Origin of the sequence: Bdellovibrio sp. (assembly GCF_047637665.1) — a bacterium.
GTDB lineage: Bacteria > Bdellovibrionota > Bdellovibrionia > Bdellovibrionales > Bdellovibrionaceae > Bdellovibrio.
In genome coordinates this window covers 172,040-285,959 of the sequence record NZ_JBLJBT010000044.1, presented here as the reverse complement: position 1 = coordinate 285,959, position 113,920 = coordinate 172,040, and the positions used below count along the sequence as shown (strand labels likewise).

Annotated in this window: 112 protein-coding genes and 2 riboswitches (2 of these 114 cut by a window edge); of the genes, 68 read left to right on the top strand and 44 right to left on the bottom strand. The window is 47.2% G+C overall.

The window, feature by feature from the left end:
• The 6 genes from ACM64D_RS16340 to ACM64D_RS16315 all read right to left on the bottom strand — a co-directional run.
• Positions 1-86, bottom strand: the 5' end (the start) of a protein-coding gene (locus ACM64D_RS16340; protein ID WP_415064309.1) for an ABC transporter ATP-binding protein. Its footprint begins 745 nt before the window's first position; the window shows 86 of its 831 coding nt (coding positions 1-86); its start codon is at positions 84-86; its stop codon lies beyond the left edge, outside the window.
• Between the two features lie 18 nt (positions 87-104).
• Positions 105-635, bottom strand: a complete 531-nt coding sequence (locus tag ACM64D_RS16335) for a hypothetical protein (protein WP_415064308.1) — start codon at positions 633-635, stop codon at positions 105-107.
• A gap of 116 nt (positions 636-751) precedes the next feature.
• Positions 752-1,549: an endonuclease/exonuclease/phosphatase family protein gene (locus tag ACM64D_RS16330; protein ID WP_415064307.1), complete on the bottom strand. Its 798-nt coding sequence runs from the start codon at positions 1,547-1,549 to the stop codon at positions 752-754.
• 26 nt (positions 1,550-1,575) lie between these two features.
• Positions 1,576-2,100, bottom strand: coding sequence for a GNAT family N-acetyltransferase (locus ACM64D_RS16325; protein WP_415064306.1), 525 nt, complete (start codon positions 2,098-2,100; stop codon positions 1,576-1,578).
• A gap of 22 nt (positions 2,101-2,122) precedes the next feature.
• Entirely contained in the window at positions 2,123-3,157 is a 1,035-nt protein-coding gene (locus ACM64D_RS16320) for a class I SAM-dependent methyltransferase (protein ID WP_415064305.1), read from the bottom strand.
• Complete coding sequence (locus ACM64D_RS16315; RefSeq protein WP_415064304.1) at positions 3,157-3,639, bottom strand: hypothetical protein; 483 nt, start codon at positions 3,637-3,639, stop codon at positions 3,157-3,159. The genes ACM64D_RS16320 and ACM64D_RS16315 overlap by 1 nt, the downstream gene beginning before the upstream one ends.
• Positions 3,640-3,740: 101 nt before the next feature.
• Here ACM64D_RS16315 and ACM64D_RS16310 point away from each other — a divergent pair, with 101 nt between their 5' ends.
• The 6 genes from ACM64D_RS16310 to ACM64D_RS16285 are packed head-to-tail and all read left to right on the top strand — an operon-like array spanning position 3,741 to position 9,567.
• Entirely contained in the window at positions 3,741-4,373 is a 633-nt protein-coding gene (locus ACM64D_RS16310; protein WP_415064303.1) for a DUF4442 domain-containing protein, read from the top strand.
• A gap of 8 nt (positions 4,374-4,381) precedes the next feature.
• Entirely contained in the window at positions 4,382-5,989 is a 1,608-nt protein-coding gene (locus ACM64D_RS16305) for a carboxyl transferase domain-containing protein (RefSeq protein WP_415064302.1), read from the top strand.
• Between the two features lie 2 nt (positions 5,990-5,991).
• Complete coding sequence (locus tag ACM64D_RS16300; RefSeq protein ID WP_415064301.1) at positions 5,992-6,771, top strand: enoyl-CoA hydratase-related protein; 780 nt, start codon at positions 5,992-5,994, stop codon at positions 6,769-6,771.
• Complete coding sequence (locus ACM64D_RS16295) at positions 6,771-8,249, top strand: acetyl/propionyl/methylcrotonyl-CoA carboxylase subunit alpha (RefSeq protein ID WP_415064300.1); 1,479 nt, start codon at positions 6,771-6,773, stop codon at positions 8,247-8,249. Before ACM64D_RS16300 ends, ACM64D_RS16295 begins: the two co-directional genes overlap by 1 nt.
• A complete protein-coding gene (locus tag ACM64D_RS16290; RefSeq protein ID WP_415064299.1) occupies positions 8,249-8,629 on the top strand; it encodes an acetyl-CoA carboxylase biotin carboxyl carrier protein subunit in 381 nt (126 codons plus the stop codon). Before ACM64D_RS16295 ends, ACM64D_RS16290 begins: the two co-directional genes overlap by 1 nt.
• A 5-nt stretch (positions 8,630-8,634) precedes the next feature.
• Positions 8,635-9,567, top strand: a complete 933-nt coding sequence (locus ACM64D_RS16285; RefSeq protein ID WP_415064298.1) for a hydroxymethylglutaryl-CoA lyase — start codon at positions 8,635-8,637, stop codon at positions 9,565-9,567.
• Between the two features lie 12 nt (positions 9,568-9,579).
• Here ACM64D_RS16285 and ACM64D_RS16280 read toward each other — a convergent pair whose 3' ends face one another.
• From ACM64D_RS16280 to ACM64D_RS16270, 3 genes are all read right to left on the bottom strand, one after another.
• The gene (locus ACM64D_RS16280) at positions 9,580-11,103 is read right to left on the bottom strand and encodes a 5'-nucleotidase C-terminal domain-containing protein (protein ID WP_415064297.1); all 1,524 of its coding nucleotides are present in this window, start codon (positions 11,101-11,103) and stop codon (positions 9,580-9,582) included.
• A gap of 118 nt (positions 11,104-11,221) precedes the next feature.
• The gene (locus ACM64D_RS16275) at positions 11,222-13,039 is read right to left on the bottom strand and encodes a TonB-dependent receptor plug domain-containing protein (RefSeq protein WP_415064296.1); all 1,818 of its coding nucleotides are present in this window, start codon (positions 13,037-13,039) and stop codon (positions 11,222-11,224) included.
• Positions 13,040-13,050: 11 nt separating this feature from the next.
• Positions 13,051-13,767, bottom strand: coding sequence for a TonB family protein (locus ACM64D_RS16270; RefSeq protein ID WP_415064295.1), 717 nt, complete (start codon positions 13,765-13,767; stop codon positions 13,051-13,053).
• On the opposite strand from ACM64D_RS16270, the gene ACM64D_RS16265 reads away from it, so the two are divergent.
• The 4 genes from ACM64D_RS16265 (at position 13,741) to ACM64D_RS16250 (ending at position 18,925) form a co-directional block, all read left to right on the top strand.
• Complete coding sequence (locus ACM64D_RS16265) at positions 13,741-15,156, top strand: hypothetical protein (RefSeq protein ID WP_415064294.1); 1,416 nt, start codon at positions 13,741-13,743, stop codon at positions 15,154-15,156. The genes ACM64D_RS16270 and ACM64D_RS16265 overlap by 27 nt on opposite strands.
• Positions 15,157-15,318: 162 nt before the next feature.
• Complete coding sequence (locus tag ACM64D_RS16260; protein ID WP_415064293.1) at positions 15,319-16,854, top strand: ATP-binding cassette domain-containing protein; 1,536 nt, start codon at positions 15,319-15,321, stop codon at positions 16,852-16,854.
• Positions 16,855-16,862: 8 nt separating this feature from the next.
• Positions 16,863-18,419, top strand: a complete 1,557-nt coding sequence (locus ACM64D_RS16255; protein ID WP_415064292.1) for a hypothetical protein — start codon at positions 16,863-16,865, stop codon at positions 18,417-18,419.
• 62 nt (positions 18,420-18,481) lie between these two features.
• Positions 18,482-18,925, top strand: coding sequence for a hypothetical protein (locus tag ACM64D_RS16250; RefSeq protein WP_415064291.1), 444 nt, complete (start codon positions 18,482-18,484; stop codon positions 18,923-18,925).
• Here the strand turns inward: ACM64D_RS16250 and ACM64D_RS16245 are convergent.
• Genes ACM64D_RS16245 through ACM64D_RS16235 form a run of 3 tightly spaced genes read right to left on the bottom strand, consistent with a single transcriptional unit; the run spans position 18,922 to position 26,363 of the window.
• The gene (locus ACM64D_RS16245; protein ID WP_415064290.1) at positions 18,922-19,719 is read right to left on the bottom strand and encodes a DUF2799 domain-containing protein; all 798 of its coding nucleotides are present in this window, start codon (positions 19,717-19,719) and stop codon (positions 18,922-18,924) included. The genes ACM64D_RS16250 and ACM64D_RS16245 overlap by 4 nt on opposite strands.
• A complete protein-coding gene (locus ACM64D_RS16240) occupies positions 19,716-21,554 on the bottom strand; it encodes an ATP-binding cassette domain-containing protein (RefSeq protein WP_415064289.1) in 1,839 nt (612 codons plus the stop codon). Before ACM64D_RS16240 ends, ACM64D_RS16245 begins: the two co-directional genes overlap by 4 nt.
• Positions 21,555-21,563: 9 nt before the next feature.
• Positions 21,564-26,363: a hypothetical protein gene (locus ACM64D_RS16235; RefSeq protein WP_415064288.1), complete on the bottom strand. Its 4,800-nt coding sequence runs from the start codon at positions 26,361-26,363 to the stop codon at positions 21,564-21,566.
• A 217-nt stretch (positions 26,364-26,580) separates the two neighbouring features.
• Here ACM64D_RS16235 and ACM64D_RS16230 point away from each other — a divergent pair, with 217 nt between their 5' ends.
• Positions 26,581-27,009 (top strand): SRPBCC family protein, encoded by a 429-nt coding sequence (locus ACM64D_RS16230; protein WP_415064287.1) that lies wholly within the window; start codon positions 26,581-26,583, stop codon positions 27,007-27,009.
• Positions 27,010-27,031: 22 nt separating this feature from the next.
• On the opposite strand, the gene ACM64D_RS16225 is transcribed toward ACM64D_RS16230, so the two are convergent.
• From ACM64D_RS16225 to ACM64D_RS16195, 7 genes are all read right to left on the bottom strand, one after another.
• A complete protein-coding gene (locus tag ACM64D_RS16225) occupies positions 27,032-27,889 on the bottom strand; it encodes an endonuclease I family protein (protein ID WP_415064286.1) in 858 nt (285 codons plus the stop codon).
• Positions 27,883-27,980, bottom strand: a riboswitch (purine riboswitch). Its footprint overlaps the gene before it by 7 nt.
• 80 nt (positions 27,981-28,060) lie before the next feature.
• Positions 28,061-28,435: an aspartate 1-decarboxylase gene (gene panD / locus ACM64D_RS16220; RefSeq protein ID WP_415064285.1), complete on the bottom strand. Its 375-nt coding sequence runs from the start codon at positions 28,433-28,435 to the stop codon at positions 28,061-28,063.
• A gap of 9 nt (positions 28,436-28,444) precedes the next feature.
• Positions 28,445-29,215 carry a type III pantothenate kinase gene (locus ACM64D_RS16215; RefSeq protein WP_415064284.1) on the bottom strand — a complete coding sequence of 257 codons (771 nt, stop codon included), beginning with the start codon at positions 29,213-29,215 and terminating at the stop codon, positions 28,445-28,447.
• Positions 29,212-30,486, bottom strand: a complete 1,275-nt coding sequence (gene coaBC, locus ACM64D_RS16210; protein ID WP_415064283.1) for a bifunctional phosphopantothenoylcysteine decarboxylase/phosphopantothenate--cysteine ligase CoaBC — start codon at positions 30,484-30,486, stop codon at positions 29,212-29,214. The genes ACM64D_RS16215 and coaBC overlap by 4 nt, the downstream gene beginning before the upstream one ends.
• The gene (gene panC, locus ACM64D_RS16205) at positions 30,473-31,228 is read right to left on the bottom strand and encodes a pantoate--beta-alanine ligase (RefSeq protein ID WP_415064282.1); all 756 of its coding nucleotides are present in this window, start codon (positions 31,226-31,228) and stop codon (positions 30,473-30,475) included. The genes coaBC and panC overlap by 14 nt, the downstream gene beginning before the upstream one ends.
• Entirely contained in the window at positions 31,225-32,016 is a 792-nt protein-coding gene (gene panB, locus ACM64D_RS16200) for a 3-methyl-2-oxobutanoate hydroxymethyltransferase (RefSeq protein ID WP_415064281.1), read from the bottom strand. The genes panC and panB overlap by 4 nt, the downstream gene beginning before the upstream one ends.
• 7 nt (positions 32,017-32,023) lie before the next feature.
• Positions 32,024-32,659 carry a DUF2520 domain-containing protein gene (locus tag ACM64D_RS16195; RefSeq protein ID WP_415064280.1) on the bottom strand — a complete coding sequence of 212 codons (636 nt, stop codon included), beginning with the start codon at positions 32,657-32,659 and terminating at the stop codon, positions 32,024-32,026.
• Positions 32,660-32,886: 227 nt separating this feature from the next.
• Here ACM64D_RS16195 and ACM64D_RS16190 point away from each other — a divergent pair, with 227 nt between their 5' ends.
• The 7 genes from ACM64D_RS16190 to ACM64D_RS16160 all read left to right on the top strand — a co-directional run bounded on the left by ACM64D_RS16190 (position 32,887) and on the right by ACM64D_RS16160 (position 38,626).
• The gene (locus ACM64D_RS16190) at positions 32,887-33,621 is read left to right on the top strand and encodes a hypothetical protein (protein ID WP_415064279.1); all 735 of its coding nucleotides are present in this window, start codon (positions 32,887-32,889) and stop codon (positions 33,619-33,621) included.
• 27 nt (positions 33,622-33,648) lie between these two features.
• Complete coding sequence (locus ACM64D_RS16185) at positions 33,649-34,209, top strand: hypothetical protein (RefSeq protein ID WP_415064278.1); 561 nt, start codon at positions 33,649-33,651, stop codon at positions 34,207-34,209.
• 13 nt (positions 34,210-34,222) lie between these two features.
• Positions 34,223-34,933 (top strand): SDR family NAD(P)-dependent oxidoreductase, encoded by a 711-nt coding sequence (locus tag ACM64D_RS16180; RefSeq protein ID WP_415064277.1) that lies wholly within the window; start codon positions 34,223-34,225, stop codon positions 34,931-34,933.
• A gap of 98 nt (positions 34,934-35,031) precedes the next feature.
• The gene (locus ACM64D_RS16175) at positions 35,032-35,811 is read left to right on the top strand and encodes an efflux RND transporter periplasmic adaptor subunit (RefSeq protein WP_415064276.1); all 780 of its coding nucleotides are present in this window, start codon (positions 35,032-35,034) and stop codon (positions 35,809-35,811) included.
• A gap of 5 nt (positions 35,812-35,816) precedes the next feature.
• A complete protein-coding gene (locus ACM64D_RS16170) occupies positions 35,817-37,061 on the top strand; it encodes an ABC transporter permease (protein WP_415064275.1) in 1,245 nt (414 codons plus the stop codon).
• The gene (locus ACM64D_RS16165; protein ID WP_415064274.1) at positions 37,058-37,729 is read left to right on the top strand and encodes an ABC transporter ATP-binding protein; all 672 of its coding nucleotides are present in this window, start codon (positions 37,058-37,060) and stop codon (positions 37,727-37,729) included. Before ACM64D_RS16170 ends, ACM64D_RS16165 begins: the two co-directional genes overlap by 4 nt.
• A 114-nt stretch (positions 37,730-37,843) precedes the next feature.
• Positions 37,844-38,626 carry a S1 family serine peptidase gene (locus tag ACM64D_RS16160; RefSeq protein WP_415064273.1) on the top strand — a complete coding sequence of 261 codons (783 nt, stop codon included), beginning with the start codon at positions 37,844-37,846 and terminating at the stop codon, positions 38,624-38,626.
• A gap of 41 nt (positions 38,627-38,667) precedes the next feature.
• Here the strand turns inward: ACM64D_RS16160 and ACM64D_RS16155 are convergent, their stop codons facing one another.
• The 3 genes from ACM64D_RS16155 to ACM64D_RS16145 form a co-directional block, all read right to left on the bottom strand.
• Positions 38,668-40,041, bottom strand: coding sequence for an HAD-IG family 5'-nucleotidase (locus ACM64D_RS16155; protein ID WP_415064272.1), 1,374 nt, complete (start codon positions 40,039-40,041; stop codon positions 38,668-38,670).
• Between the two features lie 7 nt (positions 40,042-40,048).
• Positions 40,049-40,414: a rhodanese-like domain-containing protein gene (locus ACM64D_RS16150; RefSeq protein ID WP_415064271.1), complete on the bottom strand. Its 366-nt coding sequence runs from the start codon at positions 40,412-40,414 to the stop codon at positions 40,049-40,051.
• Between the two features lie 62 nt (positions 40,415-40,476).
• Positions 40,477-42,465, bottom strand: a complete 1,989-nt coding sequence (locus ACM64D_RS16145) for a M13 family metallopeptidase (RefSeq protein ID WP_415064270.1) — start codon at positions 42,463-42,465, stop codon at positions 40,477-40,479.
• A 159-nt stretch (positions 42,466-42,624) separates the two neighbouring features.
• Between ACM64D_RS16145 and ACM64D_RS16140 the strand changes: the two genes are divergently transcribed.
• The 10 genes from ACM64D_RS16140 to ACM64D_RS16095 all read left to right on the top strand — a co-directional run bounded on the left by ACM64D_RS16140 (position 42,625) and on the right by ACM64D_RS16095 (position 54,629).
• Positions 42,625-43,140: a hypothetical protein gene (locus ACM64D_RS16140; protein ID WP_415064269.1), complete on the top strand. Its 516-nt coding sequence runs from the start codon at positions 42,625-42,627 to the stop codon at positions 43,138-43,140.
• A gap of 29 nt (positions 43,141-43,169) precedes the next feature.
• Positions 43,170-44,438 carry a DEAD/DEAH box helicase gene (locus ACM64D_RS16135; RefSeq protein ID WP_415064268.1) on the top strand — a complete coding sequence of 423 codons (1,269 nt, stop codon included), beginning with the start codon at positions 43,170-43,172 and terminating at the stop codon, positions 44,436-44,438.
• A 265-nt stretch (positions 44,439-44,703) separates the two neighbouring features.
• Entirely contained in the window at positions 44,704-44,853 is a 150-nt protein-coding gene (locus tag ACM64D_RS16130) for a hypothetical protein (protein WP_415064267.1), read from the top strand.
• On the top strand, positions 44,846-47,539 hold the full coding sequence (locus ACM64D_RS16125) for a hypothetical protein (RefSeq protein ID WP_415064266.1): 2,694 nt from the start codon (positions 44,846-44,848) through the stop codon (positions 47,537-47,539). Before ACM64D_RS16130 ends, ACM64D_RS16125 begins: the two co-directional genes overlap by 8 nt.
• Positions 47,540-47,617: 78 nt before the next feature.
• Positions 47,618-50,203 carry a hypothetical protein gene (locus ACM64D_RS16120; RefSeq protein WP_415064265.1) on the top strand — a complete coding sequence of 862 codons (2,586 nt, stop codon included), beginning with the start codon at positions 47,618-47,620 and terminating at the stop codon, positions 50,201-50,203.
• 145 nt (positions 50,204-50,348) lie between these two features.
• Positions 50,349-51,089 carry a hypothetical protein gene (locus ACM64D_RS16115; RefSeq protein ID WP_415064264.1) on the top strand — a complete coding sequence of 247 codons (741 nt, stop codon included), beginning with the start codon at positions 50,349-50,351 and terminating at the stop codon, positions 51,087-51,089.
• A 369-nt stretch (positions 51,090-51,458) separates the two neighbouring features.
• Positions 51,459-52,511 (top strand): 4-hydroxyphenylpyruvate dioxygenase, encoded by a 1,053-nt coding sequence (gene hppD / locus ACM64D_RS16110; RefSeq protein ID WP_415064263.1) that lies wholly within the window; start codon positions 51,459-51,461, stop codon positions 52,509-52,511.
• 8 nt (positions 52,512-52,519) lie between these two features.
• The gene (gene ribD / locus ACM64D_RS16105) at positions 52,520-53,704 is read left to right on the top strand and encodes a bifunctional diaminohydroxyphosphoribosylaminopyrimidine deaminase/5-amino-6-(5-phosphoribosylamino)uracil reductase RibD (RefSeq protein WP_415064262.1); all 1,185 of its coding nucleotides are present in this window, start codon (positions 52,520-52,522) and stop codon (positions 53,702-53,704) included.
• 80 nt (positions 53,705-53,784) lie between these two features.
• Positions 53,785-54,204 (top strand): PspC domain-containing protein, encoded by a 420-nt coding sequence (locus tag ACM64D_RS16100; RefSeq protein WP_415064261.1) that lies wholly within the window; start codon positions 53,785-53,787, stop codon positions 54,202-54,204.
• A 5-nt stretch (positions 54,205-54,209) separates the two neighbouring features.
• A complete protein-coding gene (locus tag ACM64D_RS16095) occupies positions 54,210-54,629 on the top strand; it encodes a hypothetical protein (RefSeq protein WP_415064260.1) in 420 nt (139 codons plus the stop codon).
• Here ACM64D_RS16095 and ACM64D_RS16090 read toward each other — a convergent pair.
• From ACM64D_RS16090 to rfaD, 5 genes are all read right to left on the bottom strand, one after another.
• Entirely contained in the window at positions 54,626-55,150 is a 525-nt protein-coding gene (locus tag ACM64D_RS16090; RefSeq protein WP_415064259.1) for a helix-turn-helix transcriptional regulator, read from the bottom strand. The genes ACM64D_RS16095 and ACM64D_RS16090 overlap by 4 nt on opposite strands.
• A 12-nt stretch (positions 55,151-55,162) precedes the next feature.
• Entirely contained in the window at positions 55,163-55,933 is a 771-nt protein-coding gene (locus tag ACM64D_RS16085) for a cytochrome b/b6 domain-containing protein (RefSeq protein ID WP_415064258.1), read from the bottom strand.
• 111 nt (positions 55,934-56,044) lie between these two features.
• The gene (locus ACM64D_RS16080; protein ID WP_415064257.1) at positions 56,045-56,833 is read right to left on the bottom strand and encodes an RNA methyltransferase; all 789 of its coding nucleotides are present in this window, start codon (positions 56,831-56,833) and stop codon (positions 56,045-56,047) included.
• Positions 56,833-58,566 carry an aromatic amino acid hydroxylase gene (locus ACM64D_RS16075; protein WP_415064256.1) on the bottom strand — a complete coding sequence of 578 codons (1,734 nt, stop codon included), beginning with the start codon at positions 58,564-58,566 and terminating at the stop codon, positions 56,833-56,835. Before ACM64D_RS16075 ends, ACM64D_RS16080 begins: the two co-directional genes overlap by 1 nt.
• 18 nt (positions 58,567-58,584) lie before the next feature.
• Positions 58,585-59,553 (bottom strand): ADP-glyceromanno-heptose 6-epimerase, encoded by a 969-nt coding sequence (gene rfaD / locus ACM64D_RS16070; RefSeq protein ID WP_415064255.1) that lies wholly within the window; start codon positions 59,551-59,553, stop codon positions 58,585-58,587.
• A gap of 245 nt (positions 59,554-59,798) precedes the next feature.
• Here rfaD and ACM64D_RS16065 point away from each other — a divergent pair, with 245 nt between their 5' ends.
• Together ACM64D_RS16065 and ACM64D_RS16060 are read left to right on the top strand one after the other, a co-directional pair.
• Positions 59,799-61,352 (top strand): S41 family peptidase, encoded by a 1,554-nt coding sequence (locus ACM64D_RS16065; protein ID WP_415064254.1) that lies wholly within the window; start codon positions 59,799-59,801, stop codon positions 61,350-61,352.
• Complete coding sequence (locus ACM64D_RS16060; RefSeq protein ID WP_415064253.1) at positions 61,349-61,987, top strand: alpha/beta hydrolase; 639 nt, start codon at positions 61,349-61,351, stop codon at positions 61,985-61,987. Before ACM64D_RS16065 ends, ACM64D_RS16060 begins: the two co-directional genes overlap by 4 nt.
• A 14-nt stretch (positions 61,988-62,001) precedes the next feature.
• Here ACM64D_RS16060 and ACM64D_RS16055 read toward each other — a convergent pair whose 3' ends face one another.
• Together ACM64D_RS16055 and ACM64D_RS16050 are read right to left on the bottom strand one after the other, a co-directional pair.
• Positions 62,002-62,901, bottom strand: coding sequence for a thiamine pyrophosphate-dependent enzyme (locus ACM64D_RS16055; protein WP_415064252.1), 900 nt, complete (start codon positions 62,899-62,901; stop codon positions 62,002-62,004).
• Positions 62,879-64,675 (bottom strand): 2-oxoacid:acceptor oxidoreductase subunit alpha, encoded by a 1,797-nt coding sequence (locus ACM64D_RS16050; RefSeq protein WP_415064251.1) that lies wholly within the window; start codon positions 64,673-64,675, stop codon positions 62,879-62,881. The genes ACM64D_RS16055 and ACM64D_RS16050 overlap by 23 nt, the downstream gene beginning before the upstream one ends.
• Positions 64,676-64,823: 148 nt before the next feature.
• Here ACM64D_RS16050 and ACM64D_RS16045 point away from each other — a divergent pair, with 148 nt between their 5' ends.
• The 22 genes from ACM64D_RS16045 (at position 64,824) to ACM64D_RS15940 (ending at position 86,947) form a co-directional block, all read left to right on the top strand.
• Entirely contained in the window at positions 64,824-65,990 is a 1,167-nt protein-coding gene (locus ACM64D_RS16045) for an acyl-CoA dehydrogenase family protein (RefSeq protein ID WP_415064250.1), read from the top strand.
• A gap of 32 nt (positions 65,991-66,022) precedes the next feature.
• The gene (modA, locus tag ACM64D_RS16040) at positions 66,023-66,754 is read left to right on the top strand and encodes a molybdate ABC transporter substrate-binding protein (RefSeq protein WP_415064249.1); all 732 of its coding nucleotides are present in this window, start codon (positions 66,023-66,025) and stop codon (positions 66,752-66,754) included.
• Positions 66,755-66,762: 8 nt separating this feature from the next.
• Positions 66,763-67,431 carry a molybdate ABC transporter permease subunit gene (modB, locus tag ACM64D_RS16035; RefSeq protein ID WP_415064248.1) on the top strand — a complete coding sequence of 223 codons (669 nt, stop codon included), beginning with the start codon at positions 66,763-66,765 and terminating at the stop codon, positions 67,429-67,431.
• A complete protein-coding gene (locus ACM64D_RS16030; protein ID WP_415064247.1) occupies positions 67,419-68,147 on the top strand; it encodes an ATP-binding cassette domain-containing protein in 729 nt (242 codons plus the stop codon). The genes modB and ACM64D_RS16030 overlap by 13 nt, the downstream gene beginning before the upstream one ends.
• Positions 68,148-68,157: 10 nt before the next feature.
• The gene (locus ACM64D_RS16025) at positions 68,158-68,895 is read left to right on the top strand and encodes a Crp/Fnr family transcriptional regulator (RefSeq protein ID WP_415064246.1); all 738 of its coding nucleotides are present in this window, start codon (positions 68,158-68,160) and stop codon (positions 68,893-68,895) included.
• 165 nt (positions 68,896-69,060) lie between these two features.
• Complete coding sequence (locus ACM64D_RS16020) at positions 69,061-69,819, top strand: hypothetical protein (RefSeq protein ID WP_415064245.1); 759 nt, start codon at positions 69,061-69,063, stop codon at positions 69,817-69,819.
• A gap of 22 nt (positions 69,820-69,841) precedes the next feature.
• Entirely contained in the window at positions 69,842-73,315 is a 3,474-nt protein-coding gene (locus ACM64D_RS16015; protein WP_415064244.1) for a molybdopterin-dependent oxidoreductase, read from the top strand.
• Between the two features lie 3 nt (positions 73,316-73,318).
• Positions 73,319-74,449 (top strand): 4Fe-4S dicluster domain-containing protein, encoded by a 1,131-nt coding sequence (locus tag ACM64D_RS16010; RefSeq protein WP_415064243.1) that lies wholly within the window; start codon positions 73,319-73,321, stop codon positions 74,447-74,449.
• A gap of 12 nt (positions 74,450-74,461) precedes the next feature.
• Positions 74,462-75,310, top strand: a complete 849-nt coding sequence (locus ACM64D_RS16005; protein WP_415064242.1) for an ethylbenzene dehydrogenase-related protein — start codon at positions 74,462-74,464, stop codon at positions 75,308-75,310.
• 1 nt (position 75,311) lies between these two features.
• Positions 75,312-75,989, top strand: a complete 678-nt coding sequence (locus ACM64D_RS16000; RefSeq protein WP_415064241.1) for a molecular chaperone TorD family protein — start codon at positions 75,312-75,314, stop codon at positions 75,987-75,989.
• Positions 75,983-76,100: riboswitch (molybdenum cofactor riboswitch) on the top strand. It overlaps the preceding gene by 7 nt.
• A complete protein-coding gene (moaA, locus tag ACM64D_RS15995; protein WP_415064240.1) occupies positions 76,088-77,065 on the top strand; it encodes a GTP 3',8-cyclase MoaA in 978 nt (325 codons plus the stop codon). It overlaps the preceding riboswitch by 13 nt.
• A complete protein-coding gene (gene moaCB / locus ACM64D_RS15990; RefSeq protein WP_415064239.1) occupies positions 77,028-78,059 on the top strand; it encodes a bifunctional molybdenum cofactor biosynthesis protein MoaC/MoaB in 1,032 nt (343 codons plus the stop codon). The genes moaA and moaCB overlap by 38 nt, the downstream gene beginning before the upstream one ends.
• Entirely contained in the window at positions 78,037-79,293 is a 1,257-nt protein-coding gene (locus ACM64D_RS15985; RefSeq protein ID WP_415064238.1) for a molybdopterin molybdotransferase MoeA, read from the top strand. The genes moaCB and ACM64D_RS15985 overlap by 23 nt, the downstream gene beginning before the upstream one ends.
• Positions 79,290-79,547: a MoaD/ThiS family protein gene (locus ACM64D_RS15980; protein WP_415064237.1), complete on the top strand. Its 258-nt coding sequence runs from the start codon at positions 79,290-79,292 to the stop codon at positions 79,545-79,547. The genes ACM64D_RS15985 and ACM64D_RS15980 overlap by 4 nt, the downstream gene beginning before the upstream one ends.
• A 2-nt stretch (positions 79,548-79,549) precedes the next feature.
• Positions 79,550-79,987 (top strand): molybdenum cofactor biosynthesis protein MoaE, encoded by a 438-nt coding sequence (locus ACM64D_RS15975; RefSeq protein WP_415064236.1) that lies wholly within the window; start codon positions 79,550-79,552, stop codon positions 79,985-79,987.
• Positions 79,980-80,552, top strand: a complete 573-nt coding sequence (locus ACM64D_RS15970) for a molybdenum cofactor guanylyltransferase (RefSeq protein WP_415064235.1) — start codon at positions 79,980-79,982, stop codon at positions 80,550-80,552. Before ACM64D_RS15975 ends, ACM64D_RS15970 begins: the two co-directional genes overlap by 8 nt.
• Positions 80,530-80,835 carry a hypothetical protein gene (locus ACM64D_RS15965; protein WP_415064234.1) on the top strand — a complete coding sequence of 102 codons (306 nt, stop codon included), beginning with the start codon at positions 80,530-80,532 and terminating at the stop codon, positions 80,833-80,835. The genes ACM64D_RS15970 and ACM64D_RS15965 overlap by 23 nt, the downstream gene beginning before the upstream one ends.
• Positions 80,835-81,908, top strand: a complete 1,074-nt coding sequence (locus ACM64D_RS15960) for a ThiF family adenylyltransferase (RefSeq protein ID WP_415064233.1) — start codon at positions 80,835-80,837, stop codon at positions 81,906-81,908. Before ACM64D_RS15965 ends, ACM64D_RS15960 begins: the two co-directional genes overlap by 1 nt.
• A 22-nt stretch (positions 81,909-81,930) precedes the next feature.
• Positions 81,931-82,458, top strand: coding sequence for a molybdopterin-dependent oxidoreductase (locus tag ACM64D_RS15955; RefSeq protein ID WP_415064232.1), 528 nt, complete (start codon positions 81,931-81,933; stop codon positions 82,456-82,458).
• A gap of 35 nt (positions 82,459-82,493) precedes the next feature.
• Positions 82,494-82,985, top strand: coding sequence for a hypothetical protein (locus ACM64D_RS15950; RefSeq protein ID WP_415064231.1), 492 nt, complete (start codon positions 82,494-82,496; stop codon positions 82,983-82,985).
• 257 nt (positions 82,986-83,242) lie between these two features.
• Positions 83,243-85,030 carry a methyl-accepting chemotaxis protein gene (locus ACM64D_RS15945; RefSeq protein WP_415064230.1) on the top strand — a complete coding sequence of 596 codons (1,788 nt, stop codon included), beginning with the start codon at positions 83,243-83,245 and terminating at the stop codon, positions 85,028-85,030.
• Positions 85,031-85,165: 135 nt separating this feature from the next.
• The gene (locus ACM64D_RS15940; protein WP_415064229.1) at positions 85,166-86,947 is read left to right on the top strand and encodes a methyl-accepting chemotaxis protein; all 1,782 of its coding nucleotides are present in this window, start codon (positions 85,166-85,168) and stop codon (positions 86,945-86,947) included.
• Here the strand turns inward: ACM64D_RS15940 and ACM64D_RS15935 are convergent.
• The 3 genes from ACM64D_RS15935 to nrfH are packed head-to-tail and all read right to left on the bottom strand — an operon-like array spanning position 86,944 to position 90,163.
• Positions 86,944-88,308 (bottom strand): cytochrome c biogenesis protein ResB, encoded by a 1,365-nt coding sequence (locus ACM64D_RS15935; RefSeq protein ID WP_415064228.1) that lies wholly within the window; start codon positions 88,306-88,308, stop codon positions 86,944-86,946. The genes ACM64D_RS15940 and ACM64D_RS15935 overlap by 4 nt on opposite strands.
• Positions 88,308-89,696, bottom strand: a complete 1,389-nt coding sequence (locus ACM64D_RS15930) for an ammonia-forming cytochrome c nitrite reductase subunit c552 (protein WP_415064227.1) — start codon at positions 89,694-89,696, stop codon at positions 88,308-88,310. Before ACM64D_RS15930 ends, ACM64D_RS15935 begins: the two co-directional genes overlap by 1 nt.
• An 11-nt stretch (positions 89,697-89,707) precedes the next feature.
• Positions 89,708-90,163 carry a cytochrome c nitrite reductase small subunit gene (gene nrfH / locus ACM64D_RS15925; protein ID WP_415064226.1) on the bottom strand — a complete coding sequence of 152 codons (456 nt, stop codon included), beginning with the start codon at positions 90,161-90,163 and terminating at the stop codon, positions 89,708-89,710.
• A 248-nt stretch (positions 90,164-90,411) separates the two neighbouring features.
• Here nrfH and ACM64D_RS15920 point away from each other — a divergent pair, with 248 nt between their 5' ends.
• From ACM64D_RS15920 to ACM64D_RS15905, 4 genes are all read left to right on the top strand, one after another.
• Positions 90,412-91,908 carry a methyl-accepting chemotaxis protein gene (locus ACM64D_RS15920; RefSeq protein ID WP_415064225.1) on the top strand — a complete coding sequence of 499 codons (1,497 nt, stop codon included), beginning with the start codon at positions 90,412-90,414 and terminating at the stop codon, positions 91,906-91,908.
• A 15-nt stretch (positions 91,909-91,923) separates the two neighbouring features.
• Positions 91,924-92,349 (top strand): hypothetical protein, encoded by a 426-nt coding sequence (locus ACM64D_RS15915; protein ID WP_415064224.1) that lies wholly within the window; start codon positions 91,924-91,926, stop codon positions 92,347-92,349.
• Between the two features lie 3 nt (positions 92,350-92,352).
• Entirely contained in the window at positions 92,353-92,931 is a 579-nt protein-coding gene (locus ACM64D_RS15910) for a hypothetical protein (protein WP_415064223.1), read from the top strand.
• 221 nt (positions 92,932-93,152) lie between these two features.
• Complete coding sequence (locus ACM64D_RS15905; RefSeq protein ID WP_415064222.1) at positions 93,153-94,721, top strand: methyl-accepting chemotaxis protein; 1,569 nt, start codon at positions 93,153-93,155, stop codon at positions 94,719-94,721.
• Between the two features lie 7 nt (positions 94,722-94,728).
• On the opposite strand, the gene ACM64D_RS15900 is transcribed toward ACM64D_RS15905, so the two are convergent.
• The 3 genes from ACM64D_RS15900 to ACM64D_RS15890 all read right to left on the bottom strand — a co-directional run bounded on the left by ACM64D_RS15900 (position 94,729) and on the right by ACM64D_RS15890 (position 98,379).
• Positions 94,729-95,013, bottom strand: a complete 285-nt coding sequence (locus ACM64D_RS15900; protein ID WP_415064221.1) for a chorismate mutase — start codon at positions 95,011-95,013, stop codon at positions 94,729-94,731.
• A gap of 2 nt (positions 95,014-95,015) precedes the next feature.
• The gene (locus ACM64D_RS15895; RefSeq protein ID WP_415064220.1) at positions 95,016-96,275 is read right to left on the bottom strand and encodes a U32 family peptidase C-terminal domain-containing protein; all 1,260 of its coding nucleotides are present in this window, start codon (positions 96,273-96,275) and stop codon (positions 95,016-95,018) included.
• A gap of 247 nt (positions 96,276-96,522) precedes the next feature.
• Positions 96,523-98,379 (bottom strand): hypothetical protein, encoded by a 1,857-nt coding sequence (locus ACM64D_RS15890; RefSeq protein ID WP_415064219.1) that lies wholly within the window; start codon positions 98,377-98,379, stop codon positions 96,523-96,525.
• Positions 98,380-98,504: 125 nt separating this feature from the next.
• Between ACM64D_RS15890 and ACM64D_RS15885 the strand changes: the two genes are divergently transcribed.
• Positions 98,505-99,128, top strand: a complete 624-nt coding sequence (locus tag ACM64D_RS15885) for a hypothetical protein (RefSeq protein WP_415064218.1) — start codon at positions 98,505-98,507, stop codon at positions 99,126-99,128.
• 10 nt (positions 99,129-99,138) lie between these two features.
• On the opposite strand, the gene ACM64D_RS15880 is transcribed toward ACM64D_RS15885, so the two are convergent.
• The gene (locus ACM64D_RS15880; protein ID WP_415064217.1) at positions 99,139-100,305 is read right to left on the bottom strand and encodes a hypothetical protein; all 1,167 of its coding nucleotides are present in this window, start codon (positions 100,303-100,305) and stop codon (positions 99,139-99,141) included.
• Between the two features lie 2 nt (positions 100,306-100,307).
• On the bottom strand, positions 100,308-100,835 hold the full coding sequence (locus ACM64D_RS15875; protein ID WP_415064216.1) for a peroxiredoxin: 528 nt from the start codon (positions 100,833-100,835) through the stop codon (positions 100,308-100,310).
• 67 nt (positions 100,836-100,902) lie between these two features.
• Between ACM64D_RS15875 and ACM64D_RS15870 the strand changes: the two genes are divergently transcribed.
• Positions 100,903-101,673 carry an exodeoxyribonuclease III gene (locus tag ACM64D_RS15870; RefSeq protein WP_415064215.1) on the top strand — a complete coding sequence of 257 codons (771 nt, stop codon included), beginning with the start codon at positions 100,903-100,905 and terminating at the stop codon, positions 101,671-101,673.
• Positions 101,674-101,685: 12 nt separating this feature from the next.
• On the top strand, positions 101,686-102,243 hold the full coding sequence (locus ACM64D_RS15865; protein WP_415064214.1) for an FxsA family protein: 558 nt from the start codon (positions 101,686-101,688) through the stop codon (positions 102,241-102,243).
• A gap of 54 nt (positions 102,244-102,297) precedes the next feature.
• Here ACM64D_RS15865 and ACM64D_RS15860 read toward each other — a convergent pair whose 3' ends face one another.
• A complete protein-coding gene (locus ACM64D_RS15860; protein ID WP_415064213.1) occupies positions 102,298-103,581 on the bottom strand; it encodes a penicillin-binding transpeptidase domain-containing protein in 1,284 nt (427 codons plus the stop codon).
• 137 nt (positions 103,582-103,718) lie between these two features.
• Here ACM64D_RS15860 and ACM64D_RS15855 point away from each other — a divergent pair, with 137 nt between their 5' ends.
• The 3 genes from ACM64D_RS15855 (at position 103,719) to ACM64D_RS15845 (ending at position 105,548) form a co-directional block, all read left to right on the top strand.
• The gene (locus ACM64D_RS15855) at positions 103,719-104,327 is read left to right on the top strand and encodes a TetR/AcrR family transcriptional regulator (protein ID WP_415064212.1); all 609 of its coding nucleotides are present in this window, start codon (positions 103,719-103,721) and stop codon (positions 104,325-104,327) included.
• An 88-nt stretch (positions 104,328-104,415) separates the two neighbouring features.
• Positions 104,416-104,760 carry a hypothetical protein gene (locus ACM64D_RS15850; RefSeq protein WP_415064211.1) on the top strand — a complete coding sequence of 115 codons (345 nt, stop codon included), beginning with the start codon at positions 104,416-104,418 and terminating at the stop codon, positions 104,758-104,760.
• 416 nt (positions 104,761-105,176) lie between these two features.
• Positions 105,177-105,548, top strand: a complete 372-nt coding sequence (locus ACM64D_RS15845; RefSeq protein WP_415064210.1) for a TraR/DksA family transcriptional regulator — start codon at positions 105,177-105,179, stop codon at positions 105,546-105,548.
• A 103-nt stretch (positions 105,549-105,651) separates the two neighbouring features.
• Here ACM64D_RS15845 and lexA read toward each other — a convergent pair whose 3' ends face one another.
• The 4 genes from lexA to ACM64D_RS15825 form a co-directional block, all read right to left on the bottom strand.
• The gene (lexA, locus tag ACM64D_RS15840; RefSeq protein ID WP_415064209.1) at positions 105,652-106,374 is read right to left on the bottom strand and encodes a transcriptional repressor LexA; all 723 of its coding nucleotides are present in this window, start codon (positions 106,372-106,374) and stop codon (positions 105,652-105,654) included.
• Positions 106,375-106,454: 80 nt separating this feature from the next.
• Positions 106,455-107,624 (bottom strand): hypothetical protein, encoded by a 1,170-nt coding sequence (locus ACM64D_RS15835; RefSeq protein ID WP_415064208.1) that lies wholly within the window; start codon positions 107,622-107,624, stop codon positions 106,455-106,457.
• A 76-nt stretch (positions 107,625-107,700) separates the two neighbouring features.
• Positions 107,701-108,048, bottom strand: coding sequence for a hypothetical protein (locus ACM64D_RS15830; protein WP_415064207.1), 348 nt, complete (start codon positions 108,046-108,048; stop codon positions 107,701-107,703).
• A gap of 104 nt (positions 108,049-108,152) precedes the next feature.
• The gene (locus tag ACM64D_RS15825) at positions 108,153-108,380 is read right to left on the bottom strand and encodes a hypothetical protein (RefSeq protein ID WP_415064206.1); all 228 of its coding nucleotides are present in this window, start codon (positions 108,378-108,380) and stop codon (positions 108,153-108,155) included.
• Positions 108,381-108,506: 126 nt separating this feature from the next.
• Here ACM64D_RS15825 and ACM64D_RS15820 point away from each other — a divergent pair, with 126 nt between their 5' ends.
• A complete protein-coding gene (locus tag ACM64D_RS15820; protein ID WP_415064205.1) occupies positions 108,507-109,427 on the top strand; it encodes a M14 family zinc carboxypeptidase in 921 nt (306 codons plus the stop codon).
• 192 nt (positions 109,428-109,619) lie between these two features.
• Here the strand turns inward: ACM64D_RS15820 and ACM64D_RS15815 are convergent, their stop codons facing one another.
• Together ACM64D_RS15815 and ACM64D_RS15810 are read right to left on the bottom strand one after the other, a co-directional pair.
• Entirely contained in the window at positions 109,620-110,576 is a 957-nt protein-coding gene (locus ACM64D_RS15815; RefSeq protein WP_415064204.1) for an aldo/keto reductase, read from the bottom strand.
• 29 nt (positions 110,577-110,605) lie between these two features.
• The gene (locus ACM64D_RS15810) at positions 110,606-111,007 is read right to left on the bottom strand and encodes a hypothetical protein (RefSeq protein WP_415064203.1); all 402 of its coding nucleotides are present in this window, start codon (positions 111,005-111,007) and stop codon (positions 110,606-110,608) included.
• A 132-nt stretch (positions 111,008-111,139) separates the two neighbouring features.
• On the opposite strand from ACM64D_RS15810, the gene ung reads away from it, so the two are divergent.
• The 5 genes from ung to ACM64D_RS15785 all read left to right on the top strand — a co-directional run.
• Positions 111,140-111,853 (top strand): uracil-DNA glycosylase, encoded by a 714-nt coding sequence (gene ung / locus ACM64D_RS15805; protein WP_415064202.1) that lies wholly within the window; start codon positions 111,140-111,142, stop codon positions 111,851-111,853.
• Between the two features lie 105 nt (positions 111,854-111,958).
• On the top strand, positions 111,959-112,279 hold the full coding sequence (locus ACM64D_RS15800; protein WP_415064201.1) for a hypothetical protein: 321 nt from the start codon (positions 111,959-111,961) through the stop codon (positions 112,277-112,279).
• A 40-nt stretch (positions 112,280-112,319) separates the two neighbouring features.
• Entirely contained in the window at positions 112,320-112,736 is a 417-nt protein-coding gene (locus tag ACM64D_RS15795; protein ID WP_415064200.1) for a hypothetical protein, read from the top strand.
• Positions 112,736-113,788, top strand: coding sequence for a hypothetical protein (locus ACM64D_RS15790; RefSeq protein ID WP_415064199.1), 1,053 nt, complete (start codon positions 112,736-112,738; stop codon positions 113,786-113,788). Before ACM64D_RS15795 ends, ACM64D_RS15790 begins: the two co-directional genes overlap by 1 nt.
• Positions 113,781-113,920 carry the 5' end (the start) of a 3-phosphoshikimate 1-carboxyvinyltransferase gene (locus tag ACM64D_RS15785; protein ID WP_415064198.1) on the top strand. 1,036 nt of this gene lie beyond the right edge of the window, so the window shows 140 of its 1,176 coding nt (coding positions 1-140); its start codon is at positions 113,781-113,783; its stop codon lies off the right edge, out of view. Before ACM64D_RS15790 ends, ACM64D_RS15785 begins: the two co-directional genes overlap by 8 nt.

Sequence of the window (113,920 nt, the reverse complement as noted above, 5' to 3'; positions counted from 1 at the left end):
CCACGCAAAGAATTGATAAATCCTTCGGGCTTTTGGTAGGTCTTGTAGACGCGGGTGAGATCTTTGGTTTCTATTACTATCGCCATGCTGGCGATGACTATAGACTACTTCTCGGCAAAAGAAAACTCAGCGTAACGTTCTTCGTCGCTAAAATAAGTTTGAGTATCGGGGGAAACATAGCTGCCCTCAACAATACGACCTTCTTGGCAGTTTTTAAGAGACTCTCTTTTTCCGTTGAAGTCGCAGTTGCCGGTATACCAAGCTTTTTCGGAGTACTGAATTTTGTAGCCGACAAGCTGATTATCTTTATAAAAACCGATAACTTGATCTAAACGAGTGCGACCCGAAGAGTAGTAGTCCCCCTCAAGAATGGTGTCGCCCCATATTTGGGCTTGGTCCACCGCAACTTTTTTAAGGGCGTCTCGGGTTTGGGCTGAAATTTTTGTGAATTTGCTGCTTTGATCGTAAACGAGTTGCTTGGCGTAGGGAGCTTTGCAGGGTTCTTGTTGGCAAGCATTCTCAAAATGGGCAGCCTCTTCATAGAATTTATCTCCGTTAGGGCCCATCTGATCTGCAAAAGTGATGGAGGAAACGAGAAGACTCAAAAGTGCGAATGCAGCAGTTTTAAATGACATAACAACCTCCAACGAGGATGACTATGCGCTCAAAATGAGAGAAATTTTAATACATAGAAGGGAAGTTATTATGCGAAAAATGAATTACTTCCCGGATATGGTTTCTAAGCCAACTCCTAGCGAATACGGAAGTCGGCAGAGATTGGTTTGTGATCGGAACTTTCGATATCATTATAGAGGTCGGTCTGAGTGGCCTCTAGGCCCCGAACATAGATGTGATCCAACTTAAAACGGCGGTTGTCGCCTTCAAAGGGGAGCTTTTTTAAGCCAATAGCCCCTAAAATCTCATCCAAGTACTTGAGGCGGTTGCCATTCCAGGTGTTGAAGTCTCCCGCAAAGATGATGGGTCCACGGTGGTCTTTCAGGAAGGACGCTACTTGTTCGATCTGTTCCCGGTTTTGCTGATCTTTGACGAAATTGAGGCCGTGGATATTGGCGACCAGAAGGGTGTCTTTCATGTTGGCCAGGGCGTATTCGCCGACAATCACCATCTTGGGTGTCTTAATGACAGGTTCGCGGCCGGGACTGCGAAGAAAGTGCAGGGATAAAGGAACTGTGGGGGAGCCATTCATAACGCCTGTGGGGTTGCGGTCGTTGTCAATGAAGCTGGCGGCAAAATCCCAACAGAACTCTTTGTGACGAAGGGCGACCGACGGCATGTAGCCATCCATCATGGCTTCTTGGATCAGGACGATGTCCGCATTAGAAACAAAATGTTGAAAGTCCCGAGCCCAATTATCCTTGGCTTCGGCCTTTTTAATATTCCAGACAAAAAGATGAAACTGAGGCGGTAGAAACTCGGCCCGACATTCGCCAAAGTGGTGCATGACATTTTTATCGTCAGGGATTTCGTATTTGGCCTGGGCCGTGAGGGCAGTGAGGAACGACAAAAATAAGATCAATCCTTTGATCATAAGAACCTCCGTGATGCGATTCTTTTTTAGACTTTCTTTTCCAGGACGATGAATTCAAGTCCTTCGACTTTCGGAAGTCCGAAACGTTCATCCCCATAGGGGAAAGGTTTTTTTTCCCCGGTTTTTCGAAAGCCGTGTTTTTCATACCAAGCAATAAGCTCTGATCGCGCTGAAATCACCGTCATAAAAATGCTAGTACAATCCCAGAATTGTGCAAGAGCTCCCGACTCAGTCAGGAGCATCTTGCCAATTCCCTTATTTTGCAAAGAGGGATCGACGGTGAGCATTCCCAGATAACATTTGGCGTTTTGTTTTTCTAAATGAACGCAACCTACGAGGTCTCCGTTATCATCGTTTTCAGCAATCAAAATAACCGAATCTTCTTTGTTGATCATCTCTTGGATGCCTTCGGCGTCAGTGCGTTGGCCTCCCAAAATATCGGCCTCGGTTGTCCAGCCCACTTTGGAGCTCTCTCCACGATAGGCCGAGTTCACAAGTTCAACAAGACTGTCCACGTGACTGTCGTCCGCTTGAGTAAACTCAATATGCATACACACCTCCGGAAGGGTACCTCTAGGTTTTCTTGCAATAGATGAAAAGTTCTTTTCCTTGGCGGCGAGGGACGGATTTTTGCCAGCGCCCCCAGAAGATGGGGTGATAGGAAGACTTAAGGCGTTGGCGAAGTTCCCACTCGGTGCCGCCGTAAGGGGGCCCCTGTCTTTTTTCGAATGCAAAGAAGACGCCCATAAGGTGGCCGCCGCTGACAAGAACCCGGTTCCATACTTTAACAAGGTCTTGGCGTTTGGCGGGATTAATCGCGCAATAACAAGTGTGTTCAAACACGACGTCAAAGGCCTGATCGAACTCCCGTGGAAGTTTGAAAAGATCGGCTTCTACGAAATGCAGATTTTCAAGGTGGCCATAATTCTTTTTGGCTCTTTCAATCGCTTGCGGAGAAATATCCACGGCCGTCACCACGTGACCGGCTTGCGCGAAGAAGGCGGCATCGTGTCCTTCTCCACAACCCAAAACAAGAATGCGAGAGCGCGAGATTTTAAGGCGCGGAAGCATGTCTTTGAGGGCTTCGGCGGCTTCGCCTAAGTTCCAGCCGGGATTGGGTTCCGTTTCATAAATCTGACTCCAATAACGTTCTTTTTCTACGTCTTGATTGGAGGGCCAGTACTCGGGAATCTCGTAAGTTTTTCCTTGGAATTCAATGAAGTCGTCGCCAAATCCATCAAGCATATTGAAAAAACTTGCTTGAGCTTTGCGAGACATCACAAAGGGAATTTTATTTGCAGTGTAGCCGTGAAAACGATCCCACTCATCCAGAGACAATGATTCTAATGAAAATGCGAAGTGAACACCGTAGGGAAGAGAGATTTCCCACGCACCGTCTTTCACCTGAACCTGTAAAGCAACATAGGGTTCATCGAAGGCTTCGACGATAACGGGAGTGTCCCCGATCGTTGAAAGCAGAGTTCCACCTTCATGAAGTTTTAAATTTTGCAGAATTTCTTGTCCCACAAGAGGGTCCTGGATGCGAACCTCGCGGCTTAGACCGTAACCCTCTTCATCAATCTGGATGAACTGTGTGGGAATAGGCATTACTTGTGAGGTGCCCCAGTGGGCGCGGGTGTTGCGGTGGGGGCCGGTGTTTGCGCAGAGTCAGGGGCTTCTTCACCAGGAGTGATTGTTGAGCCCTCTGTGAAGACTACGATATCGTTGGTTGTTTTCACAGACTGAAGGGTCCACTTGTCGACATTGGCACTTTCAGAGGGTTCACGATGAAGAATCGCTTCGCCTTCGATCACTTGTTCGAGGGCTTCGCCCCCTTCGGTGGTGTCGATGAATTTATAGGCAAAAACGGCGCGAACCTTGTTGTCGCCCAAAGATTCTGTCCAAAGTCTTGTGATCGAAAGATCTTTCGCGTGAGGTTTCTTGGTTGCGAGCGTATTTTCGATAAGTTCCGCAAGTTTAACCTGAATGCCGGAGTGCGTCTCAAATCCCACGGCTTGAGAAGTATGGATAACATTCCAAGTCCAAACAAGTGCGGCAATGAAAACGATGAGACTAACAATTTTCTTCATCTCTAGAGTCCTCTCTCTATTTACTCAGTGTGATAAAACTGACATCCTTATCCGACCATGATATTCCGTTTTTTTCAACATTCGTGCAGAGAGGATATCTCATGAATCAACAATGGCTGACAATCTTAATGTCTAAAGGGATTGAGCTGGAACAAAATCTGCGTCAGCAACTGCAAACGGCCAAAGAGGGCCTCAAAAGCCAACTCGAAGACCGAGGCATTCGTCTGAGCGCTGCGGATCTGGCGGCGTTGCTTGAGGAGGTGTCTCCGAAGGCGTCTCATGCTGCCTTGAGTTATGCGCTGGATATGGTAAGACCTTTTTCGGCGGGTATGGGTTTGAGAATTTCTCGTTTGTCAGACACTCAAGTTGAAATGGTGATTCCCGCGCGCACTCGCAATTTGAGCGAGGTGAAGCAAATGCACGAAGGCGCGATCACCACAGCCGCTATTGAAGCGGCGAAATTGTTGTGGATGCGTCACGCTCCGATTGGAACTTTTGAAGTGACAGTTTCTCGTGTTGAGGCGGACTTCTTCAAGAACCAAACAGAAGACTGCCGTGTGCGTATGGAGCTGCCTGAGACGACGCGCGAGATGGTGCTAGCGGCCCTTCGGGAGCATCGCGAAGCCAAGGCCGAGGCTGAGCTTAAAGTTTTTGATGACCATGACCAGGCGGTGGCGGAACTGCAACTGCACTTAAGTTTCAAACACACGCCCGCATTAAGCGGACAAGGCTAAAGGGTTTTATGGAAATTTTGGAAAGTCATATTGATACAAGTTCAGCGGACTTCAAAGCCAATCGGGAAGCGATGCTCAACATCGTTGGAGAATGGCGCGAACGTGTGGAGCTGGTAAAACAAGGTGGTGGCGAGGACGCAACCAAAAAACACAAGGCCCGCGGGAAGTTGACAGCACGAGAGCGCATTGAAGCTCTCGTCGATGGGGGGACGGCCTTCCTTGAGTTTTCGACTTTGGCGGCCTGGGATATGTATGAAGGTCAGGCGCCAGGTGCGGGTGTAATCACTGGCATTGGTGTTATTCATGGGACAGAGTGCGTGATTGTTGCTAACGATGCGACGGTTAAGGGCGGCACTTACTTCCCAATGACGGTGAAGAAGCATCTGCGCGCACAGGAAATCGCTTTTGAAAACGGTCTTCCTTGTATTTACCTAGTCGACTCCGGCGGCGCCTTTTTGCCAATGCAAGCGGACGTCTTCCCGGATCGCGATCACTTCGGAAGAATTTTCTATAATCAAGCTCGCATGTCGGCCTGTAACATTCCGCAAATTGCGGTGGTCATGGGCTCTTGCACGGCCGGAGGAGCTTATGTCCCGGCAATGAGTGATGAGACCGTGATCGTCAAAGAAAATGGGACCATCTTTTTGGGCGGTCCTCCATTGGTGAAAGCGGCGACGGGCGAAGTCGTGGACGCCCAAGAGTTGGGTGGAGCTCAAGTGCACTGTGAAACAAGTGGTGTCACAGATCATTTCGCTGAAGATGACGAACACGCCATTGAAATCACTCGTTCGATTGTGGCACATCTGAATCACAAACGCGCGGTGCAACTGAAAACCCTTCCTGTGGAAGAGCCTCTTTTTGATTCACAAGAGCTTTATGGTGTCATTCCTAAAGACAGCCGTGTTCCTTTTGATGTGCGTGAAGTGATTGCGCGCCTTGTGGATGGATCTCGTTTTCATGAGTTCAAACCTTTGTTTGGAAAAACCTTGGTGACGGGGTTTGCCCATATTTGGGGAATGCCGGTGGGAATTATCGCCAACAATGGTGTGCTTTTCAGCGAAAGCGCGCAAAAAGCCGCGCACTTTATTGAGCTGTGTGAACAGCGTGAAGTTCCGTTGATCTTCTTGCAAAACATCACGGGTTTCATGGTCGGAAAGAAATATGAAAATGAGGGGATTGCCAAACACGGCGCCAAGATGGTGATGGCGGTTTCCAATGCCCATGTGCCGAAATTCACGGTGGTGATCGGCGGTTCTTATGGCGCCGGGAACTATGGTATGTGCGGACGAGCTTATCAACCCCGTCAGTTGTGGATGTGGCCGAATGCCAAAATCAGCGTGATGGGTGGTGAACAAGCTGCCAATGTTTTATTGACTGTGAAGTTGGATCAGATGGCGGCTAAAAAACAAACGATGACAGCCGATGAACAAGTCGAATTCAAACGTCCCACGTTGGAAAAATATGAACGTGAAAGTTCGGCGTACTATTCATCAGCCCGTATTTGGGATGACGGTATTATTGATCCCGCAGACACGCGCCGTGTATTGGCGTTGGGAATTGCGGCCAGCCTTAACAAATCTTGGGGTGAAAAATCCCAAGGCGTCTTTAGGATGTAATTATGTCTTTTGTTGTTGTGACAGAGATGAATCAAGTCGCTTACGTCAAACTTCATAGACCTGAAGTGCGTAATGCTTTTAATCCAGAAATGATTGCCGAGATTACGAAGACCTTCGTGGAGCTTGAATCTCGCAACGATCTTCACGCTGTGGTTTTGCAGGGTGAAGGAAAGGTTTTTTGCGCTGGCGGGGATCTCAACTGGATGAAAGAGATGGTGAACTTCTCTTTTGATCAGAATATCGAAGACTCCTTGAAGCTTTTTGCGATGTTTGAAGCTATTGCTCAGTGTTCTTTACCCGTGATTGGTTTGGTCCACGGCGCCGCCTTCGGGGGGGCTTTGGGTTTGATCGCCGCGTGCGATGAAGTCGTTGCTGAAGAGGGAACTCAGTTTTGCTTTAGTGAAGTGAAGTTGGGCATTGCCCCTGCGGTTATCAGTGCTTTTGTGAATCGTAAAGCGGTTCCCGGAAAAGTACGTCCTTTGATGCTTTCTGCGGCGGTCTTTAATGCGCACACGGCTCAGCAGGTGGGTTTGGTGACAGAAGTGGTGCCTGCCGGTGAAGGACATACTGTCTTGCAAAAGGTTTTGCACAACTACAGCCAATGTGGACCTGAAGCCGTTCGTGAAACCAAAAAGCTTTTGAATAGTTTAAATTCAATGACCTGGGATCAGCAAAAGAAGGCGACCGCGAAAGTGATTGCGGAACGTCGAGCCAGTCCCGAGGGACAAGAGGGCCTAAAATCTTTTCTTGAAAAACGTGAACCGACATGGAGACCTCAATAATGGGTAAGTTCTCTCGTATTGCCATCGCCAATCGTGGTGAAGTGGCTGTTCGTATTATCAAGGCCTGTGAAGAACTGGGAATTGAAACAGTTCTTCTGCATTCGGAAGCCGATATTCATTCTCGCGCTTATCGAATGGCGACAAAAACAATCTGCATTGGGCCGGCGGCGACAGCGGAAAGCTATTTGAATATTCAGGCGAATATCAACGGAGCTTTGGCCGGGGGGGCGCAAGCCATTCATCCGGGTTTTGGTTTCTTGTCTGAGAATGCCGACTTTGCCGAGGCAACTCGTAAAGCGGGACTGGTCTTTATCGGCCCGTCACCCGAATCCATTCGCTCTTTAGGGGACAAGGTTCATTGTAAGGAACTTGCGAAACAAGCAGGTCTTCCGCTGGTTCCAGGTTACCAAGGCGAGAATCAAGATGTTGCGCATTTGATCGTTCAAGCTGAAAAAATCGGCTATCCCGTGATTGTCAAAGCCGCAGCCGGCGGCGGTGGGCGCGGTATGAAGTTGATCAAGTCTTCTGCAGAGGCCGGAGAATTGATTGAGTCCGCGCAGCGCGAGGCTCAGTCGGCCTTTGGATCGCCTAAAGTTTTTTTGGAAAAATATTTGGATCGCGCCAAACACATTGAGTTCCAAGTTTTCGGTGATAGCACCGGGAATGTGGTTCATTTCTTTGATCGCGAATGCTCTGTTCAGCGCCGCCATCAAAAAATTATTGAAGAAGCGACGTCACCATCGTTGACGGATGAACTTCGTCGCCGCATGGGTGAGGCGGCTTGTGCGATTGCGACACTGGGCAAGTACCAAGGGGCGGGGACCGTCGAATTTCTTTTGCAAGATGGAGAGTTCTATCTTCTTGAGGTGAATACCCGTTTGCAAGTTGAGCATCCGGTCACGGAAGAAGTGTTGGGTGTCGATCTGGTTAAAATGCAGATCCTCACTGCTCAAGGCGAATTCGTTCACGATCCCAAGCAGATTCGTGCGCCGAAAGGACATTCCATTGAGTGTCGTATCTATGCTGAAAATCCTTATTTAGGTGGAGTTCCTTCGACGGGAACCTTGGGGCATGTGGAGTGGCCCGAGGGCCCAGGACGCCGCTACGAGTATGGTTTTGATGATGGTGACACCATCACACCCTACTATGATCCGATGATTGCGAAAGTGATTGTCTGGGACGAAACACGTTCTCGCGCGATTCAAAAGATGATTCGGGTATTGAAAGACTCTGTGGTTTTTGGAGTGCATACGAATATTCCCTATTTGATCGAGATTTTGTCTCACAAAGAATTTGTGATGGGCACGATGACCACACGATTTATTGAGACGTACTTTAGTGAATCTCTCAAAGAACCCACTCTTTCTGAAACAGAAAAGAAAGTGGCGGAAGGGGCTTTGTTGCAACTTCGCGGGGGAGGTGAATCAGCGACCTCCTTGGCAGTTTCTCCGTGGGCATCTTACTGGAGGGGGATCTAATGGAAATCAAAGTTCGTATCGACGGAGTGGACCATAAGGCCCAGGCTCAACTGATCAAAGGCACTTTGTGGGTGCATCACAATGGACGTGTGTTTACGGTGGATGCAGGGACAGGACGAAAGTCTCGCAAAAAAGCGGGGGCCGGAGGCTCTTCGGATCAGGTCATGGCTCCGATGCCGGGGAAGGTGACTAAGATTTTGTTAAATCCAGGTTCTGCGGTGTCTATCGGGCAAGCGGTCTTGGTGATGGAAGCAATGAAGATGGAGTATACTTTAAAGGCCGAGATTGACGGGACCATCGATTCCATCAACTGCACGGTGGGAGAGCAAGTGGCTCTTGGAAAAGCTCTTGTGAGAATTAAGCCGACGACCGATAAATAGGGACTATGAAAAAATCAGTTGTTATTGTCGAAATGGGATTAAGAGATGGCCTGCAAAACGAAAAAACCGTTTTGGATGCGGACACTCGTGTGGAGTTTGCAAAACGACTGATTGAGGCCGGCACCAAGCGTGTGGAGATTGGTTCATTTGTGTCCCCTCAGTGGGTGCCCCAGATGGCGGGCACGGCTGAGGTTTTGAAGAAGACCCAGGAATTGGTCAAAACAAAACAGGTTTCTCGGAAGACTGAATTTTCCGTGTTGGTTCCCAACGAGCGGGGAATGTTAGATGCTATTGAAAATGGTGTGAAGGAAGTGGCGATCTTTGCCGCTTGTTCAGAGTCGTTTTCCAAGAAAAATATCAATTGCACCATCGAAGAAAGCTTTCAACGTTTTGCGCCGGTGATGGCTTTGGCGAAAAAACATAAAATCAAAGTGCGCGGATATCTTTCAACCTGCTTTGGCTGCCCTTTCGAGGGAAAAGTCTCTGAAGCGAAAGTTATTAAGCTTGCGCAAAAAATGTATAAGCTGGGTGTTTACGAAGTCTCTATCGGTGACACCATCGGTGTGGCCGATGTGGGGCAAGTGGAGTCCTTATTTAAAAAACTTAAAAAGGTGATTCCGGCGAAAAAGCTAGCGGGTCACTTCCATGATACCCGGGGGCAAGCCCTCGCGAATATTTTGGCGGCCTATAAGCTGGGTGTGACGGTGTTTGATACAAGTCTTGGTGGTTTGGGGGGATGCCCTTATGCTCCAGGAGCGACGGGAAATGTGGCCACGGAAGATGTGGTTTATATGTTCCACGGTATGGGTATTAAGACCGGGCTCCATCTTGATAAGTTGCTGGAACTAAATCCTTGGGTGGCGGAAAAAATTCAGCATCCACTCCCATCAAAGGTTGGCAAAGTCGGAAGGCTGAAGCCGCTGGGAAAAATTCTTTAAAATCGTGTTCCTCTAGTGAAGAGGAACACCGCGCTGATAATAATTTGTGATTTCAAATTCTTTTGGATCGATGACCTTTTGATCCACAATATAAGAACGGAAGATGTACTCGACGGTCAACCCGGTATCGATGAAAGACGGAAGGTCTTTTACTTTCGGGTAGAAGTCGCCCCCTTCAGCCATAAAGTTGTTCATAGCAAGTTTATAGATCTTTTCAGCTTTGATTTCTTCATGGTTGATTTTAAGTTCAAGAATTTTGTTTTCAGTGTTGGTTGTTAAAGTCACACCGCTCATTTGTGGGAAGTTGCCTTCGCCCGGATTCATTTTTGCGATGACTTCCATGTACTTCACCAGCTCTGCTCCGGTCAGCTCGACTGTGCAGACGGTGTTGCCAAAGGGAAGGACCTTAAAGATATCTCCATAAGTGATGGGTCCCGGCGCAATGCTGGCGCGAATGCCGCCTGAGTTGATTAAAGTGAGGTCCGCTTGAGTGCGAAGTTGCAGGGTCTTGGTCACCAAGTTGCCAAGGTTTGTTTCCTTGTAACGGACATTGGCGCGTTCTCCATCTAAGAACACAGGGGTTTCGCCGACGACGGTTTTGAGTTTTTCAGCGCTGAGTTGTCTCAGTGGATCCAAGATCGCAAGAAGGGCAGGATCTTCTTCGCCGGCTATAGGTTTGAGTTCTGAGCTTTTTAAAGAGATCTTTCCGTCAAGAAACTCGAGATTAAGAATTCCGACTTTTTGATTCTTTTCGAAAGTATGAAAAATAAATGTTCCATTTTCGACTTCGGGGACCGGTAAAGAGGAGTGAGAATGACCACCCAGAATAAGATCAATTCCAGGAACAGCCCGCGCTAAAAGAACATCATTAGGGGCTGCGCAATCTCCGAGAGGGCACCATCCTAAGTGACTGAGTACAACGACAACATCAGCACGTTGTCTTAAGAACGGGATCCACTTTTGAGCAGTAGCAATCGCCGGATCAAAGATCAAGCCTTGGGTGTTGGCGGGAAGACTTAAAAAAGGCGTATCTTCTGTTGTTAATCCCAAAAAGGCGACGCGAAGATTTTGCTCTTCTTTGATGATGAACGGGATGATGGGAAGATACTGAGCTTTGGCTGAACGAATATTCGCTGATAAAAAAGGAAACTGCGCCCAAGAGTGTTGCTGAGAGAGCACCTGCCAATGTTTATCGAACTCGTGATTGCCGATGGCCATCGCATCAAAACCGATAGCCTGCATGGCGCGAAAATCAGGTTCTGCCAACAGGAGATCCGATTCGGGAGTTCCGGTGTTTATGTCTCCACCCGAAGTTAGAAAGAACAAAGAATTATTTTGTCGCGCTTCTTGGCGTGCGTTTTTCACTAGGGTTGAGAGAATTGCAAAGCCGCCTTCATTATTTGCAGGAGATTTATAGAAGTGGCCGTGGGTGTCGCTTACGTGAAAGAAAGTCAGATCGTACTTTTTTCCTGCGTCGTAGGTGAAGGCGGTGGAAGAGACAAGCAGGGAGAGAAATAAAATAAGAAATTTCGTCATGGACTGACTCCTAAGGGGCTCAAGTTATGCCACCGCCCCGTATTCTTTGTCGAGCCCAAAGTAAACTGAAATAACCGCTGTACTTTTTACAGGGAAAAGGGGCCTCGTCGCGTGCCCCTTAGAACCATAATTCTCCTCCGACGATGCCAGAGAATCCCTCGGTGAAATAGGAATAGGTTTCCTGATAGCGATAGTCTAAGAGGTTGTTGAGACGCGTGTACAGGGTCAGACCCTGGTTGACCTCATAGGAGTAAGAAGCATTCGCCACCACATACCCAGGTAAAGTGGTCAGGCTTGTATTGCTGTTGCGATCCAGTCGTTCGCCGGCGCCAACAAGTTCGAAGCTGCCGGATTGCACCCCCCACGAGTGAGTGTACTTAAGGCTGCCGTTAACCAAGGGACGACGAATGAGCCAGCGAGCGTTGTCCACGTCACGCGGTTCTTGGTAGCCATACGTAAAGAGGACTGACGAGACATCGTTGGGTCTTAAGGTGTACGCCACTTCCACGCCATGGGTTTCTGACTTATTGACGTTCGTGTAGCGAAGCGAAGGATAACTGCCTTGCGTGACAATCAAATTGGAAAACTGAGAGTTGAACACGGTCAGAGAAAGCTGTTGTCGATCTGAGAGTTCGATATCTTGTGAAAGACTGTATTGGGTGGCTCGTTCCTCTTTTAGATCGGGATTCCCATACGTTGAATAAAGTTGGAACAAAGAGGGAATTTTATATCCAGTCGAGATTTCAAACTTTGTGTTCTTTAAAAGCGTGAGGCCAATTTGATACGTGCCAACGGGATCTTGTTTTTCCCAATTCTCAATGCGCCCACCGATAGAAAGATCAAGACTTTCTGTCATCTTGTAGTCCGCCTTGACAAAAAGGCCTCGTTGTTCGGCAAAGGAGTTTGAGATCTCGACACCCTTGTCACGATAGACGAAGTCTTCATGGATATAACTAAGCCCTGACAGTACAGTCAGGTGTTCTGTTTTTACGGGCGTCACATCCAAACGAATGGTGCGAAGGTTGGCCCCATAGCTCTGGTCCGTGAGTGTGGGATTGGTGGCGTTGATCGGTTGATCGAAGTCGCGAACACTGTTTTGTCCACTCAAGCTGAGACGAGGACTCCATGCCCAGTTGTTGAATTTCAAACCTGAAGAGACCGCCAACTGCCGACTGAATTGCTGAAAATCATCAGCATCGACAATTTGATAGTTTTGATTAGAGCTTGGGGAAAAATTCAGTTCTTGAATGTAGTTGGCTTTGATGTTGCCATCCACCGCCCCTTTCCACACGTAAGTGCCTTCCCCGTTCCAAGAGTTACGGGAGTAGGTGCGAGAGGAACCTAAAACCGGCGATTCGCTATTTTTCCAAGATCCATGTCCCCGAAAGATCATTCCTTGGTTGTCCTCAATAGGCTCAGTGTGAACGGCCGTGATGTCGGCGAGGTTTTGAGTTCCAACTTGCCCTTGGATTCCCGTTTTTGTTGTGAACTCTTGCGGAATGGTCTCGATTTTGATGACACCACTCAGGGCTTGTCCTCCATACAAAACGGTCTGGCTGCCTTTGATAATCTCAATGCGACGAACAGATTTGATATCCAAAGAGTTCAAGTTAAAAGTACGTTGAATCGTCGAGGCATCGTAAAAGGGAATGCCATCAATAAGAATCAAAACGTGGCTAGAGTCTCCGCCGCGGATGTAGATGGAATTGGGCTGAAAGGGTGTATTCGTCACTGTGACGTTGGCCTGGCTTGAGAGCAAGCTGGTGATATTCGGAGAGCGAGACTCTTTGATCGTTTTTTCGTCAATAATGATTCTGCTGGAGGTGTTAAACACCATGTCTTCGACAACGGTTTCGAAAGACGGGGGAGCCTCTTGCGCCACACTCAAAAGTGGGAAGAGGGCTAAGATAAGAGCTCGGGAAATATTTTTCTTCATGAGATATCCTTCTAGTTCACGCCAAGTTTAAAGCGATAGGTGTAGCGAATCTTCACCGCAACGGATTCCGTTCCTTTTTGTGCGGGCTGAAATTCAAATTTTTTTAAAGCTTCAATAGCAGATTCATTTAATCCATAGCCGGGGCCACTGACCACTCGCACGTCGCGAACTTTGCCGGTGCGATCAATCAGAATATCTAAGATCACCGGACCGTCGATGCGGGCTTGTTTGGCTTCTTCAGGGTAATTGGCTTTATACTCTTTGGTGACTTTTGGAAAGCGAGTCACGTCACCCCAGCCAACAGGAGTGCTGTCGCCGTTATTGCCCGAAGTCTCTGTCGTGCCGGAGTTTTCCTGAGGAGTCGCTTCTGCCGTCGATGTACTAGTCTCAGAGGGGAGAGGCGATTTTACCGTCAGTTTTTGCGGGGCTGCCTTTGGCAAAGAAGGTCTTGATGATTTTTCTCCGCTTTGGGGCAGAGGGGAACTCAATGTCAGATCAATCACTTCGTCGGGAGAGGAGTGCAATGAGTTTACGGCGGAGAACCAAAGTGCCAGGCCCAGCGCTAAATGCAAACCAAGTGAAAGTAAGTTCCAGAATAAGTTTTTCAAAGCGGTCCCAATCTCCCATAGTTCTTGGGGATGATCAATCTCAGATTGAGACAGGGCATTGGTTTTGTACTGTAAAGTCTTAGAGGTGAACCTATGGACTCTAAACGAAGATATTTGCATTTGATTCCTTCTGCGCTGGTTGTGACGTCCCTTATTTTGTCAGCCTGTCAAGAGACTAGCCATCAGGTCACCCCGCGAGTTGCCTCCGGCAATAAAGGCGCACGAACGGAGTCGATGGCGGAGCGCAATAAGCTCTCTAAGGATCAGCAGAGATATGTCATAAACCCGACAGAGCTTGCCTCCTATAAGACTCACCTTGCTGCGATCTTTGATTCTATGTCTGAAGATGCTTTAACTCCTTGGTCTGCACTCTTTAAGCTTAAGGTGTGGGTTCTTGGGCCAGTTGATCTGAAGAAAGAAGCTTCTTCGTCCGTGGCGATCACCTATTCCGAAGTTTCGACACAACCGATGGCTCGACAAACACAATATCAAGTTTGGTTTGATTCGCGTGTATTTGAAAAGTTGAATGATAAAGATAAGGCCGAGTCCATTTTAGAAGGATTTCTCACGAGCCTGTACACTTTTAAAAATCTATCGAACAATGAGCTTTGCGACTTGGTGAAGGAAACCCATCCTGGCAGTGAGTGTACTTTATCGATCAGTAAGGGCGCTGACGATGAAAAGATGGTGCAAAAAGCGAAGGCCGTCAAAAGAACTTTGACCCCGACAGTGTATCGAAAAGCTCTTGTCCAGGAAGACTATAACAACATTCGCCGTGTGAAAGCTTACATTCTTCAGCAAGGTGGAAATTTGCGCCATGCAGATCTGATTGTGAAGATGACTGAAAGTGGATTTGATGAGCGTGTCTTCTCCCTTAAAATGAAAACAGCCGGCGAGGCCAAGGACCCTTCGATCATGGAAGATGAAGCGATTGAGTCGCTTTTTGCGCAGGCGAAAGCTTTGGATAAAACTCAAACCGTTTGTCACTATCTTCAATTGGCGACTCAGGCTGGATGTGAGGTCGCGGCTCAGCGAACACGCGAAGAAGTTCCTGGGTCAGGGATGCAACAGGTTTTATTGTCTTTGACCGTGAAGGAAAGTGAAGCCAAAGACGTTTTATTGTCTGAGGTGGTTTATCAAGTTCCTAAAATTAAGGTGGCGAAATATAGTGACCTTGCGACAAAAGAAGAGTTTTTCCTGGTGCCACTGACTGGGGTCAGCATGAACGAGCGGGTTGTCGGGGCGTCTTACCGAATGAACTATTTGCTGGCGGTGAAGGCGGTCGTGAATAAGACCGAGGTCATTAAGCTTGAGGGCGTCCTCTCAGTTCCCGGTATCGTGACTAAGGTCACTCAAGATGAAAGCAAAGGGAAGGTCCTTTGCGAGGGCGCGATGGCAACGTTGAAGGATAAGAGCACAGATGTTGTTGTGATTGCGAAATCTGATAAGTACCTGGGGTCTCTAAAAGAGATTATGAAGGGCTTAAGTCCCATTCCCCCTTGCTGGTAAGGATCAGGGCGATTCCCAGACCGACCCTTGAAAAAGAGGGTCTTCGTGTGTTAGACTTTGTCTGTCGGGCGATAGTCTGACGATTATGAGAAAATAAATCCGTCGTAAAATCTTTTTTTAAGACTAATTCATGGGCCCTTCCGGGTCGTTGGACGGATTTTTATGCAATACAATTTATTTCAAGTGACCGCGAGGTCGCTCGCTTTTGAGTTACCTCAAGGCGACAAATTATTTTCGAATGTGTCATTGAGCCTCAATAGCGCGCGCGTGGGTTTGGTCGGACCTAATGGTGTTGGTAAGAGCACGCTTGCTAAGTTGCTTGCGGGTTTGCTGACTCCTTCCGAGGGGGACATTCAAAGTTCTCATGTGGCGACTTATCTTTCGCAAATTGAGGAGCCGCCTCCAGGAACTGTTGGAGAGTATCTTATGAATTTATGGGACAGTCCCCAGAGTCGCCCTGAGCTGTGGGGACCTCTTCTGCAAGATATTGAACTAGAAAAAAGAATTCAAGATCTCAGCGGCGGAGAGTGGATGCGTGTTCGCATTGGCGAGGCTCTCTCGCGAGTGGAAGGCCTTTTGATTTTAGATGAGCCCACCAATAACTTGGATCGGGAAGCTCGAGGCTTGATCGCAGAGTTTGTCGATTCCTATGAAGGTCCTTTGCTGGTGATCAGTCATGATCGCGAATTGTTGAATCATGTGGATGTGATTTGGGAATTGTCGAATCAGGGTCTTGCGGTCTATGGCGGAAGCTATTCTTTTTATAGCGAAAGGAAGGACGCCGAGCACGTTTTACAACAAGAGAAAATTGACCGGGCCCGACGGGAAAAAAAGAAGCTAGAGCGCGAGCATCACGAAAAACTGGAGTCTCAAGAAAAAAGAATGCGGCGAGGAGAACGTATTGCCGCTCGCGGGGGGCTGCCTCGCATCTTGATTGGAGGTTTAAAAAGAAGAGCTGAAGAGACTCAGGGGAGAATCCACGCTCATGAGGAAAAACGTGTGGAAAAAGCTCAAGAGGATTTTCAAAACTTGTTGGCGCAAGAAAAGAAAGAAAGTCGCCTTGGTCTGGAACTGCCGGAGACCTCAGTCCCTGAGGGGAAATTGATTTTTGAAACACAGGATTTGAATATTCAATTTGCCTCACAGAAAAAATGCCTTTGGTCGCAACCGTTGACATTGACGATGAAAGGCCCGCGAAGATGGGCTTTGTCCGGAAGAAATGGCGCCGGAAAATCGACGTTCATTCGGCTTTTGTTAGGAGACGTCTCGCAGGACTTGCGAATTTTTGGAAGTTTCAAAAAGGGAGACCTGAGCACGGCTCTTTTGGATCAGAGTTATTCCATTTTGCGAAAAGATAAAAGTGTCCTCGAAAATGTCATGTCGTGTTCTCGCTATGACCTCGTTGAGGCTCGCAATCACCTGGCAAGATTTCAGTTTATGAAGGAAAAAGTAAATCAAAAGATTGAAACCTTGAGCGGCGGAGAAAAATTGAAAGCAGCTTTAGCGAAGATTCTTTTGGCGGCTCCAGCCCCCCAGTTCCTTATCCTGGATGAACCTACAAACAATTTGGATCTTGAAAGTCTGGAAGTTTTGGAGAATGCCTTGAATGAGTATCAGGGGGCTCTTCTGGTTGTCTCCCATGATGAGATCTTTCTTAAGAATATTGGAGTTGAGGAGGTCTGCCTTTTGCAATCTTGACCCTCACTATGATTGCTCGTTGGTTGACGTCCTTGAGTTTTGTGTGTTTTGGCCTACTTAGCCTGATGGTTCTTCAGATGACGAAGAGGCCGCTCTGTATTGATTCCAAGGTTGTCGAAAGAATTGACAGGCTGTCGGGGGCCGGTACGGAAACGGTCTATCGTTGTGCGCTTAATAAGTCGACCCCTTACAGCCAGTTCTTCAGTGAACGGGTGAAAGATCTTTCCTTTCGGCTTCAGCAGATTGAAAGGCTCTTGGAAAGTTCAGAGCCGTTTTATCGAAAGCTTCAGATCACCATTCTTGACGATCGCCCGTATCTGTTTCGGGTTCAGGGGCATCACATTTATATAGGCAAGAGTTTGCTGGAGGCCCCGGGCCATTTAGAAAAAGCTTTGGCCAAGGTGTGGTATCGGGAGCGCAACGAGGCTCTTTTTGCGCAACAAGTTTTGATGGAAGAAGTCATCACAGACTTTTTGATTCATTTGCAAGGCGGAGATTTGGATTTAGGGGATCCGAATACTCATATTAAAACCGCCTTGCGCAAGGTTAAATGGCCCTATGTTCTAAAATCCGTCGCGGCTTACTGTGATTCGCCTTGGAAGCAGTCCGAACACTTTGCGGTTTGCCAAAATAAACTGGAAGCGTCGACCCTGTTGGATCAACAGGTCGTCGAGATGAGTTTGCGTCCGCTCTTGGTGACCAGTTGGATTCGTTCTTACCGGGACCTTTCGGTGAAAGAGCGATTTCTTTTTGTTCAAGGTCTTCCTCAGCTTTTAAGATCAGAACATTCCCCTAGTTTGCCTTTGACGAGTGGGCTCGGAGTTGCCGGCATTCAAGATTCAGCGCTGTTAAAAGCAGCGGAGGCCATTAAGAACGTGAATTCTTTTGTTGCGACGTCAACGGTGATGAAGGACTCTGAAATTCAGCGTTTGTTTGTTTCAAATTTCACCAATGAATTGCGTTCGAATGGGTTCCAGGATGCTTTTGCAGAAGCCTCATTTGATGTTCTTTATGTCAGCCAAGAACCTTTGAACGAGAACTCAAAGGTCTTTCAACAATTTATGAAGATCGCCAAGGCTCAGCCTAAGTTACAAATGGCTATTCGTGATCAGTCAGGCCTTTGGATGCTTCCCGCAAAATATCCCATTCCTCTAAAGTCCTTTGGGCAGATTCGTGCGAATCGGACTGTGGTTGAAAAGTGTGGCGGATATAATTTCAGCTACGTCATCGATTACGCGGATATCACCGAAAAGCTTTTGGTTGTGGACCATTGCGATCGTAATCGCGAGATTTTGTACTCGCGCTTTCTGACCGAAGGAGCCGAGGGTTTTGGAGCGCAGAATAAGGGGATCGCCTTTATTCAGTTTCACTTGCCATCTTTACTCATGAAGAAAACCGATCTTGAGCAAGTTTCAAATGTCTTTGAGTTCATTCAAAAAAGAGATGTCGAAAGTCCTTCTTTTAAAAGTTTGGGCTGGCGTGAGGTTCATTGGAGCGAGCAGGCCAATGCCTATCAGCCCAAAGCCTTTGTCGATGCCATCGAGTGGTTCCGGGTTCCTAATTAAAATACATTCTTGAACAAACACCAACTTTGAGTACCATAAGGCTTTAGCGAAAAGGTTTTTCTATGAAATCGTTGAAGCATTTAGTAATTGCGTTAATAAGTGTTTTGGGCGTGGCCTGTTCCTCGAAAGAGGAGGCAGTAGGAAATGCCGGAGGCGTGTTGCCGCCCAGCAAACCCCTTCCAAGCTCCTGTTCTCAAGATCTTTTGGCCCGTCTCAGTTGGAGAGTGGATCGTCTGGCTTTTGGGTATTTGATTGAGGTGGGAACGCAAGCGGGTGTTGTCTCAAAGTCTTTCGCAATTGCCTATACCGAAAAGTCGTTCTTGCTGACGCTCGAGCGCGGAGCTACTTATTTTTTGAAGGTCACCAAGTATCTTGGCGATGGAAATGCCACGGCCTTTCAAAATATCGAGTTGTATGTGCCAACGTGTGACGAGCGTGTCGAGTGGCAAAAAGCTCATCCAACCTACGTTGAGCCTTTTGACCATTTGGTGACGTGGTCACGTTAATCAAGACTGGGCAGTTCTGACTTCAACTCTGCCAGCTCGTTCATCTTTTCCGTGCGTTTTTTTTCAATCTGATTTCTTTCACTCTCGCTGGTCGAAATCTTCACTCTTTGAGTGGAGATATCAGAGTTTATGGAAGTCAGGCGATTTTCCAAGTAGTTTCGCTGGGAACTTTGCACGGGAGTTAAATTCTTTTGAGTCTCCACGAGAGATTGCTCGCTTTGAAGTTGCGTCAGGCGGATGTTGCTAAAGCCCAATTCCGAGTTCAATGAAGACAGGCGTGAATCAAGCTGGTGAATGTCTGTTTGTGTTGTTTCGATCATTGCTTGAATGTACTTCTTTCGTCCCTTGCGATACTCAGGCAAGAAGGCGGGCTCTAACTCTTTGGGGCAAATGTTGAGATATTTTTTTCCTGAAGTTCCCGCATTAAAGCCATTGGATTTTGCGCAATAATCGGCCACACCTTTTTTGTGTTCCGTCATAAGGACATTGATCTGTGGTCCCTCGCAAAGGTCGCGGGAATAGAAATCGCCATTTTTCCCTACGAGATAAGCGTGCGGACCACTGCAGTATTTTTGCATTCCGTTTTTAAATCCCAGATCTAACTGAGATTCTTGAATATCTGCTTCGGCTTTACGGCATTCATTGACGGTCTGATCCGCATTGAGCCAATCGCCGCGTAACGCGACTTTTTTGCCGTGCTCAAACCAGTTGATGGATTCACACTCTTTTCTTTTGAAGTAGCTTGCACAGGCAAAGAGATTTACCGTTAGTGCAATTAAAAGAATTCTCTTCATGACAACCCCACAAGCTGTTTGAGCTCACCTTCGTAAGTGTGTTGATTTTCCATAGCTTCGAGCATGGAGTTTTCCAGATCCTCAATTTTTCCACTGAGTTCATGGAGTTCCTTGGCAAGCACCGCGGCTTTTTCACCGGTGGCGGTCATCAAACTCTCGTTCAAGGTGTCGCGCAGCTTGCCGAATTCGGCGACTTTTTTCTCGCAATCTTCGATTTGTTTTTGAGCCTTTTTTATCAGACCTTCGATCTTTTTTCGTTCTTCTTTGTAATTGAATTTCGGGGTCGCTTCATTATTTTTAATATCTGCGCGACCGGGCTGCGTTCCAGTTTCGAAGGTTCTTTCCGCCAAGAAACCTTTTTGCAAACTCCACACATACTCGTCATAAGTTCCAGGATAAAGAGTCAACTGGCCGTGATTCACTTCCAAAATCTTATTTGCAACACGTCCAATGAATCCGCGATCGTGGCTCACGGTAACGATCGTGCCTTCATACCTCTCTAAAGCCGTCGTCAGGGCTTCGACCGTGTCGAAATCCAAGTGATTGGTGGGCTCATCCAAAAGAAGAAGAGGCGACTTTTGAAGTAAAATTTGTCCCAAAGCGACCCGGGACTTCTCACCACCGGAAAGTACTTTGACCTTCTTTTGGACGGAGTCGCCCGAAAAAAGAAGACTTCCAGCAATGTTAAGAACATCCTGTTGGGTCACTTCTTTGTCTGCGGTCGCTGCCATGGCCTCTAAAACGGTATGTTCGGGATTGAGAGATTCTGGAGTGTGTTGCGCAAAATAGGAAAGACTGACCTGATGGCCCCACTTGATAGAACCCTTGAGTAACGGAATTTGTTCGCCGAGGGATTTTAACAGAGTCGATTTTCCGGCGCCGTTTAATCCGACGATCCCCAGATGATTGCCTCGCTCCAGTCGCAAAGACACGTTTTTGAGGATGGTTTTTTCGCCATAACCACAATCCACATTCTCAACTTCTAAAATCATTTTGCCGGTTGCACGCGCAGGAGGTATGTGAATATGAGAGTGTGTGGGAGCCGCCTTAACTTCAATGACTTCCATCTTTTCGAGGGCCTTCAAGCGGCTTTGCGCTTGGCGAGCTTTCGTCGCCTTGGCCCCGAAGCGGGTGACGAAGTCCATGATGGATTTTCTTTTGGCTTGTTGGCTAAGAACTTGCTTTTGCAAGATCTCATTTAACATCTGCTTTTGTTCAAAGTAGTCATCCAAACTTCCCGGAAATTTGACGATATCGCCACTTTCCACTTCGAGAATGTGATCTGTGACCCGACGAAGGAATTCACGGTCATGGGAAATCAATAAGAAAGCGCCTTTGAATTCTTGCAGAAAGCTTTCTAAAACAAGCAAGGTTTCAAGGTCCAAGAAGTTGGTGGGCTCATCCAGCAAAAGCAAATTAGGTTCTTGTCCAATCAAATACAAGAGTTTGACCCGCATGCGGTAACCACCGCTGAGTTGTTTGAGGTGAGCTTGAAAGTGTGCCTCCGTCAAACCTAATTTGAGGCCAAACTGTTTCAGTTCCCAGAGAGGTTTAATACAGTTCTTTGCTAAATAGTCTTCAACCACCTCGTTGACATCCCAATCAGATTCTTGTTCAAGATAGGCGAGGCGTAATTGTTGGGACTTTGTGACCAAGCCCTGATCCAGATGCTCTTGATCAACAAGAATTTTGAAGAGGGTCGACTTTCCCGCTCCATTAGGCCCAATCACGCCCACGTGTTCGCCTTCGTTAATTGCAAACGTAGCGTCCTCAAAAAGAGATTTTGAACCAAATGCTTTATAGCCAGACTGGAGCTGAAGAAGGGTCAATGCCATGCATGCAGTCTAGGGGACAAAGTTCTCCGGATCAAGGAATTCAGAAACTCCCGAGATGCCGTTTTGTTTAATCGGGAAGACGATGCGGTCTGGTTCTCCGCCGGTACCTGATTTGAATATTATTTTATTTCCAAAGCAGGTCGAGCCGTGTGGCAGTGGCAATTCTACTTCAGTGTAGGGCGAGGTTGTCGATTTTCGATAAAGTTTCGACGGCGAATTAGGTACTGACGAGCAGTAGTAGAAATAAGAACCCTGCACGAGGATCGAGAGGGCCTTTTCGTCCAGGTCAAAAAGTTTTGTGGCTGAGCCTCCGCCGACTTTGACGATTCTTTGTGATTTATTAGTGGCAACGAGCCAGTAGTTGGTTCCAAAACTGTTCGAGTGGAAGACTGGACTTGGTGCGCCTTCGCCGAATCCATAGTAAGCCGCATCCAACGAGCAACTAGAAGCTGCTCCGGTAGAGCACGAAGCGGCCGACACGGTGGAACTGTTTCCGGCGATGTGTTTTGTGAGACCATCGCTCAGGCTGAAGTCCCTCAGAACGGATCGGAAAGAGTCCGTGCCATTCCAAGAAATGAATCCGACGGCTAGGGCATTATTGGCAAAAGCCGAGGGAGCAATTAAGTAGGGCGGAATTTCCAGCGAGCTATAATAAACCGGCGACGTGGTTTCCCAGGCCGCGCCTCCGCCAAGAGCGTACAGACTTTGCCAGATATTTGCGCCGCGATTGAGTTTACAAATCGATTGGTATCCACAGTTCCAGTAAACATCCCCGGTGGCTGGATCACTCGCAAATCGACCCGGCGCTTGCCAGCCCATGCCAATCGGGTTGGAGTTGGCAGCAACACCCAGCGGAGTTTGAGAACTTGGAGCATCAGATCCATTACCCGCGATTGTTTTAATACCAGGAGTGCCCTTAGGATCAATCTCTCTGAAGCGACCACCTTGATTGTCCAAGATGATGACCTTATCTCCAGTTCCATGATCCAAAGAAACGATGTTGTTGAGGCGTGCCTCCATGCCCTCCCCACCATCGCCGGCGCTAAGGTTATAGCCATAGAGGGTATAGATTCTTCCGTCCGAACCCACGATGCGAATCAATCCATCGTCCATAAAATAGATCTGTCCTGTTTGCGAAACAAAGAGATCGTTAGGAATGATCGAACAAGATAAGGCAGGTGTTCCATCGACACAGCTGCTTCGGGCTCCTGTTCCAATGATGGCGTTCCAGCCGGTGCCACCGTCGAATTTTGCAATTTGAAAGCTCCATGGATTATTTCTATTAAGCCCGTAAATTTGACCATTCATTCCTTGAACTCGATAAGGGGCGGCACACGTTGAGAATGGCGTGGACGGGTGTCCTCCGCCCAAGGACTGCAAATTCACAGGATTTACATTTGAATAATAGAGGTCACTACATCCCGGATTTGGGTGATTGAGCATGACAATCGCTTTGGAAACAATATTGGAAAACGGATCAAACACAAAGTTCAAATTACTAAACTGCCAAGCGCCGATATCGGTAGCCCCATCGGCGGCATCACCAGCACCGCCGACTCTTAATGTATCGACATAGGGCTCAATGGCGCTGCCGCGATAGACACGGATACGAGCTCCGGCGCCTCGAGTGGTGTAAAGGTTGTCAGACTGAAAATAGATGTCGCCACTGGGAAGAACCAGGAAGGTCAGATAGGGGCTGCCTTGCCCCGTCATTCGATAAGTCGTGCTAAGTTGAATTTTAATATCGTGAGGATCGGCAACATAGTCCGCCGTGTTGGTACCCACGCGCCCATCATCAAAAGCTCCGATGATGGATTCAATTGTCATGGGAATGGCCCGAGTGTCGATGCGACGAATACGATCCGGTTCAAAAATAAGAACTCGATCCTGAAAGTCGATAGCAATTTTTAAAATGCCTTGCGTGGTGGCCCCACTTAATGGGCCCCCATCACCTGTTGTCGTGCCTGTATCTTTTAAAGCTAATTTTTGCACTCCATTGGCAGGATCGACCATCAGAAGGCCTCGAGCCATATCTCGGAAGAATAAAATACCACTACGACTGACGACGAAAGAACCACTGTCGGGAAAACCTCCCCGAAAGGCCGCACTTTTTGCGGAGCCGTTGGTTCCGGGATCGGTGTTTCCGGCAATAGGTCTGAAATTAGGATTGCTGATATAAACGGTATTTTTAATCATAGTCTGGCCGATACCGTCTGACAGGCGCACCTGAATTTTGTATGAGATATTGACGGGAATCGTTGAGTTCCAACTATAAGTACAAATATCGTCAGAACCACTGGCGGTACAAGAAAGCCCTGCGCCGGGCGACAGGTCCTCGACAATCATCGTATAGTCGACGCCATCAATGGTGTACCAGAGGCTGACCTTGGCGGTGCCCATGAAAACTCGTTGTTTCCATTTAAGATACAAGAGCGTTCCTGGCGTCGTGACAAGTTCCCAAGGAGAAGGTTGAGTCACGGGGTCGGGCACTTTTGCGACCAAAAGATTTGTTAAGATCGGTTGCGGGACCGGGGCATAAGTCACAGAAATACGATCTGTGCCATTATTGACCGGACCGGCATTGCTGGAAACATTCCCCGCTTGGTCACGCACCCAAAGATAGACGGTGTAAGTTCCTTGAATCCAATCAACCAGATGGTCATATCCCGAAAGAGCGACGGCAAGATCAACGGGCACGTCAATCCCTGGGGCATCTAAGGCCACCCAACATGGGTCCGTCAGCAGAGGTTGATTGGAGGAATTCTTAAGACAGAATTGGGTAATCGGTGTTTGATTGTCTGTGGCTGCAAACTCTACTTTCACGAAGGGATTGTAAGTCGTGACGGGCCCTTCCGAGCCGATAATTTTAAAAGAGTTGGCAGTGATCACTGGTGGTGTGATGTCGAAAAGAAGCAGCGTCGACTTGGAATCGCTTCCTGTTTGGCCCGTGGCATCTGTTAGATTGATTTTGAAAAGAGTGGGCCCTGGAGTCTCAGGAAGATAGAGATTGTATTTATAGATCTTTCCATTCACGGCCCCGACTCGACCAACCGGAGTCGTTGTCATTGTTGTCCATGAGCTTCCTGCATTTTGACTGTATTGAATGACGAAGTTAGCGCCCGCAGGAACATTTCCTTCTGTGAGAGACCATTGAAACTCATAATAGCTTTTTGTGCCTAAGAAAGAGGGAATGGGGTTGATATGAATTTCTGGTGGGAGCGTATCATAGTCGACAAGGACCGTGGCAAAGGAAGGTTGAATATTTCCAGCACCATCGCGAACAAAAACACGAAGATTTCGAGTTCCTTGGGCGTTAGAAAGACTTAAATCATAGTGAAGGGCACTGGCCACCGTGCTACAGCTGGTCCACTCAGGTTCGGCGCCGGTGGGGAGGGAAGAACTTTCTTTCACCAAAACTTCAGTGATGTCACTGCATGAAGAGACCGTCATGGTCGCTAAAGCGGAAGACGTGGGGCTGGTGGAGGTTCTTGTCACAGTGGGAAGAGTCGGGGGCACGGTGTCTTTGATTAGAGAGAGACTGGCCGTTGTCGTGTTTCCCGCAGCATCTGTTGCTGTCACATTAATATTTTTACTTCCGTCAATTCCAGCAAGGGAAGGATGCAAAGTCAGACTTCCGGCCGTGCAAGCCTGATTCAAAGTCGTGGCAACGTCACCAGAGACCTCAATCGCAGCGTCGTCTTCGCAACTTAAAGAAAGAGCAAACACGTTTTGATAAGGTGTGCTTGCCGCCGGAGAAACAATGTTTAAAGCCGGAGGGGTGACGTCAAAGGTGTACGGTTGATTGAGACTGGTGAGACATTCCGTATTTCCCAGATCGTCCGTAACTCGAAGAGTGAAGTTATAAGTAGTCTCGGTGACAAGTGGAGTGTCTAAATGAATGGTGAAGACACCCGATGAGTCCGGGGTTGTGGAGCCTAAGACCGGCCCTGCACAAGAGTTTGAGTCATACAAAGAGATCTGCGAGTTGATCTCAGTGACGCCGCTGAGGGTGGGAGTACTGATATTCGAAGGACTTGCTGGTGTAAGGGCTGTGATGGATGTTGGGTTGATGATGGTATCTAAAGTATATCCCATTCCTGGCGAGCAGATCGTGTTCCCCAAAACATCCGTGGCAAGAATCGAATAGGCCGTCGGTCCATCAATCAAAATAGGATTTATTGCGGAGAGATGGATGGAATAACTTCCATCGGAGGCAGCTTGAGAAAACTCCAAGGGAGGACCTGAGCAATTCAAACCTGAATACAATTCAAGGCGAGCATTCGCTTCGCTGGTTCCCATGAACTGAGGCCGACGATCATTGCCACGAGCCGCAGGCATAATAGCAGTTCCTGAAAAAGCCTGAACAGTTCGTTTGATCGTAATGTCGCCCAGTTTTTTCCAAAGAGGAGCTTCGGTGGGCGACTCGGCATAGATGCAAAGGGTGTGAGTCCCCTCGGGCAGGACACTTAAGTCGACACCAAAGTCGATATTGAGAGTTTGATCTGTGCCAAGAACATCCTCATCACGAGGAGGTTTTTCGCAATTGGGATCTGACGCGGAAGTGTAGATTTTTAGTTTCACCGAAGGTTTGGTAATGCCCTCAAGACGAAGCTTCGTATCTTTAGTAAGAAGTTCAACCCGACCGGTATCGTAAGTTTTGGGAGTGCCATGATTGTACAGAACGATGCTGGCGGGAATCAGGGGATTTGTGTTGAAGTATCCAGCATTAATATTACAGCCGGCCACTCCCATGACCACGGGAATGGTAAGTAGAGTCGATACTAGGACGTACAAGAGACGACTGAACATGATTTACTTGTCGGTTATTCTTGATGATATCTTAAATTGGACCCCAGGGATTTATCGGTTTGAGACGAAGATAGAAGTCGACGTCTGTACCTATGTGGGGGAATGAGCCTATTTCTTTTTTGAATTTGAACCCACAAGGTGACCTTACAAGAAATTAATATGATAGTTGTTATTAAGGAATCTGAAGGATCTTCCGGAAAATGAGGAGAATTTCACCATGAAAGAAGTCATTGAACAAACAATCACGGTTAAGGCGACAGCGGGAGAAGTCTGGCATTCTTTAACGGATCGGGATGAGTTAGAAAACTGGTGGGGTGATGGGGTCACCATTGAGCCTCGCGTAGGTGGTCAATTTCGAGAGCGCTGGGAGGATGACGAGGGAAAAGCTCAGTTGGCTTCCGGCAAAGTCACGTTTGTGAAAGAGAAAAAACAAATCACTTTTACCTGGAGAGAAAAAGACTGGCCCAAAGACGCCACCACAGAATGTACGTTCCTCATTGAAGATCAGGGAACTAAATGCACATTAACATTAAAACATCAGGGGTGGGAAAGCCTGCCAGAACAAAACCGCGAAAAACTGATGAAAGATTTTAAAGTGGGATGGACGTATCATTTGAAGGAGCTTAAATCATACCTTGATGAGTAAGCTCCTTTTGTCTGCAAGAGAATTAGAAATCTTGAATACTATCTTCAAGCTCTGGGAAGTCGACAAAGGGATTGCGATTGCCTTGAACTCTGAAAATTTCGTTGTTGCGACGAACTTCATCTTCATCAACGGGATCTTCTTTTGACCATTTTTTTAGGAAAGCCTCTTCACCAGGCGTGATTGGAAGATCGTAACGAAGAGAGAAGTAGAACAGCGCACGTGCCACATTGCCTTTATGGTTTTTAGGTGGCTCGAAAACTTCGCGGTTACCACTGGCAGGACGGCCGAAACGTGAAACAGGACATTTTAACGTTTTTGAATCTTGAGTCACTTCACCGAAAGTATAGTTTCCACGGATGGAGTTAAGTTGTGTATCAGTAGGGAAGAGGTGGTGAAGATCTGCTTTTTGAAGGCCTTTATTGTGTCTGCCAGAGAAGCGGCTTTGCGGCCAGGTGTGTTCGACGTTGATAACATTGTTGTCGGGAATTTTATCGGGACCAGGAGTGCTGCGACCTTTGAAGTCTTCTGCCGTTTTTTCCGTGTCACAGTAAACGTCCCGTACTCCGTAAGAACCGTTCCCATGATCGATCAAGTAATATGATCCCATCAAGAAAACGCGGGCGCCGTCGTACCCCAAAGAAGTTTGGGCGTAACAGCCTTGGCCCGTGCACTCTGAAACGATTTGATCGTAAGTGCCTTTCACAGCGCGGTGATAACTTCTTAAAACCGCTTTGATATTGTTTTTTAAAGCGTCGTTAGAAACGCCCGTGGAAAGATCAAGATAGAATTTTTCGCCGTAATAAGGAATCGCTTGGGAAGACGGAGCTGCGTGAGCAGCGCTTGTGACGAGTAGAACCAACAACGTCCAGAACAACTTCATACAAAAGCCTCCATAGTCAGGCATTCATGGTGCCTGGTAGAAACACTGCGCCCTATTCGCAGCATATACGGGGTAACGTGCTAGAGTTATTCCTCGAAAATGCGTACATTTCCAAGAAAAATTTTCAATGCTGACACAATTCGAACAAATACACGCATTGCGTCGATTGGTCTACTTGTTGTTTTTGCGGCTTTCCTTGCGCTTTTCTTTGACGCGGTTTTTCTCGTCTACAAAAACCACAGTGGGTTCATGCTGAGGGGCCTCTTCAAGGCTGAGTCCGCAGTAGGAGCAGATAATAACAAGATCTCCCTTTTGGACGTGGCGTGCGGCGGCTCCATTCAGGCAGATTTCCCCTTTCTTGCCTTTGATCACATAGGTAGAAAAGCGGGCGCCGTTATTACAGTTATAGATATCCACGCGTTCGTTAATCAAAAGGCCCGAAGCTTTAATAAGGTCTGGACAGATGCTGACGGAGCCTTCGTAGTTCAGATCTGCTCCGGTGACAGTGGCGCGGTGAAGTTTGGTTCTTAGCATTGAAATATTCATAGCAGGTCCTTAAGTGTTGTATTGCAAAGCGATCAGCATGCCCTTTAAAACCAGATCGGGCACAATCTCATCGAATATTTTTTCTTTTTCAAATAAATAAGCAAATCCGCCGGTGCCGACAATCAAAGGCTTTTCGTCGTGGAAACACTCTTTGGTGATCCGTTCGCTCAGTTCTTTGATGGTGCCGATGTGACCATAATAAAGACCCGACTGGATGCTCTCAATAGTTGAGCGTCCCAGGGCTTCATGCATAGAGGTGATCTCTACGGAAGGCAGTTTCGCCGTTTTACTTTCAAGCGCTTCCATACAAAGACGAAGGCCCGCGACGATAGAGCCCCCCAAATAGTCTTTGTCTTTGGTGACCGCACAGAAAGTCGTGGCCGTTCCCAGGTCCACCAAGATCAGGTTGCGGCCTGGATACAAATGAGTTGCCGCAATCGAGTTGGCAATACGGTCTGCTCCCACTTCAACGGGGTTGCGATACTTGACCTTCAATCCGGTTTTGACTCCGGCTTGAAGAATGAAAGGATTGATATTGAAGTACTTCATGCAGGCCCCACGAAGGGAGTAAACCACTTCCGGGACGACACTGCAGATGGCGATCTGTTTTATCTTGGCGGGATCATATCCGTTTTCGCGAATCGCCGAGCGCAGAAAAATTCCCGTTTCATCAGACGAAGCTCCGCTTTTTGAATTTTTACGGAAAGACAAAACCATTTTATCTTTTTCAAATAGGCCGGCATAAATTTGCGTATTGCCGACATCCAGGCATAAAATCATAAAGAATCCTTAGGCATTAGCACATGAATCAATTCACTGGTCAGTTGTTCCAAAGTTTCACAGGGCAGGGCCTTTTGGGGGCTGTGCAAAGTGAATTTATGAGTTCTCTTAACAAGATCGATATCTGTGAGATCGTTGTGAACGACCCAGTCCGCATGCGAGTTCTTAAACAATTTATTCACCGCACTCAGGCGATCTTCGGCCGAAGCGTGGCTGGTCAGCTTAAAGGCGATCACCTGCAGGTTCTTGTTTTTGGAATAGTCCTTTAAACGATCCACAATCTTGTGATTGCGCTTCAGATGAATGTTCATGGTCTCGGTGTCAGAGCTGACTTTTTTAACTTCAAAGGGGCGGTACTTTTTTCCCGCCACTTCGATGTTGTCGACAGAGTAGTCGCTGACAGCAGCGGCATGAATCACATGGGTGAAGTCTTCGCTGGAAAGATAACTTTTCATTTTCTCGTCCAGACTTGCAAAACTCGTGAAGACATCTCGGTGAGTCACGTTGTCCGTTTTGGCAGAGGCGTGAGCTTGCAACAAAGTGACATCAAACCCCATGGACGTCATCGCTTCGGCCAAGGCAATGCCCGTGCGGCCTGAACTTAAATTGCTGATCACACGAACGGTATCGATGGGCTCTTGGGTCCCGCCTGCCGTGATCAGCACCTTGATCTTGGCATTGGGGGACGCTGAATGTTTAAGTTCGGCCTGGCGATGGGCGCTGTCGTCTTTGTTTGTCAGTGCCTCCAGAGTCAACTTAAGAATCAGATCTGGTTCTAAAAGTTTCCCCCAGCCTTCTTCACCACAAGCGAGGATTCCTGAGGCGGTATCGAGGATTTGCAGTCCCATTCCACGCAAAGTCGCCAAAGATTTCTGTGTCACCGGATGAGTATACATACTGGTGTTCATGGCTGGCGCAATTAAGAGGGGCTTTTTAAAGTCGTGAGCTAAAAACAAAGTTTGAAGTAAGTCATCACCAACACCTTGGGCGGCTTTATTGATAAAGCTCGCCGTGGCGGGGGCGACCAGGATCACATCAGCCCATCTCATAAGATGAATGTGATCCATGACGTTGCCAGCGGCATACATATCGCTGATCACGGGCTTCCCCGTCAGACCTTCAAGCGTCGCATTGCCCACAAACTTCAGGGCCGAAGGTGTCGCAACGACTTGCACGTCACAATTATTTTGCATCAGGCGAGAGATCACATGGCAAGCTTTGTAACAGGCGATAGAGCCTGTCATCATAAAGAGAACCTTAGATTTGGACATTGTCTATCAACCTCACTTCGCCCAGTTTGGCGGCCACAAAGCGGCGATGGCCGATATCTGTGACGTAATCCACGACGAAGCCCTGAGAGCTTAACTTCGTTGTGGCCTCTTCAGCAGAGGCACTTTCGGTGATGGCTTTGTAAATTGCCGGAGCCAAAGCTCTTTGCTCTTTACTGAGTCGGGTGTTGCGGGAACTCATAGCCAGACCATCTTTTTCTCGCACCGTCGGAACGGGCACGATTTCTAAATTCATGAAGAAGGCTTGAACCATTCCTTGGATCAGCGTCATCTGTTGAAAGTCTTTTTCTCCAAAATACGCTTTGGTCGGTGAAACGATATTAAAAAGCTTCATAACGACAGAAAGAACGCCATCAAAGTGTCCGGGGCGATGGGCACCATCCAACAACTTTGAGTATTCATTTTCACTGACTTTATAACGGTATCCATCAGGGTACATGTCTTTGTACTGAGGAAATAAAATAGCATCGACGCCGTTTCGTTTGGCCATCTCTAAATCTTGTTCCCAAGTCTTGGGATACTTTTCAAGATCTGTAGGATCATTGAACTGCGTGGGATTAACAAAAATGGAAAGCACAACAAAGTCGTTCTCTTTGCGGGCACGGCGCAGAAGTTCTTCATGGCCTGCGTGCAGGGCGCCCATTGTCGGAACAAACCCGACGCTGCCTTTTTTGGAGTGCCGCCAAGCTTGGGCTTCGGCGGGAGAGTGCAAAACCTCACTCATGAATAGCTCTCCTTCTCTGTGGGGAAGGCGCCTTGGATGACTTCTTGGTGGTAAGTATTAAAAGCTCCCTTTAAAGTTTCAAAGCCGTTGAAATAAGTTTTGAGGAACTTCGGTTTAAAGCCTTCATTCATTCCCAACATATCTTGAAGAACTAAAACCTGCCCATCGCAGTCCGGGCCAGCGCCGATGCCGATGGTCGGGATGTCTAATGCGGCGGTGATTTCTTGCGCCAATTTTGAGGGAACACATTCCAGAACAACGGAAAAAGCTCCGGCGTCTTGTAGTTGCAAGGCCTGTTCTTTGATTTTCTTTTGCGCTTTTTCATCACGACCTTGCACTTTAAAACCACCCAACTGATTGACGGATTGGGGAGTCAAACCCAAGTGCCCCATCACAGGAACTCCGGAGTCCACCAAGTGGCGTACGAGTTCAATATTGCCCGAAGCTCCTTCAAGCTTCACGGCATGAGCCCCGGCTTTCATGATTTTTTCAACATAGGTCATATTGGCCGTGAGTCCTTTGCGATAACTCATAAAAGGCAGATCTCCGACGACGAATTTGTCGCCGGCTCCGCGAACGACCGCGGCAGTATGCAGGGCCATCATATTCACAGACGCATTCAAAGTAGTTTTGTGCCCGTGCATGGTCATAGCCAAAGAATCACCGACTAAAAGACAATCGACATCACTTGCCGAAAGAATCCGCGCAAAGGTGTAGTCGTAACAAGTGACCATCGAGATCTTTTGGTTTTTTATTTTCTTTTCGTGGAAATCAAGAATGGTTTTCATAAGGGCCTCACTTTCGCGGATACTCGGGCCAATAGGTTTTAAGAAAAGCTTTATAGATCTCAGAATAAGGATCGTTTTCCAGAGCTTGTAAGTTGGCGCTGACGGTTTCTACGTCTTTTCTAGCGAGGGGGCCGGTCAGCGCTTTGCTGGGCTCTGCCAAAGTGTTAGCGAGCACCTTTTCAAGATAAACCTGGGCGGCCTCGGAGGGAATTTTCATTTCAGCAAATCCGGCAAGCATCTTGGCAATTAACAAAGTCACAAAGTTTCCGCCCAGAACACAGTGAGCGTGGTAGAGCGCCTTTTGGGAGGCAGCGATCTCGGAAAAAGAGTTGGGAAGTCCGGGGAGGACCGTCCCCAACGAGTGGGCTCCCGTCAACGTGAAGTGAATCTTTTTATAAAACTCCAGATCATAGAGTTCAGGCCCAAAGGTCATCAAGGGATGAGCCGAAACCATGCCTTCAAAATGATGGGCTCCGGAAAACTGAATCACTTGAGCCTCGTGGCCAGCCAGATGTTGGCGATAGAACCCCGGCAAGGCGCTGTCACTGATGGCTAATAAGATATGAGTCGCCCCAGAAACTTTGCGGGCTAAAGCATGAGGGTCTTGGGAGCGGTCCCAGGAATCGAAACTGATATTTAACAAATGAAAATAATGGCCGAGGTGTCGGGCGACGCGGCCAGAGCCAATAAGCAAATAAGAAAAAGAAGATGTCGTGTTCGTCGCCTTCATATAATCGGGTACCTGTCTTTTAAGGGATCAAGTCCTATGTAATGATCGCAACCTAACACAATTCTAACAGATTTCAACGCTCAATGCCATGGTGCGCCAGGCGCTGGACTTCGCTACTAAACTAAGGGAAGTTCTCGCCCATGAAATACTTCTATTGGTTTTGTGCGATTGCCGTTATTTCTCTTGGGATCTATTTTGCCGCAAATTTTTCCATTCAACCCCAGTCGATCGGAAAAATTAAATTTTCTCAGGTCTCCACCCCCGAGGAGTTCGGGAAAGCTGTTTACGAGCGCCTGCGTTTGGAAGTTCGTGAAGCTCCGATTGTTCTTTTGGGGGTCACTCCCAATCAGATTGAAGACATGGAGTTGTGGCGGGGTTTTTTTGAAGCCAATCAAGAGCCGGGTTCTAAGTACGACATGATCGTGGTGGAACCTATGCTTCCGTACGTGGAGCTCTTCAACTCCAATATGCGAATTGATATTAAAGAAGAGACGGCTCGTTTTGTCGAAGGGGTGAAGAAGGCCCGTGAAGAGGGTTTGCGTGTGGCGGTGATTGTGCCGAACATTTATTCTTCGCAACTTTTGAAGAAAAACCCTGCCAATCGTTTGAAGGACGAGTACAAACTCGACGTTGTCAGTTTTTCGGTGACGAAGTTTCCGGTCACTCGCGAGCAAGAGCAGGTCTTTGAGCCCAAGTGCACCATTGAAGAAGGCAAGGACCTGTCGGGCACGGGGGCTTTGGGGTGCATGATACAAAATATCGCGCGGAAAACGTATCGCAAAAAAATTGAAGACAATAAGTATTCAGGACTTATGGATCAAACGGGCGCTAAAGACTATCTCATCTTGTTTAACAGAAATGCGGGGTCTCGTTAAAGATCATTCAACCAGTCGGAGGAAGAAATGAAGTTTCTAATTGCAATCCTGACTTTGATGATGAGTCTCAATGCTCGCGCCGAAAGTAATCTTGAAGGCACATGGAGGGCTGAAGACGGTGGAATGCTGGTTCGTTTGGTCGAATTCAACGGTCTTCTGACTTTGAAAACCCGCAGTTATTATTCCAATGGAGCTCCTTCCGATTACTTCTTTGAATTTAGAGTGCCTAGCCATCGTGAGGTGATGCCTGGAGAGATTTTGCAAGGCCGCTTGCGCAGTTTGGATGGTTATTATGGCTGCGTCTTTGATGAGTCCGCTCAAGCTCAGTTGACGGCCGAGGGGAAATTGAAACTTCACTATCCTCTTTTAACTTTCCATCGTGAAACTCGTTCGGTCCGTGATGGCAATGGTCACGGCTATCGCCGGGTGATTGATTGGAATGGTTGGGGCTGGGTGGAAACTGTGTATTCATATCCGATTGAGCGCTGGCGCGTGATCTCAAGCGAGTGTGTGATTGATCAGCGCAACTGGACAACGGGTGTTCTGGTTCCCACGCAAGAGGAACGCCCTGTTCCTCGTCCAAATTAAGGGGTCTTTAAAAATGAAAAAAATAGCCATTGTGACGGGAGCAAACCGAGGTTTGGGATTAGCGACAAGCGAAGCTCTGGCGCAAAGAGGATTTAAGGTTTTGATGGCCATGAGAAATCCCGACAAAGCCCAGAAGCAGATTAATTCCCTCAAGATGAAGGACCTGGATGTTGTGCCAATGAAGCTTGATCTGGCGTCCGAAAAAAGTATCAATGATTTTGTTGAACAGGTTCGTCGGGATTATGGTTTTGTGGATGTGTTGGTTAATAACGCGGGCATCTTGATCGACAGTGAAGATGGCGGTAACGGCTCTGTTTTAAAAACCAAAGCGGCGACCATTCAGAAAACTTTTACGACCAACACAGTGGGCCCGTTTCTTTTAACTCAAAAGATATTTCCTTTGATGAGACAAGAAGGCTATGGCCGCATTGTGAATGTCTCTAGTGGCATGGCTCAGTTGTCGACGCCTCAGTCGGCCTCGGCGGCCTATCGTCTTTCCAAGACCGCTTTAAATATGGTCACCAATCTTTTCGCGAGTGAAGTCCAGGGCGCTGACATCTGCGTGAACTCGGTCTCTCCGGGGTGGGTGCGCACGGATATGGGGGGGCCGAATGCCGATCGTTCTATCGAGCAAGGGATCAAAGGCATCCTTTGGGCGGCCACACTTCCGAAGGGCGGGCCTAATGGTGGGTTTTACCGCGATGGCGAGCCCCTGCCGTGGTAATTTGCTCCTTTTAGTAAATACAATTTGCTGCACCGTAGACCTAAAAAAGAAACAGGCACCTTTGGGTTTCTTTGTTATGCTTTTGGGGTGAGGTTTATGTGAAGCGACTTAAGGTTTTAGCTATTTTATCGGTGGTAGTGATTGTTCTTGTCATCGCTGGAAGCATTGTTCAGCGAGTGGTCCAAAGTAAGCAGTATTCACGAGTGCATCCCAAGACGGGAGAAGTGACCGAGGCCGTTTATGGTTTAGGGAAGGTGAAGTCGAACCGTCGTTACGAGGTGAAGCTCGGGGTGATTTCTACTGTGCGAGAGCTCTACGTTAATGAAGGGGATATTGTTAAAGCGGGCCAGAACCTTGTGCGTATTGATAGTAACGTGATCTTTAAGGCGCCCTTTGATGGGACGGTCACGATGATTAACAACTTTGAAGGGGAAACGGCGCTTCCGCAAAGTGTGATTCTGCGCATGGAAGATTTGAAGGATCGTTTTATCGAACTCTCAGTTGAGCAGGAAGGCGCTTTGCGAATTCAAAAAGATCAAACGGCCCGCGTATCTTTTGAGTCTTTGCGAGGCGAAGTCCTTGCCGGCAAAGTCAAAGCCATCTTCCCCAAAGGGGACGAGTTTATTGCCGATATTGAAATCAACAATCTGAGCGCCAGTATTTTGCCCGGCATGACCGCGGACGTGTCGATTGAAATCGGAAAGATCAAAGGCACCTTGGTCCCTTTGAAAGCTCTTAGAAATGGAACATTGACGGTCGATCGCGACGGACGCATTCAAAAGGTCAAAGTGGAAGTGGGACTGGTGGACGGTCTTTCCGCGGAAATCAAGAACAGCGATTTGCAACCTTCTGATGAAATCCTTGTGCCGAAGGAGTAAACGCGATGTTTTTTCTTTCGTGGCGCCAACTGATGTCGAGGAAGAAACAAACCATGCTGATTCTTTTGGGAATCAGTTTTGGAACTCTTTTGTTTGTCAGTATCTCGGGGATTCAGCTGGGGATGCGTCAGTACATCTCTGAACAACTTTTGAATAATACCGCTCATATTCTGATTACCGGCGCTGAACAAGACATCTTAGCAAAAGACGTCACCGAGGCGCTTTACGGTCCTGAGGGGAAGGTGTTTTGGCGAGTGCCGCCGGGAGGAAAACGTGACGAGGCTCGCTTGCAGAACTATCAGGGATGGTATCAACGACTTTCTGATGATGCTGAGGTCTTTGATTTTTCGCCGCGCTTAAATACCAACGCCCTTCTGACGAACGGTAAGTTTTCTGTATCGGTGGGATTGTTAGGCACTATTCCAGAACGTCATACTCGTTTAACGAATGTAGAGAAGTATCTGAAAGAGGGGTCCTTTTCAGCATTGAGGGGCGGAGGCAATAATCTGGTTGTGGGAAGTGGAGTTGCCAGCAAATTGGGGGCTCGGCTGAATCAGGTTATTAATGTGGGTGTCGGAATTGGCGCCAGTCGTCCGTATAAGATCGTCGGCATTGTTCACTTTGGAAATAAACAACTGGATGAATCGATCTCTTATGCTCATCTAAAAAACGTGCAAACCTTGACCAAAAGTCCCGGACGCATCACTGAGATTGCCGTGGCTTTGTTGGATATCGACAAATCATCAGAGATCGCCGATTTCTGGCAGATGATCAGCTCCGACAAGGTCGAAGATTGGCAAGAGGCCAACAAGGCATTCATGGAGATGATTCAGGTGCAGGACTTTTCCCGATATTTCATCACCACGGCGATTCTGATTGTGGCGGCCTTTGGGATTTACAATGTTCTTACGATTATGATTAATCAAAAACGCCGCGAGATTGCCATCTTACGTGCGATTGGGTATTCGCCCAAACGCATCTTAGAGTTAATCCTTTATCAAGGATTCATGCTGGGGATTGCAGGCGGCCTTCTGGGATTGGTTTTAGGATTTTTGATGTGTGTGTGGGTGGGGTCGATTGATTTTGGATTTGAAATCGGAGGCAGCAATCACCTTCTGATGAGTTATGACTGGTCCATCTATGTGACGGCGTTTGTGACTGCCAATATTGCTTCTTTCATCGCAAGTTATATTCCGGCCTGGGAGGCCAGCCGTTTGACTCCTATTGATATTATAAGGTCTGAATCATGATTGAGTGTCGTGGAATTATCAAAGAATTTGGAACACCTCCGCAGCGTATTCTGCATGATCTGAGTTTTACCATTGGTGATGGAGAGTTTGTCTCGATCTCGGGAAGATCGGGAAGCGGCAAAAGTACTTTGTTATATATTATTAGCACTTTGGATTCGGCAACACAGGGGCAAGTTCTTATTGATGGTCGTGATATTGGCACAATGAATATTGAACAGGTCCATCATTTTAGAAATAAAAATGTCGGCTTCGTCTTTCAGTTTCACTATTTGTTGCCTGAATTGACGGCTTTAGAAAATGTTCTTTTGCCAGCAAGAAATTTGGGATTGATCCAAGAAAAGACAAAGATGGCAGAGTCGTTGTTAGAAGAACTCAACGTCATTAAACAGAAGGATAAACTTCCTTCGCAAATGTCGGGTGGGGAACAGCAGCGTGTGGCCATTGCGCGGGCTTTGATCATGCAGCCACGTTATATCTTTGCCGATGAGCCGACCGGAAATCTGGATACGCGCAATGCGGATATCGTGATGCAGATTTTAAAAAGAACCAATAAAGAGTTGGGAACCACAATCGCCCTGGTCACCCATGAGCCCGACTTTGCCGCGCAGGCAGATCGGGAAATCTATTTGATTGATGGTCGTTTGGCAGATCGAAATCGAGATCGCTAGAAACAAATTCCCCCTACCTACGTCTGGGTTCTAATACAAACCTTTGTCGTAATGAGAACAATGCTGTGAAATTGAGCAAGGTTAAAGTCTCATTACGACAAGAGGGGAATAGTAATGAAATTCATGAATCATCTTATGATGGTAGGTCTTATTTTTGCCGCTTCGGTCTCGTTTGCGAAGACCGGGGATTTTCAATCAAAAATCGTTGGAGGAACTGAAGCGACAGAGGGCGAGTTTCCATTCATCGTGTCTTTGCAGGGGTCTTCAGGGCATTTCTGCGGAGCCTCGTTGATTAAGAAGAACTGGGTTCTGACGGCCGCTCACTGTGTGAAGGGTTCCACGATTAAAAGTGTGGTTATTGGTTTGCACGATCAAAAGAGCATATCCAAGGCGGAAGTTCTTAAGCCTAAGCGCATTATTGCGCATCCGCAGTATGCCGATAAAAACGCCGACTTCGATTTTGCTTTAATTGAGTTGGAAAAGGACTCGGCCTATGATCCGATTGCCATTAACACGACGGAAATTGATATCCCAGACAGCGCTGATGGACAGATTGTGGCGACAGTCGCAGGTTGGGGCGCGACCAAAGAAAATTCATTCGGCTTGCCTTCGCGTTTGCAAAAAGTGGATGTGCCGCTGGTGCCCCATGTGATTTGCAATAAGAACTATAAAAATGCCATCACCGACCGTATGCTTTGCGCAGGCTATCCTCGTGGAGGCAAAGACTCTTGCCAAGGTGATAGCGGTGGCCCCCTGATCGCCCGCGGTGGCATGATGGGACAAAATGTCTTGATCGGTGTTGTGAGCTGGGGTGAGGGGTGTGCTCGGGCCAACCTTCCGGGAGTTTACGCCAAGGTCAATGAAGCGACGACTTGGATTGAACAGACAGCGCGCTAAAATTAAAAAGGGGAAAGGCTTTGAACCTTTCCCCTTCGTTTTTAGTAGATTTCGTGGGCCAGCGGGCGGCGCGGTGCCCGGAAGTAAGTTCTTGGAGAAAGATCTAAAAGGTCTCCCAGTTTTTCCATGTACACACAGGCATAGCGATCCAACTGATAGGCGAAGTAACTTTCCTCATTTCCAGCTCTCATGAGTTGACCCCAGTTGCTGTTATACATCGACTGCTGTTTTTTGATGAGCTGACTGATCTGTGCATCAATCTCTGAAATCGTTTTTTGCAAAGTCTCGATCTGCTGTTCGCTGACGTTTGCTGCTTTCTCGATTTTTCGAGTCATAAGTTCTGTCAATTCATCTTCCAAGGGCTCTTTCTTTTTCATCAAGACTTCGATTTCCTGATTTAAAGGTTCCGCCTTCTTGTTGTTGTTGACCTCTTCATCAAGTTCTTCGATGACCATCGCCGTTCTCCAGTTACAGTCCTTCTTCAAACGAAGAATGTCACCGTAGATGTGATCCCCGATATACAGGATGTCGTCGCCGGCAAGATCCAAGTCGGCGGTGAACTTTTTTGCATTTCCGCCCTGGTAGATTCCCGGGGTCAATTTGCCTTCCATGTTGGTCATGGTGCCATCTGCGGGATTAACGCGAAGGTACTTCTGACTTTCATAGAAGAACTTAGGTTTGGAGGCAAAGGTGATTACGAACTCAAAAAGATCCTGCCAAGACTTGTAGTCTTTCAGGAAGGGCTGAACCGCATAGTCCAAAAGCAATTTGGTGTAATGGAAGTCCGAGTTCGTTAAAACAAAGATCTTCTTGCCATGTCGGCGAAATTTTTCAAGTCCGGCCACCAACTCAGGATCTTTAATGATGTAGTGATCCAGATTTTTTTTCACGGTGTCTTTCAAGGAACCATCACGGTGCGCTTCATCCAAAGCGTCCAAGACATCGTCGGCGATTTGTGCGTACTCAGGATATTTATTAGCGGGATCGGTGTCTTTGAGTTCGACGATCTGTGCAATCAGGTTGGCCAAAGAAATAGAGAAGGACGTGTCCACGGCCAAGTAGTCCGAATTGCTAAGATCAATGTAGGTTGATTTATAAAGCTTTTGATGACTTTTGAAGTCCAAAGGCTTCAGACCATGGTAGCTGGCGCGAATCGCCGTGTAGCGATTGAGTTTCAGCAGATTTCCCATTTTACGATCGATCACCAGGCCGCGGATGGCGTAGTTATAATCGAAAGTGAGCTTTTTCAAAGTTTCAGGATATCCCCGCTTCACCAGCTTTTCGATCATGGTTGTGTGCGAGAGACGCTCAAAGTTTTCACTGTTGTAGCGGACCAGCGTGTGGTCCATGTCGACACCAATGTAGCGAATCTTTTTAAGATTCAAAGTTCTATTTACAAATACTTTTCCAGTCATAGTTTTTCTATCTTTCAACGGGGAGCAAAAGGTTGTTCCAAAGAAGCATTCCGCCACGCATGTTATAAACGTGAGTCCATCCGTTCATTCGGGCATAGGCAGTGGCTTGGGCTGAGCGAGCCCCGCTTCGGCAAATGAAGACCACAGTTTGGTCTTTGGGTATTTCTTCAAGGTGATCAGGGAGAGTGTCTAAGCTCATGAGTTCGGCACCAGGAGCGTGACCAAGTTCTCCGACATACTCTTCAGGCTGACGAACGTCGATCATCTTTACGTCCGACAGCACCTGCTGAAGTTCGGCAGGCGCGATGTCGTACACCCCATCAAATTGAGGGTTTTCAGTTTTTGTTTCGAAGTTGACTAACTTCACTGTCACAGAATCCTCCTGCGTCAGGTCAAGATTGTCACCTTAACACTTGCTGCAAACGACAGCAAGAATTACCAGATTTGCACCCGCTCTTTTTGAGGAAGGGTCATTTTGTCTCCTTCTTTACACTGGAAGGTCTCGGCAAAAGCGGGCTGGTGTTTAACCTGTTCGTTAATGCGAGCCCATCCGGCAGAGTGGGGATCTGTTTTTCTCATCAGCTTTTCATAATCAGGACGAGTGACTGAGCACCACAGACGACCATAGGCAATGAAGAAGTTCTTCTTGTCCTCTGAAGAGCCTTGGCCTTTAGGGAAAGCCGCGTTGTAGGCAAACGTCAATCCGACCAGATCGGCGACGTTTTCACCCAAGGTCAGCTTTCCATCGTGGCCAGCCTGATTGAACTGATCGATCATTTTTTGTCCGCGCAGGTTGAACTCCATAATATCTTTTGTCGTCATCCACTGTTTCAGACGTCCCGCTGAGTCGTATCTAGAGCCGCTGTCATCGATACTGTGACCCAATTCGTGGCCAATAACTGCGCCGACGGCGCCCAGGTTTTCAATGACAGAACCCTCTTTGTCATAGAAGGGATACTGCAAAATACCGATCGGAAGAACGAACTTGTTTTCATTACTGCTATAGTAAGCGTTGACGGTCAGAGGCCCCATGCCCCAGGCGTCCTGGTTGGCGGGCTCACGCATTTCTTGCATGTTCTTTTCCCAGCGAGCTCCGTTATAAGTTTTTTGATTTTGGATAAAATGATTTTTCGAATACTGGCGCAACGGAACAAAATCCCACTCTTTGTCGTTGTGTGGTTTCACCAGTTGCAGGCGAGCCGTTTTAATTTTTGCCAGGGCTTCTTTCTTACCCTCTTTTGAAAGCCAGGTGTTGGCGGAAAGCCCATCTAAGATGCTTTGGCGAATACGGGCGCCGACTTCCGTGATCTTACTTTCATCGAAGTTTGGAAAGACTTGCGGAAGAAGAGCCGCATCCAGTTCTTTCATAAAATAGCCTGTCGCCGTGGACGTGCAACGCTCTTGGCGGTCCGGGCGCTTTTGAGGGCCACCGAAGAATTTCTTTTCAAATTCAAATCCCGCTTTGAAATACTTTTGATACGCATCATCCATGCGATCTTGCAGGGCGCGGTAAAGATAAATGTCCTTCCAAACTTGCAAAGGCTTTTTGGAAATTTCAGCGTTGATAAAATCCAGCGATTCAGGGATGGGCGTGTTGATCACCAACTCCGCAGGGATTTTCTCAAACAGAAGATTGAGTTGAAGCTGAGGATATTTCTTCAGCAACTCTTCCTGGGAGCTAACACGTTTTTCACTCCATCGTTGGTGGCGAACTGCCGTCACAGGATAGGTTTTGATGAAATCTTTTTCAAAAGCGATGACATCTTGTGCTTTGGCGCGTGCGGCTTTTTTTGAAATCTGGGGATAGATGTTTTGGAAGAAAAGAGTCAGAAGCTTTTCATACTCTTTCATCAGTTCGGGTTGCTCATAATACTTGTGATCAGGAAGAAGCATAAAGCTGGAATACAACATCGCATCCATTTTTTTAGGATCATCCAAATTAGGCGAAGCCCAGATAGAAATCAAAGGACCAAATCCCGTTGCAATGTTCGTATGAGAATAGCGAACAAGTTCTTCGGCCGTTTTGAGTTTGTTAATCTCAGTCGTCATGCGCACGACTTCGGCGGTTTCATCTTTGGCCTTTTCGGGCGCATTCATGCAGGACAGATAGAAATCGCGAATTTGTTCTGTGCGCGGATCGAGATTCTTTTTCAAGGGAAGTTCTTTCATGAACTTCTTTTGCACTTCCAAAAGACGTTCGCGGGAATCGCTAAAAGCAAAAAGGTGGTGGCTGCGATCGTCGCGCAATTTAAAAGAAGCTTCGGCATTGGAGCACACGTACTTGTGAAAGTCTTCACAGGGGTTGACGGACGTATTTAGTGGAAACTCCCTTTTTTCGGGGATGGCCGAGGAGGGGGCTGGAGATTTTGCGGGTTTGGCAGAGACAAAGGCGGCAAGGCTTGAGATCAAGAGCAGTTTCAACATAGCGGAAGGACCTACTTTTCTGTCAGTTTAGAGTTATTAGAGATGGTAATCTTGCTTGGGCTTAATTGAAAGACCCCGGGACCATGATCGAGGGCGTTATAGACTTGAGAACATTGTCAGAACTAAAGATCTCGGGTAATCGGAAAGGAGGGGGTACTTATGAAACGGTTTATACTAATGTTGCTCGCAACAACAGCCTTGGTTGCTTGTAAAACCATTGAAATTGAAAATGGCGAGGTCCCAGACGAGTATCTAGCTCGCGCAAAAAAGTTAGAGGGTGTGTACTCCGGTTCATTCGAGGGGCGCCGTGGTGAGATGACGATTGCTTTTGAAGGAAATAGACCTGTTTTATCCTTTAAAGATTCTCGCGGTGATAGCTTTATGCCGTCATCCTGCAAGTCTTCGATCAATGATTTGAAGTGGGTTTATGTGAATAGAAAAGAAGCGGTAGATTCTGCGGCCTTCTATTTCGATCCTGGAACTTGTTTCATTCAAGGACGCGAAGTCGTTCTTTATTTCAGTAAAGACTACAATACGATCAATGTGAGAATTCTTGAATATCAAAAGACGGAGCGTCGCTGTGATTGGAGCGTTCCAGATCCGGTTCGAGGACCGATCGAGCATTGCGAAGTCAATCGTGTTGATGTGACTTTGAACGGAAAATTCTCTCGCTAAAAGATTTGTAGGGACGATCATGTGGTGGCATGATCGTTCCAGTCATGACCAAGACGCCCATTGAACTTTCTTTAGAACAGGCCAATGCCCTGGAACTTCTTCGTTCCGGAGAAAATGTATTTCTCACTGGCGGCGCCGGCAGCGGAAAAAGCTTTTTAATCCGACATTTCATGAAAGACATCGACTCCAAAGAAATGCCCATTCTGGCAAGCACGGGAGCGGCGGCCGTTCTTTTGGGAGGACGAACCTTTCATAGTTTCTTTGGATTGGGAATTATGGAAGGGGGGCCTGATGCCACTTATGAACGTGCCTCTAAGGACAAACGACTTTTAGCGCGTCTTCGCAAGGTGGAGGGGGTCATCATCGATGAGATCTCGATGATTCCCGGGCAGGCTTTGATGATCGCCGAGGCCCTGTCACAAAGGGCTCGTGACTCCAAACTTCCTTGGGGTGGAATGCGGATAATTGCGGTGGGCGATTTTGCACAACTTCCTCCGGTGACGCAGACGGGACAGCGGGACTGGTGTTTTATGAACGAGGTGTGGAGGCAAAGCGGTTTTCAGTCCGTGATGCTTTCCCATAACCAGCGCGTTTCTGATAATCTCTTCTTGGATATTCTGAGCGATGTTCGGCATGGTCTGGTGACTGAAAGAGTGCGTGATTTTTTAAATGATCATATTCAGACTCACGATGAAGATCATCCGGGAACGCGCCTTTTTCCTCGAAAAATTCATGCGGAAAAGTTTAACCAAAAAAAATTAGATGAATTGTCTGAAGAAGAAGTCACCATTGATTCCATCTATTTTGGCTCAGAAAAACACATTGAGATTTTGATGAAGACCGCCCCCGTTCCCCTGAAGCTTGTGTTGAAGTTGGGATGTCGGGTGATGTTTTTGCAAAACGATCCGCAAAAACGCTGGGTGAATGGAACTCGCGGCGTGGTTACAGATATTACACTTGATAAGATCATCGTCAAAAAAGACAATGGACGTGAAGTTCAGGTGGATAAGTCTTCTTTTGCGTTGCAGGACGCGGAAGGCAATATTATGGCGTCGGTGATTCAGTTTCCATTAACTCTGGCGTACGCCACGACCATACATAAAAGCCAAGGAGCGACCTTGGATGATCTGTGGTGTGACTTGAGTTCCTTATGGGAACCGGGCCACGCCTATGTAGCGCTCAGTCGATTGCGTTCAGCTGAAGGATTGCATTTAATTGGTTGGAATCCTCGCTCGATTATTGTCGACCCTAAAGTCTTGGATTTTTACAGCCGTCTGTCGCTGGCGTCACCTGGTTGAATTACAAATAAATTAAGTTCTATTCACGTTCATCGTTACTGTCCCAACCTTGGACGATCCATGTGGGCCTATGGGAGCGCATCCACATTTTATGTGGAAACCAGCATATTCTTCTCAATGGTTTACCACAGTGGCCCGATAAGAAAGTATGCATATTGGAACGTATTTGGTAATACTATTCGTTTTTTTGTCAGGCTGTTCGCTTGATGCGAGCTTGATTAACGCTCGTTCTGTTATTGGCGACAATCCAGAATCTAATCCAAATTTGAAAATGCAACGGGCAAATCCCGATTTTATTGCCGGCGAGGTTGTGACCACAGGGAATGGCGTGGTCATTCAGGGAACTTTTGGAGAGGTTTCTGAAAAGAAGACTCTCTCAAATGGTGTTGAATTTGAAGGGGCGTTTTATGAGTAAAGTCCTAGCGACAAAGCGCCTGGTTATGATAGGGATGCTGCTGTTCTCGCTCGGTCTTTTTGCTCAATCTCACAAAGGGATTAGCTTTCAAGGAGTTATTAAGTTACCGACGGGAGAATATCCAACCCGCGCGGGGCTTTCTGTGAATGCCCGAATTCTTTCACCCAATGGTTGTATTTTGCGTGAAGAGCAGTTTGATGGGGTTAATATCTCCAATGGTTACGTCAACCTGGCCATCGGCACGGGATCCGTGGGAGGACATAATCCCGGATTGTCGATGAAGAAGGTGATGGATAATTCAGGCACTGTGACAGGCTTAACTTGTTTAAATGCCGATGGTTCTGTGAATGGAAGTGTGACAGAGTTTGATCCCAACACGACCAATGGTTCCAGAAAACTTCGTGTAAGCCTTACGATTGATTCCATTCCGATTGTGGCCGACTTCAATATGCGCTCGATGGCCTTTGCGGTGAATGCCGAAAGCTTGGAAGGAAAATCTAAGTCGGATTTCATTCAAACTTCCAGCGCCGTGACACAAGCGCGCCTTGAGGACTTCTTAAGCGCAATCACCTCCGCATCGGGGGGATCTGTAAAGTGGGATGGAACAAGCTTTGTTTCCTATGATCCCATTGGCACAGGTTCTATTCCGGATTCTGCGATCGTGAGTTTGCCTTATAGCAAGTTAACGAGTGTTCCTTCTTCACTTTCAGAAATCAGCGGTCTTTCATGTGTGAACGGAAAAATTCTAAAGAAAGTATCAGGAAGTTGGGCTTGCGCCGATGAAAGTGGAGTCGGTGTCGAAAGTGATCCGACGGTGCAAACTTTTGCAAAGAACGCCCCGGGTTCAGGTCTTGAGGTTTCAGGAGGCAACTTACAAGTAAAAATGAGTGATGTTCAAACCAATGCCAGTGGAAGTTGGGGCATTGACATCACCGGAAATGCGGCAACGGCCACGTCGGCAACCACAGCGACGAATTTCTCAGGATCTTTAGCTGGAGATGTGACGGGAACTCAAAGCGCGACGGCCGTCACTAAAATTCGTGGTAACAATGTTGCCGCCGGAGTTCCCACCGATGGTCTTTTGACCTGGAACTCCACACTCACTCGCTGGGAAGCAGTCAATCCCCCAACGTGTTCCGACGCACAAAGTTTGAAGTGGTCTGCGGTGGCAGATAGTTTTTCTTGCGTGAGTATTTCGATTACGAAATCTCAAGTCTCTGATTTCCCCACGTTGTCGACAGTGGCCACCAGCGGAAGTTATACGGATCTTTCAAATAAACCGACCTTGGCGGCTTCAGCGACGACCGACACTACGAATGCGACGAACATCACTAGTGGAACTTTGGATGCGAATCGTCTTCCCACCAGCATAACGAATGGCCTGTGGACTGAATCGGGAGGAAAGATCTATCGTAGTTCCGGCAATGTTGGCATAGGAACGACAAATCCTTCGGTTTCTTTGCAAATTGTGAATTCGCAAGATGCAGGAACTTTGACAATGATTTCCAATACGAATGCTGGGGTTTCGGCCTACGCAGGAGTTGGGTTAACTTCACAGGGTGGTAGTTCGTATATTTTTAGAACTAGCAATTCGGCGACGATCCAATCCAACGCGACTGTCATTCAGGATCAGACGGGTGTGATTGCTTTCAATACGGCCTCAGAAGCGATGCGAATTGCGAACGATGGCAACGTCGGCATAGGTACAACGAATCCTCTAGCAAAGCTGCATATCGGTGGAACCGCTGGAGTGGATGGAATTCGTTTTCCTGATGGAACTCTTCAGACCTCGGCGGCTGTTACCAGTGGAGCGAATAATTCTTTTGTTTCGGGATGGCCTGACTTTATTACTTGTAACGTGACCAATCCAAACTGGGGTCAGGTAATTTTGCCACTCTTCGTTTATAACTATAATCCTACTGGCCTTACCTACTATCGAGGACAGGTCGCCGGATCGACGACACCAATGACAGTTCTATTTACGACCTCCACCAAAACGCAAAGCTCCTACGAGACCATTGTTAGCAGCGATTGTGATGGAAAAACTATTGCGCAGCTTTATGCGGCTGGAAAGGCATTTAATATTGCCAAGGGTCCGTCGGCGCAGTGGCTACAGAATGGCACCAATGCTTACTATAACGCTGGCAACGTCGGCGTCGGCACCAATGATCCGAAAGTGGCTCTTGATGTGAATGGGGCTGTGCGTGCGGGGAGCAGTGCTACAGTTTCAACTTGCGGCTCGGGGTCAGCGAATGGTGAGGGATCCCAGCGCTATAATTACACAACTCATAGCATGGAATATTGCAATGGCACGGGCTGGGTTTCCTTAGCGGCCTCAGGTGGAAGCGGGGGCGCACCCGCAGCTAAGGTTTGGGTGAACTTTGATGGCACTAATTGTCCCGGAAATGTTTGCGTAATTCGAAGTTCCTATGGAGTGACGAGTGTAACGAAGCTCAATACAGGACGCTATCAGATTAACTTTTCATCGGTACGACCTGATGCCAACTATTCTGTGATCTTTCAGGGCAATCGGACAGAGACTGGTCCCGAGCTCACAGCAGTGAACTATGCTTTTCAGGCGTCATCGTACAATTTGACTACAACAAGTGTGCAGGTGGCATATAGCTCATCAGGCTCACAATACTCAGATCCAGCATTAGGTTTTGTGGTGGTTTTTGGAAACTGATTATGAGGCATGATTACTTTTTGATAAATTCTCAAAGTAAGACTTAATTGGTGGTTTTAGCAAACCGATAAGAAAAGTATGAAATCTGGAACGTATCTGTTTATATCATTATGGTTTTTTCTGCAGGCCGTTGCTTTTGAAAGCGCCATTGCGCAGACCCATAAAGGAATTAGCTTTCAGGGTGTCATAAAACTTCCCTCGGGGGAGTATCCCTCCCGTGCGGGTGTCACGGTCAACGCAAGCATTCTTTCTCCTAATAACTGTGTTCTTCGCGAGGAGCAGTTCGTTGGAGTGAATATTTCCAATGGCTACATTAATCTTGCCGTTGGAACCGGCCCGGCTGTGGGATATGATCCCGGGCTTTCGTTAAAGAAGATCATGGACAACTCGTCGATTGTCACCGGTTTGACGTGTTTGAATGTGGATGGGAGTATTAATGGCGGTACGACTGTTTTTGATCCATCGCTTACCAACGGTGCCAGGAAGTTACGAATCAGTCTAACCATTGACTCGATACCGATTGTTGCGGACTTTAATATGCGTTCGATGGCGTTTGCCGTGAATGCGGAAAGTCTGGATGGAAAGTCAAAAAACGAATTCATTCAAACCTCCAGCGTGTTGTCGCAGACTCGATTGGAGGAATTCTTAACCGTTATGACTTCAGCGGCGGGTGGTTCGATTAAATGGAACGGCTCTAATTTTGTTTCCTATGACCCCATCGGTGTAGATTCTATCCCGGATTCAGCGATCGTGAGTTTGCCTTACAATAAATTGACTAGTATTCCGACGCCTATTTCCGAGTTCGCAGGTTTGTCTTGTGCTAACGGAAAAATCCTAAAGAAAGTATCAGGAAGTTGGGCTTGCGCCGATGAAAGTGGAGTCGGTGTCGAAAGTGATCCGACGGTGCAAACTTTTGCAAAGAACGCCCCGGGTTCAGGTCTTGAGGTTTCAGGAGGCAACTTACAAGTAAAAATGAGTGATGTTCAAACCAATGCCAGTGGAAGTTGGGGCATTGACATCACCGGAAATGCGGCAACGGCCACGTCGGCAACCACAGCGACGAATTTCTCAGGATCTTTAGCTGGAGATGTGACGGGAACTCAAAGCGCGACGGCCGTCACTAAAATTCGTGGTAACAATGTTGCCGCCGGAGTTCCCACCGATGGTCTTTTGACCTGGAACTCCACACTCACTCGCTGGGAAGCAGTCAATCCCCCAACGTGTTCCGACGCACAAAGTTTGAAGTGGTCTGCGGTGGCAGATAGTTTTTCTTGCGTGAGTATTTCGATTACGAAATCTCAAGTGTCTGACTTTCCAACTCTGGCGACGTCTGCCACGACGGATACGACGAATGCGACAAATATCACTAGCGGAACTTTGGATGCGAATCGTCTTCCGGCCAGCATCACGAACGCTCTTTGGACAACATCTGGAGCCAATATCTATCGCAGCAGTGGAAATGTTGGTATCGGAGTCAGTACTCCCTCCGTTGCTCTTGATGTGAACGGAACAATCAGAGCCACAGAGATTTGTGACGAAAGTGGCGCTAATTGCAAAGACATCTCTACAGGTTGGTCTTCGGGGGGCAGCGCAGGAACTGCGTTGGGGGTTCTTGGTTTTAGTAAACGTAGCGATACTGGCACGTTGACATTCAACGGAACGATCCCCGCCGACAACACGATTCCTCAAGTTACAGAGGGAGATGAGGTTCTTTCCGTCACCGTGACTGTGCCAGACTCTGCCGATTACTTGTACTTTAAGATCGAACATCTTAATTATGGAGAAACATCAAATCACTCTGATGTGTTCACGATAGGTCTCTTCCGGGATGGGCAGGTTGGAACTGACGCATTGGCTGTTCATGCAGAAGAAGGCGACTACTCCAATAACGAGGGCTCTATCAATACGACATTGCGAATACCAGCCCCAGTGGCTGGAACATATACATATCGCGTTCGTGCGGGCTTCAATGGAGGTTCCTTCAATTTAAACCGAGGCTACAATAACTATACCCTTCTTTCCGGTAACATGAATCAAGCCTCAATCACAGTTCTTGCCGATGGCGCGGGAAGTGCACCTGCTTTCAACTATTGGACGTCCTCGGGCGGGGGAATTTCTTATAACGGAAATGTTGGCGTCGGAACCGCGTCGCCAGATACCAAATTGCATGTGGCTGGTGCGGTGAAGATCGCAGATGGAACTCAAGGGGCTGATAAACTATTGGTGAGTGATGCGAATGGAAGTGCCACTTGGGCAGCATTTCCAAAGTTCAGATCCGTAAGTTCCGGCAACCAGTCCGTGCCTTTAAGCATATGGACAAAAATTACTCTTAGTTCGGAAACTTTTGATACGGCAAACGCGTTTGATTCGACTAACTCAAGATTCTTTCCATCAATTCCAGGCTACTATCGACTGACAGGAACGGCACAGAATGTGGTCGCGTGTTCGGGAAGTTTCACGACATTGTTGGCGTTATATAAAAACGGCAGCAATTATGAGTATTCAGAGATCCAAACATTTGCAGGGCGTGGTTCGAGGAAGCAAGTCAGTGATCTGATCTACCTCAACGGTACCACGGATTATGTGGAACTCTATGTTTACCATGACTGTGTAGATGGCAGCAGAACCTTTCAGGGGACGCTGGGCGGGGAGAAAGCACCGTAACTGGTGGTGCTGACTAGTGCGTAGGTCCTCTGTATAGAAGTTCGTCATGATATCCCCTCCTGTTGGCGCTCATTACCCTCTAATTTGAATCTGATTCAGAGGTCGATGGCCACACTTATTGCAATTAGATGCAATGAGAGATCCTATGATAAAAAAGACGTTATTTTCTTTTATCTTACTTTCAGTTCTTGTGAACGCCTCAACGGCACGGGCCTTGTCATGTTCAAACGTCTTTGATGATCTATGGGTGGCTTCGACTCGTGTGGAAAAGAATAAGTTTGTGACCAGCCGCGAGTTGTGGGAGTACGAATCTTCACTTCATCCAGACTTTAAGGTCCGTCTGAAAAATCTTAAATCAGATCAACATTGGATTGACCTCGGAGCGGGAAAAGCCAACGCGCAGATTGATTATCTGAAATCTCTTCCCAATGAACGCGACGGAGCCCAGGCGACGGCGGTTTGCTACAAATTGGATCGCTGGTTTTCGCCGCCCAAGTTTTCTGGAAAATTAGAAATTAAAGAAGGTCTTTTTGAAAGCATGCCGACCGAGAAATGGCAAAAAGCAGACTTGATCACCGACGTCTTCGGAGTGCTTTCATACAGCCGAGATATGCATACGTCTTTGAGTAAGACCTTTGATCTTCTCAAAAAAGGTGGAGAGCTTTATATTCACATGACCAACTATTCAACTCACTTCAAAGGGAAGGCGCAGTCATTGACTTTAGAGCACTTTTTGAGAAGTATTCCGGGCATTCAGGTGGAAGGCCGTTTCGGCGATCTTAAAGTGACAAAGATGCAGGACACGATTGTGATTCCGCCCTTTAAAGTGGACACCTATAAAGACGATGCTCCACCGGTGAGAACCTATATTCTTGAGGCTGAATAGAAAATAATGAAGCTAAAGAATCCACATCAGATCCTTGAGCATTCCGAGAAGAATGATCGTAAGAAGAGTCTGCGCTCCCAGCGCATAATAAAACCATTTAGGATTTTTTTGGCTGCGTGATTTGGACAAATCTCCCCCTACCAGTTGGATCGGTTGTTTATAAATAAACATAAGGTTGGCTCACATACAATTGCCGACCTTTAATGGGAGCCGGGTGGAGGCGCAGAAAAAAGGCAGCCCCCCTAAAGTTGCAACTATATGAAATTACTAATCTTCTTCTTGCTTGAAATCGTGGTCAAAGAGGGCTACTGTCTCGATGTTTAGAAAGAATTAAATAATCTCAGTGATTACTCTGACTTAGGAGGAACTGTGGGCGCGATTACAGAGAAAAACCCTATTGGACTTAATGGAGTCGATTTTATTGAATACTCCGGTCCTGATGCTCATTACTTCGAGCAAGTTTTTAAGCGTTATGCGTTTAAAGAAGTGGGGCAAGTTCACGGCAAGAATATCAAGCTGTATCGTCAAGGGGACATCAACTATATCTTGAATTGTGAACCTCATACGTTTGCGACTGATTTCGCAAAACTGCATGGCAACTGCATTTGTGCGACCGGTTTCCGCGTGGTTGATGCAACCCATGCATTCAACGAGGCGGTCGCGCGCGGGGCTCGTCCTTACGATGGAAACGATCACCAAAAAGGCGCGACACCATTTCCTGCGATCTATGGAATCGGTGACTCGTTGATCTACTTCATGGACGACAAAAATCAAAACAAACTCTACAACGAAATCTTCCAGGTGAAACCCGAAGACCAGGCTCCTGTCGGAGTGGGCTTTTTGGCGATTGATCACTTTACGAACAATGTTCCAAAAGGTGAGATGGATAAGTGGTATGAGTTTTATACGAAAGTGTTCGCTTTCTATGAGGCGCACTACTTTGACATTCGTGGAACAAAAACCGGTCTTCTTTCAAGAGCCATGCGTTCACCTTGTGGCAAGTTCTCAGTGCCTATCAATGAGCCCACAGAGTCTAAGTCGCAAATTCAAGAGTATTTGGATGAATACAAGGGTTCAGGCATTCAACACGTGGCTTTGTTGACGAACGATATCAATGCCAGCCTTGAGAAATTAAAAAGCAGCGATATTCAATTCCTCACGCCGCCTCCGCACTCTTACTATGAGATGCTTCCGGCGCGTGTACCGAATGTGACTGAAGATATGAATCGCTTAGAGAAAAACGCGATCTTGGTGGATGGCGACGAAAAAGGTTATCTGTTGCAGATCTTCACGAAGAACACCTTTGGGCCGATCTTTTATGAGTTGATTCAACGCAAAGGTCATAACGGATTTGGAGATGGAAATTTCCAAGCTTTGTTTGATGCGATTGAGCGTGATCAAACAGAACGCGGCTACCTGTAATAAAATTTATGGAGCGTATTTGGCACCTTCCCACTCCAGAGCGAGGAACTAAGCTGTCCTCCTCGCAAGCGATGAAGCTGGCAATCAGTGAGGCCTCGAAAGGGGCCCCACGAGTCAGTCCAAATCCTATGGTGGGGGCCGTGGTGCTTGATGCTCAAGGCGGATTTCTTTCTTGCAGTTATCATGAGTTCTATGGCGGACCTCATGCGGAAGTGAATGCCCTTAAAAATTTGTCTCCCGAGGAGCTTCGCGGAGCCCATGTGTTTGTCACTCTAGAGCCTTGTGCCCACGAGGGAAAAACTCCTTCTTGTGCGAAGACCATGGCGAAATTGCCCCTGAAGAAAGTCACTTTCGGTTTGATCGATCCCAATCCATTGGTGGCCGGTCAAGGTGCAGATATTCTTCGTGCGGTTGGCATTGAGGCCGAGGTATTTTCCAGTCCCAATGCTGAAGAAGACCACGATATCAAAATCAAATTAGAAGAGGCCTGCGAAGCGTTTCTTTGGAATTTTCGCCAGAAAAAAGTTTTTGTCGCATTGAAGATGGCCTCCAGCCTTGATGGACAAGTGGCTCTGCGTTCGGGAGAAAGTCAGTGGATCACGGGCCCCGAGTCGCGAGAATATGTGCATTACTTGCGCGCTTGTTATGATGCGATTTTGGTCGGAAAGGGCACCATCGAGTTTGACAATCCCTCGTTAAATATTCGTCACCCCACGATTGAAAAGAAAAACAAGGTGATCGTCATTGATGCGGAAGCAGAGCTTCTTTCTCGCTTTTCGGATTTAAAGCTTTCCAAAGTTCATGCCTCTGCGGATTTATTCTGGTGCGTGGCCATGGACATGAAAGAGCAAGTGGACAAAACCGTGTCCCAGATGAGTTTGGCCCCCCAGATTGTTTATGTAAAAACCAATGTGGGCGGGGACTTAGATCTTCAAGATCTTTTGGCGCAACTCTATCGGCAGGGGCTTCGTTCGGTGATGGTGGAGGGGGGCGCAATGACCGCCAGCTCCTTCATTGATGACCGTCTTGTAAATCGACTTTATATGTTTCAAGCCCCTATTATCATGGGCTCTGGGGGCTCCAGATCTTGGACGGAAACAATTCGTATTTCTTCCATGAATGAAAAAATCCATGTGAAGAATCCTCGCTATCTGACTTTTGGGAATGATTTCATGATCACGGGGACCCTATAAAGTCTTCAAGTGGATTTGCTGAGAGCCTCTGGACAAAGTAGAATAGATTCACAAACTTTACTTTGCAGAGGAACCGATTCATGACCGAAGGCATTCAAAACACCACCATCAACTACCGTTGGACTCGCGCCAGTGATGGGGCTTTAGCCGGGGTCTGCAAAGGTCTAGGAGATGCTTTGGGCATTGAAACCTGGATATTGCGCGTCATTTGGATTGTCTCCGTCCTCTGGTTTGGGACTGGAATCCTCTTTTATTTGATCTTGGCAGTATGTCTGCCCCGCGTCGACAAGCTAGACCATGCTCTAGATAGAAAGCTTCTGGGAGTCTGTGCTAGAATAGCAAAGAGATATCGCATCGAGGTGGGCCTCGTAAGAACTGGTTTTGTCCTGTTAGCCCTAATAACCTTCGGTGTTGCGATACTGGGTTACGGCCTCTGTTATTTTTTGGTTCCTAAGGCCGATGAACCTGCAAGTCGCTCAAAGAGCGCAGGAGTATTTTAAGATATATGGGTGATGACAGTAGTAGGTCGATCGTAAAAACCCTCAAAAACGAATGGTCTCTTCTTTGGGATGCTTTTCAAGGCGAAGAAAACGAGACCACAAAATCCGAAGATGATGCTTTTATAAGTGGCAAGCTTGAGGTCTTGAGTCTGGATCAGATTCGAGAAATGACCAAGGCTTTGCTTGAAGATCGAAAAAAGCTCAATCAAAAGATGGAATCCCTTTCGAAAGAAATTGATTTAAACTCAGCAAAGTTGGAGAGCCTCCGCCTGGTCGGTGGGGAAGAAGACGATACATTGAAACGCATTCATGAGCTTCATGATTTGGGTCAAAGTATGGCCACGGCTCTGACGAAGTTGGATAAACAACTGCGTGAGATTCGTGACCAAGAAGATAAAATCCAAGAGGATCTGATTTCCTCTTAAGAGTTTTCCTGTGCTTGCTGGGGAACCAGCAAGTCTTCTAGAAAGAAAGCAGACAATTCAGAGCGCCCCGCAAGTCCTGACTTCGAGTAGATGGCCATGGACTGAACGCGCGCGGTTTTGTCGCTGGTCTGTCGAATCTCTGCAATTTCCTTAAGGCTTAAGCCTTTCAAAAGAAGAAACGCGACTTCCTTTTCGGCAGCGGTCAGTTGCCATTTTGAAAGCTGTTGATCGATGGCTTTGGAAAGTCCTTCCAGGTATTTCCGCGATTCGGCTCGCCACTTTTCAGCTTCGATTTTGAATTCGGAAAAATCTTTTCGTTCTTGAGCTAGTTGATGTTTAAGTTCAATGGATCCACGCAAAATAAAAAACACACCAACAAGGGCTGCCACGGCGACAGCCCCTTCAGCGAGAACGTGCCATGCAGCAACTCCCTGGCTGGAGTCCGTGACCACGTCAACACCCATCATCACGGCGATGGCAACAAGAATACTGACGATGATCATTCGCTCGCGCTGGTTCATTGAATTTCTCCGCTAGTCATTGTCGTCATCATCATCGTCGTCTTTTTCACCGGCATAGTCTTTATTGGATTCTTTCGAATTGAATCCTTCGTGTTCTTCTGATTCATTTTCACCTAGTTGCAGACTGGTTCCAAAAAAATTCAGAGTTTGTGTCTGTGAGTCATAGTTTTTCATAAGGTTGATCCAGAAGCCCGCAACTAGCGCCAAAAGCACAAGTCCTACGACAGGGCGAGCGGATTCAATAGGATTTTCCCCTGAAACCTCCTGCTTTTTGCCGTCGATCATGCTGAGTCCGATCATGTCTTTATGTTTGAGGGTATGGACAACCACGCCCACCACGTGAAGAATGGCGATGATTAAAAAGCCATTGGCAAAGAGTTCATGAATATCTTCATAGGCCTCTTTATCTCCAGTCGACATCAGGTAGCCGGTCACCGCAAGCCCCAGGGCTAGTAACATCATGGCAATGGCGGCCCAACTGGATGCAGGATTGTGTCCCAGATTGCGTTCGGAACGAGCCGTCACGAGATCTGAGAAATATTTAACCAGTTTACCGGGATTGAGGGGGAATTCAGAAAAGCGCGCATAGCGCGTACCCACAAATCCCCAAACAATGCGTAAAAGAGTTAAAAAGGCCAGAGTGAAGCCCAAAAGCATATGATATGAAAAAAGCGGAGAGTCATCATCCACTGTTTTGCCGATGAAAAAGGATCCTACAAAAAGACCGGCAAAGATCCAATGGAAGAGTCGGGTGGGAAGATCGTAAACAAGCTGATTTCTCATAACTGCTCCTTTTTAAGATGAGAGATGCTTTAAGAATCGCTCATTTATTTAAAAAGTCTATAGACCGAATGACCTATAACAAAGAAATCAATACGTTAGGGGGAATACAATTCAATCTTTCTTTTGGAAGGCTTTCCACTCACGCAGTTTACGAATGCTCTGTTGCAATACAGTTTCTAAAATCACCAGTTCCTTTTTGGTCGGCGTGTTTTGCAAAAGCATGCGACGAAGGACGGTGTACGCGTTGATTTTCTTTTGTCGCGTCAGATCGAAACCCATTTCTTCCAGCCATATTTTTAAGGAGGCATCGGGATTGATGCCCTCAATCCCTTGAGGAGCTCGACGCGTTTTTCCACCGTCCAGGAGGGTGCGTTCGCCACCCCACTGCAGGCGAAGCGAGTACATGGCAAGCAGTGTGGCTTGAGCCAGATTTAAACTCCAGTTTTCTCCAAAAGTCGGAAGACAGGCACAGAAATTGGCGTGTTCAAGGTCCTCCGCAGAAAGCCCCCAGTCTTCGGGGCCAAAAACCAAGTGAACAACATAGGAAGTTTCGCTGTGAAGTTGGAACTGAGGCGCATGATCGGCGATATCATTGAGGACATCACCAATATCACGCACTTGACGGCCTTTCCCATCGCGAGCCGTGAAACAAATCTTGATGCTTTCAGGTTCTTTTTCAAGAAACTCGTCCCACGAAGAATAGGTGACCCGATTTTGTAATCCCGTTTGTCCTGTGGCCGCCGTCTGCTGAGCCTCATAGGTGATGTCGCAGGTCGGGGCAATGAGGATAAGTTTGTCGCATCCCATATTACTCATCGCGCGAGAGGTCGCGCCGATGTTTCGTTCGTAAATCGTGCGCACCAAAACAATGCGCACTTCAAAGGGACGTCGAGGTTTCATTAAAGAGCTCCTGATAAACTCAAACCATCTTGAATAAGTTCACGGGTCTTTTCGTCGGTTTTCGCAAGACTTTCAAGATATCCTTCAAGCTGTCGTTTTAATCCAGTCTGAGGCGCACGAGCGGTGACAAGCTCTAGGGATTCTAATAACAACAACCAGTCTGTTGAGAACTCTGCGCGATGAGAATTCAACACAGACTCCAGCGACTGAACCAGGGCATCGCCTTGGACTTTGTCTTCACGAAGTTTTCTCACGGCACCGTAGTGGGCATGTTTTAAAAGTTCTTTCTCGGAATACTTGGGAGCTGGAACTCGTTTTGCGACAAAGTCCGTGGTCTCGCCATAAGCTTCTCGGTCCGCGGGTCCTCCAAAAACAGAAGTGACTGACGATCCCACAGCCATATCGAAAGTGCCCCAGTCGGGAGAGAATAGAATTCGCCCCTGATGTTCTGCTTGGGCTTCGGTCAATGTAATCAAAATAGTTTTCCCATTTTTGACCAGGCGACTTTGCACTTTTCCAGTTACGACGACACCGGAAGTGTATTCAAGGCGAGTGACCTTTCCAGGTTCGACCAGCAACGAAGTCCACTCTTCGTCAGTGAAAGTCGACGGACATTTTGCGGGATGATTTTTCAAAAAACCCACGGGAGTTCCAAAACCCTGTGCATGATAATTTTTGTTATGCCCAGGAAGTTCTTGGTCTGCACAACAAAGTTGCGAAGGTCCCTGCAAACGCAGATAAGCCACTTCGTTATTTGCTTTGATGGCTTCGACAATCTGTCCAGAAATCTGCAGACCTGAATTGAGTTCGGCACTGTTGACGGACTGCGCTTGAATCGCTTTATTCAGCCCTTGAAGGCCTCCCACGCGGAAGGCCATCTGTGCTGCCATGTCTTCCAGAACTTGGGAAAGGCTTTTAAAGTCTGCAGCGACATAAAGCTGTGGCTGAGGTTCGGTGATATCGTAGCCCATCTTGAGGCAATCCACGGTCAAAGGAATTTTTTTAACCTTGGCACTGAGGCACCACTTCGATTCGCCGACGCTGGAAAGAAGTCCCGCGCCAAAGATTTTCGGATTTTCAAGACTTCCGATCAATCCGTACTCGGCGGTCCACCAATTCATGCGTGAAAGCTCGGAAGCTTCAGAGATGTGAGAGATGGATTTTCCAACCTTTTCTAAGTTTTCTTCAGCTGCTTTGATCTCGCCGGCTGTCGAAGACGGATTTTCTTTAATATCAGAAAGTTCGCGGATGGCTTCGTAGAGATCCAAGTCTTCCTTGCTGATAATGGCTTTTTTGGCAACTTGTGCATATTGACGAAGGTATTCCGAGAACTCTGGATGAATCAGAATCGGAGCATGTCCCGCGGCTTCGTGCACGATATCCGGCGCGGGCGTGTAAAGAAGATGATCCAGTGTTCTCATGTCTGAGGCGATGGGCAGAACTCCCAAAGACTGCAATTCCATAAAGGCGGCGGGAGGGATAAAACCACTAACAGGCAACGCTCTCCATCCGAACTTTTGCAGCTTTTCGCTGACTTCTTCGATGCGCGGAATACGCTCCACATCGATGCCGGTTTTTTGCAGACCTTCGACATAACACTCGTGGGCGTGCTTAGAAAGATAGGCTTTGAGCTGGCGCAAGATATAGCGCCACACAGCTTGATCTACGGGCGTGTACTTTTCGTAGTGTTGTTCAACGACATATTTGCGAAGGTGTGGAGGTAAAAAATCCATTTTCTCTCTTGTTCTTTCTTAAAGTGAAGGATCTTCTTTGGAAAGGTAGTTTTGCACATAATCGGCAACAGCCTTTTCCAAAGGCCATTTCGCAGGACTCATTCCTGCCGCCAGCCACTTGTCTGTTTTTGCTTCTGTGTAGTACTGGTATTGACCACGAATATTCTCTGGCATTTCAAGCCAGTTGATTTTCATCTCTTTTTTCATCGCGGTAAAGACGGCGCCCGCCAAATCCAACCATGTGCGAGGTTTTCCAAAACCCATATTGTAAACCCCATTCGTCGGAGTTTTTTCCATCAACTCGGCCATCCAGCCGGTGACGTCCTTCACATAGACAAAGTCGCGCATAAATTCGCCGTCTTTGTATTTAGGATCAGCGGACTTAAACAAGCCTAAGGCCCCTTGTTCTTTGATTTGGTTGTAGGCCTTAAAGGCCACGCTTGACATCGGACCCTTGTGGTATTCATTCGGGCCGAAGACGTTAAAGAACTTAAGACCATACCAGTGCGGAGGCGTTTTGGTTTGTTTGACGGCCCAGCGATCAAAGAGAACTTTCGATTCGCCATAAAGATTCAGAGGACGCAGCTTTTCAGGATCTGTCGTGTCGTCAAAACCCAGTTCACCGGCTCCGTAGGTGGCGGCACTGGAGGCATAGATCATGGATTTTCCGTACTCTGTACACCATTCAAAAATTCTTTGTGTGTATTGAGTGTTGTTTTCCCAAAGGAATTCTTTATTGGTTTCCGTTGTTGAAGAGCAAGCCCCCATATGAATGATCCAAGAGACCTTCTTCTTTGCTTCATCACTGTCAAGGAAGGCCCAAAGTTCGTCCTTGAGAAGAAATTGGGTGATCTTTTGTTTGCGAAGAAGGTTGCGTTCACTCAGTCCGACGGAATCCACGGCGACGATATCCGTGTGGCCTTTTTGGTTTAATTCCCAGACCATCACGCTGCCAATAAAGCCATTTGCACCTGTAACAATAATCATACTGAATTCGACTCCGAGAGGGGTTTTTACGTTATATGCCTAAGAATTAAAACCTATTACAGAGCCTGGTTTTTCTCAAGGAAAGGGGGGTGGTTTTTCCTTCGCTTGGCGGCATAAAAAAGCCCCCCTGTTGAGGCCCTGTTCAACCCAGAAAAAAATACCCAAAAAGGGGCCCATAATTGAACCAATTCGATCTGAGGCGGCACGACCGTTGCTCAAGAGTGTCACCAGTTGGGAGGCGATGAGTGCTTTATTCACCGCGATTTTTCTTAGTCTCATTGTTAGTATTGGCCGTGGGGGTCAGTCTTTCTTTGTCACGTTCTCACAGTGACGCTTCCAAGGTGAAGTCCATTGAGGACTACTGGGCTGAGACGGGGCTTGGCCCAGCAGCCTTGGAAGACCTCTTGCAAGACCAAACGTGCGGCAGTTCTGAACGTTACTTCCTGGCTTGCGCCAACGCGGTTTTGAATGTGGCCAATCGTTATAACCTCAGTCTCAATACCGATGGCAAATTGATCTCTGTCCGCAAAGCGTTGTCCACTGACATGAGTTCAGAAAAAAAGCAGTTAGAGCCATGGAAGCAGTTCTTTACGAATCACACCGACAAAGCTGTTAAAATTTCCTTCCTAAATGCCTGGAAAGAGCTTGAGACCGAGCATATCAAGTCGTCGCAAAAATCCATGATGGTGGGGCTTGGTTTGAATGGATTTATCTCTGTTTTTCGCGATCCCCACACCTATCTGATGCCAGTGTCTCAGTTTAAGGAAGTGATTTCAAAAGCCGACAGTCGCTCCACGTCCTTGGGGATTACTTTGGGGATTTCTCAAGGTCAGTATGTGGTTCGCAAGGTGACTGAGGGCAGTCCGGCAAAGCTTGCAGGTATCCAAAAGGGCGATGTTCTTCTTTCGATCAATGGACACAAGACTCAAGGTCTTATGCAAGGTCGTATTTCAGAGCTTCTTAAGGGAGAAGTGGGCGATAAAAGCACTTTGATCCTTCGTCGTGATGATGAAGAGTTGAAATTCAAACTTCGCCGTACCGAAATCACCGTGGCAACGGTATCCACGCGTGTGATTGAGGGGATCAAACCCACCGCCGTGATTGGTATTAATAAATTCGCAAAAGGGGCTTGCACGAAAGTGAAGGAGTCCTTGGAACTTGTGAAGAAGTCCCATGTGCGTGGATTGCTGTTGGATTTGCGCGACAATCCAGGCGGCCAAATGGAAGAAGCGGCTTGTATCGCAAGTCTGTTCGTAGGTCCCGACAAAAAGATTTTTGAAATTCGTTATCTTGATCCTAGCAAAAAAGCAGAAGAGTACTATGGCGGAGAAGAAAAGATCTTTGCTTTGCCGATGGCGATTCTGGTGAATGGGTCCTCAGCCAGTGCTTCAGAAATCGTTGCGGGTGCTTTGCGTGATTTGAACCGCGCGGTGTTGGTGGGCGAAACGACGTTTGGTAAAGGTTCTTTCCAAGAGGGTGAATACTGGTCTCAGAACAAAAAGATCGCTTTGTTTGAAACGAAAGGTTTTTACTATCTTCCCTCAGGACGCTCTCCTCAAATGAAGGGATTGGTTCCAGATGTGGCTGTTAACTTTGACAATATCTCTGTAGGTCGCGAGTCTGACCAGTTCATGAATCCTTTGCGTGCGCCCGAAAAACAAGTTCTTTCTTTGGCAAAACATTTTTCGGCGAACGACTGTTTGGGTATGGATGAGGGGACTTCTTCGGAGGACCTTCAGCTTTCAAAAGCTCGTGAAGTTTTATTTTGTTCAAGTTCAGTGGCAAGAGCAGGGTTATGATCACAACAAGTCTATTTAAACATAAGTTTATTCCCGCAAAAAAGAAGTCTGATTTTTTAATGATCGTCCTGCATGGTCGCGGCGACAGCATTCGTCCTTTCTATTCATTTAATGATGAGCTCAATATTCCAGAGATGAACTATTTGCTCTTAAATGCGCCACGACGTTTTATGGATGGATACACCTGGTACGGAGAACCTCCTTATCAAGGAAATGGCGTTCTTAAAATTCGCGAAAAGCTTTTTGATCTTTTAAATGATCTTGAAAATCAGGGCTGGAGCAGTGAAAAGATTTTTCTTTTCGGCTTTTCGCAAGGCTGCCTTATCAGCGCGGACGTGGGTTTAAACTATCCTAAAAAGCTGGGGGGTGTGGTTGGTATCAGTGGATACTTCAACTTCTATCCTCGTTGGCGTGCGAATATCTCCCATGAAGCCAAACACACGCCGTGGTTGTTTACGCACGGACATCAAGACGACATCCTTCCTTTAGAGGAAACCAAGTACGGGGTCGATAAGTTGAAAGATGCGGGCCTTCGCGTGGATTGGGTTGAGATGGATAAAGACCATTCTCTTGAGGAAGAGGAGTATCCTCTGATCCGCCGTTGGGTGCGGGAACAACTGGCCGACTTAAAATAAGTCGGCCCTTCTGATTACATATATTCAGCCATCATAGTTTCAAAGGTCTCACGCGAAGGACGTAAATCTGTTTCGCGATAAGACGCCAAGGGGCGCGTGGGGGCATTGAGCTTCTCTAGAAGAGTTGCCGCCTCCGTGTTCTCGTAGAAGATTCCAGTTAAAACTTCGCCGCTTTTATAGGCCTTACGGATCTCTGCGGTGGCGGCCAAAGGATCTGCAAAGGGACCAACTTCTTTCATGGGCACCTCATGAGCTTTAAGATAAGAATAACTCTTCATTGATTCGTCGTGATTGTTAAACGTAATACAGGGAGACAAGATATCGATGATGGCCGTTCCATTGTGTTGGAAGGCCTTTTGAAGAATCATCGAAAGCTGGGACGGATTTCCGACGAAACTGCGGGCAACGAATCCGCAACCCAGTTCAAGGCTCAAGGTACAAACATCCAAAGTTTCGAAAAGGAAAATTTCACCGTTCTTGCGAGGAGACCGTGGGTCTGCGGTCGGCGAGAATTGCCCCTTCGTCAGTCCGTACACGCCGTTGTTGGCGACCAGATAAACCATGGGAAGGTTTCTTTTAATCAAGTGAACAAACCCCCCGATTCCGATGCTGGCCGTGTCGCCATCACCGCTAATGCCCAACATCTTCAGTTGAGGATTGGCAAGTTTTGCTCCGGTCGTAACCGGGGCCATCCGCCCGTGCATAGAGTTGAAGGCAAAAGACTGGGACATGAAATAGGCGGGCAGCTTGGAAGAGCATCCAATGCCTGACATCTTAGCGACCTCAAAGGGATGAATGCCCAGATTGAAACAAGCATTGGAGATCTGATTGGAAATCAAATCATGGCCACATCCTGTGCACAGAGTGGAGGGACTGCCTTTGTAATCGTTTTTAGATAAAGAAGGAGATTGCATGGGCGAAGTCCTTTCTAAGGTTTTCAGCATTCATGGGAAGACCACTGTGGTATTTCAAAGAAACCAATTTGTTAGCAAGCTCTGGATATTCCATCGCCAAAAGTTGGAACATTTGTCCGTCCCGGTTTTGATCGACAACAAAAACCTTTTGATTTGCTTCAATGAACTTTCGTACTTCCGCCGAAAAAGGCAATGCCCGTACCCGGCAGGTATTCAGAGTCATTTGGTCTTTGAGAAGATCTTTGAGCTCATCAACGATATTATCCAGAGGGCCATAGTAGAGGACGCCGGCAGCGCCTTCTGAGTTCGTCACAATCGGTGCGGGCACCAGAGTGCGAGCGGTTTCCCACTTCTTAGTAAGCCGGTTGGTGACTTCCTGATAGGCCGCTGGATTCTCGGTGTAAACAGCGGCGGCGCTGTGGCCTGAACCGCGCGTAAAGTATGCGGCATTAATGTGAGGAGTCCCAGGCAAGGTTCGTTGTGGGATTCCATCCCCATCGACATCTTTGTAGCGTTCAAACTTAAGACCCTTTTCAAGATCTTCCAAGGTGACGATTTTCCCTCGGTCATAAGGGCGCTCTGGATAAGCCCATTTTTCTTCTGCCCAGACATTCATGCCCAGATCCAAGTCACTTAGGACAACGATCAGTGTTTGCAATCGTTCCGCAAGATCAAAGCAGGTCTGACCGAACTCGAAACACTCGGCCAAAGTTCCCGGGAAAAGGCAGACGTGTTTGGTATCCCCATGGGAAAGGAAGTGCGCAAAGGTGATATCGCCTTGAGAGGTTCGCGTGGGAAGGCCGGTGGAAGGTCCCGTTCTTTGTACATCCCAGATGACGGCCGGAATTTCTGCGTAATAAGCATAACCCGCAGCTTCCGCCATCAGGCTTAGACCAGGGCCCGAGGTGGCCGTCATGGCACGAGCGCCCGCCCATCCAGCGCCCAAAACCATACAAATAGCTGACAGCTCATCTTCGGCCTGGACGATCACATCGCGGGATTTGTTGTCTTCATCGCGAGAGCGAAATTTCTGAGTAAACTCTTTATAAGTCTCAATCACCGATGTGGAGGGTGTGATCGGATACCAGCTCACAAAGGAGCAGCCTCCATAAAGCAGGCCCATCGCCGAGGCTGTATTGCCATCCATCAGAACTTTTTGTTTTGTGAAGGGAAGTCCTTGAGCTTGATAGATCTGGGATTCTGGTGAGAAAGTTTGTGCAAAATACTCCCGTCCTTTGAGGGCGGAGTTCTGATTTAGCGTGAGTGCCGTGGCTTTGTTGTTAAACTGTTCTTCCAGGACGTTGAGAAGAACATCTTCGGGAATTTTTAAGAACGCGCTCACGACCCCGACGTAGATCATGTTACTTGTGAGTTTGCGATACTTAATGGGGACTTCAAGGTCTTCCATCAATTTCTTATAGGGAATGGGGAAAGCTGTTCGACCTTTCAGGTCAAGTCCCTCAGGAAGAGCGGCGTCTTGATCATAGAAAAGAACCGCTTCTGGTGACATACTGGCGACATCTTCAGGCAAAGTTTTTGGATTGTAGTTGATGAGAATATCGGACTTTTCTTTCGCGCCGACAAAACCCTTGCCGTTCACGCGGATGGTAAACCAGGTGGCCATCCCTTGAATATTTGAGGGGAAGAAGTTCTTGGCCCCGACAGGAATATTCATTTTGAAAAAACACTTCATTAGTACATGATTTGCGGTCTGGCTTCCGCTTCCATTGACTGTGGCAATCTTGATTGTAAAATCATTGACGACAGGATTCATAGTCACCTCGGCGCGCATCTTAGTGGAAGTGCAGACAGGGAAGAAGTGATTTTTTGTCCACCCCGGAGGTGGGGTGGAGTTGAAAATTGCCTCTTGAAGTGCGATGGGCCTGGTGAGATAAGAAACCCCAAAATACGAGGTACGCGAAATGAAAAACTTTGAGTCTCCTAATATCTTGAATACAGATGCTCTTCTTACTGAAGAGGAGTTGATGATCCGTAACTCTGTTAGAGAGTTCGTTTCTCACGAGATCATGCCCCACATCGCGGACCACTATGAAAAAGGGTATTTTCCCACTGAATTAATTCCAAAACTTGCAGAGCTAGGAACGCTCGGCGCGACGATCCAAGGTTATGGCTGCGCGGGCGTGAATTACACATCTTATGGTCTGATCATGCAAGAGCTTGAGCGCGGTGATAGCGGCATCCGCAGTTTCGTCAGCGTTCAAGGTGCTTTGTGTATGCATCCGATTGATGCCTTCGGAACAGAAGAGCATAAGAAAAAATATCTTCCGAAGATGGCGTCAGGAGAGTTGATTGGCTGCTTTGGTTTGACTGAGCCCGATTACGGATCAAACCCAGGAGGTATGATCACTCGAGCGCGCAAAGATGGAGATTCTTATATTTTGAATGGTTCTAAGATGTGGATCACCAACGGCGGCATGGCGGGCGTTGCCATCGTGTGGGCGAAAGACGATGCGGGCGATATTCGTGGCTTTATTGTCGATCGTGATTTGCCTGGTTTCACAGTGAGAAATATTGAAAAGAAATTTTCATTGAAAGCATCTGTGACCTCCGAACTTATTTTCGAAGACTGTCGCGTTCCCGCTTCTCAAATGTTGAATGTGAAGGGTCTTAAAGGACCGTTCTCTTGTTTGAATAACGCGCGCTTCGGAATTTCCTGGGGTGTTTTGGGTGCGGCGATGGCTTGTTACGATGAGGCTTTGAATTACGCTTTGACTCGTATTCAATTTGATAAGCCGATTGCCAGCTTCCAGTTAATTCAGGCGAAATTGGCTAACATGGTGACTGAAATTACCAAGGGTCAACTTTTGGCTTTGCAGGTGGGTCGTCTTAAAGACAAAGGTGAGGCTCAGCCTGTTCATATTTCCATGGCAAAAATGAACAATGTGGCCAAGGCGCTAGAGATTGCGCGCGTGGCTCGCGATATCTTGGGTGCCAGTGGTATTACTTACGAATATCAAACGGGCCGTCATATGTTGAATCTTGAAAGTGTGAATACATATGAGGGAACTGAGGATATTCATCGCCTCATCATCGGACATCACATCACGGGGATCCAAGCATTTAGATAGATCCCTCGCATTGGATCTGGAGGAACTAAGAAATGAAACTCTTGTGTGTGGTCATTCTGATGTTTCTCCCGATCTTCTCCAGGGCCGATGAGGTCTTGGTGGCTGTCGCCTCAAACTTTACTCTGCCTATGCAGAAAATCATGGCCGAGTTTCAAAAGGAAACCGGTCATAAGGTGTCCGCCAGTTATGGTTCGACGGGTAAGTTCTATACTCAAATTGTCAATGGGGCTCCTTTTGAAGTTTTACTGGCTGCGGATGAAGAGCATCCTAATAAACTTCTGTCTTCGGGTTTGGCTGAAACCCACTCTGATTTTATCTATGCGATTGGTAAGTTGGTACTGTGGAGCCCCAAAGAGAACTTCATAGATAACCAAGAGAAAGTTTTAAGCGGCAAAGGATTTCGACATCTTTCGATGGCGTCCCCCACGTTGGCGCCATATGGTTTCGCGGCAGAACAAGTCCTTAAAAAAATGGGACTGTGGAAGAAGCTACAGGAAAAAATTATCTATGGGGAAAACATTTCTCAAGCCCATCAGTTTATCGCCTCGGGCAATGCCGAGCTAGGGTTTGTCAGCTTATCCCAAGTGAAAGAGGCGAAGGGCAGTCTTTGGATTGTTCCCCGTGAAAATTACGAGGCCCTTAAGCAAAAAGCGGTCTTGTTGAAAGTTGGCAAAGATAAGAAGGCCGCTCAACAGCTTCTTAAGTTTATTCGTTCCGAAAAGGGACGCCATCTTATTCAAGAGTTCGGATATGAAGTGGATTAGTGGGAGTTATGTCAGAAGTTGTCTTTCTCACAATAAAATTGGCACTTCTGACGACCTTGAGTCTGGTGGTCTTGGCAACGCCTCTGGCATGGTGGCTGGCGCGGACTCGCTCTTGGTTAAAGATTCCACTTTCTGCGCTTGTGACCTTGCCGATCGTGCTGCCGCCCACAGTTTTAGGTTTTTATATTCTAGTGTTGTTGGCACCTGACGGATGGATTGGTGTTTGGACACATCAATATGGATTTGGTCCCAGAGCATTTTCATTTTCGGGACTGCTATTTGGATCCATTATTTACAGTTTGCCGTTTGCCGTTCAGCCTCTCCAAAATAGTTTTCAAGCAATGGGGACTCGTCCGCTGGAAGTGGCGGCCACCTTGGGATTAAATCCCTGGCGGCGGTTTTTTAAGGTGGCGTTGCCCTTGGCGAAGCCGGGATACATATCAGCCATGGTCTTGGTCTTTGCTCACACGCTGGGTGAATTCGGAGTTATCTTGATGATCGGTGGTAATATTCCAGGTCGTACCAAGGTGATCTCCACGGCTATTTACGATTATGTCGAGATGCTTCAGTACGATAAGGCGCATCTTCTTGCTGCAGGTCTTTTGTTGTTTTCTTTTGTTATCATGGTCAGTCTTTACACCTTTCAACGACGGAATGAACGGCCATGGACAAGATAAAAGGCTCTTTATCTTTGCATTATCCCGGATTTTCTCTGGATATGGATTTTGAAATTCCTGGCGCTGCGGTCACCGTGGTGATGGGGCCTTCGGGTTCGGGTAAGTCCACATTTCTAAGATGTCTTGCGGGCTTGGAAAGGTCTCAAGGGGACCTCTATTTTTTGGGAAAGTCCTGGCAGGGGCCTCAGGGGTTCACGCCGACCCATGAAAGAGATTTGGGATTTGTTTTTCAGGATGGAAATCTTTTTCCTCATCTATCTGTCGACGGAAATTTGCGCTTGGGATTAGAGCGAGCTTCCCATCCTCGCTTTGAGCGGGATCATGTGATGGAAGTTTTTGGATTGCACAAACTTCGCGATCGAGACACCCAGTCTCTTTCCGGAGGTGAAAAGCAGCGGGTGGCGATGGCTCGGGCTTTGTTGTCGTCACCGAAGTTGTTGTTGATGGACGAGCCTCTAAGTGCCTTGGACATGCAAAGTAAAAGTGAACTCATGCCATTCTTAGAAAAGATGAAGTCAGAGTTTGCGGTGCCCACCATCTATGTGACTCATTCTATTTTAGAGGCTTCACGAGTGGGTGATTATCTTCTCTTGATGGAGAGTGGTCGTTGTAAAGAGTTTGGCGCGATGGAAAAAGTTTTTGCGAATGACTTTGTTTTACGTGAAGGCTTTTCCAGCTTGCTGGATTTGCAAAGAAGATTCGGCGTGAACCTGTAGGGAGATGGTTGTGGACATTGTCAAAAAGATCAAATCCTTAGAGAGTTTTCACTGTGTGTCGGACGCCACGATTCAAGTGCTGGCCGCGCGGTGCCGATATATAGATGTCGCCAAAGGCTGTTTCCTTTTTCAAAGTAGCCAAAGAGCGGAAAATGTTTATTTCGTTCTTTATGGTTCTTTTAAATTGCAAGATGGTGAAACCTCCAAAGATGTTGTGATCTATGATTTCGCGGGACGTGGCGAGTTTTTTGGAATGATTCATTCCATTTTGCGGGTGCCTACCTATCCCTTTTCGGCGGTGGCGAATGAGGATAGTGCCGTTCTTGAGGTGCCTTTGTCGGACTTCAATGATTTGTTGACCAGATATCCCGATTTTTCAGAGTTGTTGCAAAAGCATATTGCTCAACGTTTTAGTGAGATCGTGCATGACCGTAAGGTTTCGCGCTTTTTGGTCTCGCAAAAGCTGGCCGACTTTTTATTGCGTACTTTGAAAAGACCTTCACTTTCTTGTGGGGGACGCATCACCATTCCTCTGACTCGAGTTGATTTGGCAAAAAAAATTGTCACCAAAGAAGAGACCGTGATTCGCCTGCTCACGGCGTGGACTCGAGAGGGGTGGATCACCACCTGTCACAAACATATTGAGGTACTGGAACCCACCGCACTGGAAAAAATCATTTCAGATGTGGTCCCCAAAGAGGCTTTGGACGAGGTCGTCCTTTCCCGGGGGCAAAACCGTCTACGCTGATATATATCAGGAAATTTTTGTTATCCCCCAGGGGGATGGGCGCATTGGTTCCCATGCTTATCTCCTTGTTATCAGTTAGTTTTCATATAAATCAAGGACTTAGGTCGAGTTTAATACATGATTTCGCTCATGTTTTGGCTCCCATATTCTGTTTAGCTCAAGTCCATGGATTTAAAAGATTTAGCAAATCGTTGGCAAAAAGCACGCCTCAGTGCCTTGGAGCAAGTACGGCAAGACGTTGTTCAGTCTTTGCCCTTGGCTTTGCAAGAGGAACATCTTCTAGAGCAAGTCCCCTCAGAAAAACAGGAAGAGGTTCTTCGTTCGGTTTTTCTAAACAGCCGTAAGCTCGCGCAAAGCTTTTCTCGTCATCACGGTATGGCTTTTGAAATTCATGACTTTCAGGCGCTCGTTCAGCAATCCGAAATCCCTTGTTATCAAGGCACATGGGAGTCTCGTAATAATGCCCTCGTGTTAACTCGGGGGGCGTGTGCTTATGCCTCTGGCGCTAAAGATTTCGCCTGTACTTATTGGCGAGAAGCTTTAGATGGACTTGTGATGGGACTCGGCGAGGAAGAGCGCAGTGCCCGACACGGTTGCGCTCGAATTGATGGCGGCGCCTGTGTCGACGTGCTTTTTACAGAAACTAATCCGGCCCCGGGAAAATCGAAACACTTTGGGGTCATCCCTGCGATGTTGGTGGAAGATCTTAATGAAATCAAAGATCAGTTTCTTACCAGCATGAAGACCGAAGTGGAGTTTGTGGGTTACAGCGCCGGCACACTCTATTTTCATTATCCTAAGGGCACGTCATGTGGCAGTGGCGCCATCTATACATCAGCTCTTTTAAGTAAAATTCAAACAAAACATCCCTATATCAAATTACAAGATATTTCACCTCGAGCCGTTCTAGGAGTGGAATCGTGAAAGGAAAATTGGAGGATCAACAATGAGCGAAGAGAATAAGGGTAAGTTAAGTCGACGTTCCTTTGTTAAGGCGTTGGCGGCATCAGGAGGACTTTTAGCAACGTCCAGTTGGGCGAATGCGGTTCCTTTGCGTTTCTTTAATCCACAAAACATTGAAAACCCGCTGGCCCAATACCCGGACCGTGATTGGGAGAAAATCTATCGCAATATTTTCGCGAATGACTCAAGCTTCGTGTTCTTGTGTGCGCCGAATGACACTCACAACTGTCTTTTAAAGGCTTACGTAAAAAATGGTGTCGTGACTCGCATTGGCCCTAGCTACGGGTATGGCAAAGCGACCGATCTGTATGGCAATCAATCTTCGCATCGTTGGGACCCTCGTATTTGTCAAAAGGGTTTGGCGTTGGTTCGTCGTTTCTACGGTGACCGTCGTGTGAAGGCTCCGATGATCCGTCGAGGTTTCAAAGAGTGGGCAGACGCTGGATTCCCGCGTGATCCCGCGACAGGCAGTCCGGATCCAAAGTATTTCCAACGGGGAAAAGACAAGTGGCTTAGAACCGATTGGCAACAAGCGTATGACTATTCCGCAAAGGCGTTTGAAAATATCGCTTCGAACTATTCCGGCGATAAAGGAGAGCACTTCCTTCACAAGCAAGGTTATGACCCGGCGATGATTGAGGCTCTTGAAAAATCCGGAACGCAAACTATCAAGCTGCGTGGAGGTATGGCGTTCCTGGGAGCGACTCGGATCTTCGGTCTTTATCGTTTTGCGAATATGCTGGCGTTGATGGACTCTAAGATTCGTAATGTTGATTCAACCAAAGCTATTGGCGCTCGGGGTTGGGACTCTTACAGTTGGCATACGGATCTTCCTCCGGGGCATCCGATGGTGACGGGGGCTCAGACCAATGACTTTGATTTATTTGCCGTGGAAAGATCTAAGCTTCTTCTGGTCTGGGGTATGAACTGGATCACGACCAAAATGCCGGATTCTCACTGGATGACAGAAGCACGCTTAAAGGGCACCAAAACCGTGGCGATCACGGTCGAGTACAGTGCCACCGCGTCGAAGGCTGATGACGTTGTTGTGATTCGTCCCGGAACAGACCCTGCGTTTGCATTGGGATTGGCGCAACAAATTATCTCGAAAAAACTTTATGACAAAGAATTTGTCGAAACCAAAACAGATCTTCCATTCTTGGTTCGTCTGGATACTTTGAAACCTTTGCGGCCTGAAGACTTCATCGCGGACTTCAAAGAGCCGACGCTGCAATCCATGAAGTTCTTGAAGAAAGGTGAAAAGCCTCTTTCGGGACTTGAACAGCGAGACCAGTTTGCTCCTGAATCCATGAAGGATGATTTCAAATCCTTCGTGGTCTTTGATAAGAAGAGCAAGAAAATGCGTCCGGTTTCCCGTGATGAGTACGGAAACCACTTCCAGGGAGTGGAGCCCGAACTGGGCTATCGCGGATCGGTCAAACTTCTTGATGGAAAAACTGTAAAGGTTCGCTCGATCTTCAATTTGACGGAAGAGTACCTCAACGAAAACATGACTCCGGAAAAAGTCGAGCTGATCACGGGAGCGCCGGCTAAAGCCGTTGTTTCTTTGGCCAAAGAAATTGCAGCTAACAAAGAGCTCACTTCCTTTGCGTGCGGCATGGGGCCGAATCAATTCTTCAATGCGGATCTAAAAGACCGAGCGATCTTCCTGGTCGCCGCATTGACCAGAAACGTCGGTTTCCCTGGAGGAAACGTCGGAAGTTATGCTGGAAACTATCGTGCGGCTTTGATCGGGGGGGAACCCGTTTATGCGGCGGAAGATCCATTCAATCTGCAACTTTCAAAAGGTGGCAAGGTCAAGGTTGGCAAATACTCTCACTATGAATCCTTGCATTACTACAACTACGGGGATCGTCCCTTGCGCGTGGGCGACAAGCTCTTCACTGGAAACGGTCACATGCCAGTTCCGACAAAAGCGATGTGGTTGAACAACTCCAACTCCGTTATCGGTAACGTGAAATGGCATTATGATGTTGTTCACAATACGTTACCTAAAATTGAGTTCATTGCTTACAGCGACTGGTGGTGGACGGGTTCTTGTGAGTACGCCGATATCGTATTCGCTTGTGACTCCTGGGCCGAGTTTAAACATCCGGATATGTGCGGTTCTTGTACCAATCCGTTCTTGCAACTCTATCCTGAAACACCGATGCCTCGCGTTTTCGACACCAAAGCAGATATTGAAATCATCGCCGGGGTTTCAAAATCACTTGCAAAAGTCACGGGCGACTCTCGTATGTCGGACATGTGGAAGTTCGTCTATGACAACGACACTCACGAGTATCTGCAACGAATCATCGATGCCTCCTTCACATTGAAGGGTTACAACATCCATGATCTTGAGAAGAAGGCCAAAGAAGGTATTCCGGCCTTGATGAACAATCGTACTTATCCTCGCGTGTCTTCTTATGAGCAGGCGAAGTCCGAGATGCCTTGGCATACGAAGTCAGGTCGTTTGGAGTTCTACCGTCATGAGCCAGAGTTTATCGAGCACGGCGAGAACATGGTCGTGTATCGTGAGCCAGTGGATTCAACACCTTATGAGCCGAACGTCATCGTGGCCCAAGGGCATGAGGCTCTTCGTCCAAAGCAGCCGAAGGAGTACGGTCTTAGTGCTTCTGATACGAGTGTTGAAACCCGTCAGGTTCGTAACGTCATGAAGACGGCGGAAGAACTGGTGCAGTCAAAACATCCTCTGAAGTTGAAGTTGTACACTCACGTTTATCATACTCCGAAATATCGTCATGGAGCCCACACGACTCCGGTAGATACGGATATGAATGCCGTGTGGTTCGGTCCTTTCGGGGACGTCTATCGTCATGACAAACGCATGCCGGCGGTTGTGGAAGGATATGTGGATATCAACCCATTGGATGGCAAGGCGCTGGGTGTGGAGGACGGTGACTACGTTTATGTGGATGCCGATCCATCAGATCGTCCTTACCGAAATTGGAAGAAGGGCACTGAGGAGTATAAGATCTCCCGCTTGATGTTACGCGCCCGTTATTACCCCGGCACTCCGCGAGGAATTGCGCGCACATGGCATAACATGTACGGCGCGACTTTCGGAAGTGTGAAGGGGCAGGAGACCCGTCAAGATGGATTGGCGAAGTCGGCAGAGACCAACTATCAGGCGATGTATCGCGGAGGAAGTCACCAAAGTGCGACTCGCGCATGGCTTCGTCCGACATTGATGACAGAAACTTTGGTTCACAAAACCATGTTTGGACAAGGTTTGGAAAAAGGTTTTGCTTCAGACATTCACTGTCCAGTGGGGGCTCCTCGTGAAGCCTTCGTTAAAATTACCAAAGCTGAAAGCGGTGGAGTCGGTGGTCAGGGACGCTGGAGACCAGCCTCTTTGGGATTCAGACCGACGTATGAGAATCAGGCCATGAAGGAATACCTCAAGGGCCGTTTCATGAAGAGAAAGGGATAATCGATGGCACGCGTGAAGAATTGGCAAATCAATCGGGAGATGGACTATCCATACAGTGAAAGTCGCCCCAAAAAGCAATGGTCCATCATTTTCGACTTAAATAAATGTATCGCCTGCCAAACTTGCTCCTTGGCCTGCAAAACCACATGGACCAGTGGTAAAGGTCAAGAGTACATGTTCTGGAACAACGTTGAAACCAAGCCCTACGGAAGTTATCCATTGGCTTGGGACGTAAAAATTCTGGAGCAGTTGGGTCAACAGGCCTGGAAGGCCAAAGAGCCTTATTATGGAAAAACTATTTTTGAGGCGGCAAAGCCTACGGAAGTGGTGGCTCACTTTCATCCTAAAGACGAAGACTGGATGTATCCCAATGTTGGTGAGGATGACTGTGCGGGCAATGTGCCTCATGGTGACCATATAACGCTTCCGCATGATAAGTGGTTCTTCTATTTGCCGCGCACATGCGCTCACTGTACTTACCCTGCGTGTTTGGCTTCTTGCCCTCGTAAGGCGATTTACAAGCGTGAAGAAGATGGCATTGTGCTTATCGACCAATCTCGCTGTAAGGGTTATGGCGAATGCGTGCGCGCTTGTCCATATAAGAAATCCATGTACAACACCCACACTCGTGTCAGTGAAAAGTGTATTGGTTGTTTCCCGGCTGTCGAGCAGGGGTTGCAGCCGATGTGTGTGCAGAACTGTATCGGAAAAATTCGTATCATGGGTTTTGTGAATCCTCCTTGGAAGATGCGCAAAAACAATCCGATTGATTATCTGATTCATGACCAGCAGATTGCGTTGCCTTATTACCCGCAGTTGGGTCTTGAGCCGAATATCTACTACATCCCGCCGATTCATGCGGATCGTGAGTATCTGACTCAGATGTTTGGTCCCAATGTCGATCAAGCGATCGAACGCTATAAAAAATTAAAAGACGATCCGGTGACTCAAGGTCTGTTGGTGTTGATGGGAAGTACGGATCGCATCATGCACAGCTTTGATGTGAAAGACGGAATTGCTTACGGCTATGACGAAAAAGGGGATGAGGTTGTTCGTGTTCCCGTGACTGAGCCATTTATTGAACGAACTGCTTACGATGCGAATCTTAAGTCGCTTCGAAATAACACCCCTTAAGGAGAAGAAGACATGAAATTCAAGGTGCTATTTCTATTGTTGATGATCCCCGCCTTTGCACAGGCTGGGGACATCATGGTGAAAAAAGTGAAAGAGGATTTCAGCAAAGGGCTGGATCCCTACGCGGCCTATTGGTCCCAAGCTCCAGAGGTCGAGCTGTCTTTGATGGCTCAGCCGATGATGAAGCCAAAACCTGAAAAACCAGAGACGTCTCAGTTGACGGTGCAGGCACTTCATAATGGAAACTATGTGGCCTTCCGACTGCGTTGGAAGGACAGTGAGAAGTCCGAGGCTGGAAAGCTGGGGCAGTTTTCAGACGCGGTGGCCTTGGAGTTCCCGGTCAAGAGCAATGAAAATCCTCCATCGGTCATCATGGGCGAACCCGGAAACCCCGTGCATATGTTTCATTGGCGGGCTCAGTATCAATACGACGAAGAACATGGAAAGAAAGATGTGAAAGACATCTATCCCAATCTCGCCGTGGATGCTTATCACATGGATTATGCTGACAGCGGCAAGTGGAAGGGCGCCACTCAAGATCAAAAAGAGGCCTACATGCATGGTATGGCAGCGGGGAATCCTCAGTCTTTTGCCAAAAAAGCAGTCGATGAAATCATGGCGGAAGGCTTTGGAAGCTCTGCGGTTCGTAAGGACCAGGACTCGTTTGCCAAAGGGGAATGGAAGAACGGTGAATGGACCGTGGTAATTTCTCGCGCTCTCAAGAGAGACAAGGGATCTGTTTTGGAAGAGGGTAAATCGAGCTCTGTGGCATTTGCGGTATGGCAAGGTGGAAAAGACGAAGTCGGCTCTCGCAAAGCCCTGACCTTGTTTTGGACACCACTTAAAGTGGAGGGAAATTAACATGGAAACCTTAGCTACGAATCCGGCGTCTTTTGTTTTGGCATCATTGCTAACCTCCTATCCAGATCAAAATTTTGAGAACTATGTCGGGCTTCTTTTGAAAGAAGAGGCGGTGAATCTTCCGGAGAGTTTGAACAGTCAGGTAGAGCAGATTCTGCAGACTTCGGACGTCGATGATTTGCGGTCGTTGTATATTGATATCTTCGAGCGCGGTCAGAGTGTGAACTCTCCCTATGAAACGGAATATGGTCGTCATCGCGCTATGGCCAAAGGTCAGGAGTTGGGGGACATCGCCGGATTTTATAAGGCTTTCGGATTTGAGTTGGAAACAGAAGGCGAAAATCGGGAGATCTTAGATCATGTTTCTGTCGAGCTGGAATTTTATTCTTTGCTTTTGATGAAACAAAATTACTTTGCGGAAAATGAGAACTCAGAAGCTGCGGAAATCATCTTGGATGGTCGCAAAAAATTTCTGAATGCTCATTTAGGTCGCTTTGTCAGTGCGATCGGACATCGCCCCGGTGTTGTTGAAAATCCTTACTTCAAAGAAGTTTATGGCTGGGTGAGTGATCTGGTAGATCAGGAGTGCACACGATTGGGTATTCAACCTGAGAAGACAGATTGGATTGAATCCCAGAAGAACGAAGAGACCGCGAACTGCGGAGCGACTTGTAAATAAAAATACTCCGAGTTCCTGAACCTAAGGATCTCTAGGGTTCAGGAACCGTTGGGCTGTTTGGGAAACGAAACAGCCTCCCGCGTTTGGAAAGGAGAATCATGTCTTTGGCTTTAAACGACCCACAAGGTCGTCAGTTTCGCTATCTGCGTTTGTCAGTGACTGACGTTTGCAATTACCGCTGTGCCTATTGTTTGCCGCAGGGATATAAGAAATGTCAAACTTCGCAAGAACTGACGTTGTCTGAGATTGCTCGGCTGTTGCGGGCCTTTTCTGTTTTATCTTTTAAAAAACTTCGCCTGACAGGCGGAGAACCCACGTTACGAGACGATCTGCCCGAGATAATCCGTGAAGCTTCATCAAGTGGCTTTCAGGTAGGTTTGACCACGAATGGCTACCGTTTGGCTCAGAAGGTTCGTCGCCTCAAAGAGTCCGGTCTTTCTTTGCTCAATGTGAGTTTAGATTCAATGAGTCCCCAACGCTTTAAGATGGTTACGGGAAAGGATGAGCTTACAAACCTCCAGCGAGATCTTGATGAGGCCCTGACTTTGGGTTTTGAACGGATTAAGATTAATACCGTTCTTCTGAAGGGTTTGAACGATGACGAGTTCCCTAAGTTTCTAGAGTATGTAAAGCAGCGACCTATCACACTTCGGTTTATCGAACTGATGCCCACGGAACAGAACAAAGAGTTCTTTCATCAGCACCACACTCGTTCAGATCTTTTCGTAAAAGAACTGAAAAGCCAGGGCTGGAAAGAAAACAGCAAAGATGCCAATTCGGGGCCTGCGACGGAGTATTCTCACGAAGAATTTCTGGGAAAAATTGGATTTATCTCTCCTTATGCTGAAAATTTTTGTGCTCAGTGCAATCGTCTGCGCGTCTCAGCGCGAGGAGACTTGCGTCTATGTTTATTCGGAAAAGGAGAGGTGTCTTTGCGTGACTATCTGCAAGATGATGAGTCACTCAAAGAGCTCGTTGGATTTATTCAAAACACGTTGCATTTAAAACCAGTTTCTCACTCTTTGCATGAGGGTGACTATGGCGACATGCGAACACTATCGACCTATGGAGGATGATGTGTCGGGTTCTTACAATATGATTGATGTTTCAGAAAAAGTTGCGACAGAAAGAAAGGCCTTGGCTACTGGAAAGATCTATATTCAGTCGGGGATCATTCGTAGGATCGTCAATAAAGATATGCCCAAAGGGGACGTGCTGGCATTGGCCGAGGTGGCAGGCATCATGGCGGCAAAAAACACGTCACAAATTTTGCCGTTGTGCCATCCTCTTTTGTTGGAATCGGTAAAGGTGCGCTGTCTTCCTGCGCAGGATCACATTGAAGTTCAAGCCCAAGTAAAATGCCAAGGGAAAACCGGCGTTGAAATGGAAGCCCTCTGTGCCGTGAACGCCGCTTTGCTTTGTATTTATGACCTAACTAAAATTGTCGAACCCGAGATGACTCTGGGGGAAATTCAACTTCTTAGAAAAGAAGGTGGAAAGTCCGGAGTGTGGGAACCCCGCAGCCGTCGTCAGGCCGAGTCCTGTGGAGTGAAGCCGTCGCTGGAAGGAATTTCATCGGCAGTTTTGACCTTGTCAGATCGTTGTTTTGCGGGAACAGCGACAGACTCTTCCGGCCCCGTGATCGTTGATTGGTTGACGACGCGTGGGGCTCAGTTTCGGGAACACTGTGTTCTATCGGACGACAAGGAAGGCATGAAGAAAAAAATCTTAGAGTGGCGGGATCAGGGGGTTGCCCTGGTCATATTGACCGGTGGCACTGGTCTGAGTCCGCGAGACAACACTCCAGAGGCGCTGCTTGAAATTGCCGACCGTGAAGTCCCTGGTTTTGGAGAACTGCTAAGAATGTCGGGGGCGAAATACACGCCGATGTCCTACTTGAGTCGCTCCATCACAGTTCTAGTTGGTGCCACCTTGGTGGTTTCTTTACCCGGCAGTGCTAAGGCCGTTACCCAAGGGTTGCAAAGTTTGGAAGGTCTTTTGCCTCATGCCATCCACATATCTCAAGGAAAAAATCACGGAGGAAGTCATGTCCATGATCGCTTATCGTGAAGCCATTTTGAAAATTCAAGAGGCGGCACAAAAACGACCTCTTCAAGAGGAGAGAGTTCCGTTGTTGATGGGAGTGGGGCGAACTCTTACCGAAGATCTCTTTTCTTCTGAAAATCTTCCCGCAAAAGACAATTCGGCGATGGATGGGTTTGTCGTTAGATCCGAAGAGACCTTGACGGCCACTCCAGAGAAACCCTGTCTCTTCCCCGTTTTGGGATATGTCGCGGCGGGGGATGCTTTCGTTCAAAGAGACGACTTGGAGGGGGGAGTGTACGGAATCATGACCGGAGCTCTGTTGCCTGAGAGAGACTTCGATGCGGTTGTTAAAGTCGAAGATGTTGAAGTCTTTTTTGATGGAGGGATGTCATTTATTTGCGTGAAAGCCCCGGTTCCTAAAGGAAATAACGTGCGCCCTCAAGGTTCTGATTTTTTAAAGGGTGCGCGAATCTTAAAGCGCGGTCACAGCCTGCGCCATGAAGACGTCATGGCCTTAGCATCTTTGGGCTACAGCGAAGTTTGTGTATTTAAAAAGTTAAAAGTCGGGGTCATCTCAACAGGGAAAGAGGTGGTGCCTTATGCTACGGCGATGGTCACCCCGCAGCAGGTGCGGAACTCTTCAGCGCCCTTTCTGCAATCTTATTTTTCGTCCCTAGGTTGTGACGTTGATATCTTTGAGCAAAATGAGGACAGCCCTCAAAAGTTTCATCAGAAGTTTCAAGAGCTGCTCATGAACAACTATGACGTTCTTCTTACAACAGGCGGTGTCTCAATGGGAAATTGGGATTATGTGACCGACGCTTTGAGTGAATTGGGCGTCAGGACCGAATTTCATAAAGTTGCAATCAGACCTGGAAAGCCTTTGTTGTTTGGAGTGCATGAAGAAACGAGGACAGCGGTTTTTGGTCTACCCGGAAATCCTGTTTCCACGGCGGTCGGTGCTAGTTTTTTCGTAACACCCTATTTGAAAACTCTTCGCGGGGAATCGACTCAACGAGCTCTTAATATCCCCTGCAGTCACGCCATCAAAAAGCCTCAAGGACTGCGGTGCTTTTTTAAGGCGCGCATCGAATGTGACAACGGTGTTTCTCGCGTAAGAATTCTTCCGGGCCAAGGGAGCTATATGCTGCATTCCTTGTTGGAGGCCAATTGCTGGGCGGTTCTTCCTGAAGAGGGAGATTTTTTGGAAGAGGGAGCAACCGTCGAGGTTCACCCTTGGGGAGGACGAGATTTATGAAAATTGATATAAAGCTCTTTGGTCAAGCCAAGGACTACTTTCCCACTTCGCATTTTCAAATAATGAGTGAAAAGGAGTCCCTCACGGTTGCCGAAATTAAAATGAAGTTGATCAGCCAAGCATTACAGCCCGAAAAATCGCGAGCTCTTATTGAGGACTCCGCGTTGGCTACGGAAGTTCGAGTCTTACAAAACCATGAACAAATAACCTCCGGCGGAGTGATATTTGTTCTGCCGCCTGTTTGCGGAGGCTAAAAGTGGGATTTATTCACTGTGAAATCACTCACGAGGTTTTATCGCCAGCAAAAAGCTGGGACCTTCTTCAAAACAACACCCAAGGCGCTATCATTTGGTTTTTGGGAAATGTCCGAGATCACAATGAAGGGCAGAAGGTCACGGCGATTACTTACGAAGGGATTTCCGTCTTAGGGGAAAACACACTAAAAAAAATCTGTGAGGAGTGCCATGACAAATGGGGACCGGATTTAGACTTTGTCGTCGTCCATCGTGTGGGAACGCTGCTGGTGGGCGAAACAAGCATTATTATCGGAGTCGCGTCTCCTCATCGCGTGGCGGCTTATGAGTCGTCTCGTTACATCATTGAACAAATAAAATTGCGTCTTCCTATTTGGAAGAAAGAACACTACGCCAGCGGCAAAGAGGCCTGGCTCAGAGGAAACTCTTTAAATGGATAAGGTGAAGGCTTTGGTTTTAGCAGGTGGAAAATCGTCGCGCATGGGGCGGGATAAGGCCTTGCTGTATTACCGAGGTCAGAGGTTGATCGATGTGATGGTTGATCTTCTTGAGTCTCTAGTCGGGGATGGCTCGCGGGTTTTAGTCAGTGGCAACGTGGCTGGATATTTGTGTGTACCTGATGAACATCCGGAACAAGGCCCCTTGGAAGGTCTTCGTTGCGCCCTCCAAGAGATCGAGAATGGAGAAGTTTTGTTGGTCACGCCCGTGGATATGCCTCTTCTGACCAAGACTTGTTTGGAGGAACTGTTGCGAGACGCCTGCGTGATGAAAGATTTTATTCGTTTTTCTGATTCGGAACTTCCTTGTGTTTTCGCTGTCTCTGCAAAATTGCGCGAAGTCCTTTGCGGTGTTTCGAGTCTTCAAAAAAGCCAACGGTCTTTTCGTCATCTTTTTCTTCAGCTCGAAGGCGAAAGCCGAACCTGTTCAGATCCAAAAGCACTTTGGAATACCAATACCCCCGAAGAGTGGGAGGAGGTTTTAAATGAATCTAAGATTGGACAGTAAAGATATTCGTATTCGCTTGAGCGAGCGAGAGTGGAGTGCCTTGAACGAGCACAGGCAGCTTCAGCAAAAATTCGATTTAGGTCTAAAACAAGATCTCGCCGTGACACTGCGTCTTTCAGATCACAATGGGTATGGTGCCGAGAATTTTCAAGTTCATATTTTTTTGGATCAAGCGGCACTGCAAAAGCCTTTGCGTAAGAAAGACCCCTATTGGATTTATGTGAATGAAAAAGGAGTTCAACTTAGTTTGGATGTGGATATTATTCCCGAGGAGAAACGATAATGGAAAGTCGTTACTTAAGACAGATTGTTCTTCCTGAAGTGGGCGAGGCGGGGCAAAAAGCGTTGTCGCAGGCCAAGGTCTTAGTTGTCGGGGCCGGGGGCCTGGGAGGTCCGTGCCTTCAATATCTAACGGCGGCCGGCGTGGGAACAATCGGAATCGTTGATGATGATGTTGTGGATATTACCAACTTGCAAAGGCAGGTCTTATTTTCAACCAATGACCTGGGTAAAGCCAAGGCCCCGATCGCGGGCACGACGTTGGGCGCTTTGAATCCTCATGTTAAGTTTCAGATTTTTCAAGAGCGTCTGACCTCGGAAAATGCCTTAGAGATTTGCTCTTCCTTCGACATTGTTGTGGATGGCACCGATAATTTTAATACCAAGTTTTTATTGAATGATGTTTCTTTGATTCTAAGAAAGCCATTAGTCTATGGATCTATCAGTCGTTTTGAAGGGCAGGTTGGGATCTTTGATGGACAAAATGGCCCGTGCTATCGATGTCTGCATCCCGAACCACCACGATCGCAAATTGGAAATTGCGCCGAGCAAGGTGTTTTTGGTGCTGTGCCTGGGGTGGTGGGCTCCGTGCAAGCTCTCGAAGTTTTAAAATGGATTCTGTTTCAAAAGAATGGGCAAGAAGACGTTAAGCCTCTGATTGGTAAAATTTGGTGCGCCGATTTTAAGACTATGCACTTTCACACGTTGTCCTTGTCTTGTCGCTCGGAGTGTCTTTGTTCAAAATCCGAAAGAACTCTTCCGGCAAGTAAATCTGCGGAGGTCTGTGGAGTTTCGCTTCAGAAAACATGGCAAGACTACTTCCAGAGTTCTCCACGGCCTTTGTTGTTGGATGTACGTTCCGCGGAAGAATATGAAGAGTATCATCTGCCCGAAGCTTTGTGGGGTGCGCAGGACCCAGGGCGTCTTTCGAAAAACAGAGAAATCTATGTCTATTGCAGTTTGGGAGTCAGGTCATTGCAAGCTTGTCAGGACCTCAGGGCCCATGGCTACAAAGCCTTTTCTATTAAAGGAGGGCTGGCCAGCTTTATTGAAAATGAGAAACTAACAATTATCTGAATGAAAGTAGAAGGAGCTGACTGTGAATCACTTTTTTAAATTGATCGTTTTACTCCTGTTGGCCGGGAGTTGTGTTAACGCCAAAGTGAAAGTGGATAATCCGGAAAAGTTTGAAAGCAAAGAGCTGGTGATTTCCGGTGAAGTTCAAGAACCGTTGAAGCTGGGAGTGACTGAACTAAAGAAATTGGACGCGAAAACCTTGGTTTTGGATCCGAAAGCCTGCATGACAGGACAAAGCAAAAGAGCAGAGGAGTCCTATCGTGGAATTCTACTTAAAGATCTTTTGAATAAAGCCGGAATTTTGGCCAAAGCCCATAATGATGTAAAGAGGATCGTGGTGATTGCCCGCGCGACAGACGGCTATACGGTGGTGTTTTCCTGGGGAGAACTGTTTTTGTCCAAGGTCGGAGAAGGAGTCATGGTGGCATTTGAAAAGGACGACAAACCTTTGAAAACTGAAGAAGGAAAAATAGCTCTAGTATCCATCAACGATAGTCAAAACTCCAGACACATTCGCTGGTTGTCCTCTATTGAAGTACATAAGTTATAGATATTTTTTTGAGAAGATTTATTAAGGAGATTTTTATGAATTTGTTTAAAGGTACTTTGGTATTTGCTGTGATCGCGATGATGTCAACGGCGCAAGCAGCACTCAGCGGCATCGAAGCGGCAAGATTTCGTGAATTGGTTGAGCCGATTATCTATTCTCCCAGTCATGAGATTCCAAAGTCGCTGACCTATGCTCAGTATGTTGAAAAGAAGAATGTTCCCAAAAATTTTAAAGTGCGAGTCGAAGCTTTGCGTGTGGAAATGTTAGAGCAGCTTGTGTCGATCTACCCCTCACTCTGTCGTTCTGATTTTGAAGACGTTTTGACCGACTGTTTGTCGCCACTTCGTGGGTCTGAGTATTACTTGATTTATGATGGGGGAAAAGTTTTGGGATTTGTTTGGATTGGCTATGGGGTGGATGTTACTCCGGCGGGGCTGACTTCAGCTGACAGTGTGGCTTATCGCTATATCGTGGATCGAACTGGGCATGTAGTTCAGAATGGCTACTTTGTGCTGGGGAAGCTCTAAAGAGTCTTCTATCCCGGGTGTCCCGGGTTTTCTTTGCAAAAAAAAGGTCCGGGAGCGTTTTGATTTATCTAAATTTTAACAATGAGAGTGACCCCTTTTATTCATTAATTACGAGCACCTATCACATATTATAGGACGTAGGTTATATTCAACTCCTCTATGAAAGTTTGAATTTGAGACAAATTGTTAAAAATCCTTAAAGAAGCGTACATATGGGATACCATACGATTATTTGGGACGTTGTCTATGGAGGGTTTATGCGTCTAAGTCTTAAGTGGAAAATAGTCGGTTTACTGGGTTTGCCAATGGCCGCCTGGTCTTTCTATGGGGCTTTGTATCTTGTCGGCAATTGGAAGCTCTTGGAGCAATCCAACGAAATTGTCGCAAACGGAAAATTTATTGAAGCCAACTCGGAACTGATTCACGAGGTTCAACTGGAACGAGCCAAAACGGCTCTTTACCTTGGCGACAAAATAGACCTTCCTCAGTTAGAAGAGCAGCAGCGTGTGGTTTTGGAAAAGTGGGGAGCTGTTGAAGCTTCTTTTAAAAGTGTAAAAACGGAAAAATCCGCGAAAGATCTTCTTGAGTCTACGCGAAAGAACTTGGAGGACTTTAGAAGTGCGGTGAAGACCAAATCCATCATACCAGCCGAAGCCACAAAACGTATCACCGATATTATTGCCCAGTTAATTCAAATAGACATTCTGATTGCCTCTGATGAATCGTTGAACGGCGTAGAAATGAATCTTTTGAGTCTGACTATGTTGGAGCTCGGAAAGGAAAACGGAGGAAAGCTTCGCGCCAGTCTGTTGAATGTTCTTTCTGCCGACAAACCGATCTCAGTTCAGCAGGTTTCGGGTTTGGAGAGTCTTCGCTCTGGAATTAATGCCAATCTGGATTCCCCCGCATTGATGATTTCTCCAGAGGCTAAAGAAAAGCTGCAAAGTTTTAAACAATCAGCGGAATGGACAGCGGTGCAGGAAGTTTATGCGAAGGTCGTTAGCAAAGCCATCGAGGGGAACTATGCGGAAGATCCATCGCGCTTTTACGGGGCAATGACCAAGGCGTTGAACTCTCTCGGGGACGTGGTCAAATTTGAAGTTCGACAGGTCGAGGAGAAGCTTGAGGATCTTCATGGACAAACAGTTCGTGTTTTCACTCTGACTTTAGCGGCGATGGTGTTCCTGCTTGTGTTGATTTTAGTCCTTGCGACCTCCATGATTCGTCGTCTGACCTTAGCATTGAATCAAACGGTGAACAGTCTTTCAAGTTCGGCGGAAACCATATCCTCGGGAAGTCAGCAACTGACGGCCGCCAGTCAGCAGGTGGCAAGCGGTGCTGTGGAATCGGCTAGTGCTCTTGAAGAGGTCGTTGCATCAATGGAGGAACTTACCAGCATAGTCGCGCAGAATTCCCAAAGGGCTAAGCATGCCGCCGAATTATCAAATGAAGGACGGCAGGTTGCCGAAAGTGGAAAAACTGAAGTGGAGCAGTTGGTGACAGCCATGGAGGAGATTGCTCACAGCTCAAAAAAGATCGAAGAGATTATCAACGTCATCGATGACATCGCTTTTCAGACCAACTTATTGGCTCTCAATGCGGCGGTCGAGGCGGCTCGCGCTGGCGAACAGGGAAAAGGATTTGCGGTGGTCGCTGAGGCGGTGCGATCTTTGGCTCAAAGAAGTGCACTTGCGGCCAAGGATATCACCGGCCTTATTCAAGACAGTTCAACGAAAGTGGAAGAGGGGGCTCGCAAGGCTGAGTCCAGTGGGGAGGTTCTTAATAAAATCGTTTCGACGATTTCGAATGTCTCCCAGATTAATACCGAGATCTCTATTGCCAGCGAGGAGCAATCCACAGGAATTAATCAAATCAGCAAAGCCATCAATGAGTTAGATGCCTCGACTCAACAAAATGCTTCCGCTGCGGAAGAGGTGTCGGCCTTTTCGGATCAGATGAACCAGCAGACGGTGGGTATTAATGGGCTGGTCCATGTTTTGTCGGAATTGGTTGAGGGGGAAGGCAAAGAAAAGGCTTCGGCCTAAATTTCAATAGATTCCGAATAGATATCGCGTATCATCCCCCCGTTTATTTTCCTGGACGAGGGGAAATAGTCCTTAACTTAAAGTGTGTATGGGAGATCATATAAACATTCCCATGTATTTCTAAGCGGAGGCTTTGTGCAGCTAAGTCTAAAAATGAAAGTTGTTGGTCTGATCGCGATACCGTTGATTGCATCTTGTTGTTATGGCGTTCTTTATCTGCAGAGTCAGTGGAATGTTCTTCGTCAAAGTAAAGAAATTGTCGAAAACGGACAACTGCTAAAGGTAAATTCGGAACTGATTCATGAAATGCAAGCAGAGCGAGGAAAGAACGTTCTCTTTCTTTCAGGAAAAATAGATGGTTCGCAGTTAGAGCAGCACCGTAAAGTCGTGGATCAAAAATGGGACGCGGTTTTAAATCAATTTCACAAGGTGAAACTAAGTGCCAAAGCCAGTGAGCTTATCGATTTGACTCAGAAAGATTTGCAATCTGTGCGTGAAGCTGTGAAGGCGAAGTCTCTCACTCCTCCCGAGGCGATTAAAAAGATGTCGCTTTTAATCGGGCATTTGATTGAGGTCGATGTGCTGGCCTCCTCCGATGAGTCTCTAGAGGGAGTTGAAATGAACTTCATGAGCCTTGTGACGTTGGAGGTAGGAAAAGACTATGGGGGTCTTTTTAGAGCCAGCTTTTCCAATGTGTTAGCGGCGGATAAACCTCTTTCATTTTTGCAAGTTTCGTCTCTTGAGAATCTGCGGACCGGAGTCTCATTGAGTTTTGACTCTCCAACATTGATGATTTCTCCTGAGGCCAGAGCCAAACTCACCGAGTTTAAAAAATCGACGGACTGGCTGAAGGTTCAAGAGACATACACTCGGGTCATTGGGAAAGCTTCTGAAGGGAGTTATTCGGAAAATCCAACGGCCTTTTTTGATTCCATCACAAAACCATTAAATACGATTGGCGGCATCATCACTTTTGAGGTGGAGCAGATCGGGACGAAGCTTCAGGCAATCCATCAGAAAGCCTTTCTTGCTTTTGTGTTTACTTTAGGTGTTGTCGCTCTTTTGTTTGTAGCGGTGGTGGTTCTGGCGATTGTGATGATTCGCAGTTTGACCAAGGCTTTGAATGAGACCGTTGCCAGCTTGTCGGATGCCTCCGAAACAATCTCATCAGGAAGTCAGCAGTTGACCGCCGCCAGTCAGCAGGTCGCCAGTGGCGCTGTTGAATCCGCCAGTGCTTTGGAGGAGGTGGTGGCCTCCATGGAAGAACTTAATAGTATCGTTTCTCAAAATTCACTTCGAGCAAAGCAGGCCGCTGATATCTCCAATCAAGGTCGAATTATTGTTGAAAATGGAAAAGGGGAAGTAGAGCAGTTGGTGTTGGCGATGCGTGAAATCGCCCAAAGCTCACAGAAAATCGGCGAGATCATTAATGTGATTGATGATATTGCTTTTCAGACCAATTTGCTGGCGTTGAATGCTGCCGTTGAAGCAGCCCGTGCGGGCGAGCAAGGAAAGGGTTTTGCCGTTGTCGCCGAAGCAGTTCGTTCTTTGGCGCAAAGAAGCTCGGTCGCCGCCAAAGATATCACCGTCCTTATTCACGACAGTTCTATGAAGGTGGAAGAGGGTTCAAAAAAAGCGGAATCCAGTGGTGAGGTTCTCGGCAAAATTGTGACCACTATTGCGAATGTTTCCAAAATTAACACGGAAATTGCAGTAGCTAGTGAAGAGCAGTCCGCGGGCATTAATCAGATCAGTAAGGCAATCAATGAACTGGATTCGTCGACACAGCAAAATGCGTCTGCCGCAGAAGAGGTGTCAGCCTTTTCAGATCAGATGAGTCAGCAAACGACCAGTATTAACGAATTAGTCCGTGTGTTGTCTTGGTTGGTTGAGGGGACTAAGAAAGAATCTGCTTAAGGGGAGGTTTTTCTTTTCTTAAAGTAGAAAAGTAAAACGATTCCAATGCACATAACCAGCGATCCCACGTATTTCCAGATGCGTCCGGGATCGTGATTCACAGAAAGCACCGAGGCAATGGCAGCCCCATTGGGTCCCTGTTCAAAGCTCGCTTGATAGAGATAATACTGTTTGTATTTAAGGGGCTCGTTCATCGAGATCAGAGCCTTGTTCCCGCCGTCATATTCTACTGAGCTTTGATAAGCCATCGCACGCATCGTGCCGGGATAATTTGTCTTTTGAAACTCAACCAAACTCATTTCAAATCCAAGAGGCACGCGGCGATTTTGATAGGCAACAAGATAGACGCGATCTTGAGTGAAGACTTTAATATAATCGTTCAGGAAAAGATAGCTTTCCTGGCCGTTGTAACGAACATGCAGCGAGGGTGAGCTGGCTGGAGTCGGTCGTTCGAGACGTTTGATATCGTATTTTTGCACGGCTTTGGGGAGATAACGCAAGATGCGCAATTGAAGGTTCATCCAGCCGGTTTCGACCAGATCACCTTCTTTGAGGGACCCTTGTTTTTCTGGCTTTGATTGTTCTTTGCGATAAAGAGCGTAACTGATCTCACCCTTTTCGTTGATGTTAAAGCGGATTTCATTCACTTCGGGGGTGCGCTCCCAGAGACCGCCCAGAGTGATAAGAACAGGGCCTACTTGCTTTTCAACTTTTTCAAAGACGTTTCTTTGCACCATCCAATCCACTTCGCTGACATTTTGGTTGGTGAGTTGAAAGCGAACGGCGGCGCCACTTTGGGTCTGTGTAGACGCTTCGACTCTCATTTGGGGAATCGAATAAGGAATAGATTCTAAGATTTCAAAATCCAATCCTTTTGTTTTTAAAAGAACGGGTTTGTCTGGCGTCACTGGATCTTTGATAAAGTTCACGGGCTCAGTGTAGGCGCGTTCATAGTCGGCACCATCGGCAGACCGGTAGACATTGATTTCTGTGTCTTGCACGGTGACTTCTTTGACTGGGCCATCGGCTTTGGAAAGGCGGAGGGTGCCATCAACACCAAAGAGCTGGGTCAGAAGTGAGCCATAAAGAATGATAATGATTCCAATATGAGCAAAGATGAAAGAGGCGTGACGAGGTTTCCAGGGCCAGCGATCCAACATGACCGCGACGAGGCTTGTGACAAGAAGCCCCATGGTGGCGTACATCCAGACAGAGGCGTAAACAAGATTTTTTGCCGTCCAGGCATCGTAGCGGGCCTCAACCAGAGTGCCCGCGGCGATAAGAACAGCCAGGATCGCCAGTATAACTACGGCAAGTTTTAACGATGCAAGTTTTTTGACGATCCGACGGTAAAGAGACATTATTTTGCGACTTTAATCTCTTTTCTTAGTTCTGCAATAATTTTCTGACCTTTGCGAACTTTCTCGATAGAAAGTCCTAAAACTCGAGCAGATTCTTGCGGAGCATGGAATCCAGAAGAGTTCTCTGCTTCTACGAAGTCAAAAAGGAATTGCGCTTGCTTTTGCAGATCGCGAGCCTCTGCCAGTTTTGCGTTCGGAGTTTTCTCAAGATCCACTTCTTTGAACTCTTTGAGGTCTTTGATGTAGTCAATCAAAGCGTCAAAGGCGATATTGCGAAGTTCCATATGGCGATCTTGGATTGTTTCCGCACGGGCTTTCAGCTCGGCCTCAGGAACATTATGACAAGTTTGGCAGGCCTTGTTGATGTTCAAAAGAGGGCTCTGTACTTGGTGGTCTGTGATTTTCATAGCACCAATACGCTGATAAGGCATATGACAGTCAACGCAGGCGACACCAGCACGGGCATGAGTTCCCTGGTTGAACATTTCAAACTCAGGATGTTGTGCTTTAAGAACTTTAGCACCCGTTTCTGCATGGACCCAGTCCTTGTGGCCATCTTCTTTGTAGTACTCAAGAATTTGATCCGCTTTAAGACCTTTTGCCCAAGGATAAGTCAGACGTTTGCTGTCCCCCTTGAAGTAGTACTCTACGTGACACTGACCGCAGACAAAGCTGCGCATTTCTTGGCGAGTTGCCATCGTGTTCACGTCGAACTCTTTGATCCCTTGAGTGGCTTTGAAAGCGCGAATTCCCTCGATGAACGCGGGACGAGTAATACGCAGAGCCATTGTTGAGGGGTCATGACAGTCGATACAAGAAACCGGGTGTTTTACTGAGTGAACGATTTCCTTGTAAGGAATTTTGCCCATCTCTTCAAAACCTTTAGTGATGTCGCCATCGCCCAGTTTTTTATAAAGCAAATAAGTGGAAGCGTGGCAGTTCAAGCAAGTGCCTGGTTGCTTAACGACGTTTTGTCTTTCAGTGAAAATTTGGTCCACCAACATGTAAGCGTGGCCACGTTCTTCACGGAAGTCTTTCGAGAAAGCATATCCTGCCCACATTGTTTTCAGGCGAGGATCTTCATCCAACTTTTGTTGAGCCACGGAAGAACGAGGATCTTTATCCGTTGGTACGTGAGGTAATGCTTCAGAGCCGCCGTACTTCGTGCGTTTTATGTCGGAGGTTTTTAGATAAGTGTCGTATTGATGAGGAAAGTTCTTTCCCCAAACTGCGGGATCATCAATGTCATCATTGATCTCCACAACTCGATAAAACGGATTTTTAGATTCCGTTTTGCGTTCAAAGATGTTCACCAGAAGGGCAGTTAGCAGGACGGTAGTCACTGCGGCTCCACCGACAGCAGCAAAGATCCATTTTGGTTTATTCATAGTGGTGTCTCCTACTTGGCGTGTCCGGCACTGCGATGGCAGTGCAAACAGTTAGAATTTTCGTTGTGAGTTCCGCCTTCGTGACTCATGGCCTGAATCATGGGCTGATGGCAGCTAAGACAAGAGTTTTTTACCGTCTTCAAACTGTGTTCGCGAATCCTAATGGGATCCGGAAAATTCTGAAGCGTGAAGGCCGCCGAGTGGTTGAAACCATTCAAGGCTTTGACGGCGTACTTGCCAACAATATTGTGTGGCAGATGACAGTCGTTACATTTGGCCACATGGTGGTGAGTGGACTTAATCCAAGAGTCCATATTCTCTTTCATGATGTGGCAGTTTACGCAGGCCTTTGGATCGTCAGAGAGGTAGGAGTAACCTTTTGCATAGATGAAGGAGTAGCAGCCTAGTCCAATCACAATTCCAAAGAGTGTAAGAAGCAAGATGTTTAGTTTATTCATGTGACTCATGATTGCAGTATGGTTTATGGGATCAAGATTAATATGAGGATAATCATGAATTCCGGTAATTTGTATGGGAAATAACAAAAATCTTCTGTAAAGGTGGAAAATCAAATGGGGTTTGAAATATTAATATGCGATCCCATATAAATTTGAGAAAGAATCAAATAAATGCGATCCAATCTCAAAACGGATCTAAAGCTTCCCATATGTTGTTCCGAAAAATTGCTTCGGCGTGCAAATTTGGAGGAAAAGAAATGAGCGTTTTATCTTGGTTTAAAGGAATTCGTGGGCGTCTTTTGGGAGTGGCCCTTTTACCAATTATAGGTTTTGTCGTTTCATCGTATGTGGCCTTTAACGGCGTCTCTCGAGTGAGTGACTTTCTGGATTCGGCTCATCATGAGATTATTCCCAACACAACAAACTTAAATCGTCTTATCGTGGCTCGAAATAAATATGGCTACAATATTTTTGTCGCCATGGCGGTTCCCGACAATCCCACAATCAAAAAAGAGCGTCTTGCTTTAGCTCGCGAGGCCGTCAATGAGTGGCGAACCAACTTTGCCGCTTATGAGGAAAAAACCCATCATTCGGAAGAGATGGAGAGTTTCAAATTCATCAAAGAGAACAAAGATCGATATCTCGGTATGCTGGATAAGGCTTTGGAACTGGTGGAAGAAGGCAGCCCCGCTTCTATGAAGGCGGCCCAGGATCTTCTTTTGGGTGATATCTGGAAATTGGGAAGCGAGATTGGTAAAAACAATGTCGCCATCGCGAAAACGTATGAAAAACGCGCCGAAGACGAAGGCGCTGAGTCTGCGCAGGTGCAAAAGAATGTCTATCTATGGACGGGAATTATTAATACTTCCGCCAGTGTGATCATCCTCGCCATTATTATTATGATTTCTTCGCGCATTGCTAAGGGCATTTCTTCTATCGCAGGACAGTTGTCCGGAGCCAGTGGCAACGTAACAACTTCAGTGCAGCAGTTGAATGAGGCCGGAAGCAGCTTGTCCCAGTCTTCGACCGAGGCTGCGGCCTCTTTAGAAGAAACGGTGGCCTCTTTAGAAGAGCTAACATCCATGGTGCAGGTGAATGCCGACAGCGCGCGACAGGCGGCAGCTCTTTCAGCTTCGTCACGAGAAGCGGCAGAACGAGGAGAACGAGAAATTCGGACTCTTATTGAGTCGATGAGTGAGATTTCCAAGTCATCTAAGAAGATCGAAGAGATCATCTCCGTGATTGACGATATTGCCTTCCAAACAAATCTTCTGGCTTTGAATGCGTCCGTGGAAGCGGCGCGGGCCGGAGAGCAAGGAAAAGGATTTGCCGTCGTTGCGGAAGCCGTGCGTGCTTTGGCGCAAAGAAGTGCGGTGGCCGCTAAAGATATTTCGACCCTAATCAAGGTGTCGGTGGAGCAGGTTGAAGAAGGGTCCAAAGTGGCCGATCAAAGCGGCGAGGTCTTGGGAAGTATTGTGGAGTCTGTGAAAAAGGTTGCGGATTTAAACAACGAGATTGCGGCCGCTTCTTCAGAGCAAAGTGCGGGCATTCAGCAAATCGGTAAAGCGATGAATCAACTGGATCAGGCGTCGCAATCCAATGCGGCTTCCGCCGAAGAGATTGCCGCCACCAGTGGGGAAATCAGCAACCTCGCAAGAACGACTCAGCAGTTAACAGTGGATTTAAGCATAATGGTTTTAGGAGAGGAGGCGAACGCCTCTTCGAACCTGACCCTTGTCAGTCAGACAGGATAGAAAGAAAGGATTGCCGTGAAAACAGGAGTTTTAGTTTTGATTTTGGCCCTCACTTGGGGGGCCTTCGCCGAGGAACATTCTCATTCACACCAGGGGCATAACACCCAAATGGTCTTGAATGACGGGAAGAAGTGGCAATCCGATCAGACGTTAAAAGTGAATATGACAGCTCTAGAAGAAAAGTTTGATTCTGTTCACAAACTTTTTGAGACAAAAAAAGTAAAAAGCTCCGATTATAAGATGTTGGCGAAACAAATTGGCGACTCAACATCACAAATCGTTAAGAACTGTAAACTTGAACCCAAGGCGGATGCGACTCTTCACGTGGTTTTGGGCAAACTCTTGACGGCGCAAGAGAATCTTAAAAACCCCAAAAAACGAACGGCGGCTCTGCGAGAGATTCATGAAAGTTTGAATCTTTATCATGAGTACTTCGAGTAGTTTATGGCAGATCAGTTGTCCCCGGCGGATCAAATTCTCAGTATGGCAAAAGCGTTGACGGTCTCTGTTCATGAGCCGTTTGCAGAGTTTTTACTATGCTCATCTGAAGAACGTGAGTTTAAGATTTCCCTTCTAGATTGTTATCATTTGGCAGGTCATTCTTGTCATGCAATCACGGGAGCCTATCTGCTGACAGCCGCTGCTATTGAGGCACTCTTTCCCGAAACGGGAGTGTGCGTAAGAGGTGATGTGGTTGTGGAGTTTGGCGCGAATTTAACGGAAAGAGCGACGGGCCCTCGATCTCATATTATCAGCTATATTACGGGAGCCTGGGCCGACTCAGGCTTCCCCGGTCTTCGCGGGCACTTCGTGCGGAAGAACCTCATGTCGTTTGGAAATACGCACCTTCCCAAAGAGATCATTCGTTTTCGTCGTGTCTCCACGGGAACTCAGGTTGATCTAACCTATGATCCAATAAAAGTTTTGCAGAGTCTTGATCAGACCTTACCCTTCCCTCAGAGTTGGCGTGTCGAGATTTCTCATGTTCTTCAGCATCGTAGTGAAGTCGTTGTGAGAAGCTGAAAAAAACATGGGAATTCATGCATTTGAATCATGACAAAATCTTAATAGTTCATAAGCTTCCACAAAATCGGCAATAAAAATCAGCATTTCGCAGAGTTCTCTTTTTTTAGATCCTCGTAAAAACGTGAAAAATATTTTTTGTTTACGTTTAAGACGGTAGGACTTCAACCGAATCGTCCACCACATTCGCGGTGCGAATGATTGAGCGTGGAGGTTGTTGCGTGAAGGTTTTTAATCAACTGGGGATCAGACTAAAAATTTTGATGACGGTACTTATGGCGTCCCTTATTTGTGCGCTTGTCGCGTTGGGGACGTCTCTGTATTTTAATCAAAAGGAACTGCGTAAAGGTTTGGTTGAAAAAGCCAGAACTATCCACTCACGCTTGGACGTGGCTGCCAAGTATGTGGCAAAGCAGGGAGGGCTCGCTCCCATGATTGAAAAATTCACTCAGAAGTACAAGGATCCCAGTGAACTTTCTGCCGACGAAAAACTCATCATTCTGCAGCAGGTGCCTATCTTTGCGGCCATGAAGATTGGCGCAGAGGATGCGGATAAGGAGCTTTACTCGTTCCGTGTATTTTCCGATGAACCTCGCCGCAAAGAGAACCTCGCAACAGCGAGCGAAATGGACATTTTCAAAAAATTTGCAGACAATCCGGCTCTTTCTGAATGGGTGGACGATAATTCCAGTACGGTCACTGTCTATCGTCCCATTCGCCTTAAAGAAGCTCATGGTTGTTTTACTTGCCACGGGGATCCTGCGCACAGTCCCTGGGGGAACGGGAAAGACATTTTGGGTTATTCGATGGAAAACTGGAAAGAAGGGAAGCTTCATGGTGTGTTTGCGGTTTCCAGTGATCTGGCAGTGATTAAAGCGGCCCATGCCGACGCCGGAGCAACCTCTTCAACAACTTATCTGATTCTTTTGATTACCCTTGGGGGGATTACCGCTCTGGGGCTCGCCGCTGTTTTAATTAAAGGCCCCGTTTCAACGCTTCAGGAAGTCACTCGTTTTCTAGGGGAATCCGGGGGGGAGATGACCTCGGCCTCTCAGCAGATCGCAAGTTCTTCACAGTCATTGTCTCAATCGACCACCGAGCAGGCCTCTTCTTTAGAAGAAACTGTCGCGACCATGGAAGAGCTGACGTCGATGGTGCGTTTGAATTCGGACAACTCCAAACAAGCGGCGGCTTTAGCATCGGCGACCCGACAGATTGCTGAAAAAGGAGAGCGAGAAATCAAATCTTTGATTGATTCAATTCAGAGCATCTCTGCGGACTCCAAAAAGATCGAAGAGATCACGACTGTTATTGACGACATTGCCTTTCAGACAAACCTCTTGGCACTTAATGCCGCCGTGGAGGCGGCTCGTGCTGGAGAGCAAGGAAAAGGTTTTGCCGTGGTCGCCGAAGCGGTTCGCAGTTTGGCGCAAAGAAGTTCTGTGGCAGCAAAGGACATTGCGGATTTGATCCAAAAGAGCGTAGAGAAAATTGAGGCAGGCCGTGAGCAGGCCAACCAAGGTGGCGTGGTCTTGACGGAGATCGTGGGCTCCGTTCGCAAGGTCGCCGACCTGAACAACGAAATTGCTCATGCCAGTGAAGAACAAAGTAATGGAATCAGTCAAATTGGCAAAGCCATGAATCAGCTAGATCAAGTGACACAAAAAAATGCCGCTGTTTCTGAAGAGGCGGCTGCGGCGGCGGAAGAACTTTCTGCACAATCAGCCAGCTTAAAAACCAATGCAACGTCCTTGGAGAAAATTGTCTTCGGCGAAAGAAAAGTAAGTTAGCTAGTCGCTATTTAGAATCGTGTTTGCTCAGAAGATATTTTTGAAATTCACTCAGGAGGGATGACATAATCCCCCTGAGTGCCTCGCGAAATTCAGGATCTGACTCGGAGTCTTCGTGAGCCAAAAACTGATTTATAATGGCCTGTTCGCGTTCAGGCACGATGAGGGGCAAGCCCTGTTCTTTTTTGATTTTCCAGATTTTAAGAGTCACATCACGACGACGTAATAAAAGAGCATAAAGATCCTCATGAATCTGATCAATTTCATTGCGTAGTTCGGTGATTGAATCCATCTTTAGAAGCCGCCTTTTTCAAGTAAACTTACCAAAGAGTTTGCATTGGGTTTGATAGGAAGTTCAAGATGATAAATCAACCCGCCGCCTCCAGCTTGAGGGACGCTTTCATATTTATCGTTGATGATTTTTCCAACAACCGCTTTTTGAGTTCCCTCGGGTGAAATCACTTCGATTTCTTCCCCGGGGCGAAGGCGATGACGGGCTTCAACTTTCACGAATCCAGGCTGATCGGATTCACCCAAAACGATCCCGGCGAATTTTTGGCTATAATTGCGTGACGTTGAGTGGCGGTACTCTTGGGCTTGATGAGTCAGATTTCCAGTCACGAAACCTTTGTGGTAACCGCGGTTGGCGATCTTATCCAACTCTAAAAGAAGGTTCTTATCGAACTCTCGACCGGCCATCATATCATCAATCGCCTTACGATAGATGCGAGAAACCATTGCCGCATAGTAGACGGACTTAGTGCGTCCTTCGACTTTGAAGGAACAAATTCCCGCATCGCGAAGCTCACGAAGGTGTTCGATCACGCAAAGATCCTTGGCGTTCATGATGTAGGTTCCATTTTCGTCTTCATCAATCTGATAGAACTGACCCTTGTTGCGAAGGTCTTCGAGGTAAAACTCCTCTTCCTTGCTCGCGTCGGCTTTATAGATGTTATATCCATAGCGACAGCTATTGTCGCAAACGCCTTGGTTGGCATCGCGATAGCTCATGTAGTGAGACAAAAGGCAACGACCTGAATAGGCGATGCAAATGGAGCCATGAACAAAGGCTTCTAGTTCGATATCGGGAACACGTTCATGGATCTCTTTGATTTCTTCAAGACGCAACTCACGGCTCAGAATGATTCGTGTGGCACCTTGTTGTTGCCAGAACTTCACGCTTTGCCAGTTCATGCAGTTGGACTGAACGCTTAGGTGGATGTTGACGTCGGGATCGACTTCTTTGGCGATCATCATCAAGCCAGGATCGCTCATGATGAAAGCGTCGGGTTTTAAGGCCACCCATTTTTTGAAGTTTTCACGGAAAGATTTTAACTTCAAGTTGCGGGCAAAGATGTTGGCCGTGACATAGATTTGCTTGTTGTTTTCACGAGCAAATTGAATTCCTTTTTCAAGGTCTTCGAAGGTCATTTCATTTTCTCGGGCTCTCAAGCTAAAAAGAGGAACCCCGACGTAAACGGCATCGGCGCCGAAGTTATATGCATATTTTAACTTTTCAAGAGAGCCTGCCGGCATCAAGAGTTCTGGACTCATCCCATCACCTTTTCTAGATTGAATTAGAGGGGAGGTTCTAATCCTTTCTTGGGGTGAACTCAACGGAGGGGGTCCAAAATACACCCCTGGGGTTGAGATGCATTTGTTAGAACGAAGAAGCCACTCAATGAGACGGGCTCTGAGTGTGATTTTGAGTGCAAAAGTTTCACAACGGCAAAAGCCAAACCTTCTCGCCCTCAAAGCGGACACCCGCTGCGCCGCACTTCAAAAAGGTACGGCGTACCTTTTAGATGGATTCGCTGTTTTCTTCGACGAGGCTTAACAGCTTTGCGTAGAGATCCATTTTGACGGCGGGGGTGTTTTGTAAGTCGCGATAATAGCGGCTGACTGGCATCTCGGGCATTCCGTTATTTTCATAGACCAAACGATCCACGATTTTTTGAATCTGATCCATGGACAAGCCCTTTTTCTTTTCAGTGATGATTTCTTCCACCATCTCAATCAGAGCGTTGCCAGTGATGCGCTTTTCAGAGTTCAACTTTTCCGCCCGTTCGCAAATGCCTTTAAGAATGCTCTCGGGTTTTTGTTTGCCAGCAGCGCTAAGAACCAACTCGCGATAGAGCTGTTGGAAAGACTCGATATGGCGGCGTTGTTTTTCGCCCATGCGTGCATCGCGGGATTTTGCAAAGCTTGAAAGAATAGTTTTAAAGAAGGAGTTCTCCGTCATCCAGCGTTTTTCAAACGGCAGAGGGCTTTCATTTAAGAACTTGGGATACTCACGTAAGATAGAGCGCATATTGTAAAGGGCGGGGTGATTCACACCATCAGCCACCTTTTCCGTGTTGCCGCTGACTTTAGCTCTTTCAAAGAATGAGAACTCCTTATCGAAACGGGCAAACAGATCTTTTTGCGCAAAGATATGATTACGTTGAGTTTCGCTAAAGCCCATACGGTAGAGCAGTCTTTCTGCACGTTTTTGATCAAACACCTCATTGAATCTTTCGACCTGAGGATGTCGCGCAAACTCACGCAGAGCTTTTTTCTTCTTGGTTTTAAGATAGTCCACCATTTGTGCAAAAACCTGCACGATCAAACGAGCCTTTTGTTTTTGTTCGTTGAGGTTTGTAGAAAATCTTTCGACATCGTCGTAACGATACTTATCGTGACGAATACCGAATTGACGAACACTGCCGTAATCTATGATACCGCCGTCGGCGAGAACATTATCGCCGTCCCAATCCAACCACGCAAAAATATAGTCAATATCCAGTTGCGCTGTGAATTCACCGAAAGAATTGCAAATACAGCTCAGCAGCTCGTCGTATTTTGCATTCCCTTTAGCTGTGATGTTCCAGACTTTATTAGAAACCTGGCGATCAATGAGGTAGTCCGTCGCTGCTTTCAGCGATTCGTATTTTTCCTGTTTCAGATAAAGGAATAGATGAGCGGGGCGGATCAGGTTTGGTGCGGCTCTGACGCCGATGCCATAACCTTTTCCTAGGTCAATAACACAAAGAACTCGTTCCGTGCGCAGACCTTGAAGATGCATTACTTCGGCAAGAATGGAGGCGGCAAGAAGTTCATCAATTTCAGCCAGGCCACAGCCATAACCAAATTCAGTGCCACCGGTTTTAAGAGGCTTTTGCGCGGCCACGGCTCCTGGAGCGAGGCACGTGACTCCAGTCCCACGACTGGACACATCCCAGGTCAAACCACGATGATAAACGGTGCCGTTCCAAATTCCCCGTCCGTCGCCGGAGGTCTTTCCTTGTTTGTTTGCATGTTGCAGTTGCAGATAGCGGGTCGCCATATAACGATGAGGACGAATCGTATCAGGGTCAATGCGGCGATTAGAGAGCTCATCGTATTCGTTGATGATTTGTATTGAGAAAGTTTCAATCAACTTGCCTTCAAGATCTTCCGTCATTTGATGAGGGTGATCAGGAGGAATCAGTCCCATCTCTTTTGCGAGAATGAAGTTAAAGTAAGCGACCTTACCTGTTTGCAGAGCTCGAACTCGGTAGGAGACGTAGCCATCTTTGACGGCGTCCATCCAAGGGTGCACACCATTGAGTTGTTCAAAAGACGAATAAAAGTTCGTCACTTCTTTGAGCTTTCGGGCGCCGCTGTGTTTCATCGTCATGATGCTTCCACACTCCTTGTAGAAAAATGAGACACTCTTCATATCGGCAGACCAAGCCTGCACTTTAATATTAAGCCCTAAAAAACTTCTGCCGAATACTAGACTGGACAAAATAAGGGGATTCAATGAAAACATCTGGCTTTTTACTTCTGGTGCTTCTTTCGACAAGTTCCTTCGCAGTGAAGCAACAACCCTCCGGCCGCTTGCTGCAGCCACAGTTCAGTTCGGCGCCGGCCTGTGAAGGGCGCCCAGAGTTTCTTACAGAGATGCGCAATGACTTTGTCGGCACCCTTTCACGTTTGCCAGAAACTGTTTTGGTCGCGCGTGAGGCCGAGTTCTACATTGAAGGCAGCCAAAAGGGAGAACCCGTGAAACTTCATGGCCATCAGTCTTTCCTGCAAAGATCCTCGGACTCTCAAGTCCTTTGCGGGACCGCCGGTCAAGAGATCAAAGAGCGCTTTTCCTTACTGGCGCCGACTTTGATTGATACCCACAAAAAGCCCCGTGTAGGCCAAAGTCTGTGGCAGTTCCAAATGATGACAGAGGGAAGTAAGTTCTCTTTCTGGAATCTTAAAAGCCCCTCGTTTCAAGAAAAACAAAACTTGGAAGATTGGATGAAAAGCACCGGAGCCTTCTATAAAGTCTATCAGCGCTCTCATGATGAGTACGAACTTTTGCTGGTCAAAAAAGAGGGGGATATTACTCAATATCTTTCTATTCGCTATGATGCGATCGGAAGAACTCTATAGTCCGGCGTGCTTAAGTGAAGAGCGTGGTTGCGAACCCGCCGTAAGGGGTTCGCAAATTTGTGACTTGTCCCTGGTAAAGGCGGGCAATCACCAGTTGTAGGCGCCCTTGATAGGCATAACAACGTAAATCAAATTTAAAGCTTTGTGGTCCCTCAGGAGTCTCAAAAGTCTGTTCTGGGGCGGCAATGTACTCTTGGGCGATCGTCCCCTCATTGAGAAGCTCATCAAAGGCTTTGCGACTGATGGAGGAGCCTTTGTAAGACTGTTTGGAGCCAAAGGCATTCTTGGGTTTAAAGAAAAGCTTCTTTCTGAGAGACCAAATCTCATCGGCCTGTGCAGGGCAAAGATCATAAGACAGAGGCAAACATTGACGAAGCTGGGACAGCTCGTCCCCCGCAAAACCTTGGGATTCCAGGAATCCAGGTTGAACCCAATCAATCAAACGTTGCTTATCCGCCAAAAGTAAATACTCGTAAGGGTTGGGTGACAAACAAACATCCCGATTCAAAAATTTTTGGCGAAGCTGCGCGCTGGAGGGTTCCGTTAAGAAGAAGTCCGTGTAGCGATTGTAAATAAATTCAGGCTGAAAGTCCTGAAAGAGCTCGCGGTAATCCAAGATTCGAGAATCCCATCCAAAGGATTTGAAGAGTTCCTGATAGACCAAGAATTCAACATAAAGACGCTGCTGAGACGGGGCCTCGTCCGTGATGGCGACTTTAAGATCTTTGGCAGGCTCTTTTGCCTGCAGGCGAAGTTCGGTGCGGATACTGTCGCCAATTTCTGCCAATGAAAAATCAGGAACCGGCAGTGGTTGTCCCCTCATGGCATACAGTTGGTGTCCCAAAGCCAAAAAGGCTGCGTTGGTGTTGATCTCAATCAGTTTGAGATTTTGATTTTCGTCCAAATGAAAGTCATAACTCATCATGATGGACTTATTTCCGGGATCGCGCAGACCTTTTTCTTCAATCAACGAACGATAGTGTTCTTGGTACGAGGCTTTCTCGCGCAAAGAAAATAGCAAGGACACAATATTTTGCGCTTGCTGAAGAACGGATGTTGGTAGCTGAACTGTGAAGGGCGAAATAAGATTTTCTGATACAATATCTTCAAGGGGCTTTTGTTGAAGCCCCGGAAATGCTGTGCGAAGTTGCTGTATGAAATCCTCTTTCGCTGCCATGACTACTTCAGAGGTGTAATGTGGCCGTCGCCTTTTTTCCATCCGGCTTGGCAAAGTTCACCAGACTGACAGCCTTGAAGGACGCGCAAGATCTCTTTGGCATCACGGCCTACGGAGGTGTTGTGAATGCCCATGTATTGCAGTTTTTGATCGGGATCAATAATGAAGGTTCCGCGAGTGGCGATACCGCGATCTTCAATAAGCACCCCGTAATCGCGCGCAATTCTTTTTGTCAGATCTGAAAGTAGAGGGTAACCCAAATTTCCAAGATCATCGCGCAACCAGCGTTTGTGAGAGTGAATGGAGTCCACGCTGCAGCCGATTACCACAGCTCCCGCATTTGCAAAATCTTTGATGTGCTCGCGAAATTGAGTTAATTCAGTGGGACACACGAAGGTAAAATCCAGCGGATAGAAAAACAAAACGACCCATTTTCCTTTGTAATCATTCAAAGAAATATCTTTAACTTCTCCGCCATCAAAAACGGCTTGAGCTGAGAAAAGGGGGGCGGGTTGGTTAATCATTGGCATAGACACTGTCTCCTTGAATCTGTTATTTATAGATGCCCCCGATGGGGGGGAAACTCAAGGAGAATCTGTGAAAATCATCTCTTGGAATGTGAATGGAATTAGGGCCTGCTATAAGAAAGGCCTGATGGATTTTGTGAACACAGAAAAGCCAGATGTTTTCTGTGTGCAAGAAACAAAGGCTCACATTGATCAGGTCGAGTCCGAGGTTCGCAAGCTGTGCTGGGAAAACTCTTACTGGTCTTCTGCCGCCCGCAAAGGATATTCGGGTGTGGCGACTTTCGTGAATCAAGAGCCTAACAAAGTTCAATTCAATTTTGCCGACATTCCTGAGTACGAATCAGAGGGGCGCATCGTGATGTCCGATCATGGGCCCTTTGATTTGTACAACATCTACTTTCCAAATGGGGGATCGGGTTTGGAGCGCCACAACTTCAAACAACAGTTTTTAAAAGATTTGAGTCTGCATCTGAAAGATAAGTTAAAAACAGGACGCGAAATTGTGGTGGTGGGCGACTATAATGTGGCCCATGAGAATCTTGATGTTTTTGACCCCATTCGTTTGTCTAAGGAAAGCGGTTTTCTTCCCGAAGAGCGAGCTTGGTTTGATAATTTTCTGGAGATGGGATTCATCGACACCTTCCGTTATTTTAAGCCAACCGAAGCGAAGCGTTACTCTTGGTGGGATTATCGACAATTGGCTCGTATCTCCAATCGCGGATGGCGGATTGATTACATCTGTGTCTCAAAAGGTCTTGAGAAATATCTGTCTTCAGCAGATATTCTTGACCAAGTTGAAGGTTCGGACCACTGCCCAGTGGTTGCCACTTTAGATCTTTAATAAGGGAGGTCTATGATTTTTATTCCCTTTCCATTTGTGATCGCTGAGATTGTGATTTTCTTCATGGCGACTCAGCATTGGGGTTTTCTGAATGCCCTGGGGCTGTACCTTTTGCCGTGCCTTTTAGGATTTATTATTCTCACAACCGTTGGGCGCATGGCTTTGATGAGCCTGCAAAGCACGGTCATGAGAGGTCAGTTGCCAGCGTCGAAGATGTTGCACTCAGGGGCGATCTTTTTGTCGGGACTGTTGTTTTTAATTCCCTCCTTCTTTGCGCGTGTCTTGGCTGTTATTTTATTTTTGCCGGGGCTTCGTCACTTGGCTGTGTGGCGCTTTAAAGTGTACATGGCAAAACAAGTGGCTAAAGGAGCTGCGAGCTTTAAATTTGGTGGCCCCTTTGGTTTTGGTGCGGGCAATATGGGTGGCGGATTTCGCTATTACGAATACAAAGATGACGGTGCGGGATTTCAAGAAACTCATGAAGAGCGTGATGTTTATGAAAGTAACGTCTTGGATGTGACTCCGCTAAAAATCACACATGAAAAGAAGAATGAGGACGACAAGAGCTGAACGTCTTGCCTCGGAGTTTAAACAAACCCGCTTTTAAAGAGGGTTTGTTCGCTATTATTTGGCGGAAGAAATCACGCGGCCTTTTTGGTTTGAGACCACGGGGCCGAAATATTTCCTGAACATGCTTTGTCCAAGATGAGCGGATTTTACGGTCCAAAATTTCTTATTCACCGTGATTGCTGCCACCGCGATTTTTCGTTCCTGATCCAGGGCATAACCGACAAACCAGTCTACGCGTCCGCGAGGGTTGTCGCCCGTCAAGTGACCGGTTTTTCCACCCATTTCGATTTCGCGAAATTTACGGTCCTTCATGATCGGCCGGAACGAGCGACGAGAAGTTCCCGCTGTCACTGTTTGCTCCATAAGCTCACGAACTTTCGCCGCAGACTCTTTGGTCATGATATTTCCACTGGTCAGCGTAGCGCCTTCATACAAAGTCGCGCCCTTTTCATCTTCCACGGAGCTGACAAGATAAGGGATCACAACTTGGCCATTGTTAGCAACAGAGGCGGCGATCATCGCACCTTGCACAGGGCTCATGCGATTGGTCTTGTTGTATCCAGAAGCCACCTCTGCCAATTCGAATCCCTTGCCGGGAGGAACATAGGCAACGCCCATCTCAACGGGGAAGTCGGCGGGAATTTCTTGGTTAAACATAAAACGGTTGGCATATTCGTTCAGGTCTTCGGGGTGCAAGTTCTCAATGCTCAGGCGCCCAAAAGCCGTATTGATGGAGCGGGCAAAAGCATCTTTCAGGGTGATCACATTTGTCCAACGAGTGACCTTGTCGGAAAGAACATTCTTTTTATAGAGGGTGTAGGCGCCACCGTTGTAACGGATTTTATGTTCAGGCGTCACGCCAGCCTTGTCGACGGCCGCTGTCGCTGTCACCACTTTAAAAACGGAAGCGGCAGGGAAGGTCGCTTGAAGGTTGAGGTTGGCGGCATGGGGGTTGTCCCTTTGGAAGCTCGACATCGCCAAAACTTCCCCTGTAGAGGCATCAATCATAAAGATCGCGCCATAGTCGGGCTTATAGGATTTGAGGAGGCGGTCGGCCTCACTTTGCAAGGTTTCATCAAGCGTGTAATTAAGCGTGACGGATTTTTCCTCTCCATCCCAGGGGAGCTTGAGCTTTTCCGGAAACTCATTGGATCTAACTTTTTCGCCAACGACCTTGGCGATTTGGGTGCGTTGCTCGAGTTGTGATTTTATTTTCTGGTGCACTTGAGCCTCTTGGCTGTCGGAAGCCGTGAAGCCCATAAGGGAATAGAGCCCGATCAGGGAGGCCCCAGAAAATGCAAATAGTTTTAACAACTTATATTTGTTTTTAGCGCGCATTATTTTATGGTAGCACCAGTTTTTAAACGCTTTCAAGGCCATTCTCAGAAGAATACGCCGGAAAGCCACATCCGAGGCGCTTTTCAGGTCTATTCCTGCGTGACTCTCGAAAAGACATAGACTAAAGACTTAATAACATGAAGACCAAAGAACGAATTCTCCTTACTTCCATCGAACTCTTCAATCGTAGCGGTGTTGTCGCCGTGACCACCAACCACATCGCCAAAGCCATGGATATCAGCCCGGGCAATCTCTATTTCCACTATGACAATAAGGAAGAGATCCTCGAAGAGCTTTTCAAGCGCATGGCGAAGGATACCTACGATGTATGGCGTCCTCGTCGCACGAAAAAGGTGACTCCGCTGGATTTCATCAATCAAAACTTTGAGCTTTATTGGCGCTACCGCTTCTTTCATCGGGAGATGTATGCCCTTCGTCGTAAGGATCAGCAGCTAGCGAAGATGTGGAGAGACCATATCCAAAAGATGATGAAGTTGATGGTGATTCTTTACCGCCAGTGGGTGAAGGATGGCAAAATGATGAAGATCGCCGAGGTCTCAGAGATGCAGTATATCGCTGAGTCTCTTTTGGCGATGGCGACGACCTTTTTGCAGTTCTTTGAATCCGCAGAAAAGATGGCTGGAAAGCGCAGCATCGAGCGGGGAAAACGTCACGTGGCCCGTCTTCTTTTGCCCTATACAGCTGGCGAAACAAAGAACGAGTTTGAAAAATTTCTAAAGTCCTAGCCAAAAATGTCACCTGAGCTCCAATTTAAGGGGCCCTCAGGTGGCAAGATCGTTGCTTTAGTCAGAGTCATCACGAAAGGCTCTGACTATGAAAACTGTCGCAACATTCATCGCAATCGTTCTCTTCGCCTCGAACTCTTTTGCATCCTCTCAGTGTGCACAGTTAAAAGCCGAACTCAAAGCCATGCAATCAGCCCAGCAGCAGATCATGGCAAGTCTTGTGAACAATCATGAATCATTCGCTTCCTCTTTAGAGGAGTATTCTACTGTTGTGAAATCGGCCAAGGGGTCTTCAGTAAAGGTCGTCTCGTCACAGATGGATGAATCCGCTCAAGCCTTCCGTTCGCGTGGGCTGCAGGGGAAAAAGATGGCCGTGAAGCTTCAAAACGCCACGGGAGATCTTTTAGCGCGTGTTGCTTCTTGTCTTAAATAGCTCTGATATGCGTGCTCGGGGGAGAACGCATAATAGTTTCTGAGTAAGGCGGCCGAATGAAGTAGGTCGCCTTTACTTTTTTGAGGGGCCTTTTGTTTCAAAATGAAATGAAACCGGCTTAAAAGCCGCGGGGGCCTTGAGTTTCCGTGTTCTTGCGATAAAATATAACGCACTGCGAATTCACTAAAAATACCACCAGAATGACCGCTGTAATTTAAGAAACTGACCAGAGATCTCTCCAGTGTGGACTCTCGGGTCGGCGCATCTATGGCCTCATTCAGGGAATCGTTAGGATTTTCATGGATTTGTTTAATTTTAAGTTAATGTAAGATTTTTTTCTTGCAAAACTTACATGGGTAGAACTTAATAGGTCAGTTCCAAATTGGCACTTATGCTGGAAGGAACAGGGGGGCAATATGGCTATCTCTGAAAAGCTTGTCACTGAATGTAGACAGAAGCTTTTGCAATCGAAGCAAGACATCCTCAACAGAGTGAAAGAGGCTCGATTGAACTTGGACCAGAACGAGGAAAAGGGTGGAGACGAAGGCGACCAAACGGTCCGCGTCCTTGCTGAACAGGAATTTCTCAGCATGCACGAACGACTCCGCTCACAATTGATGGAAATCGAAAGCGCTTTAGCTCGTATTGAGAGTGGGGCTTTTGGTTACTGCGAAGAAACAGAAGAGGAAATCGAGCCAGAAAGACTTCGCGCGATTCCTTGGACAAGACTTAGCATTGAAGGTGCTGAGATTCGCGAATCCATGAACAAACGCTACGCTCGCGGCTAAGAGCACGACGTAGTTTAAATTTAGACATATTCTCGAGGGGATTATAAGGGGATTCTGCTTTGCGGAGTCCCCTTTGTTTTTTAGGGAGTCCTGAAGGGAAAACCTAAAATTTACGAATGAGACCCACGACGATGCCGCGAATTTCGACTTCATCAGGAGAATACCACATGGATTTCATTGTGGAGTTGGACGGGCGAAGTTCAACCAATTTTTCAGAGCTTCCACTGTCGGGACGAGCTCTGACATAGAATCGTTTCACCGTGGCTTCGTTGTCGACGGTGGCAACGATAATGTCTCCGTTGTTTGCAGAATCCTGCTTTTGAATCAAAATAATATCTTCATCAAAAATACCATCTTCGATCATCGAATCGCCCTGTACTTTCAAGGCAAAAGATTTTGAAGGATTTCTGACCATTGAGGGAGGGACGTCCACGAATTCATCGTGTTTTAAAGCTTCAATAGGTTGTCCCGCCGCCACCTTCCCGAGAAGGGGAAGAGACAGGATCTCATCACGTGCCTGGAGGAGCTGTGTGCGGTGAGATCCTGTCGCCGTCGAGACCTTTTTTGATTGAAGATGCTCTTGCACAGCAGACGCTGAGTGAAGCACCTGGATCGCTCGCTTCTGACCTTGAGGATTTTCGATGTAACCCTTGCTCGTCAGTTGCTTCAAATAATTCTGAACCGAATTAAACGAAGCCAAGCCAAAGTGATCCTTAATTTCTTGATATGACGGAGAAACTCCTGAACTTAAGATGTGGCCCTCGATAAATTCGAGGACCGATTTTTCCTTAGGTGTCAGTGGGGGGAGGGGCAATTTCTTCGTCATAACTTACACATGAACTTACAGTGTAAATAATATGTAAGTCAAGCCCCTCTTTTAAATTATTTTGAAAGGTCTAGGTTGGCTTAGCGCTCCAAAAGGAATCCGACACTGCACTCTTCGGCTAAGATCCCGGGTTCGCTGGCAATAGCCCGTGTTTGCGGAGCTTTTCTGAGCTCGGCCATCGCGTTAACTTTGGGGGGATTGAACCATTGGGTCAACTTTTGAGGAACGGGTCGTATTTTGAGCATGGCGGAATCAATGCGCGGAAGGACCAAAAACCACAGCCGACGGGACTCCATTTTCTGAGGGGTTCTATAGCTGACAATGGTTTCAATGATATTTTGATTCTGAGGATAAACGCACAAAGTGTCTGCTGAAGGCAGATGGTTTTTCCAATGAGCGGCAAAATCCTCAATGGGTCTGTTTGTAAATCCGGAAAGACGCAGATATTCAATCATGCTTGAAAGAGCTTTTTCTTTGGGTTCACAGAAGCCACTTTCAAACTGCAAAAGTTTTGAATCAACTTGAGTCTCATAGAAAAGAGAGCCCAAGCTGATCTTCTTCGAGGATGTGTCTTGTCCGAGGGCTGCTGAGACAAACTCAAGGTTGCCATTTTTTCTAAGAAGTCCGTTCCAGCCAGACTTTCCCAATGAAGGAATCGCGGCCAACGCATTGTTGCCTTTAGAAAAATCCAAATCCAAGGCAAAAGCAGAGTCTTCTTTTGCGGTAAAATAAATATTCGCTTTGCTAAAGTTCGCGTCGCCCCAGCCGGGATACATCCAACCAGCACAGCCATAGACATTCCATTGGCAGAGAGGTCCTGCGGAGGCAGCAGCTTCAGAAATTTCTGTGGGCTTTGAAAAACTATTATAGACGGTTGCCCCGCTGGCGACGCTGGTGCAGTTGCTGCCCAGACAGACTTGATAATTCATGACGGCGTTGGTTTGAGTCGAGACTTCGCTGTTGACGGTGCAACTTCCTGCATAGGCGGCCAAAGAATAGCGGCCGGGATTTACTTGAAAGTCGAAAGTGCCGCCACTATTGATGGTCACATTATAGAAGCTTTGTGCTCCGTAGACGCCGCTGAGATGAATGCGAGCGGAGGAGGCCCCACATTCGGTGCCGACAATCACACTTCCACGAATGGTAGAGCCACCACTGACAGAGACGCGGGATTCACCTTCAATGTTGGAGCTTTTTGAGCAGCCACTGAGATATGCAGCTAGCGCCAAACTTAAGACATACTTAAACATGAAAGTCCCCCTCAGGTTTTAGATTATCGAGGCCTGCAAAGCAGGACAAGTCTAGGTCTAAAACCGGGGAGGAAGATTAGCGAAGTTGGCTCAGACAAGAGGAGAGAGACGCGTGAGCGTAAGGAGATAAAGAGACGAAAGTCTTGCCTGTAGCGGACTCCAGGCTTTCTACATAGAGCTCGGAGGCGTCGTTGATTCTCTCAATCATGCAACCTACTTTTTGCGCCTGAGGGCCGACAAGAGCTTTAACAAGACACATGCGGTTTCTCAACGAGCAGCGAATGCTTTCAAATTGAACTTGCGCGGGATTGATTTGATTCATGGCCTGAAGAAGTTGTCCCTCTTCTTGAGCAGAGATAAATGCCAAAGAAGGGGAGCTGGCGAATGCAATCAGAGAAGTGAGGGAAAGGATGAGTTTTTTCATAGAAGCCTCCTTGTTATGAACTACGCTCCATGGCTTAGTTCTAACAAGAAGATCTATAATAAGTAAAAGGCATATAAAGAATCTAGATATTCACTTTAGGAATATCACTCTGCTTTGGGGCACTCTTTCTTATTTTCTACGCAAGCGGGCTTTTCGAATCCAGCGACAACAGGTTTGGCCTCAGAGGCCACACTGCGAGACTGAACAGAGGGCACAGGTGTGTTATTTTTGGCATAACTAATCGGAGTCATCGAGCAATTCTGATAAAACAGTATCACGATGGGATTTACCACCAACATCGCTACAAAACTAAAGCTACCTCGATTCACCATAGGGACCTCCACCTGGGGCTAAATTGTCACACCTTGTACCTTACGGACGAAAGGCTTTAAGACTTTAGTCAAAATCTAGTGAATCTCAGCTTGATTCAAAAAAAGCCGCTTTCTCAACTTGAGAGAATGAAAAGACCTGGAGATAATGGGGAAGTGATGACGGGGTATATGAAGACATTCATTTTTAGTCTGATATTTATGTCGGTAGTGGGGGCAAAAGCTGATTTTGCCAATCTCCCCCAGGACTGTGTTAATGATCTTAAGAAATTTCCAGGTGCGTGGGATGACAAACTTTTAAAGCAAGCTTGCGAAAAAGTTTTAGTTAACTCCCTGTGCGTGAGTGCAGAGGGACGACCCATTTATCACTATGATAAAGTGTCATCGACGCCAGGAGCGAAGAAGGTCTTAGTATTTAGTTTGATCCATGGAGATGAAACTCCCGCAGGGACCGTCGGGCGCTATTGGATGGAGCGTCTGGAAGGCATTGATCCTCGCAATACGTGGCGGGTGATTCCGGTGTTGAATCCGGATGGAGTGAAGTACAAGACTCGTACGAATGCCAATAAGATTGATATCAACAGAAACTTCCCCACAAAAGATTGGTCTACAGGGGCCATTGAAAATTGGAAACGCACGACGAAATCAAATCCTCGTCGTTTTCCGGGGGCTGAGGCGGCCAGTGAGCCAGAAACCAAGTGTGCTCTTTATCACCTCGAAGATTTTCAACCTGATTTCATCGTCTCTGTTCATACGCCCTTAAAGGTTTTGGATTTTGATGGACCGAAGGTGTCTCCGCCGCCCAAGTTTGACTATCTTCCCTGGAAGTCTTTGGGAAATTATCCTGGCAGTCTGGGACGCTACATGTGGTTAGAAAGAAAGACGCCGGTTTTGACCATGGAGTTGAAGGAAAATCTTCCCCCGAATCTTTCTCCATTTGAAAGACTTCAAGATATCATCGGTTCTTTGGTGAAGTTAGAGACTGAGAGGGATACCAGGCCGACGGTCTCTTCCCCTGCGAGCTTTCTCCCAGTAGCCTTGGAGCATTGATCATATAGTCAAAATGGAAACGGGACATGATTTAAAAAACCAAGTCCCGTCTCGTACGATCCTCAAAGAAAGTGAACATTGCGAATCTGAGACTTCTCACATCATCGCGGATTCATTCTTGAGAGACCGTTTCATAACTAGTATATCCTTGTCGTCGTTGAATGAAAGATCTAGTGGCAAAAAGCATTTGTCTTAGAACGAAAAGAGCTCATTTAGATTCTGATCTATTTCAGATGTTATATTGATCTTCAAGGCCCCCAGGTTTTCCTTCAGTTGCTCTATATTGGTAGCCCCTAAGATCACACTGGTGAGTTGAGGCTGCGCCGCCAACCAGGCCAGTGCCAGTTGCCCTCGAGTGCATCCCAGACCATCAGCAATCTTCTTCATCTCGCGAACGCGTTGCACATTCTTTTCAGTGTAAAGAGTTTCTTTCAGCCAATCCACTCGTGACAGGCGTCCTTCGCTGACGCCATTGTCGTACTTTCCAGTCAGCATCCCCGAAGCAAGAGGAGACCAGGTGACAAGTCCCATGCCGTGTTGAAAGGCTTTGGGGCGCACATCGGTTTCAAATTTTTCTCGAGCAATCAGACTGTACTGAGGTTGTTCGACTTGGGGTTTGTAATATCCCCAGCGTTCGCAGACATCCATGGCTTCTTGAATTTGGGCTGCGGTCCACTCACTAGTGCCCCAGTAAAGGATCTTTCCATGGTGAATTAGATCATCCATGATGCGCACGGTTTCTTCGACGGGAGTTTCAGGGTCATAGCGATGACAGAAGTAGATATCTAAATACTCAGTGCCAATGCGTTGCAGGCTCTTATTTACAGATTCCAAGACGTGCTTTCGAGAAAGGCCCTTGTCATTGACGTCGTCGCTCATCGGCCAGAACACTTTGGAAGAGATCACCAACTCGTGGCGAGGGAAGTCCTTCAAAGCGGCGCCCATAATTCTTTCTGACTCCCCTTTGGCGTAGATATCGGCGATGTCGAAAAAATTGATTCCAGATTCATAAGCAAGATGAAGAATGCTGCGCACGGAGGTGAAGTCTTTGACGGTGCCTCCGAAGGTTGTCCAGCCACCTAAGGAAAAAGAGCTCAGCTTCAGTCCAGAGCGACCAAGATTGCGATAGGGCATATTTGGATTGAACATCGGGGCCTCCTCATGGAAGCCCCATTATCTTAATGAAGAAGGGACGGTTGCAAGTAATGATTGATTTCAATCAGTCGATCTTGCTGACTGACGACGCTATCTTGAATAGCGACCAGCTCTTTGAGCAGATTATCTTTGGCGGCCTTAATGGCTTGATAGATGTCTTCATGGACACCCTCGGCTTCGACTGTTGTCCCACTTTCGTTCAAGACAATCGCGATCCGATAAAGCTTTTTAAGACCCTCGGGAGTAAACTCCTTGCCGTCTGTTTCATACTGAATCGCAAGTTTTCGTGGATCTCTGGCGACGACAGCAACGACAGTTTGTGGAGTTACAAAGGGCTCAAAGTCAGCGATCTGTTGATAGATAAATGACTTAACTTCCGGGTTTTGTTCAATAAGTTGTATGGTGGGATTTAGAAGAGTCGTCATAGGCGGCCTCCTTTTCCTCTAGTCTTATTGTAACAATGGGGTCGAAATTTGTCTGGTCAAGTTCGGGAGATTTCAAAATAATATTTGAAAACCAATAGGTTTGCATTAGAATCCCGGACCTGGACTGAGGTCATGTTTCAAATTGATATGGGCACTACTAAAACTGAAATAAAGTTAGATTCATCTTGGAAAAAGAAGCTGGAAAGCGAGTTTGCAACGGAACGTATGCAACGGCTGAGATCTTTTCTTTCGCAAGAGTATAAATCGGGCAAAACAATTTACCCACGCGGTGATGAGTATTTTGCGGCGATGAATCTAACGCCTTTTGACAAGGTGAAGGTTGTGATTGTCGGACAAGATCCCTATCACGGTCCTGGCCAGGCCCATGGACTTTGCTTTTCGGTTCGGGACGGAGTTCGTTTTCCGCCATCACTGCAGAATATCTTTAAGGAACTTCACAGTGATGTGGGGGTGGCTCTTCCTAAGAGTGGCTCTTTGACGAAGTGGGCAGAGCAGGGTGTGTTGCTATTAAATGCGGTTTTGACCGTGGAAGATGGCAAGGCCGCGGCCCATCAAGGTAAAGGCTGGGAAGAGTTCACGGATAAGATCATTCATGTGTTGAATGAAGAAAAAGAAAACTTGGTGTTTATTCTGTGGGGATCATACGCTCAGAAAAAAGCCGCCTTCGTCGATCGGAAAAAGCACTTTGTCATTGAGTCTGTGCATCCATCGCCGCTGTCGGCTCATCGCGGTTTTTTTGGCACGAAGCCCTTCTCTAAAGCCAACGCGTATTTGCGCTCTAAGGGAATTTCAGAAATCAACTGGGACTTGGTGAACGGTCACTAGTTCGTCTTGTTTTGATACATATTTCCTTCAAGACCAAGGGCCAAGCCTCTAGTGCCTCCTCGTGGCGCCGATAAGAAATCATTGAAGAATAAAAAGGGGTTAAGCATGAAGTGGATTCTTGTAGCATTGATGATGGGAGCGACCACATTGGGCGTGGGATCAGCGGCAGAGGCGGTTTCGAAAAAGACGCGCACGCCAGCAAGCGCCGATCAGCGTTCTGAGGTTTCCGATGTGGTAAAAAAAATTCGGGAAGATGATGAAGGGCTTGTTATTTTGTTTAGCAAAAATGCCGGTTCCTACTATCTGCGACGAGACGTGGCAGAGTTCGATGCTTACCGCAAGAAGCTCGAAGAGAGTCTTGCGGGCAAGAAGCCTGTAAGCGTCACGTATGAGCCGTCACAGCTCAATATCCTTGAAGTGAAATAAAGCTCCGTTGTAAACTGGTCTCCGTCCAAAGGAGACCAGTATGAAATATTTCGTTTTGTCCCTCATCGCTCTTTCCTTCTCACTCAGCTCTTTCGCGACCACTAAGGAAGAAGTTCAAAAAAAGACCGGCGAAGCCGTGTCCGCAGCCGCTGACTATTCCAAAGAACAAAAAGAACAATTCCAAAAAGATATGGAAGTGAAATTGGCGGATCTCAAATCTGAAATCGCCGAACTAAAAAAATCTGCCTCCGACAAAACTGGCGAAGCGAAAACAGAAATGAAAGAACAAATTAAGGCGCTTGAAAAGAAGCAGGACGAAATGAAAAAGGATCTTGCCAAGCTTAAGAAGAGTTCTGGTAAGGCGTGGAGCGAAATGAAAGCGGGAATGAGCAAAGCCTGGGATTCCCTGTCTGAGTCTTATGAAAAAGCAAAAGCTGAATTTAAAGAAACAAAATAATGAAAAAAAGCACGTTGCTCTTTACCGCTGAACTTCCGCGCCGAAAAGATCTTGGAGAAGAATTTCTTCTGATCTATGACGATATTCTTCCCAAAAAAGTGCCTTCATTTAAGAAATGGTCTCAGCAGTTTCCCTTGCAGTACCCGGTGAGAGCGGGGGAGGCCTTGAAGTCAGTTGAGCAGTTTCCAGATCATATCACAAAGATCATTCGCCTTTGTGAAAACACCTCTGCTCGTCGTTTGACGATTGTGGTTGTGGGCGGCGGCAGCGTCGGTGATTTCGGGGGATTTGTTGCCAGCATCTTGAAGCGCGGCGTGAAGCTGGTGCAGATTCCTAGCACATGGTTGGCAGCCATCGATTCTGCCCATGGGGGCAAAACCGCCTTGAATGTGGGATCTGCCAAAAATCAGATCGGCACTTTTCACCCACCAGAAAAAATTGTTTTAGTTCGCTCTTTGTTGATGGCGCAACCTGAAGCTCGTGCCTTTGAAGGCTTTGGGGAGCTGATTAAGATTGCCTGGATTGTTGGCGGATCGTTATGGTCTCAACTTTCCAAAGAGTATGAAGTCTCTTCGGCGATCTTGTGGAAATACCTCGCACCTGCAATTGATGCCAAATACAAAGTCGTTGCGAAAGATCCCCATGAAAAGACAGGCTATCGTCATGTCTTGAATCTGGGGCACACCTTGGGACACGCCTTGGAGTCTTATTACAGGCTTCCGCACGGAGTGGCTATCAATTATGGATTGGATTTTTCACTTCGCTGGAGTGTCCAGAAAAATATCATGGCGAAGAAAGACTATGACAGTCTTTTGCGGGCTCCGGTGATGGGATATTTGTTGTCGCCAGTGCGTGATCAGCTTTTGCAAACGAAGGCTTCTGTCTTAAAAGATTTTAGACATCTTCTTTTAAGCGATAAGAAGAAGACTCGATCGGAGTCTGTCCGTTTTATTTTTCTTCAGAAACCCGGAAAATGCGTGATTCGAGAAGTGACGGTCGATGAGATTCTGATGGAAGTCTGTCGCCAGAAGGAAGAAGAGCTCAATGGGTAATTTTCATTTTCAAGGCGAAATTCCGGGATCTAAATCGGTGTTTAATCGCGCCTTGATTGTGAAAAGCTACTTTCCGCAACTTGTTCTTCGCGGGAACTCTGAGTGCGATGACGTTCGTTTTATGCGCGAAGG

Bases quoted from the DNA above. Each gene is read 5' to 3' on its own strand.
- ACM64D_RS16335 (WP_415064308.1), bottom strand. From the start codon at position 635: ATGTCATTTAAAACTGCTGCATTCGCACTTTTGAGTCTTCTCGTTTCC.
- ACM64D_RS16330 (WP_415064307.1), bottom strand. From the start codon at position 1,549: ATGATCAAAGGATTGATCTTATTTTTGTCGTTCCTCACTGCCCTCACG.
- ACM64D_RS16325 (WP_415064306.1), bottom strand. From the start codon at position 2,100: ATGCATATTGAGTTTACTCAAGCGGACGACAGTCACGTGGACAGTCTT.
- ACM64D_RS16320 (WP_415064305.1), bottom strand. From the start codon at position 3,157: ATGCCTATTCCCACACAGTTCATCCAGATTGATGAAGAGGGTTACGGT.
- ACM64D_RS16315 (WP_415064304.1), bottom strand. From the start codon at position 3,639: ATGAAGAAAATTGTTAGTCTCATCGTTTTCATTGCCGCACTTGTTTGG.
- ACM64D_RS16310 (WP_415064303.1), top strand. From the start codon at position 3,741: ATGAATCAACAATGGCTGACAATCTTAATGTCTAAAGGGATTGAGCTG.
- ACM64D_RS16305 (WP_415064302.1), top strand. From the start codon at position 4,382: ATGGAAATTTTGGAAAGTCATATTGATACAAGTTCAGCGGACTTCAAA.
- ACM64D_RS16300 (WP_415064301.1), top strand. From the start codon at position 5,992: ATGTCTTTTGTTGTTGTGACAGAGATGAATCAAGTCGCTTACGTCAAA.
- ACM64D_RS16295 (WP_415064300.1), top strand. From the start codon at position 6,771: ATGGGTAAGTTCTCTCGTATTGCCATCGCCAATCGTGGTGAAGTGGCT.
- ACM64D_RS16290 (WP_415064299.1), top strand. From the start codon at position 8,249: ATGGAAATCAAAGTTCGTATCGACGGAGTGGACCATAAGGCCCAGGCT.
- ACM64D_RS16285 (WP_415064298.1), top strand. From the start codon at position 8,635: ATGAAAAAATCAGTTGTTATTGTCGAAATGGGATTAAGAGATGGCCTG.
- ACM64D_RS16280 (WP_415064297.1), bottom strand. From the start codon at position 11,103: ATGACGAAATTTCTTATTTTATTTCTCTCCCTGCTTGTCTCTTCCACC.
- ACM64D_RS16275 (WP_415064296.1), bottom strand. From the start codon at position 13,039: ATGAAGAAAAATATTTCCCGAGCTCTTATCTTAGCCCTCTTCCCACTT.
- ACM64D_RS16265 (WP_415064294.1), top strand. From the start codon at position 13,741: ATGGACTCTAAACGAAGATATTTGCATTTGATTCCTTCTGCGCTGGTT.
- ACM64D_RS16270 (WP_415064295.1), bottom strand. From the start codon at position 13,767: ATGCAAATATCTTCGTTTAGAGTCCATAGGTTCACCTCTAAGACTTTA.
- ACM64D_RS16260 (WP_415064293.1), top strand. From the start codon at position 15,319: ATGCAATACAATTTATTTCAAGTGACCGCGAGGTCGCTCGCTTTTGAG.
- ACM64D_RS16255 (WP_415064292.1), top strand. From the start codon at position 16,863: ATGATTGCTCGTTGGTTGACGTCCTTGAGTTTTGTGTGTTTTGGCCTA.
- ACM64D_RS16250 (WP_415064291.1), top strand. From the start codon at position 18,482: ATGAAATCGTTGAAGCATTTAGTAATTGCGTTAATAAGTGTTTTGGGC.
- ACM64D_RS16245 (WP_415064290.1), bottom strand. From the start codon at position 19,719: ATGAAGAGAATTCTTTTAATTGCACTAACGGTAAATCTCTTTGCCTGT.
- ACM64D_RS16240 (WP_415064289.1), bottom strand. From the start codon at position 21,554: ATGGCATTGACCCTTCTTCAGCTCCAGTCTGGCTATAAAGCATTTGGT.
- ACM64D_RS16235 (WP_415064288.1), bottom strand. From the start codon at position 26,363: ATGTTCAGTCGTCTCTTGTACGTCCTAGTATCGACTCTACTTACCATT.
- ACM64D_RS16230 (WP_415064287.1), top strand. From the start codon at position 26,581: ATGAAAGAAGTCATTGAACAAACAATCACGGTTAAGGCGACAGCGGGA.
- ACM64D_RS16225 (WP_415064286.1), bottom strand. From the start codon at position 27,889: ATGAAGTTGTTCTGGACGTTGTTGGTTCTACTCGTCACAAGCGCTGCT.
- panD (WP_415064285.1), bottom strand. From the start codon at position 28,435: ATGAATATTTCAATGCTAAGAACCAAACTTCACCGCGCCACTGTCACC.
- ACM64D_RS16215 (WP_415064284.1), bottom strand. From the start codon at position 29,215: ATGATTTTATGCCTGGATGTCGGCAATACGCAAATTTATGCCGGCCTA.
- coaBC (WP_415064283.1), bottom strand. From the start codon at position 30,486: ATGTCCAAATCTAAGGTTCTCTTTATGATGACAGGCTCTATCGCCTGT.
- panC (WP_415064282.1), bottom strand. From the start codon at position 31,228: ATGAGTGAGGTTTTGCACTCTCCCGCCGAAGCCCAAGCTTGGCGGCAC.
- panB (WP_415064281.1), bottom strand. From the start codon at position 32,016: ATGAAAACCATTCTTGATTTCCACGAAAAGAAAATAAAAAACCAAAAG.
- ACM64D_RS16190 (WP_415064279.1), top strand. From the start codon at position 32,887: ATGAAATACTTCTATTGGTTTTGTGCGATTGCCGTTATTTCTCTTGGG.
- ACM64D_RS16185 (WP_415064278.1), top strand. From the start codon at position 33,649: ATGAAGTTTCTAATTGCAATCCTGACTTTGATGATGAGTCTCAATGCT.
- ACM64D_RS16180 (WP_415064277.1), top strand. From the start codon at position 34,223: ATGAAAAAAATAGCCATTGTGACGGGAGCAAACCGAGGTTTGGGATTA.
- ACM64D_RS16170 (WP_415064275.1), top strand. From the start codon at position 35,817: ATGTTTTTTCTTTCGTGGCGCCAACTGATGTCGAGGAAGAAACAAACC.
- ACM64D_RS16165 (WP_415064274.1), top strand. From the start codon at position 37,058: ATGATTGAGTGTCGTGGAATTATCAAAGAATTTGGAACACCTCCGCAG.
- ACM64D_RS16160 (WP_415064273.1), top strand. From the start codon at position 37,844: ATGAAATTCATGAATCATCTTATGATGGTAGGTCTTATTTTTGCCGCT.
- ACM64D_RS16155 (WP_415064272.1), bottom strand. From the start codon at position 40,041: ATGACTGGAAAAGTATTTGTAAATAGAACTTTGAATCTTAAAAAGATT.
- ACM64D_RS16145 (WP_415064270.1), bottom strand. From the start codon at position 42,465: ATGTTGAAACTGCTCTTGATCTCAAGCCTTGCCGCCTTTGTCTCTGCC.
- ACM64D_RS16140 (WP_415064269.1), top strand. From the start codon at position 42,625: ATGAAACGGTTTATACTAATGTTGCTCGCAACAACAGCCTTGGTTGCT.
- ACM64D_RS16135 (WP_415064268.1), top strand. From the start codon at position 43,170: ATGATCGTTCCAGTCATGACCAAGACGCCCATTGAACTTTCTTTAGAA.
- ACM64D_RS16125 (WP_415064266.1), top strand. From the start codon at position 44,846: ATGAGTAAAGTCCTAGCGACAAAGCGCCTGGTTATGATAGGGATGCTG.
- ACM64D_RS16120 (WP_415064265.1), top strand. From the start codon at position 47,618: ATGAAATCTGGAACGTATCTGTTTATATCATTATGGTTTTTTCTGCAG.
- ACM64D_RS16115 (WP_415064264.1), top strand. From the start codon at position 50,349: ATGATAAAAAAGACGTTATTTTCTTTTATCTTACTTTCAGTTCTTGTG.
- ribD (WP_415064262.1), top strand. From the start codon at position 52,520: ATGGAGCGTATTTGGCACCTTCCCACTCCAGAGCGAGGAACTAAGCTG.
- ACM64D_RS16100 (WP_415064261.1), top strand. From the start codon at position 53,785: ATGACCGAAGGCATTCAAAACACCACCATCAACTACCGTTGGACTCGC.
- ACM64D_RS16095 (WP_415064260.1), top strand. From the start codon at position 54,210: ATGGGTGATGACAGTAGTAGGTCGATCGTAAAAACCCTCAAAAACGAA.
- ACM64D_RS16090 (WP_415064259.1), bottom strand. From the start codon at position 55,150: ATGAACCAGCGCGAGCGAATGATCATCGTCAGTATTCTTGTTGCCATC.
- ACM64D_RS16085 (WP_415064258.1), bottom strand. From the start codon at position 55,933: ATGAGAAATCAGCTTGTTTACGATCTTCCCACCCGACTCTTCCATTGG.
- ACM64D_RS16080 (WP_415064257.1), bottom strand. From the start codon at position 56,833: ATGAAACCTCGACGTCCCTTTGAAGTGCGCATTGTTTTGGTGCGCACG.
- ACM64D_RS16075 (WP_415064256.1), bottom strand. From the start codon at position 58,566: ATGGATTTTTTACCTCCACACCTTCGCAAATATGTCGTTGAACAACAC.
- rfaD (WP_415064255.1), bottom strand. From the start codon at position 59,553: ATGATTATTGTTACAGGTGCAAATGGCTTTATTGGCAGCGTGATGGTC.
- ACM64D_RS16060 (WP_415064253.1), top strand. From the start codon at position 61,349: ATGATCACAACAAGTCTATTTAAACATAAGTTTATTCCCGCAAAAAAG.
- ACM64D_RS16055 (WP_415064252.1), bottom strand. From the start codon at position 62,901: ATGCAATCTCCTTCTTTATCTAAAAACGATTACAAAGGCAGTCCCTCC.
- ACM64D_RS16050 (WP_415064251.1), bottom strand. From the start codon at position 64,675: ATGAATCCTGTCGTCAATGATTTTACAATCAAGATTGCCACAGTCAAT.
- ACM64D_RS16045 (WP_415064250.1), top strand. From the start codon at position 64,824: ATGAAAAACTTTGAGTCTCCTAATATCTTGAATACAGATGCTCTTCTT.
- modA (WP_415064249.1), top strand. From the start codon at position 66,023: ATGAAACTCTTGTGTGTGGTCATTCTGATGTTTCTCCCGATCTTCTCC.
- modB (WP_415064248.1), top strand. From the start codon at position 66,763: ATGTCAGAAGTTGTCTTTCTCACAATAAAATTGGCACTTCTGACGACC.
- ACM64D_RS16030 (WP_415064247.1), top strand. From the start codon at position 67,419: ATGGACAAGATAAAAGGCTCTTTATCTTTGCATTATCCCGGATTTTCT.
- ACM64D_RS16020 (WP_415064245.1), top strand. From the start codon at position 69,061: ATGGATTTAAAAGATTTAGCAAATCGTTGGCAAAAAGCACGCCTCAGT.
- ACM64D_RS16015 (WP_415064244.1), top strand. From the start codon at position 69,842: ATGAGCGAAGAGAATAAGGGTAAGTTAAGTCGACGTTCCTTTGTTAAG.
- ACM64D_RS16010 (WP_415064243.1), top strand. From the start codon at position 73,319: ATGGCACGCGTGAAGAATTGGCAAATCAATCGGGAGATGGACTATCCA.
- ACM64D_RS16005 (WP_415064242.1), top strand. From the start codon at position 74,462: ATGAAATTCAAGGTGCTATTTCTATTGTTGATGATCCCCGCCTTTGCA.
- ACM64D_RS16000 (WP_415064241.1), top strand. From the start codon at position 75,312: ATGGAAACCTTAGCTACGAATCCGGCGTCTTTTGTTTTGGCATCATTG.
- moaA (WP_415064240.1), top strand. From the start codon at position 76,088: ATGTCTTTGGCTTTAAACGACCCACAAGGTCGTCAGTTTCGCTATCTG.
- moaCB (WP_415064239.1), top strand. From the start codon at position 77,028: ATGGCGACATGCGAACACTATCGACCTATGGAGGATGATGTGTCGGGT.
- ACM64D_RS15985 (WP_415064238.1), top strand. From the start codon at position 78,037: ATGTCCATGATCGCTTATCGTGAAGCCATTTTGAAAATTCAAGAGGCG.
- ACM64D_RS15980 (WP_415064237.1), top strand. From the start codon at position 79,290: ATGAAAATTGATATAAAGCTCTTTGGTCAAGCCAAGGACTACTTTCCC.
- ACM64D_RS15970 (WP_415064235.1), top strand. From the start codon at position 79,980: ATGGATAAGGTGAAGGCTTTGGTTTTAGCAGGTGGAAAATCGTCGCGC.
- ACM64D_RS15965 (WP_415064234.1), top strand. From the start codon at position 80,530: ATGAATCTAAGATTGGACAGTAAAGATATTCGTATTCGCTTGAGCGAG.
- ACM64D_RS15960 (WP_415064233.1), top strand. From the start codon at position 80,835: ATGGAAAGTCGTTACTTAAGACAGATTGTTCTTCCTGAAGTGGGCGAG.
- ACM64D_RS15950 (WP_415064231.1), top strand. From the start codon at position 82,494: ATGAATTTGTTTAAAGGTACTTTGGTATTTGCTGTGATCGCGATGATG.
- ACM64D_RS15945 (WP_415064230.1), top strand. From the start codon at position 83,243: ATGCGTCTAAGTCTTAAGTGGAAAATAGTCGGTTTACTGGGTTTGCCA.
- ACM64D_RS15935 (WP_415064228.1), bottom strand. From the start codon at position 88,308: ATGTCTCTTTACCGTCGGATCGTCAAAAAACTTGCATCGTTAAAACTT.
- ACM64D_RS15930 (WP_415064227.1), bottom strand. From the start codon at position 89,696: ATGAATAAACCAAAATGGATCTTTGCTGCTGTCGGTGGAGCCGCAGTG.
- nrfH (WP_415064226.1), bottom strand. From the start codon at position 90,163: ATGAGTCACATGAATAAACTAAACATCTTGCTTCTTACACTCTTTGGA.
- ACM64D_RS15920 (WP_415064225.1), top strand. From the start codon at position 90,412: ATGAGCGTTTTATCTTGGTTTAAAGGAATTCGTGGGCGTCTTTTGGGA.
- ACM64D_RS15910 (WP_415064223.1), top strand. From the start codon at position 92,353: ATGGCAGATCAGTTGTCCCCGGCGGATCAAATTCTCAGTATGGCAAAA.
- ACM64D_RS15900 (WP_415064221.1), bottom strand. From the start codon at position 95,013: ATGGATTCAATCACCGAACTACGCAATGAAATTGATCAGATTCATGAG.
- ACM64D_RS15895 (WP_415064220.1), bottom strand. From the start codon at position 96,275: ATGAGTCCAGAACTCTTGATGCCGGCAGGCTCTCTTGAAAAGTTAAAA.
- ACM64D_RS15890 (WP_415064219.1), bottom strand. From the start codon at position 98,379: ATGACGATGAAACACAGCGGCGCCCGAAAGCTCAAAGAAGTGACGAAC.
- ACM64D_RS15885 (WP_415064218.1), top strand. From the start codon at position 98,505: ATGAAAACATCTGGCTTTTTACTTCTGGTGCTTCTTTCGACAAGTTCC.
- ACM64D_RS15880 (WP_415064217.1), bottom strand. From the start codon at position 100,305: ATGGCAGCGAAAGAGGATTTCATACAGCAACTTCGCACAGCATTTCCG.
- ACM64D_RS15875 (WP_415064216.1), bottom strand. From the start codon at position 100,835: ATGCCAATGATTAACCAACCCGCCCCCCTTTTCTCAGCTCAAGCCGTT.
- ACM64D_RS15865 (WP_415064214.1), top strand. From the start codon at position 101,686: ATGATTTTTATTCCCTTTCCATTTGTGATCGCTGAGATTGTGATTTTC.
- ACM64D_RS15860 (WP_415064213.1), bottom strand. From the start codon at position 103,581: ATGCGCGCTAAAAACAAATATAAGTTGTTAAAACTATTTGCATTTTCT.
- ACM64D_RS15855 (WP_415064212.1), top strand. From the start codon at position 103,719: ATGAAGACCAAAGAACGAATTCTCCTTACTTCCATCGAACTCTTCAAT.
- ACM64D_RS15850 (WP_415064211.1), top strand. From the start codon at position 104,416: ATGAAAACTGTCGCAACATTCATCGCAATCGTTCTCTTCGCCTCGAAC.
- ACM64D_RS15845 (WP_415064210.1), top strand. From the start codon at position 105,177: ATGGCTATCTCTGAAAAGCTTGTCACTGAATGTAGACAGAAGCTTTTG.
- lexA (WP_415064209.1), bottom strand. From the start codon at position 106,374: ATGACGAAGAAATTGCCCCTCCCCCCACTGACACCTAAGGAAAAATCG.
- ACM64D_RS15835 (WP_415064208.1), bottom strand. From the start codon at position 107,624: ATGTTTAAGTATGTCTTAAGTTTGGCGCTAGCTGCATATCTCAGTGGC.
- ACM64D_RS15830 (WP_415064207.1), bottom strand. From the start codon at position 108,048: ATGAAAAAACTCATCCTTTCCCTCACTTCTCTGATTGCATTCGCCAGC.
- ACM64D_RS15825 (WP_415064206.1), bottom strand. From the start codon at position 108,380: ATGGTGAATCGAGGTAGCTTTAGTTTTGTAGCGATGTTGGTGGTAAAT.
- ACM64D_RS15820 (WP_415064205.1), top strand. From the start codon at position 108,507: ATGAAAAGACCTGGAGATAATGGGGAAGTGATGACGGGGTATATGAAG.
- ACM64D_RS15815 (WP_415064204.1), bottom strand. From the start codon at position 110,576: ATGTTCAATCCAAATATGCCCTATCGCAATCTTGGTCGCTCTGGACTG.
- ACM64D_RS15810 (WP_415064203.1), bottom strand. From the start codon at position 111,007: ATGACGACTCTTCTAAATCCCACCATACAACTTATTGAACAAAACCCG.
- ung (WP_415064202.1), top strand. From the start codon at position 111,140: ATGTTTCAAATTGATATGGGCACTACTAAAACTGAAATAAAGTTAGAT.
- ACM64D_RS15800 (WP_415064201.1), top strand. From the start codon at position 111,959: ATGAAGTGGATTCTTGTAGCATTGATGATGGGAGCGACCACATTGGGC.
- ACM64D_RS15795 (WP_415064200.1), top strand. From the start codon at position 112,320: ATGAAATATTTCGTTTTGTCCCTCATCGCTCTTTCCTTCTCACTCAGC.
- ACM64D_RS15790 (WP_415064199.1), top strand. From the start codon at position 112,736: ATGAAAAAAAGCACGTTGCTCTTTACCGCTGAACTTCCGCGCCGAAAA.